General features: G+C 73.7%; 79 protein-coding genes (1 of these 79 running past the window's edge). 40 read left to right on the forward strand and 39 right to left on the reverse strand.

Going from position 1 to position 115,343, the window contains the following annotated elements:
• Positions 1-51: 51 nt before the first annotated feature.
• A complete protein-coding gene (locus tag ACFP3U_RS06080) occupies positions 52-729 on the reverse strand; it encodes a DUF1345 domain-containing protein (RefSeq protein ID WP_380224165.1) in 678 nt (225 codons plus the stop codon).
• Positions 730-1,178: 449 nt separating this feature from the next.
• Here ACFP3U_RS06080 and ACFP3U_RS06085 point away from each other — a divergent pair, with 449 nt between their 5' ends.
• Positions 1,179-2,114, forward strand: a complete 936-nt coding sequence (locus ACFP3U_RS06085; RefSeq protein ID WP_380224166.1) for a LuxR C-terminal-related transcriptional regulator — start codon at positions 1,179-1,181, stop codon at positions 2,112-2,114.
• Positions 2,115-2,149: 35 nt separating this feature from the next.
• Here ACFP3U_RS06085 and ACFP3U_RS06090 read toward each other — a convergent pair whose 3' ends face one another.
• Positions 2,150-2,773, reverse strand: coding sequence for a response regulator transcription factor (locus tag ACFP3U_RS06090; protein ID WP_380224167.1), 624 nt, complete (start codon positions 2,771-2,773; stop codon positions 2,150-2,152).
• A gap of 634 nt (positions 2,774-3,407) precedes the next feature.
• Here ACFP3U_RS06090 and ACFP3U_RS06095 point away from each other — a divergent pair.
• The 8 genes from ACFP3U_RS06095 to ACFP3U_RS06130 are packed head-to-tail and all read left to right on the forward strand — an operon-like array spanning position 3,408 to position 39,040.
• On the forward strand, positions 3,408-9,794 hold the full coding sequence (locus ACFP3U_RS06095; RefSeq protein ID WP_380224168.1) for an SDR family NAD(P)-dependent oxidoreductase: 6,387 nt from the start codon (positions 3,408-3,410) through the stop codon (positions 9,792-9,794).
• Between the two features lie 5 nt (positions 9,795-9,799).
• Positions 9,800-14,476 (forward strand): beta-ketoacyl synthase N-terminal-like domain-containing protein, encoded by a 4,677-nt coding sequence (locus tag ACFP3U_RS06100; protein WP_380224169.1) that lies wholly within the window; start codon positions 9,800-9,802, stop codon positions 14,474-14,476.
• The gene (locus tag ACFP3U_RS06105) at positions 14,473-17,925 is read left to right on the forward strand and encodes a type I polyketide synthase (RefSeq protein ID WP_380224170.1); all 3,453 of its coding nucleotides are present in this window, start codon (positions 14,473-14,475) and stop codon (positions 17,923-17,925) included. Before ACFP3U_RS06100 ends, ACFP3U_RS06105 begins: the two co-directional genes overlap by 4 nt.
• Positions 17,918-21,307: an amino acid adenylation domain-containing protein gene (locus tag ACFP3U_RS06110; protein WP_380224171.1), complete on the forward strand. Its 3,390-nt coding sequence runs from the start codon at positions 17,918-17,920 to the stop codon at positions 21,305-21,307. Before ACFP3U_RS06105 ends, ACFP3U_RS06110 begins: the two co-directional genes overlap by 8 nt.
• 43 nt (positions 21,308-21,350) lie before the next feature.
• Entirely contained in the window at positions 21,351-27,260 is a 5,910-nt protein-coding gene (locus ACFP3U_RS06115) for a type I polyketide synthase (RefSeq protein WP_380224172.1), read from the forward strand.
• 32 nt (positions 27,261-27,292) lie between these two features.
• Positions 27,293-38,017: an amino acid adenylation domain-containing protein gene (locus ACFP3U_RS06120; protein WP_380224173.1), complete on the forward strand. Its 10,725-nt coding sequence runs from the start codon at positions 27,293-27,295 to the stop codon at positions 38,015-38,017.
• A gap of 45 nt (positions 38,018-38,062) precedes the next feature.
• Entirely contained in the window at positions 38,063-38,806 is a 744-nt protein-coding gene (gene fabG / locus ACFP3U_RS06125; RefSeq protein ID WP_380224174.1) for a 3-oxoacyl-ACP reductase FabG, read from the forward strand.
• Between the two features lie 45 nt (positions 38,807-38,851).
• A complete protein-coding gene (locus ACFP3U_RS06130; protein WP_380224175.1) occupies positions 38,852-39,040 on the forward strand; it encodes an MbtH family NRPS accessory protein in 189 nt (62 codons plus the stop codon).
• Positions 39,041-39,088: 48 nt separating this feature from the next.
• Here the strand turns inward: ACFP3U_RS06130 and ACFP3U_RS06135 are convergent, their stop codons facing one another.
• Entirely contained in the window at positions 39,089-40,048 is a 960-nt protein-coding gene (locus tag ACFP3U_RS06135; protein ID WP_380224176.1) for a Gfo/Idh/MocA family protein, read from the reverse strand.
• A gap of 241 nt (positions 40,049-40,289) precedes the next feature.
• Here ACFP3U_RS06135 and ACFP3U_RS06140 point away from each other — a divergent pair, with 241 nt between their 5' ends.
• A complete protein-coding gene (locus ACFP3U_RS06140) occupies positions 40,290-41,309 on the forward strand; it encodes a chitinase (RefSeq protein WP_380224177.1) in 1,020 nt (339 codons plus the stop codon).
• Positions 41,310-41,389: 80 nt separating this feature from the next.
• Here ACFP3U_RS06140 and ACFP3U_RS06145 read toward each other — a convergent pair whose 3' ends face one another.
• The 3 genes from ACFP3U_RS06145 to ACFP3U_RS06155 form a co-directional block, all read right to left on the reverse strand.
• Positions 41,390-43,090 (reverse strand): glycoside hydrolase family 27 protein, encoded by a 1,701-nt coding sequence (locus ACFP3U_RS06145; protein ID WP_380224178.1) that lies wholly within the window; start codon positions 43,088-43,090, stop codon positions 41,390-41,392.
• Between the two features lie 351 nt (positions 43,091-43,441).
• Positions 43,442-48,067, reverse strand: coding sequence for a glycosyl hydrolase family 18 protein (locus ACFP3U_RS06150; protein WP_380224179.1), 4,626 nt, complete (start codon positions 48,065-48,067; stop codon positions 43,442-43,444).
• A 312-nt stretch (positions 48,068-48,379) separates the two neighbouring features.
• Entirely contained in the window at positions 48,380-49,891 is a 1,512-nt protein-coding gene (locus ACFP3U_RS06155; RefSeq protein WP_380224180.1) for an MFS transporter, read from the reverse strand.
• 313 nt (positions 49,892-50,204) lie between these two features.
• Between ACFP3U_RS06155 and ACFP3U_RS06160 the strand changes: the two genes are divergently transcribed.
• A complete protein-coding gene (locus ACFP3U_RS06160; RefSeq protein WP_380224181.1) occupies positions 50,205-50,570 on the forward strand; it encodes a DUF6191 domain-containing protein in 366 nt (121 codons plus the stop codon).
• A 39-nt stretch (positions 50,571-50,609) separates the two neighbouring features.
• On the opposite strand, the gene ACFP3U_RS06165 is transcribed toward ACFP3U_RS06160, so the two are convergent.
• Both ACFP3U_RS06165 and ACFP3U_RS06170 read right to left on the reverse strand, forming a co-directional pair.
• Positions 50,610-50,816 (reverse strand): hypothetical protein, encoded by a 207-nt coding sequence (locus ACFP3U_RS06165; protein ID WP_380224182.1) that lies wholly within the window; start codon positions 50,814-50,816, stop codon positions 50,610-50,612.
• Between the two features lie 137 nt (positions 50,817-50,953).
• Positions 50,954-52,333: an FAD-dependent oxidoreductase gene (locus ACFP3U_RS06170; RefSeq protein WP_380224183.1), complete on the reverse strand. Its 1,380-nt coding sequence runs from the start codon at positions 52,331-52,333 to the stop codon at positions 50,954-50,956.
• Positions 52,334-52,729: 396 nt separating this feature from the next.
• Between ACFP3U_RS06170 and ACFP3U_RS06175 the strand changes: the two genes are divergently transcribed.
• Complete coding sequence (locus tag ACFP3U_RS06175) at positions 52,730-53,041, forward strand: TetR-like C-terminal domain-containing protein (RefSeq protein WP_380224184.1); 312 nt, start codon at positions 52,730-52,732, stop codon at positions 53,039-53,041.
• A 36-nt stretch (positions 53,042-53,077) separates the two neighbouring features.
• Here ACFP3U_RS06175 and ACFP3U_RS06180 read toward each other — a convergent pair whose 3' ends face one another.
• On the reverse strand, positions 53,078-54,343 hold the full coding sequence (locus tag ACFP3U_RS06180; protein WP_380224185.1) for a cytochrome P450 family protein: 1,266 nt from the start codon (positions 54,341-54,343) through the stop codon (positions 53,078-53,080).
• A 483-nt stretch (positions 54,344-54,826) separates the two neighbouring features.
• Between ACFP3U_RS06180 and ACFP3U_RS06185 the strand changes: the two genes are divergently transcribed.
• Both ACFP3U_RS06185 and ACFP3U_RS06190 read left to right on the forward strand, forming a co-directional pair.
• Positions 54,827-56,455, forward strand: a complete 1,629-nt coding sequence (locus ACFP3U_RS06185) for an ABC-F family ATP-binding cassette domain-containing protein (protein WP_380224186.1) — start codon at positions 54,827-54,829, stop codon at positions 56,453-56,455.
• Positions 56,456-56,605: 150 nt separating this feature from the next.
• Entirely contained in the window at positions 56,606-58,921 is a 2,316-nt protein-coding gene (locus ACFP3U_RS06190; RefSeq protein WP_380224187.1) for an MMPL family transporter, read from the forward strand.
• 24 nt (positions 58,922-58,945) lie between these two features.
• Here ACFP3U_RS06190 and ACFP3U_RS06195 read toward each other — a convergent pair whose 3' ends face one another.
• Complete coding sequence (locus tag ACFP3U_RS06195) at positions 58,946-60,016, reverse strand: mechanosensitive ion channel family protein (RefSeq protein WP_380224188.1); 1,071 nt, start codon at positions 60,014-60,016, stop codon at positions 58,946-58,948.
• 316 nt (positions 60,017-60,332) lie between these two features.
• Here ACFP3U_RS06195 and ACFP3U_RS06200 point away from each other — a divergent pair, with 316 nt between their 5' ends.
• The 7 genes from ACFP3U_RS06200 to ACFP3U_RS06230 all read left to right on the forward strand — a co-directional run bounded on the left by ACFP3U_RS06200 (position 60,333) and on the right by ACFP3U_RS06230 (position 66,375).
• On the forward strand, positions 60,333-60,761 hold the full coding sequence (locus tag ACFP3U_RS06200) for a pyridoxamine 5'-phosphate oxidase family protein (protein WP_380224189.1): 429 nt from the start codon (positions 60,333-60,335) through the stop codon (positions 60,759-60,761).
• A gap of 538 nt (positions 60,762-61,299) precedes the next feature.
• Positions 61,300-61,503, forward strand: a complete 204-nt coding sequence (locus tag ACFP3U_RS06205) for a cold-shock protein (protein ID WP_380224190.1) — start codon at positions 61,300-61,302, stop codon at positions 61,501-61,503.
• 288 nt (positions 61,504-61,791) lie between these two features.
• Complete coding sequence (locus ACFP3U_RS06210; protein WP_380224191.1) at positions 61,792-63,267, forward strand: alpha/beta hydrolase; 1,476 nt, start codon at positions 61,792-61,794, stop codon at positions 63,265-63,267.
• A 219-nt stretch (positions 63,268-63,486) separates the two neighbouring features.
• Positions 63,487-63,762, forward strand: coding sequence for a cupin domain-containing protein (locus tag ACFP3U_RS06215; RefSeq protein WP_380224192.1), 276 nt, complete (start codon positions 63,487-63,489; stop codon positions 63,760-63,762).
• Positions 63,763-64,176: 414 nt separating this feature from the next.
• The gene (locus ACFP3U_RS06220; RefSeq protein WP_380224193.1) at positions 64,177-64,836 is read left to right on the forward strand and encodes a DUF1326 domain-containing protein; all 660 of its coding nucleotides are present in this window, start codon (positions 64,177-64,179) and stop codon (positions 64,834-64,836) included.
• A 185-nt stretch (positions 64,837-65,021) separates the two neighbouring features.
• On the forward strand, positions 65,022-65,360 hold the full coding sequence (locus ACFP3U_RS06225; RefSeq protein WP_380224194.1) for a hypothetical protein: 339 nt from the start codon (positions 65,022-65,024) through the stop codon (positions 65,358-65,360).
• A 1-nt stretch (position 65,361) separates the two neighbouring features.
• Positions 65,362-66,375 (forward strand): tyrosinase family protein, encoded by a 1,014-nt coding sequence (locus ACFP3U_RS06230; protein ID WP_380224195.1) that lies wholly within the window; start codon positions 65,362-65,364, stop codon positions 66,373-66,375.
• A gap of 29 nt (positions 66,376-66,404) precedes the next feature.
• Here ACFP3U_RS06230 and ACFP3U_RS06235 read toward each other — a convergent pair whose 3' ends face one another.
• Positions 66,405-67,037: a DUF3105 domain-containing protein gene (locus ACFP3U_RS06235; protein ID WP_380224196.1), complete on the reverse strand. Its 633-nt coding sequence runs from the start codon at positions 67,035-67,037 to the stop codon at positions 66,405-66,407.
• A 256-nt stretch (positions 67,038-67,293) separates the two neighbouring features.
• On the opposite strand from ACFP3U_RS06235, the gene ACFP3U_RS06240 reads away from it, so the two are divergent.
• The gene (locus ACFP3U_RS06240; RefSeq protein ID WP_380224197.1) at positions 67,294-67,626 is read left to right on the forward strand and encodes an ArsR/SmtB family transcription factor; all 333 of its coding nucleotides are present in this window, start codon (positions 67,294-67,296) and stop codon (positions 67,624-67,626) included.
• A 17-nt stretch (positions 67,627-67,643) separates the two neighbouring features.
• Complete coding sequence (locus ACFP3U_RS06245; protein WP_380224198.1) at positions 67,644-68,147, forward strand: GNAT family N-acetyltransferase; 504 nt, start codon at positions 67,644-67,646, stop codon at positions 68,145-68,147.
• Positions 68,148-68,292: 145 nt separating this feature from the next.
• On the opposite strand, the gene ACFP3U_RS06250 is transcribed toward ACFP3U_RS06245, so the two are convergent.
• Positions 68,293-69,051 (reverse strand): aquaporin, encoded by a 759-nt coding sequence (locus ACFP3U_RS06250; protein WP_380224199.1) that lies wholly within the window; start codon positions 69,049-69,051, stop codon positions 68,293-68,295.
• Positions 69,052-69,104: 53 nt separating this feature from the next.
• A complete protein-coding gene (locus ACFP3U_RS06255; RefSeq protein WP_380224200.1) occupies positions 69,105-69,416 on the reverse strand; it encodes an ArsR/SmtB family transcription factor in 312 nt (103 codons plus the stop codon).
• Between the two features lie 85 nt (positions 69,417-69,501).
• Here ACFP3U_RS06255 and ACFP3U_RS06260 point away from each other — a divergent pair, with 85 nt between their 5' ends.
• The 4 genes from ACFP3U_RS06260 to ACFP3U_RS06275 all read left to right on the forward strand — a co-directional run bounded on the left by ACFP3U_RS06260 (position 69,502) and on the right by ACFP3U_RS06275 (position 73,742).
• The gene (locus tag ACFP3U_RS06260) at positions 69,502-69,933 is read left to right on the forward strand and encodes an arsenate reductase ArsC (protein ID WP_380224201.1); all 432 of its coding nucleotides are present in this window, start codon (positions 69,502-69,504) and stop codon (positions 69,931-69,933) included.
• Between the two features lie 335 nt (positions 69,934-70,268).
• Complete coding sequence (locus tag ACFP3U_RS06265; protein ID WP_380224202.1) at positions 70,269-71,021, forward strand: ABC transporter ATP-binding protein; 753 nt, start codon at positions 70,269-70,271, stop codon at positions 71,019-71,021.
• 41 nt (positions 71,022-71,062) lie between these two features.
• Positions 71,063-72,457 (forward strand): FtsX-like permease family protein, encoded by a 1,395-nt coding sequence (locus tag ACFP3U_RS06270; protein WP_380224336.1) that lies wholly within the window; start codon positions 71,063-71,065, stop codon positions 72,455-72,457.
• Positions 72,450-73,742: a sensor histidine kinase gene (locus ACFP3U_RS06275; protein WP_380224203.1), complete on the forward strand. Its 1,293-nt coding sequence runs from the start codon at positions 72,450-72,452 to the stop codon at positions 73,740-73,742. The genes ACFP3U_RS06270 and ACFP3U_RS06275 overlap by 8 nt, the downstream gene beginning before the upstream one ends.
• A gap of 25 nt (positions 73,743-73,767) precedes the next feature.
• Here ACFP3U_RS06275 and ACFP3U_RS06280 read toward each other — a convergent pair whose 3' ends face one another.
• Complete coding sequence (locus ACFP3U_RS06280) at positions 73,768-74,433, reverse strand: response regulator transcription factor (protein ID WP_380224204.1); 666 nt, start codon at positions 74,431-74,433, stop codon at positions 73,768-73,770.
• A gap of 118 nt (positions 74,434-74,551) precedes the next feature.
• Between ACFP3U_RS06280 and ACFP3U_RS06285 the strand changes: the two genes are divergently transcribed.
• Positions 74,552-75,784, forward strand: coding sequence for a benzoate/H(+) symporter BenE family transporter (locus ACFP3U_RS06285; RefSeq protein WP_380224205.1), 1,233 nt, complete (start codon positions 74,552-74,554; stop codon positions 75,782-75,784).
• A gap of 52 nt (positions 75,785-75,836) precedes the next feature.
• Here ACFP3U_RS06285 and ACFP3U_RS06290 read toward each other — a convergent pair whose 3' ends face one another.
• The 5 genes from ACFP3U_RS06290 to ACFP3U_RS06310 all read right to left on the reverse strand — a co-directional run bounded on the left by ACFP3U_RS06290 (position 75,837) and on the right by ACFP3U_RS06310 (position 81,104).
• Positions 75,837-77,222, reverse strand: coding sequence for a cytochrome P450 (locus ACFP3U_RS06290; protein ID WP_380224206.1), 1,386 nt, complete (start codon positions 77,220-77,222; stop codon positions 75,837-75,839).
• Positions 77,223-77,340: 118 nt separating this feature from the next.
• Positions 77,341-78,015: a GOLPH3/VPS74 family protein gene (locus ACFP3U_RS06295; RefSeq protein ID WP_380224207.1), complete on the reverse strand. Its 675-nt coding sequence runs from the start codon at positions 78,013-78,015 to the stop codon at positions 77,341-77,343.
• Between the two features lie 131 nt (positions 78,016-78,146).
• Positions 78,147-79,175: a polysaccharide deacetylase family protein gene (locus tag ACFP3U_RS06300; RefSeq protein WP_380224208.1), complete on the reverse strand. Its 1,029-nt coding sequence runs from the start codon at positions 79,173-79,175 to the stop codon at positions 78,147-78,149.
• A 191-nt stretch (positions 79,176-79,366) separates the two neighbouring features.
• Positions 79,367-79,951, reverse strand: a complete 585-nt coding sequence (locus ACFP3U_RS06305) for a hypothetical protein (protein WP_380224209.1) — start codon at positions 79,949-79,951, stop codon at positions 79,367-79,369.
• 76 nt (positions 79,952-80,027) lie between these two features.
• Positions 80,028-81,104, reverse strand: a complete 1,077-nt coding sequence (locus tag ACFP3U_RS06310) for a Gfo/Idh/MocA family protein (protein ID WP_380224210.1) — start codon at positions 81,102-81,104, stop codon at positions 80,028-80,030.
• A gap of 104 nt (positions 81,105-81,208) precedes the next feature.
• Here ACFP3U_RS06310 and ACFP3U_RS06315 point away from each other — a divergent pair, with 104 nt between their 5' ends.
• Positions 81,209-81,796, forward strand: a complete 588-nt coding sequence (locus ACFP3U_RS06315) for a TetR/AcrR family transcriptional regulator (protein WP_380224211.1) — start codon at positions 81,209-81,211, stop codon at positions 81,794-81,796.
• Between the two features lie 82 nt (positions 81,797-81,878).
• On the opposite strand, the gene ACFP3U_RS06320 is transcribed toward ACFP3U_RS06315, so the two are convergent.
• Together ACFP3U_RS06320 and ACFP3U_RS06325 are read right to left on the reverse strand one after the other, a co-directional pair.
• Positions 81,879-82,154: a phosphotransferase gene (locus ACFP3U_RS06320; RefSeq protein ID WP_380224212.1), complete on the reverse strand. Its 276-nt coding sequence runs from the start codon at positions 82,152-82,154 to the stop codon at positions 81,879-81,881.
• 43 nt (positions 82,155-82,197) lie between these two features.
• The gene (locus ACFP3U_RS06325; RefSeq protein ID WP_380224213.1) at positions 82,198-83,112 is read right to left on the reverse strand and encodes an SDR family NAD(P)-dependent oxidoreductase; all 915 of its coding nucleotides are present in this window, start codon (positions 83,110-83,112) and stop codon (positions 82,198-82,200) included.
• Between the two features lie 180 nt (positions 83,113-83,292).
• Between ACFP3U_RS06325 and ACFP3U_RS06330 the strand changes: the two genes are divergently transcribed.
• Both ACFP3U_RS06330 and ACFP3U_RS06335 read left to right on the forward strand, forming a co-directional pair.
• Positions 83,293-84,159, forward strand: a complete 867-nt coding sequence (locus ACFP3U_RS06330) for a helix-turn-helix domain-containing protein (protein ID WP_380224214.1) — start codon at positions 83,293-83,295, stop codon at positions 84,157-84,159.
• 153 nt (positions 84,160-84,312) lie between these two features.
• Positions 84,313-85,113, forward strand: a complete 801-nt coding sequence (locus ACFP3U_RS06335) for a trypsin-like peptidase domain-containing protein (RefSeq protein ID WP_380224215.1) — start codon at positions 84,313-84,315, stop codon at positions 85,111-85,113.
• Positions 85,114-85,185: 72 nt separating this feature from the next.
• On the opposite strand, the gene ACFP3U_RS06340 is transcribed toward ACFP3U_RS06335, so the two are convergent.
• Both ACFP3U_RS06340 and ACFP3U_RS06345 read right to left on the reverse strand, forming a co-directional pair.
• A complete protein-coding gene (locus ACFP3U_RS06340) occupies positions 85,186-86,334 on the reverse strand; it encodes a serine hydrolase domain-containing protein (protein ID WP_380224216.1) in 1,149 nt (382 codons plus the stop codon).
• 39 nt (positions 86,335-86,373) lie between these two features.
• Complete coding sequence (locus ACFP3U_RS06345; protein WP_380224217.1) at positions 86,374-86,697, reverse strand: cupin domain-containing protein; 324 nt, start codon at positions 86,695-86,697, stop codon at positions 86,374-86,376.
• 71 nt (positions 86,698-86,768) lie between these two features.
• Here ACFP3U_RS06345 and ACFP3U_RS06350 point away from each other — a divergent pair, with 71 nt between their 5' ends.
• Positions 86,769-87,737, forward strand: coding sequence for a GlxA family transcriptional regulator (locus ACFP3U_RS06350; protein ID WP_380224218.1), 969 nt, complete (start codon positions 86,769-86,771; stop codon positions 87,735-87,737).
• A gap of 108 nt (positions 87,738-87,845) precedes the next feature.
• Here the strand turns inward: ACFP3U_RS06350 and ACFP3U_RS06355 are convergent, their stop codons facing one another.
• The gene (locus ACFP3U_RS06355; protein ID WP_380224219.1) at positions 87,846-88,343 is read right to left on the reverse strand and encodes a hypothetical protein; all 498 of its coding nucleotides are present in this window, start codon (positions 88,341-88,343) and stop codon (positions 87,846-87,848) included.
• Between the two features lie 140 nt (positions 88,344-88,483).
• Positions 88,484-90,118, reverse strand: a complete 1,635-nt coding sequence (locus tag ACFP3U_RS06360) for a serine hydrolase (RefSeq protein WP_380224220.1) — start codon at positions 90,116-90,118, stop codon at positions 88,484-88,486.
• A 511-nt stretch (positions 90,119-90,629) separates the two neighbouring features.
• Here ACFP3U_RS06360 and ACFP3U_RS06365 point away from each other — a divergent pair.
• From ACFP3U_RS06365 to ACFP3U_RS06375, 3 genes are all read left to right on the forward strand, one after another.
• On the forward strand, positions 90,630-90,830 hold the full coding sequence (locus ACFP3U_RS06365; protein WP_380224221.1) for a hypothetical protein: 201 nt from the start codon (positions 90,630-90,632) through the stop codon (positions 90,828-90,830).
• Positions 90,831-90,869: 39 nt separating this feature from the next.
• Positions 90,870-91,568 (forward strand): restriction endonuclease, encoded by a 699-nt coding sequence (locus ACFP3U_RS06370; RefSeq protein ID WP_380224222.1) that lies wholly within the window; start codon positions 90,870-90,872, stop codon positions 91,566-91,568.
• 184 nt (positions 91,569-91,752) lie between these two features.
• The gene (locus ACFP3U_RS06375; protein ID WP_380224223.1) at positions 91,753-92,589 is read left to right on the forward strand and encodes a ribosome-inactivating family protein; all 837 of its coding nucleotides are present in this window, start codon (positions 91,753-91,755) and stop codon (positions 92,587-92,589) included.
• A gap of 94 nt (positions 92,590-92,683) precedes the next feature.
• Here ACFP3U_RS06375 and ACFP3U_RS06380 read toward each other — a convergent pair whose 3' ends face one another.
• A complete protein-coding gene (locus ACFP3U_RS06380; RefSeq protein ID WP_380224224.1) occupies positions 92,684-93,268 on the reverse strand; it encodes a hypothetical protein in 585 nt (194 codons plus the stop codon).
• 157 nt (positions 93,269-93,425) lie between these two features.
• Here ACFP3U_RS06380 and ACFP3U_RS06385 point away from each other — a divergent pair, with 157 nt between their 5' ends.
• Positions 93,426-93,926 carry a GNAT family N-acetyltransferase gene (locus tag ACFP3U_RS06385; RefSeq protein ID WP_380224225.1) on the forward strand — a complete coding sequence of 167 codons (501 nt, stop codon included), beginning with the start codon at positions 93,426-93,428 and terminating at the stop codon, positions 93,924-93,926.
• A 46-nt stretch (positions 93,927-93,972) separates the two neighbouring features.
• Here ACFP3U_RS06385 and ACFP3U_RS06390 read toward each other — a convergent pair whose 3' ends face one another.
• From ACFP3U_RS06390 to ACFP3U_RS06445, 12 genes are all read right to left on the reverse strand, one after another.
• On the reverse strand, positions 93,973-95,787 hold the full coding sequence (locus tag ACFP3U_RS06390) for a methyltransferase (RefSeq protein WP_380224226.1): 1,815 nt from the start codon (positions 95,785-95,787) through the stop codon (positions 93,973-93,975).
• 76 nt (positions 95,788-95,863) lie between these two features.
• Positions 95,864-97,087, reverse strand: a complete 1,224-nt coding sequence (locus tag ACFP3U_RS06395; protein WP_380224227.1) for a 4-hydroxybenzoate 3-monooxygenase — start codon at positions 97,085-97,087, stop codon at positions 95,864-95,866.
• A gap of 184 nt (positions 97,088-97,271) precedes the next feature.
• Positions 97,272-98,327, reverse strand: a complete 1,056-nt coding sequence (locus ACFP3U_RS06400; RefSeq protein ID WP_380224228.1) for a ketoacyl-ACP synthase III family protein — start codon at positions 98,325-98,327, stop codon at positions 97,272-97,274.
• Positions 98,324-99,364 (reverse strand): hypothetical protein, encoded by a 1,041-nt coding sequence (locus ACFP3U_RS06405; protein ID WP_380224229.1) that lies wholly within the window; start codon positions 99,362-99,364, stop codon positions 98,324-98,326. The genes ACFP3U_RS06400 and ACFP3U_RS06405 overlap by 4 nt, the downstream gene beginning before the upstream one ends.
• The gene (locus ACFP3U_RS06410; RefSeq protein ID WP_380224231.1) at positions 99,361-100,650 is read right to left on the reverse strand and encodes a cytochrome P450; all 1,290 of its coding nucleotides are present in this window, start codon (positions 100,648-100,650) and stop codon (positions 99,361-99,363) included. The genes ACFP3U_RS06405 and ACFP3U_RS06410 overlap by 4 nt, the downstream gene beginning before the upstream one ends.
• Positions 100,647-103,565 carry a PEP/pyruvate-binding domain-containing protein gene (locus tag ACFP3U_RS06415; RefSeq protein WP_380224232.1) on the reverse strand — a complete coding sequence of 973 codons (2,919 nt, stop codon included), beginning with the start codon at positions 103,563-103,565 and terminating at the stop codon, positions 100,647-100,649. Before ACFP3U_RS06415 ends, ACFP3U_RS06410 begins: the two co-directional genes overlap by 4 nt.
• The gene (locus ACFP3U_RS06420) at positions 103,562-104,296 is read right to left on the reverse strand and encodes a nitroreductase family protein (RefSeq protein ID WP_380224233.1); all 735 of its coding nucleotides are present in this window, start codon (positions 104,294-104,296) and stop codon (positions 103,562-103,564) included. Before ACFP3U_RS06420 ends, ACFP3U_RS06415 begins: the two co-directional genes overlap by 4 nt.
• Positions 104,293-104,961, reverse strand: coding sequence for a methyltransferase family protein (locus ACFP3U_RS06425; RefSeq protein ID WP_380224234.1), 669 nt, complete (start codon positions 104,959-104,961; stop codon positions 104,293-104,295). The genes ACFP3U_RS06420 and ACFP3U_RS06425 overlap by 4 nt, the downstream gene beginning before the upstream one ends.
• Positions 104,958-105,773: an AfsA-related hotdog domain-containing protein gene (locus ACFP3U_RS06430; RefSeq protein ID WP_380224235.1), complete on the reverse strand. Its 816-nt coding sequence runs from the start codon at positions 105,771-105,773 to the stop codon at positions 104,958-104,960. The genes ACFP3U_RS06425 and ACFP3U_RS06430 overlap by 4 nt, the downstream gene beginning before the upstream one ends.
• 431 nt (positions 105,774-106,204) lie before the next feature.
• Positions 106,205-107,296: a vWA domain-containing protein gene (locus ACFP3U_RS06435; RefSeq protein ID WP_380224236.1), complete on the reverse strand. Its 1,092-nt coding sequence runs from the start codon at positions 107,294-107,296 to the stop codon at positions 106,205-106,207.
• 109 nt (positions 107,297-107,405) lie between these two features.
• Positions 107,406-108,323, reverse strand: coding sequence for a LysR family transcriptional regulator (locus ACFP3U_RS06440; protein WP_380224237.1), 918 nt, complete (start codon positions 108,321-108,323; stop codon positions 107,406-107,408).
• A 507-nt stretch (positions 108,324-108,830) separates the two neighbouring features.
• Entirely contained in the window at positions 108,831-109,802 is a 972-nt protein-coding gene (locus ACFP3U_RS06445) for a GlxA family transcriptional regulator (RefSeq protein ID WP_380224238.1), read from the reverse strand.
• A 130-nt stretch (positions 109,803-109,932) separates the two neighbouring features.
• Here ACFP3U_RS06445 and ACFP3U_RS06450 point away from each other — a divergent pair, with 130 nt between their 5' ends.
• Both ACFP3U_RS06450 and ACFP3U_RS06455 read left to right on the forward strand, forming a co-directional pair.
• Entirely contained in the window at positions 109,933-110,904 is a 972-nt protein-coding gene (locus ACFP3U_RS06450) for an NADP-dependent oxidoreductase (RefSeq protein ID WP_380224239.1), read from the forward strand.
• A 199-nt stretch (positions 110,905-111,103) separates the two neighbouring features.
• On the forward strand, positions 111,104-112,132 hold the full coding sequence (locus ACFP3U_RS06455; RefSeq protein WP_380224240.1) for a polyprenyl synthetase family protein: 1,029 nt from the start codon (positions 111,104-111,106) through the stop codon (positions 112,130-112,132).
• A gap of 64 nt (positions 112,133-112,196) precedes the next feature.
• Here ACFP3U_RS06455 and ACFP3U_RS06460 read toward each other — a convergent pair whose 3' ends face one another.
• Positions 112,197-113,189, reverse strand: coding sequence for a substrate-binding domain-containing protein (locus ACFP3U_RS06460; protein ID WP_380224241.1), 993 nt, complete (start codon positions 113,187-113,189; stop codon positions 112,197-112,199).
• Between the two features lie 100 nt (positions 113,190-113,289).
• On the opposite strand from ACFP3U_RS06460, the gene ACFP3U_RS06465 reads away from it, so the two are divergent.
• Together ACFP3U_RS06465 and ACFP3U_RS06470 are read left to right on the forward strand one after the other, a co-directional pair.
• Positions 113,290-113,928 carry a TetR/AcrR family transcriptional regulator gene (locus ACFP3U_RS06465; RefSeq protein ID WP_380224242.1) on the forward strand — a complete coding sequence of 213 codons (639 nt, stop codon included), beginning with the start codon at positions 113,290-113,292 and terminating at the stop codon, positions 113,926-113,928.
• A 565-nt stretch (positions 113,929-114,493) separates the two neighbouring features.
• Positions 114,494-115,343 carry the 5' end (the start) of a protein kinase domain-containing protein gene (locus ACFP3U_RS06470; RefSeq protein WP_380224243.1) on the forward strand. 1,148 nt of this gene lie beyond the right edge of the window, so the window shows 850 of its 1,998 coding nt (coding positions 1-850); the start codon lies at positions 114,494-114,496; its stop codon lies off the right edge, out of view.

A 115,343-nucleotide genomic window follows, 5' to 3' on the forward strand; every position in this document is an offset into this window, starting at 1 on the left:
ATCTTGGACGCCCTCTGCCCTTTGGCGGGCCGGAACTTCGGATCTACTCGTCTAGCGGTCGAGGGCGGACACCAGGCTCGCCACCGTCACCGTGTTGAAGACGAAGGCGATGACCGCGTTGGCCGCCACCGTCCGCCGCATCTCCCGGGAGAGCACGTTGACGTCGGTCGTGCCGAAGGTGGCCATGACCGACACGGCGAAGTACATGTAGTCGGGCCAGGCGGCCGGCTCGGTCCCCGGGAACTCCAGGGCCCGCTCCTCCTCCACCAGGTTGTCGGCGTGGAAGGCGACGGCGAAGGAGACGAGCACGCAGACCCAGGCGTCGACGACCAGCGCCAGGGCGATCCCCACCCGGACGCCCACCGGGAGCGCCGACCCCAGATGACCGGGGCGCCAGACCAGCGACACCACCATGGCGGCCGCCGCGACGGAGATCGACACACCCGGCCCGGGGGCACTGCCGAGGACGTACCGCTGGAGGACCGTGCCGCGCTCGGTGCGCCGCGCCCAGTCGCGGATCCGCTCCGGTGAGGCAGTGGAGAAGGCGGCCACGGTGGCGATGAGGTACACCGACAGATAGGCGAACAGCACCAGCACCGCCACATCCGCGCCGGACAGCGGCGCCGGGCCCTCATGGAGCGCGAGCAGCAGGACGAGCACGGCCGCCACGACGGCCGCGACGAGCAGGCTCGCGGCCGACCGACGGCGTTCGGAGAGCCAGGAGTGCACCGGCGGGCTCCTCAGGACGGGGGCTGACGAGACGGCGGAACCGCGACGGCCCCGCGCCCCGGCGGGCGCCAGTGTAAGGCCGCCGGCGCCGCTCCCCCGGAAAGGCACGGCCGCCGACCGCGAGCCGGCGGAACGGGAGAAGCCGCCCACCCGAAACCCCCCGGCCCGTCGCACCACTCCAGCGGCCCCGGGCGACAGGTGTTCAACCTGGGCGCCCTTGACCGGTCGATTACTTCAAGTAGTGTCGCCAGCCGAGCCCCAGGGGAGGGGCTCGGGACTTCCTTGCTGCTCACGATCCGGATCTACGGCTGGAGTTCAAGGCGATGACGGCGGCGACCGGGATTGACGCTCGCTTTGCGTACCGCGTCTACCATTCACTACTTCGCACCGAGGACGGCGGCAGATGCCCGGAGGACATCGCCCGGGAGCTCGGCGCCGAGCCCGGGGAGGTGAGGGAGGCCGTGGACTGGCTGGCCGGGAACGGCCTGCTCGACCGCGACAGAGGGGTGCCGCCGGCCACACCGCAGAGCGTACTGAGACGCTTGGTCGCCGATCAGCAGGAGCGTCTGGCGGAGTTCACCCGGACGCACGACCTGATCTCCGACCTCACCGACGGCTTCTTCGCCACTCCGGCCTCCGCGGGGGAGAGTCCGGCGGTCGAGGTGGTCGAGTCAAGGGAACAACTGGGGCGGCGCCTGCGTGAGTTGCACCTCTCCAGCCGGTCCGAGGTGGCGGTGATGCTGCCGACCGCGGCCGAGCCGGAGTCGCTGCACCCGTGCATCGGCGAGGACGTCGAGCTGCTGCGCCGGGGCGTCCACTACCGGCTGGTGGCGCCGGCCTCGGCCCTGGGCAGCCCGGCCGTCGTCGAGTACGTCAACGCGCTGCAGGAGGCGGGCGCCGAGATCCGCACCGCCGAGTCGCTGCCGCTGCGGCTGGTCATCGTCGACCGGGAGAAGGTGGTCACCCGGTCGCAGGTCGAGGGGCTGCGCCGGAGCGTGGTGATCCACGGCGGGCTGCTCGCGCAGCTCTTCACCCGGGTCTTCGAGCACAGTTGGTCGACCGCGGCGCCGTACAGCCGGCGGCGGCGCGGCGGCGGTTCGGCACCGGTGCTCTCCGGCACCCACCGGCTGGTGCTGCGGATGATGGCCGCCGGGGCCACCGACAAGTCGATCGCCCGTCACCTCGGGTATTCGGACCGGACGGTGCGGCGTTTCGTCGCCGAGATCCTGCGGGTGCTGGAGACCGACAACCGGCTCACCGCGATGGTGCGCGCCACCCGCCTCGGGCTCCTCGAACACGACGGTAGGCACGACGGCAAGCATGACGGCAAGCACGACGGCAAGCAGGGTAACGAGGCCGAGGAGGTGCGGGCGGCCCACGGCTGAGTGCTCCGACGCCCCCGGGTGCGCCCCAACGGGCCCTACAGCAGGCCCCGTTCGGCGGCGATCCGGGCGGCGTCGAAGCGGTTGCGCCCGTCGAGCTTGCGCATCGCGCCCGAGGTGAGGTTGCGGACGGTGCCCGCCGCCAGGTAGAGCTCGCGGGCCACCTCCTTCACCGAAGCGCCGGTCGCGGTGAGCCGCAGGATCTCCCGCTCGCGTTCGCTCAGCACCTGCTCGGCGACGAGGGTCCGGGGGGCCGGGCCGGCGGCCGGCGGTTCGGTGTCGCCGGGCGCCGGGCGGCCGCCCGCGGCGGCGTCCCGGATGGCGTCGACCAGGCGGGGGATCTTCGTCTGCTTGGTGACGACCCCGAGCACGCCCGCCGACACGGCGCGGTCCACCAGGGTGCGGGTGGGCCGCGCCGCCATCAGGACGATCCGGCAGTCCGGTAGGCGCTTGCCCAGCTCCCGCACCAGGCGGAAGCCGCCCTGCGCGGTGCCCATGCCCAGCACGGCGACGTCCGGGCGGCGGCGCACCGCCACCGGGACGATCATCGAGCTCCGGTTCACCGCCCCGACGACCTCGAAGTCCTGCACGGAGGAGAGCACCTCGGCGATCGCGTCCAGGGGCAGCAACTGCTCGTCGGCTACCAACACACGAATGGTCATCACTAGGTCTCCCCCGAGGATCCCGTGAACGGAACTCATGGTGATCGATGCGACCGCGCCCAGTGTGTGGCGGGCCGCCCGGTCCCGTCGACGGCACCCGGCGTCCGGGTGCGGACATGTCCTCAGCAGGACCGGTGGGTCAGGGTGCGGGCGGGTCTGGGCGGGGCTACGCGGATCTGGGCGGGGCCGGGCCGGCCTGTGCGGCTCTGGGCGGTCTACGCGTGTCATTCGATGACCCCTCAACTTAACCCCCACCTGGCGCCGACCCGACGACCTCGGGCAGGGACGTGACAAGTGTCAGTAAAAGCAGGTCAAAGCCTTGTCGGCGGTGACCGGCCGGGACCACGATGCGCACTGGTGATCGACTGCCGTGCGGGGCCCGTCCGCCCCGCACGGCCCCCGACACCCGTCCGCCCCCCGACCCCCCGCCGCTCCGACGGCCGTCCACCGCGACGGGCCGTCCACCCGACGACACCCACCACCGCCAGCGCGGCACCCTCCCGCGCGGCACCTGTCTGCCCGACCCCTGCCCGCGCCCCGCCGGCCTCCCTCCCGCCGCGTGCCCCCGCACGCCCCGGGCCGGGTGCCGGCCCGGGCCCGAGCCGGCTCACCACGGATGCCCGAGGAAGAGGACATGCACACAGACCCTGTGGTCCAGGACCCGACTCAGGCGCTGGCCGTCGTCGGCATGGCGGGACGGTTCCCCGACGCCCCGGACGTCGAGAGCTTCTGGCGGCTGATGATGGAGCGGCACGACGCCGTCCGTCCCGTCCCCGCCACCCGGTGGGACGCCACCGCCCAACTCGATCCGCAGCGGGAGGTCCAGGCCGTCGGCGGGTTCCTCGACGACGTCGACCGCTTCGACGCGACCTTCTTCGGCATCTCCCCCCGCGAGGCCGAGATGCTCGACCCCCAGCAGCGGCTGATGCTGGAGGCCGCCTGGCGGGCGCTGGAGGACGCCGGGACGCCGGCCCGCGCGCTGGCCGGCAGCCGGACCGGCGTCTTCGTCGGCGCCGGCTGGCACGACTACGAGCACGTCGGCCGCAAGAGCGGCAGCGGGGTCACCCAGCACACCGCGCCCGGCTACGCGCTCGACATGATCGCCGCCCGGGTCTCGTACTTCCTCGGGCTCACCGGGCCCAGCCTGGTCGTCGAGACCGGCTGCTCCTCCGCGCTGGTCGCGGCGCACCTCGCCGCCCAGGCGCTGCGCGCCGGCGAGGTCGACGCGGCGATCATCGGCGGCGTCGCGCTGATGCTCGACCCGACCGCCTCGATCGGCCTGACGCACTTCGGCGGGCTCTCCCCCGACGGCCGCTGCAAGGCCTTCGGCGCCGGGGCGAACGGCTTCGTGCGCGGCGAGGGCGTCGGCGCCCTGTACGTGAAGACCCTCGCCCGCGCGCAGGCGGACGGGGACCGGATCCACGGCGTGATCGCCGGCACCGCGGTGAACAACGACGGCGGCGGGCAGAGCGTCGTCGCCCCCAGCCCGCTCGGCCAGGAGCGGCTGCTGCGGGACTCCTACCGGCACTGGGGCATCCCGGCGGACCGGGTCGCCTACCTGGAGGCGCACGGCACCGGCACCGCGGTCGGCGACCCGATCGAGGCCGGCGCGGTCGGCCGGGTCCTGGGGCAGGCCCGCAGCGCGGACGCGGGCCCGCTGCCGATCGGCTCGGTGAAGACCAACATCGGGCACCTGGAGGCCGCCGCCGGCATCCCCGGCCTGTTCAAGGTGCTGCTGTCGCTGCGCCACGGGGTCGTGCCGCCGAGCCTGCACTCGGCCGACCTCAACCCGGAGATCGCCTTCGACGAGCTGAACGTGACGGTGGTCCGCGAGCCGCTGCCGCTGCCGGCGGACGAGCAGGTCTTCCTCGGCGTGAGCAGCTTCGGCTGGGGCGGCACCAACGCGCACGTGGTGCTGACCGGGGCGCCGCAGCCGGCCCCTGCAACGACTGTAGCGACTCAAGCCACCGCGCGGGACGCGACGGTCCTGCTGCCGGTGTCCGCGCACTCGGAGCAGGCGCTGGCCGAGCGCGCCCGCGAGCTGCGCACGCTCCTCACCGGCGCGGCGCCCACCCCGCTGCCGGCGCTGGCCGGCACCCTGGCCTGGCAGCGCGACCAGTTCCCCGTCCGGGCCGCCCTCCTCGCCGCCGACGCCACCGAGGCTGCCGAGCAGCTGGAGCGGCTGGCCGCCGACCCGGCCGACGCCGGGGCCCGGGTCTTCACCGGGCGCGCCGCGACCAGGGGCCGGACGGCCTTCGTCTTCCCCGGCCAGGGCTCGCAGTGGCACGCCATGGGCCGCGAACTGCTCGCCGCCGAGCCGGTGTTCGCCGCCGTGATCGACCGCTGCGCCAAAGCGCTGGAGCCGTACGTCGAGTGGGACCTCGTGCGGGTCGTCTCCGGCGAGGCCGGCGAGGAGTGGCTGTCGCGGATCGACATGCTGCAGCCGACCCTGTGGGCGGTCTCGCTGGGCCTGTGCGAGCTGTGGCGGGCGTCCGGCGTCGTACCGGACGTGGTGGTCGGCCACAGCCAGGGCGAGGTCACCGCGGCCACCGCCGCGGGCATCCTCTCCTACGAGGACGGCGCGATGGTGGTCGCCCGGCGCAGCGCGATCGCCCGCCGCACCTCGGGCAAGGGCCGGATGCTGGCGGTGGACCTCTCGTTGGACGCGGCGAAGGCGGCGCTGTCCGGCTTCGAGGAGGGCGTCTCGCTGGCCGTGAACAACGGGCCGAACAGCTGCGTGCTCTCCGGCGACACCGAACTCGTGCTGGCGCTCAAGGAGTTGCTGGAGGCCGAGGGCACCTTCTGCCGGCTGGTCAACGTGGACTACGCCTCGCACAGCCCGCAGATGGACGAGCTGGAGGACGACCTGCTGGCGGCGCTGCGGTCGGTGCGTCCGGGCCCGGGCGCCGTCGAGCTGATGTCGACGGTGCGGGTGGCCCCGCTGGAGGGGCCGGAGCTGGACGCCCGGTACTGGGTGGACAACCTGCGCCGTCCGGTGATGTTCGCCGACGCGATGGAGCGGCTGTTCGACACCGGGGTGACCCATGTGGTCGAGATCAGCCCGCACCCGGTGCTCACCCCGGCGCTGGAGCAGTTGGCGGCGCAGCGGCCCGTCCCCCCGCAGGTGCTGTCGACGCTGCGGCGCGACCAGGGCTCGCCGGACACGGTGCGCGAGTCGCGGGCCCGGGCGTACGTGAGCGGTCTGGAGCCGTTCGGCGGCCTGCTGCGGGACGCCTGGGCGCCGGTGCCGCCGTACCCGTGGCAGCGCACCGTCCACTGGGTGGAGCAGGTGCGCCGGCGGGCCGGGAGCGGCGCCGGGGAGGAGCTGCGGCTGGTGCCGTCGGTGACCGAACAGGGCGCCTGGACGGGGATGTTGGAGCTGGCCCCGGCGGACATCCCGTGGGTCCGCGACCACCGGGTGTACGACGCGGTGGTGCTGCCCGGGACCGGGATGCTGGAGCTGGCGCTGCGGACGGCGCTGGCCCGCACCGGCGGCGCGCACCGCACACTCGCGGACGTCGGCCTGCACGGCCATCTGACGCTCACCGAGGAGCCGGTGACGGTGGCGCTGGGCTGGCGGGACGACGTCACGGGCGGTGGCAGCTTCACGCTCTCCTCGCTGGAGCCGGGCGGGCAGGGCTGGGTGCGGCACGCCTCGGCGCGGGTGCTGGCGGAGGACACCGCGCCGCGGGTGCCGGCCTTCCCCGAGCGGCTGCTCGGGCTGGAGGCCGCGCCGGCCGCCGAGTTCTACGCCGACTGCGCGGCGCGGGGCCTGAACTACGGTCCGGCGTTCCAGGGTGTGGTGGGGCTGCGCGGCGGGGCGGCGGAGTGCCTGGCCGAGGTGCGGCTGCCGGAGGGCTGCCTGGCCGGCGGTCACCCGCACCGGCTGCACCCGGCGCTGTGGGACGCGGCCCTGCAGGCGTCGATCCCGCTGTTCCCGGGCGAGGAGGCGGCGGTGCCGGTCGGGGTCGACCGGGTCCACCTGCACCAGGACCTCGCGGAGCCGGTCACGGCGCTCTGGTCGCACGCGGTGCGCCGGGACGGCGGCGAGATGGTCGACCTGTTCCTGTTCGACGCGCTGCGGCGGCCGGTGCTGAGCCTGCTGGGGCTGCGGATGCGGGCGCTCGCGGCCTCGGCCGATCCGGGCGCGGCGGACGCCGAGCGGATCCACCGGCTGGAGTTCCGGTCGAAGGCCGAGGCCGGGGCCGAGGACGGGACCGGCGACGGGAACGGGATCGGCGCTTGGGTGGTCTGCGCCGCCGACACGGCGGGCGGCACGGCGGCCCGAGGGCGGGCCGGCGAGCTGGCCGAGGCGCTGGGCGCGCACGGCGGCGCGGCGCTGGCCCAGGTGGCCGACGGCCCGGCGGCCGAGCGGACCGAACTCTGGGAGGAGCGGCTGGCCCCGGTCGAGGGGCTCGGCGGCGTGGTCTTCCTGGCGCCGCGCGCGGACGCCGGTCCGGCCGCCCAGCGGGCCGGCCTGCTGGCGCTGGCCGCGCTGGTGCGGGCCTGCTCCGCCCGCCCGCTGGTGCCCCGGCTGGTCGTGGTGACCGCCGACGCGCAGCTGCCGCCGTCGGCGGCCGGGACGGCCGACCCGGGCGCGGCCCAGTACTGGGGCTTCGGGCGGGTCCTGCGCCGCGAGCACCCCGAGCTGCGGCCGGTGCTGGTGGACGTCGCCGCCGAGGAGGCCGACTGGGCGGCGCGGTGCGCCGTCGAGCTGCTCACCGAGGACGGCGCGGACCAGGTGGTGCTGCGGGGCGGGGAGCGGCTGGTCGGCCGGCTGGTGCGCGGCGCGGCCGGGGCCGCGGACCACCCGGCGGACGCGGCCCGGCCGTACTGGCGGGCGGCGGCGCTGCCGCAGCCGTTCCGGCTCGCCCCGGACCGTCAGGGCAGCTGGGACGGCCTGGCGTTCCGCCCGCTGGAGCGGCGCGCACCGGGCGCCGGGGAGATCGAGCTCGCCGTCGGATCGGCGGCGCTGAACTTCATCGACGTGATGAAGGTGATGGGCACCTACCCGGACCCGTCGGCCGACGCCCGGCTGCTCGGGCTGGACGGCGTGGGTGTGGTGACCAGGACGGGCGAGGGCGTGACGCGCTTCGCCCCGGGCGACCGGGTGGTCGCCTGCACCGGCGGCGGCGCGTTCGCCACCCACTGGACGGTGCTCGCCGACCACGCGCAGCTCGTCCCGGCGGGGATGGCGGACGCCGACGCGGCGGCGTTCCCGGCGGTGACCATCACCGCCTGGTACGGGCTGCGGCACCTGGCCGCACTGGCGCCGGGCGAGACGGTGCTGATCCACTCGGCGGCGGGCGGTCTGGGGCTGGCGGCGATCGCGGTCGCGCGGCTGCTCGGCGCCGAGGTGATCGCCACGGCGGGCAGCGAGCCCAAGCGCGCCCGGCTGCGCGAGCTGGGCGTCCGGCACGTCTTCGACTCCCGGGACCTCTCCTGGGCCGACCAGGTGCGCGCGGCGACCGGCGGGCGCGGGGTGGACGTCGTCCTCAACTCGCTGACGGGCGCGGCGATCCCGCTGGGCCTGGAGGTGCTCGCCGAGGGCGGGCGGTTCGTCGAGGTCGGCAAGGCCGACATCTACGGCGGCCGGACGCTGGCCCTGGACGCGTTCCGCAAGGGCATCACGCTGGCCTCGCTGGACCTCGCCGCGGTGATCGCCCGCCGGCCTGCGCTGTTCACCCGGCTGTTCGCCGAGGTGTGGGAGCGGGTCGAGGCGGGCGAGCTGGCGCCGCTGCCGGTGCTGTCCTACCCGTTCGCGCAGGCCGCCGAGGCGCTACGGGAGATGTCGCGCGGCCGGCACATCGGCAAGTTCGTGCTGTCGGACCCGTCGACGGTCGACGCGGTGGCGCCGGAGCCGCTGCGCGACGGCCGGTTCCGGGGCGACGGCACGTACCTGATCACCGGTGGGCTCGGGGCGCTCGGCCTGTCGCTGGCGGAGTTCATGGCCGAGCGCGGGGCGGGCCGGCTGGCGCTGGTCGGCCGCTCGGCGCCGCGGGAGGACGCGGTGGCGCGGATCGAGGCGCTGCGGGCGCGCGGTGTGCGGGTGGAGACCTTCGCGGCGGACGTCACCGATCGCGCGGCGCTGCGCCGGGTGCGCGAGCAACTGCCGCCGCTGCGCGGCGTGGTGCACGCGGCCGGTCTGCTGGACGACGCCACCGTCCTCAATCTGACGGAGGACCAGCTGCACCGGGTGCTGGCGCCCAAGGTGGACGGCGCGGTCCATCTGGACGCGGTGACCGAGGGCGACCCGCTGGACTTCTTCCTGCTGTTCTCCTCGGCGGCGGCGCTGTTCGGCAACGCCGGCCAGGCGGCGTACGCGGCGGGCAACGCCTTCCTGGACGCGCTGGCGGTCGCCCGGCGGCGGCGCGGGCTGCCCGCGCTGAGCGTGCAGTGGGGGCCGTTCAGCGATGTCGGCCTGGCCGCCGCGGAGGACAACCGCGGGGCCCGGCTCGCCGAGCGCGGCATGGCCGGGTTCTCCACCGGCGAGGCGTGGCGGGCGCTGGAGGGCTTCCTCGGCGGCGACGAGCCGGTGGTCGCCTATGTGCCGATCGACCTGCGGCAGTACCTGGAGGCGTACCCGGACACCGCGACGCTGGACAGCTGGAGCGCGCTGCGCGAGCTGGCCAAGCACGGCGGGGGCGGCAGCAGCGCGGGCGCGGCCTTCCTCGCCGAGCTGCGCGAGGCGCCCCGGGAGCGGTGGCCCGAGCTGCTGGAGGCCAAGGTGCAGGAGCTGGCCGGGCGGGTGCTGCGGCTGGACGCCGGGGCGATCGACCGGGACACGCCGTTCAAGTCGCTGGGGCTGGACTCGCTGATGGGCCTGGAGCTGCGCAACCGGCTGGAGGCGGCGTTCGGGCTGCGGCTGTCGCCGACCCTGCTGTGGACGTACGGCACGCCGCGGGCGCTCTCCGCGGTGCTGGCGGAGCGGCTGCTCGGTGACCCGGCGGCGGGCGAGGAGGCTGCTCCAGGAGCTACCGACGAGCGCGCCGAGGCCGCCGCCACGGACGGCGAGGGCTGAGCGCCATGACGGAGCAGACCCCCGCCCCCGCGCCCACCCCGCTCACCCGGGCGCTCGACACCGTCCGCAAGCTGCGGGCGCAACTGGACGCCGCGAGCGGCACCGGCCCACTGGCCGTGGTCGGCATCGGCCTGCGGCTGCCCGGCGGCATCACCGACCTGGACGGCTACTGGGCCGCGCTGGCCGAGGGCCGCGACCTGGTGGGCCCGCTGCCCGCCGGGCGGCGCGGGCCGTTCGCCGCCGAGTGGGAGCGGCTGCCGCACACCGGCGGGTTCCTGGACGAGGTGATGGACTTCGACGCGGAGTTCTTCGGCATGGGCGCCGCCGAGACCCGGGGCGTCGACCCGCAGCAGCGGCTGCTGCTGGAGGTCGCCTGGGAGGCCCTGGAGAACGCCGCGCTCCCGCCGGACCGGCTGGACGCGGCCCGCACCGGGCTGTTCGTCGGGATCACCGGGCAGGAGTACTGGGACTGGCACCGCGGCGAGCCGGACACCCACTGGGCCGGCGGCAACGGCCACTGCTTCACGGTGGGCCGCGTCGCGTACGCGCTGGGGCTGGCCGGCCCCGCCATCACGGTGGACACCGCCTGCTCCTCCTCCCTGGTGTCGGTCCATCTGGCGCGCCAGGCGCTGGCCCGCCGGGAGTGCGACGTGGCGCTCGCCGGCGGGGTGAACCTGGTGCTCTCGCCCCGGGCGACCCGGCTGCACCAGCTGGCGGGCACCCTGTCGCCGGACGGGCGGTGCCGGCCCTTCGACGCCCGGGCGAACGGTTTCACCCGGGGCGAGGGTTGCGGCGTCCTGGTGCTCAAGCGCCTGGAGGACGCCCGGCGCGACGGCGACCGGGTGCACGCGGTGGTGCACGGCTCGGCGGTGAACCAGACCGGCCGCTCGACCGGCTTCACCGCGCCCAACGTGCTGTCGGAGGTCGCGCTGATCGAGGCGGCGCTGGCGGACGCCGGGCTCGCCGCCGCCGACATCGGCCTGGTGGAGGCGCACGGGACGGGCACCTCGCTCGGGGACGCCATCGAGATGGAGGCGATCGCCGCCGCGCTGGGCCGCCGCAACGGCGGGGCCGAGCTGACCGTCGGCTCGGTCAAGGCCAACCTGGGGCACCCGGAGTCCGCGGCCGGGGTGATCGCCCTGGTGAAGGCGGTGCTGTGCCTGCGGCGGCGCGAGGTGCCGCCGCTGGTCAACTTCGCCACCCTCAACCCGCTGATCGACCTGGACGGCACCGGCATCACCCTGCCGACGGCGCTGCGGCCCTGGCCGGAGCGGGCCGGGCGGCACGCGGCGGTGAGCGCCTTCGGCATGGGCGGGACCAACGCCCAGGTGATCCTCGGCGCGGCCGAGGAGGACGCCGCGCCGGCCGCCGGGGCCGCCCCGGTCGAGGGCTTCGAGCTCTCCGCGCGGACCCCGGAGGCGGTCCGCGCGCTGGCCGGCGCCTTCCACGGCCGGCTCGCCGGGCTGCCGGACGACAGCTACCCGGCGTTCGCGTACACGGCGGGCGCCGGGCGCGCCCGGCACCGCTGGCGGGCGCGGATCACCGCCGCCGACCGGGCCGCCGCGCTGCGGGCGCTGCACGGGCTCGCCGAGGGCGGTACGCCGTCCGGTGTGGTGCTCGCCGAGCGGGAGAGCGGCCGGGACGACCCGGACGGCGGGTCGGTGGCGCTGCCCCGGGCCGTCCTCGACCTGCCGAACTACCCCTGGCAGCGCCGCCGTTACGCCCCCGAGCCGGCACCCGCCGCCGAGCCGGTCACCGCTCCTCCGGTCCCCGCCGAGACCGTCACCGCCGACGGGCGCGCCCTGTTCGCCCTGGAGTGGGCGGCCGCCGGGGACGGCGCGGGCGCGGCGATGACCGGCGCACCCGGCCGGTGGCTGCTGTTCGCCGACCGCGCCGGCACGGCCGCGGCCCTGGGCGCCGAACTCCTCGCCCGGCGCGGCAGCTGGGTGACCGTCACCGCGGGCAGCCACTCCCGGCGGCTGGACCCGCTGCGGTACGAGCTGGACCCGCGCCGGCCCGAGGATCTCACCACCCTGCTCAAGGAGTTGCGCGCGGCCGGCGACGAACCGTGGGCCGGCGTCCTGTACGCCTGGGGCCTGGACGCCGCCACCGGTCCGGCGGCGCCGGACGGGCCGGGGCCGTTCCCGCTGACCCAGGAGCGGGAGGCCGCCGTCCACCCGGCCGCGCGGCTGGTCCGGGAGCTGGCCGACGAGGGCCTGCCCGGTGCCCCGCGCCTGGTACTGCTGACCCGGGGCGCGCAGCGGGTGACCGAACGGGACGGGGCGCCCGACCCGGTCCAGGCCCTGCTGCGGGGCACGGCCGGGGCCGCGCACGGCATGCCCCGCCCGCTGGTCGTCGACCTCGACCCCGACCCGGCCAGGGACGACGCCGGTCGGCTGCTGGACGTGCTGCTGCGCCCGGCCGGGGAGCCGTCGGCCGCCCTGCGCGGACGGGTCAGGTACGCCCCCGTCCGGGTGCCGCAGGACTCCGCCGACGGCACCGAACCCGCGTGGCAGCGGCGGCCGTTCGACCCGGAGCTGGACACCAACCAGCGGATCCTGGCGGTCCGGCCCGGCCTCCTGGAGAGCCTGACGCCGACCCGCTGGGAGCGGACCGCGCCCGGCCCGGGCCAGGTCGAGATCGAGGTCGCGGCGGCCGGGCTGAACTTCAGCGACGTACTCAAGGCGATGGGCGCCTACCCCGGCGCGGCCGGGACGGTCCCGCTCGGGGTCGAGTGCGCGGGCCGGGTGAGCGCGGTCGGCGCGGACGTCGAGCGCTTCAAGGTCGGCGACCGGGTGATGGCGGTGGTGCCGTCCGCGCTCGCGGCGTACGCCACCACCGAGGCGCACCTGGTGGCGCCGTGCCCGGCGGCGCTCGACGAGGAGCAGGCGGCGGCCGTGCCGGTCGCCTTCCTCACCGCCGTGTACGGGCTCGGCCACCTGGCCCGGCTGGGCGCGGGCGAGACGGTGCTGATCCACTCGGCGAGCGGCGGCGTGGGCCTGGCCGCGCTGGCGGTGGCCCGCCGCTGCGGGGCGCGGGTGTTCGCCACCGCCGGGACGTCCGAGAAGCGCCGCTTCCTGCGCGAACTCGGCGGTGTGGAACGGGTGATGGACTCCCGCTCGGTCGGCTTCGCCGAGGAGGTCGCGGCGGCCACCGACGGGCGCGGGGTCGACGTGGTGCTCAACTCGCTGACCGGGGAGGCGCTGCGCGCCGGACTGGCGCTGCTGGCGCCGGGCGGCCGGTTCGTCGAGCTGGGCAAGCGCGACATCCACGACGACAACCCGATCGGCCTCGGCCACCTCAAGGGGAACCGCGCGCTGTTCGCCGTCGACCTGGACCACACCTTCCACGCCCGGCCGGCGCTGCTGGCCGAGCTGTTCGAGGAGGTGGTGCGGGGCTTCGACAGCGGGGAGTTCGGGCCGCTGCCGGTCACCGTCCGCCCGTTCGCCGAGGCCCGGGAGGCCTTCGCCACCATGGCGCAGGCCCGGCACATCGGCAAACTGGTGCTGCGGCCGGAGCCGGCGCCGGAGCTCGCGGTGCCGCCGACCAGGTCGGTCGTCCGACCGCAGGCCGGCTACCTGGTCACCGGGGGCACCACGCCGGCCGCCCTGGCGGCGGCCCGCCGGCTGGCGGACCTGGGCGCCCGCCGGATCACCCTGCTCCGCTCCCCCGGGGCCGCCCCCGACGCCGCGGCGGAGCAGGCGGTGGCCGAACTGCGCGCCCGGGGCGTCGAGGTGGCGCTCCCGGTCGCGGACCTGACCGGCGCCGGGGAGCCGACCGCCCCGCAGGCCGGGCTCGACACCCTTGCGGCGCCCCTGGCCGGGGTGGTGCACCTCGCGTCCGCGCCGGACGACGGCGCGCCGGGGACGGCCGAGGAGGAGGACGACCCGCTGGGCGCCACCGCCGCCCGGGCCGCCGAGGCCTGGCGGCTCCATCTCGCCACCGCCGGCCGGACCCTGGACTTCCTCGTGCTGTCCGACCCGGCCACCGCACCCGGCCGGGACACCGCGCTCGGCGCCTGCCTGGACGCGCTCGCCGAGCACCGCCGGGCGCTCGGACTGCCCGCGCTGAGCGTGGACGGCGCGGGCCTGGCGTCCCTCGGCCGGCTGCTCGGCAGCCCGGCGGCGATCGTCCGCTCGACGGCCGGCGCCGGCTCCCCGGCCGAAGAGTCCGACGGCGGGGAGGCGATCCGGCGGCAACTACTGGCGGTCGAGCCGGGACGGCGCCGCCGGGCCCTGCTCGTCCGGCACTGCCGGGAGCTGGCCGCCGTGGTGCTCGACGGGCCCGGCGGCGCGGACGCGGCGGCGGTCGACAGCGCGGCGCCGCTGGCCAGTCTCGGCTTCGACTCGATGCGCACGCTGGAGCTGCGCTCGCGGCTGGAGCTGTCGCTGGGGGTGCCGCTGCCCGCCACGCTGGGGTGGCAGTACCCGACGCTGGACTCGCTGGTGCCGTTCCTCGCCGAGCGGATGGGCGTCCCGCTGGAGGCCGCCGCAGCCGCGAAAACGACCGAGACCACGACCGGGTCCACCGACGTCTTCGAACCAACCGAAGACCGCCACGACCGCCATCACCTCGACGACCTCGACGGACTCTCGGAGCGCGACCTGGAGGCCCTCCTCCTCGCCCGGACCGAGCAGTTCGACGCCAGTGCCGATCCGACCGACCGGGGGCAGGGACGATGACCACGCGCGAGGACACCACCCGGGGCGACACCCCCGAGGAGCGCTCCGGCTCGATGACCGCGATGAAGCGCGCCTATCTGACGATGGAGCGGATGCAGCGCCGGATCGACGAGCACGAGCGGGCCCGCTCCGAGCCGATCGCCATCGTCGGCGTCGGCTGCCGCTTCCCCGGCGGGGTCACCGACCCGGACTCCTACTGGGAGCTGCTGACCGCCGGCACCGACACCATCGGCGAGATCCCGGCCGACCGCTGGGACGTCGACGCCTTCTACGACGAGCAGCCGCGCACCCCCGGCAGGCACAGCACCCGGTGGGGCGGCTTCCTGGACCGGATCGACCGCTTCGACCACGAGTTCTTCGGCATCTCCCGCCGCGAGGCGGTGTCCATGGACCCGCAGCAGCGGCTGGTGCTGGAGGTCGCCTGGGAGGCGCTGGAGGACGCCGGGCAGGCGCCGCACGCGCTGGCCGGCAGCCGGACCGGGGTGTTCCTGGGCATCTGCAGCAACGACTACGCCGGACTGCTGTTCCGCGAGCCGCAGGACATCACCGCCCACGCGAGCACCGGTGTCGCGCACAGCATCGCCAGCGGCCGGCTCTCCTACCTGCTGGACCTCCGCGGGCCGAGTGTCTCGGTGGACACCGCCTGCTCCTCCTCGCTGGTCGCCGTGCACCAGGCGTGCCAGAACCTGCGGCTCGGCGAGTGCGACCTGGCGATGGCCGGCGGCGTCAACGCGGTGGTCTCCCCCGACGCGGCGATCTCCTTCTCGCAGTTCCCGGAGATGCTCGCCGACGACGGCCGCTGCAAGACCTTCGACGCCTCGGCGAACGGCTTCGTCCGCAGCGAGGGCTGCGGCGTGGTGGTGCTCAAGCGGCTGTCGGACGCGCGGCGCGACGGCGACCGGGTGCTCGCGGTGATCCGCGGCTCGGCCGTCAACCAGGACGGCCGCAGCTCGGGCCTGACCGCGCCCAACGGCGCCGCGCAGCGCGAGGTGTTCCGCCGTGCGCTGGCCGCCGCCGGGGTCGGCCCGGAGCGGATCGGCTACATCGAGACGCACGGCGCCGGCACCAAGCTGGGCGACCCGATCGAGGTGGCCGCGCTGGCCGAGGTCTACGGCCGGCCGGAGGGCGCGCCGCTGCACCTCGGCGCGGTGAAGACCAACCTCGGCCACCTGGAGGCGGCGGCCGGGATCGCCGGGCTGATCAAGGCCGCGCTCTGCGTCGACCGCGGCCAGATCCCGCCCAACCTTCACTTCGGCGAGCTCAACCCGCACATCTCCTTCGACGGGACCACCTTCGCCGTGCCGACCGCGCTCACCCCGTGGCCGGCCGACGGGGCCCGGCGGCTGGCCGGGGTGAGCAGCTTCGGCTTCAGCGGCACCAACGCGCACCTGATCGTCGAGCAGGCGCCGGAGCGCCCGGCCGCCGCGCCTGCCTCCGCGCCGGACGACGGGCCGGACGCCGCGCCTGCCGCCGTGCCGGACGCCGCGCCGGACGACGACCGCCCGCTGTCGGTGCTCGCCCTGTCGGCGAAGAGCGGCAGCGCCCTGCTGAAGCTCGCCCGGCGCTACCAGGACCGGTTGGCGACGGCCGGGCCGGAATCCGCCGCCGACCTGTGCTTCTCCGCGAACACCGGCCGCTCGCACTTCCCGCACCGGCTCGCCGCCGTGGGCGCCTCCGCCGGGGAACTCGCCCAGCGGCTGGCGGACTTCGTCCGGGACGACCCCGGCGAGGGGCTGCTGCTGGGCCGGCCGGAGGGGGCCGCGGCGCCCGGGCCCGGTTCGGCGGCCGAGCCGGTCTTCCTCTTCACCGGCCAGGGGCCGCAACGCGCGGGCATGGCCCGGCAGTTGTACGAGACGCAGCCGGCCTTCCGGCGCACCCTGGACGCCTGCGACGAGATCCTCCGGGACGTCCTGCCGGCGCCGCTGCTCTCCGCCCTGTACCCGGCCTCGGCGGCGGACGGCGAGCTGATCAACACCATGGAGTTCGCCCAACCCGGCCTGTTCGCCGTGGAGTACGCGCTGGCCGGGCTCTGGCGCTCGTGGGGCGTGGAGCCGGCCGCCGTCATCGGCCACAGCCTCGGCGAGTACACCGCCGCCTGCTTCGCGGGCGCGCTGTCGCTGGAGGACGGCCTGCGGCTGGTCGCCGAACGCGGCCGACTGCTGCAGCGGCTCGCCGAGTCCGGCGCGATGGCGGCGATCTCCGCCCCGGCGGAGGAGGTCGCCGACGAACTCGCCCGCTACGACGCCGCACTGGTCGCGGTCGCCGCCGTCAACGGCCCGGCCAACACCACCGTCTCGGGCGTCCGGGAGGTCGTCGACGCGGTCTGCGAGGCCTTCACCGCGCGCGGCGCCGAGGTGCGGCGGCTGCGGATCTCCACCTCCTCGCACTCCCCGCTGGTCGAGCCGGTGCTGGAACCGCTGCGCACCGCCCTGGAGAAGGTCCCGTTCGGCGCGCCCGCGATCCCGCTGCTGTCCAACCTGACCGGCGCGCTCTGGCCGTGGGACCGGCCGCTGGACACCGACTACTGGCTGCGGCACGCCCGGCAGCCGGTGCTGTTCGCCGACGGGGTGCGGGCGCTGTACGGGCTCGGGTACCGCACCTTCCTGGAGGTCGGCCCGGCGCCGACCCTGCTGGGCCTGGTCCGCGAGGTGCTGACCGGCGACGACGTGCTGACGCTGCCCAGCCTGCGGCCGAAGTACGACGACTGGGAGGTCCTGCTGGGCAGTCTCGGCCGGCTGTACGTCGAGGGCGCCGAGGTCGACTGGGCCGGGTTCGACCGGGACCACGCCCGCGCCCGGACGCCGCTGCCGCACTACCCGTTCGCCGCCACCCGCTGCTGGCACGAGCCGAGCGGCGACAGGGGCACCGCGCCGGCGGCCGTCCGACGGCCACCGCAGCGGGCTTCCCTGGCCACCGCGCGCGCCGAACGGGCCGAGCGGGCCGAGCGCGCCGAACGGGCCGCGCCCACCCGTACGGCGCCGGTACGGCAGCTGCCCGGCGCACCGGGCCGGGCAGCGGCGAGCGCGCTGCCGACCGCCGAGGACCTGTTGGCACTGCCCACCGAGCGGCGGGTCGAGGCCCTGGTCACCGGGCTGGCGGCCGGTGTGCGGACGGCCCTGGGGTCGCGCGCCTCCGCCGTCGACGCCGACGCGCCGCTGTCGGGGCTCGGGCTGGACTCGCTGATGGCCGTGGAGCTGCGCAACGAGATCCAGGGCCGGCTCGGGGTCAAGGTGACCGTCGCCGACTTCCTCAAGGGCGCGACGGTCCACAGCCTGGCCGTCCAGGTGGTGGAGGGGCTGGCGGCGGCCGGCGAGGAGGGCACGGCGATCCGCCGGGTGACCCGCTCGACGGACCGCGCCGCCGACATCGCACCCGACATCGACGGCACCGCCGAGCTGCTCGCCCTCCTGGAGCAGGTCACCGAGGAGTCGGAGCCGGTCGATGACTGACCTCGAACAGCGCCTCGCCGCGCTGACCCCGCAGCAGCGGGCGCGGCTGGACCAGCTGCTCGCCGAGCGGCGGCTCACGGACAGCGCCACCACCCCGGACGGCGCCGCCGAGGACGTCTTCCCGCTCTCGGTGTTCCAGCAGGGCATGTGGTTCCTGGAGCAGGTCCGGCCGGCGAACCCGGCGTACGTGGTGCCGGGCGCGGTGCGGGTGCGCGGCCCGGTGGACGCGCGGGTGCTGCGCGCGGCGCTGCGCGAGGTGGTCCGCCGGCACGAGGCGCTGCGCACCACCTTCGCCCTGCGCGACGGCCGCCCGGTCCAGCTGGTGCACCCGGCACCGGCCTCGGACCGTCCCGACCCGTCCGACCTGCCCGAGATCGACCTGCGCCACGCCGCCCTCACCCCCGCCGAGCTGGACGAGCGGATCGTGGCGGCCGCGATCGGCGAGCCCTTCGACCTGGAGACCGGTCCGCCGCTGCGCCTGACGCTGCTGCGCACCGCCGAGGACGAGTCGGTGCTGGTGCTGGCGCTGCACCACCTGGTTTCGGACCGCTGGTCGTTCTGGGTGCTGCTGTCCGAACTCGCCGCACTGTACGAGGCGTTCGCCGCCGGCCGGCCCTCGCCGCTGCCGGAGCTGCCGGTCCAGTACGCCGACTTCGCGGTCTGGCAGCGCGAGCAGCACGAACAGGGCCGCTGGGCCGGACAGTTGGCGTACTGGCGGGAGCGGCTGGCCGGGGCGCCGGCCGCCCTGGAGCTGCCGACGGACCGGCCGCGGCCCGCCGTCCAGGGCTTCAACGGCGGCGCGCTGCCGTTCGAGCTGCCCGAACCGCTGATGCGGGAGCTGTCCGCCCTCGCCCACCGGCGTGGCGCGACCACCTACATGGCGCTGCTGGCCGTCTTCACCGTGCTGCTGTCCCGGTACAGCCGCCAGCGGGACGTGCTGGTGGGCGTGCCGACGGCCGTCCGCGACCGGCCCGAACTGGAGCCGCTGATCGGGTACTTCGTCAACACCCTGCCGATCCGTACCGAGCTGGACGGGGAGCCGTCCTTCACCGAGGTGCTGGACCGGGTGAAGGACGCCTGCCTGGGCGCCTACGAGCACCAGGAGGTGCCGTTCGAGCTGGTGGTCGGCGAGCTGAACACGGCGCGCGACCTCAGCCGGCCGCCGGTGTACCAGGTGAGCTTCGCCTACGGCCGGGAGGCGGTGCCGGACCTCACGCTGGGCGGCGCGCGGCTGGAGCAGGTGCTGGTGCGCAGCGGCGGCGCGCGGTTCGACCTGGAGCTCCAGGCCTTCGACCGGGACGGCGGGCTGAGCGGCTGGTTCGAGTACGACCGCGACCTGTTCGAGGAGTCCACCGTCGCCCGGCTGGCGGCCCACTTCCGCCGGCTGGCCGAGCAGGTGGTGGCGGCGCCGGAGCGGCCGGTGGAGGAGTTGGAGCTGCTGACGGAGGCCGAACGCCACCGGGTGCTGGTGGAGTTCAACGCCACCGCGCGGGAGTGGCCGGCCGGGGCCGGCTGGATCCACCGGGCCTTCGAGGAGCGGGCCCGGCTGCACCCGGAGGCGACGGCGCTGCGGTTCGAGGGCCGTCCGGTGGGCTACGGCGAGCTGGACCGGCGGGCCAACCGGCTCGCCCACCGGCTGCGCCGGCTCGGCGTCGGCCGGGACGTGGTGGTGGGCGTCGGCATGGAGCGCGCGCCGGAGCTGGTGGTGGCGCTGCTGGCGGTGCTGAAGGCGGGCGGCGCGTACCTGCCGCTGGACCCGGAGCTGCCGGCGGCCCGGCTGGAGCACATGGCGCGGGACGCCGGGGTGCCGGTGCTGCTCACCCAGCGCCGGGTGCTCGGGCGGCTGCCGGCGGTCGAGGCCGAGGTGCTCTGCGTGGAGGAGTTCGAGGCCGCGCCGGGCGAGGAGCCGGACACCGATCCGGGGGTCGCGGTGGACGGCGAGGACCTCGCCTACGTCATCTACACCTCCGGCTCGACCGGCACCCCCAAGGGCGTCATGAACGTGCACGCGGCGATCCGCAACCGGCTGCTGTGGATGCAGGACGCCTACCCGCTGAACGCCACCGACCGGGTGCTGCAGAAGACGCCGTTCTCCTTCGACGTGTCGGTGTGGGAGTTCTTCTGGCCGCTGGCGGCCGGGGCGACCCTGGTGCTGGCCCGCCCGGAGGGCCACCGGGACCTCGGCTACCTGGCCCGGACGATCCGCGCGGAGGCCGTGACGACGGTGCACTTCGTGCCGTCCGTGCTCCAGGCCTTCCTCCGGGAGCCGGTGGAGGAGTGCACCAGCCTGCGCCGGGTGGTGTGCAGCGGCGAGGCGCTGCCGCGCGACCTCCAGGACCGGTTCCTGGCCCGCTCGGGGGCCCGGCTGTACAACCTGTACGGCCCGACCGAGGCGGCGGTCGACGTCACCCACTGGACGTGCCGCCCGGACGCCGACCCCCGGCGGCCGGTGCCGATCGGCCGGCCGATCGCCAACACCCGGATCCATGTGCTGGACACAGGCCTGCGGCCGGTGCCGATCGGGGTGCCGGGGGAGCTGCACATCGGCGGCCGGGGCCTGGCCCGCGGCTACCTGAACCGGCCCGAGCTGACCGCCGAGCGCTTCGTGCGGGACCCGTTCGACCCGGACCCGGCGGCGCGGCTGTACCGGACCGGGGACCTCGCGCGGTTCCGCGAGGACGGCGCGGTGGAGTACCTGGGCCGGCTGGACCACCAGGTGAAGCTGCGCGGCCTGCGGATCGAGCTCGGCGAGATCGAGGCCGTGCTGGCCGAGCACCCCGGGGTGCGCGAGGCGGTGGTGACGGCCCGTCCGCACCGGGCCGGGGACGTCCGGCTGGTCGCCTATCTGACGGCGGCCGACGGCGCCGGGGCCCCGCCCCGGCCCGCCGAGCTGGCCGTCCATCTGCGCGGCCGGCTGCCCGGGTACATGGTGCCCGGGGTGTTCGAGGTGCTGGACGCGCTGCCGCTCACCCCGAGCGGCAAGGTGGACCGCAACGCGCTGCCCGAGCCCAGCGACGGCCGGCCGGAGGCGGGCGCGCCGTTCACCGCGCCCGGGGCGGGCCTGGAGCGGTCGCTGGCCGGGCTGTGGCGGACGGTGCTGGGGATCGAGCGGGTCGGCGCCCACGACAACTTCTTCGACCTCGGCGGGCACTCGCTGCTGATGGCCGAGCTGCGGTCGCTGCTCGCGGCGGACCTCGGGCACCGGGTGTCGATGGTCGAGCTGTTCCAGCACCCCACGGTGGCCTCGCTGGCCGCCCATCTGAGCCGGCCCGAGGGGGACCCGTCCGCGGCCCCCGGGTCGGACGCGCGCGAGCGCGCGGAGAACCGACGCCGGGCCGGTGCCCGGCGGCAACAGGCGGCCGTGCGCCGTGCCCGTTCCTGAGAGCGCGACAGAGCGCGATGTGAGAGAGCGACAGGTGATCCCGATGCCGGAGATGTCCGAAGAACTCGACCAGATCGCCGTCGTGGGGATGGCCGGCCGCTTCCCCGGCGCCCCCGACGTCGACACCTTCTGGAGGAACCTGGAGGAGGGCCGGGAGTCGATCGCCGTCCTCTCCGAGGAGGAGCTCCGCGCCTCCGGGGTGGACCCGGAGGTGTCCGGCCGGGACGGCTACGTCCGGGCCAAGGGCGTGCTCGCGGAGGCCGACCGCTTCGACGCGGCCTTCTTCGGCTACAGCCCGCGCGAGGCCGAGATCATGGATCCGCAGCACCGGGTGTTCCTGGAGTGCGCCTGGGAGGCCCTGGAGTCGGCCGGCTGCGTGCCGGAGGACTTCGAGGGCCGGATCGGGGTGTTCGCCGGGACCGGGATGAACACCTACCTGCTGCACAACGTCACGGCCAACCGCCGGGTCTTCGACTCGGCGGGCCCGTACCAGACGATGCTCGCCTCCGACAAGGACTTCCTGGCCACCCGGGTCGCCTACAAGCTCGGCCTGACCGGCCCGGCGCTGAGCGTGCAGACCGCCTGCTCGACCTCGCTCACCGCCGTCCACCTGGCCTGCCAGAGCCTGCTCAACGGCGAGTGCGACGTGGCCCTGGCCGGCGGCGTGTCGGTCGGCTCCCCGCTGGAGCAGGGCTACCAGTACGAGCCGGGCGGCATCCTCTCCCCCGACGGGCACTGCCAGCCGTTCGACGCGGCGGCGGCCGGCACCGTGCCCGGCAACGGCGTGGGCGTGGTGGTGCTGCGCCGGCTGGCCGACGCGCGGCGCGACGGCGACACCGTGGACGCCGTGGTGCTGGGCTCGGCGGTCAACAACGACGGCTCGCTGAAGGCCGGGTACACCGCGCCGAGCGTCGACGGCCAGGCGGCGGTGGTCTCCGAGGCGCTGGCGATGGCCGGGGTCGGCGCCGGCTCGGTCGGCTACGTGGAGACCCACGGCACCGGCACCGCGCTCGGCGACCCGATCGAACTCGCCGCGCTGACCCGGGCGTTCCGCGAGTCCACCTCGGACGCCGAGGACACCGAGTCCGCTGCGGACACCGCAGACACCGACTCCACCGGCTTCTGCGCGATCGGCTCGGTGAAGGGCAACATCGGCCACCTGGACGCCGCCGCCGGGGTCGCCGCGCTGATCAAGACGGTGCTGGCGCTGCGGCACGAGGCGATCCCGCCCTCCCTGCACTTCACCAAGCCCAACCCCGAACTCGACCTGGACTCAAGCCCGTTCTTCGTCAACGACCGGCTGCGGCCGTGGCCCCGGGGCGCGGAGCCGCGGCGGGCCGGCGTCAGCTCCTTCGGCATCGGCGGCACCAATGTGCACCTCGTGCTGGGCGAGGGACCGGCCCCAGAGCCCGCCCCGGCCCCGGCCTCTGCCTCGTCCGCCGCCGAGGAGGACGCCGCGCCCGTCCTGCTGCCGCTGTCCGGGCGCACCGCGGAGGCCGTCGCCGAGGGCGCACGGCGGCTCGCCGAGCACCTGGACGCCCACCCCGAGGTACGGCTCGACGACCTCGCCCACACCCTGACCCACCGCCGGCGCGCGTTCGGCCGGCGCCGCGCCGTGGTGGCCCGGGACCGGGCGGAGGCGGTGGCCGCGCTGCGCGCCGTGACCGCCGCCGGGACGGCCGAGGCGGTCGACGGGGCCCGGGTGGCCTTCCTGTTCCCCGGCCAGGGCACCCAGTACGTGGACATGGCCCGCGGCCTGTACCGCCGGGAGCCCGTGTTCACGGCCGAACTCGACCGCTGCGCCGAGCTGTTCGCGGCCGAGCTGGGCGAGGACCCGCGGGCGCTGCTGTTCCCCGCGCCCGGGCAGGCCGAGGCGGCGGCGGAGCGGCTGACCCGTACCGAGTTCGCCCAGCCCGCGCTGTTCCTGGTGGAGTACGCGCTGGCCCGGCAGTGGGACGCCTGGGGCGTGCGGCCGGACGCGATGGTCGGCCACAGCGTCGGCGAGTACGTCGCGGCCTGCCTGGCGGGCGTGTTCCCGCTGGAGGACGCGGTGCGGCTGGTGGCGGCCCGGGGCCGGCTGGTCCAGGGCATGCCCGCCGGGTCGATGCTCACCGTGTTCCTGTCCGAGCCGGACCTCGCGCCGTGGCTGGCCGGGGGCGACGGCCTCGCCGTGGCGGCGCTCAACTCCACCGGGCTGAGCGTGGTCTCCGGCCCCACCGAGGCGGTGGACGGGCTGGAGCGGCGGCTCAAGGCGGCCGCCGTCCCCTGCCGCCGGCTGCACACCTCGCACGCCTTCCACTCGGCGGCCATGGACGGCGCCGTCGGACCGCTGGTCGAGGCGGCCCGCGCGGTGCGGTCGAGCCCGCCGCTGATCCCGTTCTGCTCCAACGTCACCGGCACCTGGATCACCGACGAGGAGGCGACCGACCCGGAGTACTGGGGCCGCCACCTGCGGCAGCCGGTCCGCTTCGCCGACGCCGCCGCCCTGCTGCTCGCCGACCCGTCCTGGGTGCTGCTGGAGGTCGGCCCGGGCCGCACCCTCGGCGACTTCGTCCGCCGGCACGACGCCTGGCAGGAGGGCCGGACGGTGGTCGGCTCGCTGCGCCACCCGCAGGAGCGGGAGGACGACCTGGTCCGGCTGCGCCAGGGCCTGGGCGCGCTGTGGAGCGCGGGCGTGCCGGTCGAGCGGGACGCCCTGCGGCCGGGCGCCGACGGCCGGGTGCTGCGGCTGCCCGGCTACGCCTTCCAGCGGCAGCGCTACTGGGTGGACCCGGAGCCGTCCGCCGGCACCGCCGGCACCGCCGTCCCCGTCACGGAGGACCGGCCGGCCGGCCCGGTGCCGATCGGGGACTGGTTCCGCACGCCCGGCTGGAAGCGCCTCGCGCCGCAGGCCGCCCGGCGGTCGGCCGGGGGCGGCGAGCCGCTCTGGGTGGTGCTCGGTGACGGCACCGGCCTCGGCGCCGCGCTGGCCGGGCGGCTGGCCGGGCAGGGCGCCGCCGTGGTCCGGGTCGGCGTCGAGGACGGCTCCGCGCGCGGCGACGGGCTGCGCGTCCCCGGCCTGCACGCCCGCGGCGCGCGCTCCTGGTCGCTGGACCCGGCCGACCGCGCGCAGGCCGCCGAGCTGCTCGGCGCCCTGGACCTCCGGGGCGCGACGTCGATCCGCCTGGTGCACCTCTTCAGCCTCGGCGACGAACCGGGTGACGGCCCCTCCCGTGACACCGCCGAGGCCCGGCTGACCGCGGCCCGGCTGACCGAGGCCCGCCGGCTCGGCCTGGACAGCCTGACCGCCCTCGCCCAGGCCCTCACCGACGCCCGCCCGGCCGTGCCGGTCGCCGTCGACGTGCTCTGCCGGGGCGTCCACGCCGTCACCGGCGACGAGCCGCTCCGGCCCGAGCAGGCCCTGCTGGCCGGCCCCTGCACGGTGATCCCCCAGGAGCTGCCGGACGTCAGCTGCCGCCTGCTGGACGTCACCGGGACCGACCCGGCCGCCCCGGCGGAGGAGGCGGTGCGCGCCGTGCACGAGCTGCTGCTGCGCGACACCGAGGAGCGCGACCTGGCCCTGCGCGGCCGGCACTGGTGGGTCCGCGACTTCGACGCCCTCCCGCTCCCGGCCGACGACGCCGACGACCCCACCACACCCGCGCTCCTGCGCGACGGCGGCGTCTACCTGGTCACCGGCGGCCTCGGCGGGGTCGGCCTGGCCCTCGCCGAGCAGCTCGCCGAGCAGTTCGTGGAGCGCGCCGACGCGCCCGTGCTGGCTCTGCTCGGCCGCTCCGACTTCCCCGCCGAGGAGGCCTGGCCGCACTGGCCGGCCGCGCACGGCGAGCAGGACCCGACCAGTGCCCGGATCCGCCGGCTCGACCGGCTGCGGGAGCGCGGCGCGCGGATCGTCGTCCTGCGGGCCGACGTCACCGACGAGCCGGCGCTCACCGCCGCGCTCGCCGGACTGCGCGCGCGGTTCGGCCCGTTGAACGGCGTGGTGCACGCGGCCGGGGCGCCGTCCACCGGGATGCTCGCCCGCCGCACCCGCGAGGACGCCGACGGCGTGCTGGCGGCGAAGACCCTCGGCACCCTGCTGCTGGACCGGCTCTGCGCGGCCGACCCGCTGGACTTCTTCCTGCTCTGCTCCTCGGTCAGCGCCGTCCTCGGCGGCCCCGGCCAGAGCGACTACGGCGCGGCCAACGCCTTCCTGGACGCCTTCGCCCAGGAGCGGCGCCGGCAGGGCCGTCCGGTGACCTCGCTCGGCTGGGGCACCTGGGAGGGCGTCGGCATGGCCGCCGGGCTCACCGCCCGGGCGGCCTCCGCCGGAGCGGGCGCCGAGCCCGGCGCGGGCGGCCACCCGCTGCTGCGTCCGGTCCATACCGAGGGCACCACCCGCGTCTTCGAGACGGTGCTCTCCACCGCGGACCACTGGATCGTCGACGACCACCGGCTGATGGGCCACGGCCTGGTGCCGGGCACCGCCTACCTCGAACTCGTCCGCGCCGCGCTCGCCGAGCAAGCGGGCGACCGCGAGATCGAGCTGCACGACGTGCTGTTCATGACGCCGGTGATCGTCCCCGACGGGCAGCACCGGACGGTGTACACCACGATCGAGGAGCGGGACGGCCGCCCGCACTTCACGGTCCGCAGCCGCCCCGGCGCGGGCGCCCCGTGGCGCGACCACGCCACCGGCTCGGCCTCGTTCCACGAGCGCGGCGAGGACGTCGTGCGCGACCTGGCCGAGGTGGCGGCCCGCTGCGAGGTGACCGAGGTCCTGGAGACCGAGGAGGAGATCCGCCGCCGGCTCGGCGTCGAGCGCTTCGAGGAGGGCGGCGGGCCGCTGCAGTTCTGGTTCGGCCCGCGCTGGCAGGTGCTGAAGACGATCCGCACCGGCGGGCGGCGGATGCTCGCCACCCTCCGGCTGGACGACGCCTTCCTCGGCGACCTGGCCGACCTCCCGCTGCACCCGGCGCTGCTCGACATGGCCGGCGGCGTCTTCCGGCTGCACGCCGAGGACCCGTACTACCTGCCGCTGACCTACCGCAGCCTGCGGATCCTGCACCCGCTGACCGGCACGGTGGAGGTCTCCGTGGAGATCAGGCACCCGGCCGGGTCGACCGGCGAGACGCTCACCTGCGACCTCGAACTCCTCGATCCCGAGGGCCGGTTGCTGGTCCGGGTCACCGACTTCACGGTCAAGCGGATCAATGACGTCGAGGCCCTGCTGGCCCAGATCGCGCAGACCGTCGCGGAGGCCGAGTCGGCGGGCGAGGAGGCCGAGTCCGACGCGGGGTCCGCGGCGACGGCGGCGACCGGGGCGCTGGCGGCGCTCGGCGAGGGCTTCACCGAGTCGGACGGCCGGGCCGCGTTCGCCCGGATCCTGGCGCAGCCCGCGCTGCCCGCCCATCTGGTGGTCACCCCGCAGGACTTCACCGCGCTGCGCCGGCTGGCCCGCTCGATCACCCCGGCGCTGCTGGCCCGGGAGCTGGAGCACCTGGCGCCGCTGGGCGGCAGCCACCCGCGGCCCGACCTGCCGACCCCGTTCGTGGCGCCGGCCACCGAGCGGGAGGAGGCCGTCGCGGCGCTCTGGCGGGAGGTCCTGGGAGTCGAGGAGGTCGGGGTGCACGACGACTTCTTCGCGCTGGGCGGCCACTCGCTGGCCGCCGTGCAGATCAACACCCGGATCCAGAGCCGCTTCGGGACCGAGCTCGACCTGCGGGACTTCTTCCACTCCCCCACCGTCGCGCACACCGTCGAACTGCTGGACGGGTCCGGAGGCGGCGGGGCCGGGGCGGGGGACAGCATCGAGGCCCTGAGCCGCGACACGGCCGACGGCACCGGGGCAGACGGCACCGGGGCAGACGGCACCGACGACCCTGATGGGCTCGACGGCCTGTCCGACGAAGAGGTGGAGGCCCGCCTCCAGGCCCTGCTCGCCGAGGAGTCCGCCGACCTGGGGGACCAGGAATGAGCGCCCGCGACACACACGAGGACGGACGTGCCATGACCACCCCCGACCCCGCTCAGCTCTCGGCCGCCGAGAAGCGGGCCCTGCTCGCCGAACACCTGCGCCGCAAGCGGGCCGCCGGCCGACCGAAGGCCCCCGAGCCCCGGCAGCACCGGTTCCCGGCCTCCTTCCCGCAGCAGCGGATGTGGTTCCTGGACCAGCTGACGCCCGGCGACACCGCCTACAACGTCTGCGGCGCCACCCGGATCCGCGGCCCGCTCGACCTGGACCTCTGGCGGCGCGCCGTCTCCGCGATCGCCCGCCGCCACGAGGCCCTGCGCACCACCTTCCGCGAGGTGGACGGCGAGCCCGTCCAGGTGGTCACCGAGGGCGCCGAGCCGGAGTTCGCCGTCGTACCGTGCGAGCAGTTGGCCGGCCCGGACGGCGAGGCCGGCCTGCACGCCCTGGCCCGCGAGGAGTTCGCCCGCCCGTTCGACCTGGCCACCGGCCCGCTGGTGCGGATGCGCTTCCTGCGGCTGGCCGCCGACGAACACGTCCTGCTGCTGACCATCCACCACATCGCCGGCGACCTCTGGTCCACCTCGGTGTTCCTGGACGAGCTGGTCACGCTCTACGGCGCGTACGCCGGCGGCACCGAGCCCGCGCTGCCCGAACTGCCGATCCAGTACGCCGACTACGCGGTGTGGCAGCGCAAGCGGCTCGACGGCGACGGGGCGACGGCCGACCTGGAGTACTGGAAGCGGACGCTCGCCGGCGCGCCGGCCGCCCTGGAACTGCCCACCGACCGCCCCCGGCCCGCCGTGCAGAGCACCCGCGGCGGCTCGCGCCCGTTCGCGCTGCCCGCCCCGCTGATGGACCGGGTCCGCGAGTTCAGCCGGGCGGAGGGCGTCACGCCGTTCATGACCCTGCTCGCCGCCTTCCAGGTGCTGCTGCACCGCTACACCCGGGAGGAGGACGTCGTCGTCGGCGTGCCGGTCGCCAACCGGGGCCGCCCCGAGGTCGAGCGGCTGATCGGCTACTTCGCCAACATGCTGGCGCTGCGCACCGACCTGTCCGGCGCGCCGTCCTTCCGCGAGCTGCTGGGCCGGGTCCGGCCGGTCTGCCTGGGCGCCTTCGCCCACCAGGAGCTGCCGTTCGAGCGGCTGGTGGAGGAGCTGCACCCGCGCCGGGACCTCTCCCGCACCCCGGTGTTCCAGGTCTCCTTCGTCTTCCAGAACATCGCGATGCCCTCCTTCGACGTGGCGGGCCTGCACCTGGAGCCGATGGAGGTGGCCGGCAGCACGGCCCGCTTCGACCTGGAGCTCCAGGTCTTCGACCGGCCGGAGGGCCTGAGCGGCCGCTTCGAGTACAACAGCGACCTCTTCGACGCCGCCACCGTCGACCAACTGGCCGGCCACCTACGGCTGTTGGTGGAGAACCTGCTCGCCGAGCCGGACGTGCCGGTCGGCCGGGTGCCACTGCTCCCGGCCGAGGAGGAGCGGCGGCTGCGCGAGCAGGGGAACGGCACCCGCCGGGAGTGGCCCGACGCGGGTCTCGTGCACCACCGGTTCGCCGCGCAGGCCGCCCGCACCCCGGACGCCGAGGCCGTGCGCTGCGGCACCGAGGCGCTGGACTACGCGGAGCTGGCGCGGCGCGCCGACCGGCTGGCCCACCGGCTGCGGCGGCGCGGCGTCGGCCGGGACGTCCTGGTGGGCGTCTGCACCGAGCGCTCGGTCGACCTGGTGGTGGCGCTGCTGGCGGTGCTGAAGGCGGGCGGCGCGTTCGTCCCGATCGACCCGGAGTTCCCGCCGGAGCGGATCGCGTACATGCTGGCCGACTCGGGCCTGCCGGTGCTGCTCACCCAGCGCCCGGTGGCGGGGCGGCTGCCCGCGACCACCGCCGAGGTGCTCTGCCTGGACGAGCCGGACGAGTTCGACGAGGTGGGCGAGGAGCCGGCGGCCACGGTGACGGCGGACGACCTCGCCTACGTCATCTACACCTCGGGCTCGACCGGGCGACCGAAGGGCGTCCAGGTCCCGCACCGGGCGCTGGCCAACTTCCTGCGGTCGATGGAGGAACGGCCGGGCCTCGCCCCGGAGGACACCCTGCTCGCGGTCACCACCCACTCCTTCGACATCTCGCTGCTGGAACTCCTGCTGCCGCTGGTGACGGGCGCCCGGCTGGTGGTCGCCGAGCGCGGCACGGCCGCCGACGGCGAACAGCTCGCCCGGCTGCTGACCGCCTCCTGGGCGAGCGTCATGCAGGCCACGCCGTCCACCTGGCGAATGCTGCTGGACGCGGGCTGGCAGGGCGCGCCGGGTCTGAAGGCGCTGGCGGGCGGCGAGGCGCTGCCCGCCGACCTGGCCCGGCGGCTGCGGGCCGGCGGCGTGCGGCTGTGGAACATGTACGGGCCCACCGAGACCACCATCTGGTCGGCGGTGGCCGAGGTCGGCGACGGCCCGATCTCGATCGGCGCGCCGATCGCCAACACCGAACTGCACGTGCTCGACGAGCAGGGCCGGCTGACGCCACCCGGAGTGCCCGGCGAGCTGTACATCGGCGGCGCCGGGCTGGCCCGCGGCTACCTGGGCCGGCCGGAGCTGACCGCCGAGCGGTTCGTCCCGCACCCGTTCGGGGCGGGGCCGGAGGACCGGCTGTACCGGACCGGGGACCTGGTGCGCCGTCGACGGGACGGCGGCATCGAGTTCCTCGGGCGGCTGGACCACCAGGTGAAGGTGCGCGGCTTCCGGATCGAGCTCGGCGAGATCGAGAGCGAGCTGGCCCGGCGCCCGGAGGTCGGCCAGGCGGTGGTGACGGTCCGTGAGGACGTGCCCGGGGACCAGCGGCTGGTGGCCTACCTGGTGCCGGCGGCCGACGGCGGCACCGGCCCGGCGGAGGAGTGGCCGGACCAGGTCGAGGAGTGGCGCCGGATCTGGGACACCGCCTACGACGGCCCGGACGACGCCGCGACGCCCGTCGACCCGGCTGCCGCCGCGCCCGCCACCGCACCTGCCGCCACCGCCGCGGCCCCGGGGATCCCCGGCGAGGACCTGCGCGGCTGGAACAGCAGCTACACCGGCGAGCCGATCCCCGCCGGCGAGATGCGCGAGTGGGCCGACCGCACCGCGGAGCGGGTGCTCGGCCTGCGCCCCCGCTCGGTGCTGGAGATCGGCTGCGGCACCGGCCTGATCCTCCAGCGGGTCGCGCCGCACGTCGACCGGTACTGGGGCACCGACATCTCCGAGGTCGCCCTCACCGGACTGCGCAAGGTCGTCGACGGCTCCGCCGACACCCTCGGCGAGGTCGCGCTGCACCCCTGCCCGGCCGACCGCCTCGACCTCCTGCCCGAGCGGCTCTTCGACGTCATCGTGCTCAACTCGGTGGTCCAGTACTTCCCCGACGAGCGCTACCTGCTGCGGGTGATCGAGGGCGCGCTGCCCCGGCTCGCCCCGGGCGGCTCGCTGTTCCTCGGCGACATCCGCAGCCTGCCGCTGCTGGAGTCCTTCCACCTGTCGGTCCAGCTCGCGCACGCCGAACCGGGCCTCCCTGCCGCCCAGGTGCTCGCCCGGACCCGCCGCCACCTGGCGGAGGACGAGGAACTCGTCTTCGACCCACGGCTGTTCACCGCCCTGCCGCGGCGCTTCCCGGCCGTCGACGAGGTCCGTGTGCTGCCCAAGCGGGCCGCCACCGCCAATGAGCTGACCCGCTTCCGCTACGACGTCGTCCTGAGCACCGCGCAGCCCGTGACCGAGCCCGCCACCGAGCCCGCCACCGAGTCCGTCCCGCTCGACTGGACGGCCGACGGCCTGACCGTGGCCGCGCTGCGCGAGCGGCTGACGGCACGGCGGCCCGCGCTGCTGACCGTCCGCGGGGTGCCCAACGCCCGGCTCCGGGACCTCGCCGACACCCTCGGGCAGCTCACCGGCACCGGGCCGACGGCCGAGCCGTCCACCGAACCACCCACCAAGGCGTCCGCCGACCGGCCCGCCGACCGCCCGGAGGCCGTGGACCCCGAGGAGCTGTGGGCCCTCGGCGAGGCGCTCGGCTACCGGATCGACCTCGACTGGTCCGAGCACGGCCCCGACGGCGCCCTCGCCCTGGTCGCCCGGCGGCTCGACGCCGACGGCACACCCGTCTGCGCCCTCCCCCGTACCGCCGAACTCCCGCCGGAGGAGCCGGACTGGGGCCGGTACGTCAGCGGCACCCGCCGCCGGCTCGCCCTCCGGCTCGTCCCGGTGCTCCGCACCGCCCTGGCCGAACGCCTGCCCGCCTACATGGTCCCGTCCGCGTTCGTCCTGCTGGACGCCCTGCCGCTGACCCCCAACGGCAAGACCGACCGCAAGGCGCTGCCCGCGCCCGACGGCGACCGCCGCGACCTCGACTCGGTGTACGTCGCCCCGCGCGACGAGCAGGAGGAGGCGCTCTGCGCGCTGTTCGCCAAGGTGCTCGGGGTGCCCGCGGTCGGCGTCCACGACAGCTTCTTCGAGCTCGGCGGCCACTCGCTGCTCGCCACCCGGCTGGTCTCCCAGATCCGCGCCGCCCTGGGCGCCGAGGTCCAGGTCCGGGCGCTGTTCGAGACCCCGACGGTGGCCGGACTGGCCCACCGGCTCGCCGGCGACGCCCCAGGGCGGCCCGGTGCCGGGGACCCCCGGCCCACGCTCGCCCCGCAGGCCCGGCCCGCCGAGCTGCCGCTCTCCTTCGCCCAGCGCCGGCTCTGGTTCCTCGACCGCCTGGAGGGCCCCGCCGCCACCTACAACATCCCGATGGCGGTGCGCCTCACCGGCCTCCTGGACGCCGACGCCCTGCGGACCGCGCTCGCCGACGTGGTGGAGCGGCACGAGGCGCTGCGCACCGTCTTCCCCGACACCGGCGGCGTGCCGCGCCAGCACGTCCTCGACCCGGCCGCCGCCCGTCCCGCGCTGACGGTGACCGAACTGCCCGAGGCCGACGCGGCACCGGCCGTCCGGGCGGCCGCGCGGCACTGCTTCGACCTGGCCGGCGAGCTGCCACTGCACGCCGAGCTGCTGGTGCACGGCCCTGAGCGGCAGACGCTGGTCCTGGTGGTGCACCACATCGCCGCCGACGGCTGGTCCGTCGCCCTGCTCGGGCGCGACCTCGCCACCGCCTACACGGCCCGCCGCGAGGGCCGCCCGCCGCACTGGGCGCCGCTGCCCGTCCAGTACGCCGACTACACCCTGTGGCAGCGCGGTCTGCTCGGCGACCGGGACGACCCGGACAGCGTGTGGAACCGTCAACTCGCCCACTGGCGCCGGGCCCTGGACGGTCTGCCGGAGCGGATCGCGCTGCCCACCGACCGGCCGCACCCGGCCGCGGCCACCCACCGCGGCGGCACCGTCGCCCTGCGCTGGGACGCCGAGCTGCACACCGCCGTCGCCGCGCTCGCGCGCCGGCACGACGCGAGCGAGTTCATGGTGGTGCACGCGGCCCTGGCCGCCCTGCTGCACCGGCTCGGCGCCGGGGAGGACCTCCCGGTCGGGGCGACCGTCGCCGGGCGCACCGACGCCGCCACCGAGGAGCTGGTCGGCTTCTTCGTCAACACCCTGGTGCTGCGGGTGGACGCCGGCGGCCGGCCGAGCTTCCGGGAGCTGCTGGCCCGGGTCCGCGAGCGCGCCCTGGACGGGTACGCCCACCAGGAGGTCCCCTTCGAGTTCCTGGTGGACGCCCTGCGGCCGAGCCGCTCCACCGCCCACCACCCGCTGTTCCAGGTGCTGCTCGCCTGGCAGAACGTCCCCGACGCGGTGCTCGGCCTGCCCGGTCTGGCCGAGGAGGCCGTGCCGGTGGCCAGCGGCGGGGCCCGGATGGACCTGGTGTTCTCGCTGACCGGCCGGCGCACGCCTGGCGACGGCGCGCCCGCCGGGATCGACGGGGTGGTCGAGTACAACGCCGACGTCTTCGACCCCGGCACCGTGGAGCTGCTGGCCGAGCGGCTGCGGCGGATGCTGCTGGCGGTCTGCGCCGCGCCGGACCGCCCGATCGGCGAGGTCGAGCTGCTCGCCCCCGGCGAGCGCCACCGGCTGCTGACCGAGTGGAACGGCGCCGCCCGCGCGCTGCCCGCCGCCACCCTGTCCGAGCTGTTCGAGGCGCAGGCGGCCCGCACCCCGGACCGGACCGCGCTCGTCGACGCCGAGCGGGAGCTGACGTACGCGGGGCTGGACGCCGAGGCCAACCGGCTGGCCCACCTGCTGATCGCCCGTGGCGCGGGCCCGGAGCGGCCGGTCGCGGTGGCGCTGGCGCGCTCGGCCCGGTCGGTGGTGGCGATGCTGGCCGTGGTCAAGGCGGGCTCCGTCTACCTGCCGGTCGACCCGGACTACCCGGCACGGCGGATCGACTTCCTGCTCCGCGACGCCCGCCCGGTGCTGCTGCTGACCGACGGCGCGTCGGCCGGCGCGCTGCCGGAGAGCGACGTCCCGGTGCTGCGGCTGGACGGTCCTGAGCTGCTGCGGGAGCTGGCCGCGAGCCCCGCCGCCGCGCCCACCGACGCCGACCGGGCGGAGCCGCTGACGCCGGCGCACGCCGCCTACGTCATCTACACCTCGGGCTCCACCGGCACCCCCAAGGGCGTGGTGGTCACCCACACCGGCATCCCGGGCCTGGTCGCGGCGCAGGCCGAGGGCTTCGGGCTGGACGGGCACAGCCGGGTGCTGCAGTTCGCCTCGCCGAGCTTCGACGCCTCGGTGGCGGAGCGCTGCGACGCGCTGCTGACCGGCGCGGCGCTGGTCGTCGTCCCGAAGGAGGAGCTGCTCCCCGGCGAGCCGCTGACCCGGACCTGCGAGCGGTACGGCGTCACCAATGTGACGCTGCCGCCCAGTGTGCTGGCCGCGGTGCCGGACGGCGGGCTGCCGACGGGGCTGTCCCTGGTGGTCGCCGGCGAGGCCTGCCCGGCGGGGACGGTCGACCGCTGGTCGGCCGGCCGGCGGATGGTCAACGCCTACGGGCCGACCGAGACCACGGTGTGCGCCACCCTGACCGACCCGCTGGTACCCGGCGAGGGCGCCCCGCCGATCGGCCGCCCGATCGCGGGCGCCCGGGTGTACGTGCTGGACGAGGGGCTGCGGCCGGTGCCGGCCGGCGTGCCCGGCGAGCTGTTCGTGGCGGGCGCCGGCCTGGCCCGCGGCTACCTGGGCCGGCCGGGCCTGACCGCGCGCCGCTTCCTGCCCGACCCGTACGGTCCGCCCGGATCGCGGATGTACCGCACCGGGGACCTCGCGCGGTGGCGGGCGGACGGTCGGCTGGACTTCCTCGGCCGCACCGACCACCAGGTGAAGGTCCGGGGCTTCCGGATCGAGCTGGGCGAGATCGAGTCCGCGCTGGCCGCCCACCCGGAGGCCGCCCAGGTCGTGGTGACGGTCCGGGAGGACCGGCCGGGGCAGCGCACGCTGGTCGGCTACCTCGTCCCCCGCCCCGGGGCGGCGCCGGACCCGGCGGAGCTGCGGGCCGGGCTCGCCGCGCAGCTGCCGCCGTACCTCGTCCCGGCCGCGGTGGTGGTGCTCGACGCGCTGCCGCTCACCCCCAACGGCAAGGTGGACCGGGACCGGCTGCCCGCCCCCGGGTTCGTCCCGGCCGCCGGCTCGGGCCGTCCGCGCACGCCGGTCGAGGAGACGCTGTGCGCGGTCTACGCCGAGGTGCTCGGGCTGCCCGAGGTGGGCACCGAGGACGGCTTCTTCGACCTCGGCGGTGACAGCATCCAGGCGATCCAGGTGGTCTCCCAGGCCCGGACCGCCGGGCTGGTGATCGGCGCGCGGGACGTCTTCGCCCACCAGTCGGTGGCCGCGCTGGCCGCCGTCGCCGTCCCCGCGGACGGCACCGAGGGCGCCGACGGGCCGGAGGACTCCGGTATCGGCGAGATCGCGCCCACCCCGATCGTCGAGTGGCTGCGAACGCTGGACGACCCGATCGGCCGGTTCAGCATCGACGAGTTCAGCCAGGAGGCGGTGGTCGCCCTGCCGCCGGCGGGCGCGCTGGACCTGCCGCGGCTCACCGCCGCGCTCCGGGCCCTGGTGGACCACCACGCCGTACTGCGCTCCCGGCTGCTCGTCCGGGCGGACGGCCGCTGGGCGCTGGAGGCCGGCCCGGTCGGCTCGGTGGAGGTCGCCGATCGCCTGGACCGGGTGGACGCGGCCGGCCTGGACGCCGAGGGGCTGCGGGCGCTGACCGCCGCCCTGGCCGCCGACGCCCGGCGCCGGCTGGACCCGGCCGCCGGGGTGATGCTCCGCGCCGTCTGGCTGGACGCCGGGGAGCACGCGCCGGGGCGGCTGCTGCTGGTCCTGCACCACCTGGTGGTGGACGGGGTGTCCTGGCGGATCCTGCTGCCGGACCTGCGGACCGCGGGCGAGGCCGTCCTGGCGGACCGCCCGGTGCTCCTGGCCCCGGTGGGCACCTCGGTGCGCCGCTGGTCCGAGCTGCTGGCCGCCGAGGCCGGCGCCCCGCACCGGCTCGCCGAACTCCCCGCGTGGCAGGAGCTGTTGACCGGCACGCCGGCTCTGCTGCCCGCCCCCGGCCCGGCGGCCACCGGCACCGGCCGGCTGGTCCTCACCCTGCCGCCCGAGGACACCGCCCCGCTGCTCGGCACCGCCCCCGGCGCCTTCCACACCGGCGTGCAGGACGTGCTGCTCGCCGCGTTCGGCATCGCCCTGGAGGAGTGGCGCCGCCGCCGCGCACCCCGGGACGCCTCATCCGACGGCGTGCTGGTCGACGGCGCCCCGGCCGGCGGCGTGCTGGTCGCCGTGGAGAACCACGGCCGCCAGGAGGACCTCGCCGACGGGGTCGACCTCTCCCGCACCGTCGGCTGGTTCACCAGCGTCCAGCCGGTCCGGCTCGCGCCCGGCCCGCTGAGCTGGCCGCAGGTGACGGAGGCCGGGACCGAGCTGGCCGCCGCCGTCGTCCGGGTCCGCGAGCAGCTGGCCGCGCTGCCCGGTGACGGCCTCGGCCACGGCCTGCTGCGCCGGCTCAACCCCGACACCGCCCCGGCGCTGGCCGAACTGCCCGCCCCGCAGGTCGCGTTCAACTACCTCGGCCGCTTCGCCGACGCCGGACCGGACACCCCCTGGGCCCCGGTCACCGCCGACGCGGCCCTCGCCCTGGGCGACCCGGACGCGCCGGCGGGCCTGCTCACCCACCCGGTGGAGCTCAACGCCGTCAGCTACGACGGCCCCGACGGCCCCCGGCTGGCGGCCGGCTGGACGTGGGCGGAGGGCCCGCTGACCGAGCCCGAGGTGCGCGAACTGGCCGAGACCTGGTTCGCCGTGCTCAAGGCCGTCGGCAGCTGCGCGGCCCTGCCCGGCGCCGGCGGCCCGCCGCCCGCCCGGCCCGCGTCCACCCGACGCCCCCGGCCCGCCCGGACCGCCCGGGCCACCCCGAGCAGCGGCACCGTCCCGCCCGCCGACCGCACCCACGGCGTGCCGCTCTCCTTCGCCCAGCTGGACATCATGCACCAGCCCGTCGACCCGGAGGCCTCGCACCACAACGTCATCACCGCGACCGTCCTCAGCGGCACCCTCGACCCGGCGGCGCTGCGCGACAGCCTCGACGCCGTCGTGCGCCGCCACGAGGCCCTGCGGACCAGGATCGTCGGGGACGGCCCCGACTCCTGGCGCCAGCTGGTCGACCCGGTCGGCGGCTGGCCGCTGGCCACCGTCGACCTCCGCGACGAGCCCGCGGCCGACCGGCCGGAGGCGCTGCGGCGCCTGGTCGAGGCCGAGGTGGACCGCCCGTTCCGGTTGGCCGAGGGCCCGCTGGTACGGGGCACCCTGATCGCCACCGGCCCCGACGAGTGGGTGCTGGTCCTGGTGCTGCACCACATCGTCGTCGACCTGTGGTCGTACGCCCTGCTCGGCCGGGAGCTGGGCGAGCTGTACACCGCCCGGGTCCTGGGCCGCGAGCCGGTCCTCCCCACGCCCGCGGTCCAGTACCCGGACTGGGCGGCCTGGCAGCGGCGACGGCTGGCGGACGGCGTGCTGGACGAGCATGTCGGGCACTGGGAGCGGCTGCTGGCGGACCTGCCGGCGCTGCCCCGGTTCGAGGCGCCCGAGCACCAGCGGGCCGGCGCCGTCACCGGCTTCACCAGCGGCTTCGTCCTGGAGCCCGCGATCACCGCGGCCCTCAAGGAGGCCGCGCACCGCGAGGGCGTGACCCTCTTCATGCTGCTGCTGTCCGCCTTCCAGCTGCTGCTCCGGAGCTACGCCCAGGGCGAGGCCGCGGCCGGCGACCTCGCGGTCGGCTTCCCGCTCGCCGGGCGGGAACACCCGCAGACCGAGCAGATGATCGGCTTCTTCATCAACCCGGTCGTGGTCCGCCCGCGGCCGGCCGCCGACGCGACCGTCCGCGACCTGGTCGCCGCCGTCCGCGCCGGCGTCCTGGACGCCCACCGGCATCAGGAGGTCCCGCTGCGGCAGCTCCGCCGGGACGCCGGGGAGGACCACAACCCGCTGCGGCTGCTCTTCAACCTGCTCAACGTCGCGGGCGAGCCGCTGGCCCTGCACGGCCTGACGGCGGCTCCGCTGAACCTCAACGTCGGCGACGCCGAGGTGATCCCGGAGCTGATCACCGAGATGCGCCCGCACAACGCCGACCTCTACCTGATGATGCACGAGTCCGACGCGGGCCTGCGCGGCCTCTGGCTGTACTCGCCGGACCGCATCGACCCGCGCTCGATGGCCGCCATGATGCGCCAGTGGCCCTTCGTCCTGGACCTGTTGGCCCACCACCCGGACCTCCCGCTGGCCGAGCTGCGCCACCGCGTCCGCAACCGCCCGGCCAGCTGACCGGCGCTTCCCCTCACCCGACCTCTCCGACCCGAAAGGCACCCGATGAACCGGACGGCCAACCCCGTCGCGCTGATCACCGGCGGCACCCGCGGCATCGGCCGCGCCACCGCCCTGCGGCTGGCCGAGGACGGCTACGACCTCGCCCTCTGCTACAGCGCCGACGCCGAGTCCGCCCGCGCCCTGGAGAAGGAGCTGCTGGACCTCGGCCGCACCGCCTACGTCCGCCGGACCGACGTCGCGGACGCCGAGGCCGTCCGCGACCTGGTCGACGGCGCCGAGGACGCGCTCGGCCCGATCACCGCGCTGGTCACCTCGGCGGCCATCCTCCGCGACACCCCGCTGCTGCTCATGGAGGACCAGGACTGGCAGGACGTCCTCCAGGTCAACCTCAGCGGCGTCTACCACGCCTGCCGCGCGGTCGTCGACGGCATGGCGCTGCGCCGGCACGGCGCCATCGTCAACCTCTCCTCCGTCGCCGGGATCTGCGGCAACCCCGGCCAGACCAACTACGCGGCGACCAAGGCCGGAATCATCGGCTTCACCCGCTCCCTGGCCCAGGAGGTCGGCCGCTACGGCATCCGCGCCAACGTGGTCGCCCCCGGCTACATCGACACCGACCTCGTCGCCCAGCTCCCCGAGGAGGCCGTCGAGCAGTCCCTCGAACAGATCGCCCTGCGCCGCCTCGGCCGCCCGGAGGAGGTGGCCGACCTGGTCGCCTTCCTCCTCTCCGACCGGGCGAGCTACCTCACCGGCGAGGTCCTCCGCATCGACGGCGGCTTCCGCTGACCCGACCGCCCGCCGCCCGCTCCCCTCCCCTCCCCCGGAGTCCCCGTGCCCGACACCCCCGCCCCGCTCTGGACCGTCCTGGTCAACGACGCCCGGCAGCACGCCCTCTTCCCCGCCGACCTCCCCGCCCCCGCCGGCTGGCGGCCCACCGGCTTCACCGGCACCGAGGAGGCCTGCGAGGCCCACGTCGACGCCACCTGGCCCGACATCCGCCCGCTCCCCCTGGGCTCCTGAGGTTCCGCCGTTCTCCCGAGACCCGCCCCGGCCGGGGCGGGTCTCGGCTCAGTCGCGCGGCACCGCGTGGTGGATCCGGGCGATCCTCGCCGCCGCCTCGAAGCCCAGCACCGGGTCGGGACGGTCGGAGAGCAGGCTCGCGTAGAGCGGCCGGTAGTGCGCGACCTTCCGGTCCGTCCGGCCGTCGTTGCCGAACGCGTCGAGCAACTCGCCGCCCCGGGCGGCGAATCCGGTCATCGCGGTGTGGTCGAGCCAGACCTCGACGCCCGAGCCGGCGAGCGCGAGGCAGCTCCCCTTGCTGCTGATCCCGGTGAGCCAGCTGCTGCGCAGCCGGGCCGTGCCCGTCGCGCCCCGGGAGCGGAACTCCGCCGTGCACCAGGCGGTCGCGCCGCCGTCCGTCAGCCGGGCGCCGGTGAGTTCGGTGAACTCGACGAAGCGGGTGAACATGCTCAGCTGGTTGACCCCGGAGTCGACCCAGCTGGAGCCGTAGACGGCGAACGCGGCCTCCCCCGTGAGCACATAGGGGTCGTGGAAGGCCGAGGTGATCGTCGTCACCGGCCCCCACTCGGGGTGACCGGCGATCAGCGCGGCGGCCCACGCCACCTCCGGCGAGAAGGCGAAGTGGTGGGCGGTGAACAGCCGGCCGTGCACGTCCGCCTGCTCCGGCAGCTCTGCCGGATCCTCCAGGCGGGCGAGCGCGGCAAGGTCATGGGAGATCGGCTTCTCGACCAGTACCCGCGCCGTGGAGCCGAGCAACGCCTCCCGGGCCAGCTCCACATGCGTGTCGGTGGGCGTGGCCAGCACGATCAGGTCCGGCCGGTGTACCGCCAGCGCCTCCGCCAGCCCCCGGTAGTGGGCCGGCCGCCCGCCACGGAACCCGGGGCCCTCCTCCTGGCCCGGATCCACGGTGAACTCCAGCTCCACGTCCGCCCGTTCGGCCAGCACCGCGAGGTGGGTCCGCGCGATGACCCCCAACCCGACCAGTCCGACCCGCACCACGTCGGCCATCCGCACCACTCCCCGCACCCGATCCGCGCCCGTCACCCCCACCGTACCGGGCACCCTCCCAACCATTCGGAAGCTTTCCTAACCAAATCCATTGACCCCGCAGCCCCGGTGCCCCGATTCTGTGAGACACCCGCCGCGGACCGCCGTCGTCCGCCACGGGCGCCCCTCCCGGCCCCCTTGACCTGCCGTCACCCCCGTGCAGTGGATCGACGAAGCAGTGGATCGACGAAAGCGAGTTGACATGCGCAAGACCATCGGAGTCCGCCTCACCGCCCCGCTGCTGGCCGCCACCCTCGGTCCGGCCGCCCTGCTGCTCGCCCCGGTGAGCACCGCCGCGGCGGACCCCGCCCGCGCGGACACCGCCGCCGCGGCCGTGCCGGGCATGGCCGCCGCACCCTACGAGTACCTCGGCTGGGGCAGCCCGCAGAAGCCGACCGACGTCATGAAGGCGACCGGCGTCAAGTGGTTCACCCTGGCCTTCATCCTCTCCGACGGCGGCTGCAACCCGAAGTGGGACGGCAGCCGGCCGCTCACCGGAGGGTCCGACGAGGCCGCGATCAAGTCGATCCGGGCGGCCGGCGGCGACGTGGTCGTCTCGGTCGGCGGGTGGAGCGGCAACAAGCTGGGCGAGAAGTGTTCCAGCGCGAGCGCGCTGGCCGCCGCCTACCAGAAGGTGATCGACGCCTACAAGCTGAAGGCCTTCGACATCGACATCGAGAACACCGAGTTCGGCAACGCGACGGTCCGTCAGCGGGTGGTCGACGCACTGAAGATCGTCAAGACCAGGAACCCAGGCATCGTCACCTACATCACCCTCGGCACCACCCCCACCGGCCCGGACGCCACCGGCAAGGACCTCATCAAGCGCGGCGCGGCGGCGGGCCTGGCCAACGACGGCTGGGTGGTGATGCCGTTCGACTTCGGCGGCCACAGCGGCACCATGGGGCAGGCCTCGGTCGGCGCGCTCGAAGGCCTGAAGGCGGCGGTCAAGAGCGCGTACGGCTACAGCGACGACGCCGCGTACCGGCACATCGGCGTCTCCTCGATGAACGGCAAGACCGACGAGGCGGGCGAGACCGTGACCACCGCCGACTTCCGCACCATCCTCGGGTACGCGCAGCAGCACCACCTGGCCCGGTTCTCGTTCTGGTCGGTCAACCGCGACCGCGCCTGCGGCTCCGGCACCGACGCCGACGCGTGCAGCGGCGTCGCGCAGTCCCCGTACGAGTTCACCAGGATCGTCGTCCAGTACCAGGGCTGAGTTACCTCGACAGGGCAGTCCCCGCAGCTCGACTGCCGCTGCGGGGACTGCCCTGTTCCCGTCGGACACGCCCTGTCGGACTACGCGGGCGCGAGCGCGCTCCACTTCTGGTTGTTCTGACCGTTGCAGCTCCACAGGATGGCCGCCGTGTCGTTGGCGGTTCCCGCGTGGTCGGCGTCCAGGCAGAGCCCGGCGTTGACGTTGCGGAGCGACCCGTCGGCCTGCGCGGTCCACTTCTGGTTGTTCTGGCCGTTGCAGGGCCAGATGAGGACCTTCGTGCCGTTGGCGGTCCCCGCGTGGTCGGCGTCCAGGCACTTGTCGCCGTAGACGCGGACCTCGCCGCCGGCCCACGTGGTCCACAACTGGTTGGCGGCGGTGTGGCAGTCCCAGATCACCGCGGTCGACCCGGCCGTGGTGGCGGCGCGGCTCACGTCCAGGCAGCGACCGGACCCGGTGCCGCGCAGGCGTGCGGTGGTGGCGGCCAGCGGGCTGCCGCCGGTCACCTTGAACACGGCGACGCCGTGCGCCGGGACGCTCGCCGAGATCTGGCCGGACGTGCTCGACGTGCCGCCGGTCCACAGGTCGGTGAGGGTGAACGACCCTCCACCGAGGCCGACCTGCGCGGCCGTGGTGGTGACGGTCGCGGTGCCGCCTCCCCGGTTGAACAGGCCCACGGCCACCGAGCCGTCGGCCAGGGCCTTGGCGAACACCTCGGTGTCGCCGTCGTCGCGCACCCGGCGTCCGCCCGCGCCCAGCGGGTCCTGGTTCACCGCCACCAGACGGGGGTTGCGCAGGACGGCGCTGATGTCGCCGGACATGGTCCGGATGTCGTTGCCCGCGATGAGGGGTGCCGAGAGCAGCGACCAGAGGGCGAAGTGCGAACGGGACTCGGTCAGCGACAGCCCGGGCCGGCCGACGACCAGCATGTCGGGGTCGTTCCAGTGGCCCGGGCCCGACTGGGCGGCCAGCGGCGCGTCGATGTCGAGGACGTTGCCCACGCCCATCGGGTAGCTGTTGGTGTTGCCGTTCTGCCAGATGTCGAGCAGGTCCTCGGTGGTCCGCCAGAGGTCGGCGATCTTGCCCCAGTCGTAGGTGGCGCCGGTGATGGCGTGGAGGCTGTTGGAGTTGATGCTGTAGACGATCGGGCGGCCGGTGGCGCGCAGGGCGTCGCGCATCAGGGTGAACTGCGCGACCTGCTGGTCCAGGGTGCCGCTGCGCTCGCACCAGTCGTACTTGAGGAAGTCCACGCCCCAGGAGGCGAAGGTGTTCGCGTCCTGGACCTCGTGGCCCTTGCTGCCGGTGGCGCCGGAGTAGCTGCCCACGCCCTGCGCACACGTGCGCTCGTTGGGCGCCTGGTAGATGCCGAACTTCAGGCCCTTGCCGTGGATGTAGTCCCCGAGCGCCTTCATTCCGCTGGGGAACCGGTTCGGTTGGGCCCGCAGGTTGCCCGCGTTGTCGCGCTGCGGGTCGAACCAGCAGTCGTCGACGACGACGTACTGGTATCCCACCTCCTTCATGCCCGAGGACACCATCGCGTCGGCGGCCTGACGGACCTGTGACTCGTTGACGCCGCAGCCGAAGCTGTTCCAGCTGTTCCAGCCCAGCGGCGGGGTCGGCGCGGGGCTGCCCGGCGCGACCTCGGCGGTCGCGCCGGCGTCGGAGACGGCGGTGGCGGTGGTGGCGGCGGTGGCGGCGGTGGCGGCGGTGACGCCGGCGGTGAGCACCAGTGCGGTGGCTGCGAGGACACTCAGCAGCCGCTTGGGTAGCCGTATGGGAATCATGGGTTCCTTCCTGGGGGTGGCAAGGGGGAACCCGCTTGTCGCGGGCCTGACAGGCGTGACGAGCTGGTGATGGCGTGCGTGACTGTGTGACTTTGTGCCATGGAGCATTGAATTATGTTTGACCTTGGGGCACCTAGGATCATAGAGAGACATGACAAGGCGTCAATAGATCTGACACATCTGGCACTTACTCGCCGGACATGCGTCCGATTCAGCATGGGAAACGACGCGGAGAGTGCTTCTGTCCGTGCAGCCAACAGGACCCTGGACAGGTCCCGTCGTTGCAGGTCAGAAGCACTCTCCGGTTATTCGATCAAAATATGGGGTGTCAGGCCGGGTGGCCGAGAAGGGTCAGCCGGCGCTGCCGACCAGCTTCCAGGGCTCGTGGTCGGCGTCGGCCCCGGTGCCCGGGGTGCTGCCCTTGGTCTCCCACTTGGCCTTCCAGACCTTGCCGTTGTACTTGACCGTGGTCTGCTCGATCGGCTGACTAGCCGGGGAGTAGACCTTGGCCGCGTCCCAGTTCCCGGCGCTGCAGCCACCGGCCGGCGGGGTCGCCGTACCGAGTCCCTTGAGGTTGTCGGTCACCGGTGCGTACGCCGTACCGCCGATCGACAGACTCGTGTTCACCGGACCGGTGATCGGGAGGAAGTAGATGATCGGCAGGTCGAGCGACTGCCCGGCCGGGATGATCTGGCAGTAGTCCAGCGTCGTGCTGACCCGGTGGAAGGTCGTACCGGGCGTCAGCTTCCACTGGCCGCCCTGGTCACCGGTCTGCCAGTTGGCGTCCTTGACCAGCGGTGACGTCGAGGCCGGAATGTCGAACGACAGCTTCGTGTCCTTGCCGCCGCCGAGCGTGCGCCCGGTGTTGTTGGTGATCCGGACGGTCGGCTGCAACGGCCACAGGTTCGCCGTGCTGGTCGGGTAGTTGACCAGCTCGACGCTCAGGTTGGCGGTCACCGTCGGCGCGGTACCACTGCTGCCGGTGCGCAGACTGTTGTCATAGGCACCGATATTTCCCAGCTTCTCGTTCAGCCGGGTGGTCAGCGTGTACCCCATCCCGCACGGGGTGTCCGGCTGGACGTCCGCCGGGCAGGAGTAGTCGCCGCCGAGCTCCCACATCATCACGCCGCCCGCACCGGTCGACTTGACCAGATCGGCGACCGCGTCGATGCCCTGCTCGTCCTCGGTCGACAGGAACACCTTCTTCTCGGCGTTCCACAGCCACGAGGTCTTCGTGGTGTTGTCCCAGTGCCGGGTGTACTGGCCCGTGCGCCGGTCGGTGCTGTCGGTCTCCGGCTTCAGCCCGACGCTGGGCGCGTAGACCGGCGTGATGTTCTTCTCCAGGTTCTTGGTGTGCCAGAGCGGGTTCGTCCCGGAGCCGAGCTCGCTGCCGTTGTTGGTCTCGTCGTGCCAGATGTTGTCGATGCCGAAGGCACCGTCACCGCACGGCCGCTTGATGCCGGTACCCGGCTCGCAGCCGTTCGGCTTCTGCGACTTGCCCCACAGACCGTCCGACGTGCCGGTGACGTTCTGCCAGCCGCGCGTGTAGTAGGGCACACCGATGTTGACGCGCCCGGCCTGCATCGCGCCACGCAGGTACTTCATCGCCCAACTGGTGTTGAAGTACCCGATCTTCCCGTACTCCGGAGTGGCGTACTGATCGGCCAGTTCCGGGTCCTTGCCGTCGTCGAACAGCGCCGCGTTCGGACCCACGACGTCGTTCCAGGTGCCGTGGTAGTCGTAGGCCATCAGGTTGGTGAAGTCCTGGTAGTCCAGCGCGGTCTGGTTCGCCATCCCGCGGGCCAGGTAGCCGGAGGCCGAGGACGCCGAGGTGAGCAGGTAGTACTTGCCGTCCGCGACCGAAGCCCGGTTCAGCGAGTCCCGCAGCGTCTTCATCAGCGCGGCGTACGTCGTGGGCAGACCCTTGCGACGCGGGTTCGACACCGCCCAGTCGGCCGGATTGCCGGTGTCCTCCAGGACGGTGGGGTACTCGAAGTCGATGTCGACGCCGTCGAACCCGTAGGTCCGCAGGAAGTCCACGACCGAGCCGGCGAAGGTGTCGATCCCGCCCTGGTTGACGGAGCCGTCGGCGTTGGTGGTCATCGCGTAGAAGCCACCGGTACCGGCCCAGCCGCCGACCGAGATCAGCGTCTTCACCCGCGGGTGCAGGCGCTTGTACTTCGTCAGCAGGTTGAAGTGCCCCTTGTAGGGCAGCGAGGGGTCCATCTCGGCGCCGACCTCGCCGGGCCACTCCTTCTGGGTGGCGTTCGCGTCGACCTTGATCCGGTTGTTCTCCACCGACGCGAACGCGTAGTTGAGGTGGGTCACCTTCGACCAGGGGATGTTCTTCACCAGGTAGTGCGGCGTGCCGTCGGCGCCCGTGCGGCCACCGTTGAAGTAGCCCACGACCCGGCGGCTGCGGCCCTCACCGAGCCATTCCCGGCCGTCGTTCTGATAGGCCCTGCAGTACGGCGTCACCACGCCCGGCGTGGTCGCCAGACCCTCCGGCCGGCAGTCCCCGTTCGCACGCGGCCGCAGGCCGCCGTCGTCGCCACCGGGGTGCGACTCCATCGGGTCACCGACACCGCCGTTGACCCCGAGGTCACCGGCGCCGCCGGCGCTGCGGCTGCCGTCGCCGTAGCTCGGCACCAGCCAGCCCTCGATGTCACCGGCACCGCTCGCGGCGGCCGCCTCGGCGGCGGTCCGGACAGCGGTCCGGACGGCCGACTTGGCGGCGGTCTTCGCCGTCGTGGTCGTACCGGAGCGGGTCACGGCGAAGTCCTGGATCCCGTCGCCGTTCAGGTCGGCGAAGGTCCCGATGGTGCCCTGGAACGGATCGTCGGCGCGGACCACGCCCAGCGACGTCCAGCCGGTGGTGACGCTCCACGGCGCGCCGGTGTTCTGCCAGGCCCGGACCTCACCGGTGGTGTACTCGACCCGGACGGTGTCGGCCTTGCCGTCACCGGTGATGTCGGCGAAGGCGACCTGCGCGCCGCGCGCCTCGCCCGGAGTGGCGAAACCCTCGACCTTCTTCCAGCCGCCCTCGGTCGGCATTCCCTTGCCCTTGTTCTGCCAGGCGGTCGGGAAGCTCATCCGGTCCAGCGTGATCAGGTCGTCGCGGCCGTCGCCGTCGAGGTCGGCGAAGTACAGCTCCGGCTCGTAGCCGAGGTTGTTCGCGACGATCGTCGCGCTGCCCCAGCTGATGGTGCCGCCGCTGCTGGTGTTGCGCGACATCCGCATCGCGGCGATGCCGGTCGGCGAGTCGGCCGCCGGCAGGATCCGGATGTAGTCGTCCTTGCCGTCACCGTCCAGGTCGGCGAAGTAGACCAGCTTCGGGTTGTTCCCCCGGTCGGCCGGGCTGATGTCGCCCAGCGAGACGGCTTCCTTGAGCGGGTCGTCGTTGCGCCAGCCGGTGACCTTGCCGTCCGTACCGACCACCGCGTAGTCGGCCTTGCCGTCGCCGTTCAGATCGGGGAAGGCGATCTTCGAGCCGGTCGCGGCGGCGTCCCGGATCTTGCCGATCGGCTGCCAGACGTACGAGCGGCCGCTGATCATGCGCTGCAGGAGCGCGATCCGCAGGCCTTCGCCGAAGGCTTCCGCGATCTTCTTGTAGCCGGCGTCGGTCGGGTAGGTCTCGTTGGTGATGTCCTCCGGACCGACCGCGCCCAGGTCGACCAGCACCAGCCGCGCGCCGCCGTCCATCTTGGCGTAGGCCATCGTGCGGAGCGCGTCGTTGTAGGCGTCGATCCGGGCCTGGTACGTCGGGTTCGTCGACGGCGGCAGGGTCCCGAGCAGGACCGTGGTCGTCGGCGAGGTCCGGTGGATCGCGTCCAGGAAGCCCCGCATCTTCCCTGCTGTCGCGGCGCCGTCGGCACCGCCGGTCAGGTCGGCCGTGCCCGCGATCAGGGTGATCATGTTCGGCCGCAGCGTCTGCAGCGCGGGGATCGTCCGGGCCTGGATGTCGTCGATGCCCTTGCCGTCGAAGCCCATGTGGTCGGGGTCGCCGCGCTTGCCGTTCTTCTGCTCGCCGACGAATTCCGTGCGCTTGATGATGAACGTGGCCGCGCCACCGAACAACGCGGCGATGGTGATGCCCTTCGCGCTGGTGTTCAGCTCGTCCCGGTAGCCGGTCTCGTCGGCGCTGTTCGCACCGACCGTGATCCCGTCACCGGCCGCCATCACCCGGAGTTCGTCGATCTCGGGGCTGGCGGCGGGCGACGGAGTGGCCCCCGCCGCGTTGAGCCGGTTGAACTGGACCGGCCGGTGGTCGGAGTTGCCGTCGGACCGGACCGTGACCCCCGGGTCGAGGTTCGGGTGGGTGGTGACGAAGTAGTCCAGCTGGTGACCCTCCTGGTGGGTCGCCCGACCCGAGCCGTGGATCACCATGCCCCGCGGGAAGTTCGACCGCTGAGAGAGGTCCCCCGGTTCGACGTTGAAGTCGCCACCGATCGTCGCGTGGTAGGTGACGCCACGCTGGGTCCCGAGAGCCGCGACCTGGTCCCTGATGGCGGTGAGCATCCCCGCGGAGTCACCGCCACCGCTGGACAGGCCGTGGAAGGTGAAGTACCACTCGTTGCCGAACCGCGCACCGAGCGCGTTGCGGCCCGCGTCGATCGGGTTGCCGACGACGAGCAGCTCGTCGGCCCCCTCCCTCGTGACGAGCGCGATGTTGACCCGGCCGCCGATCCGGCGCGGGTTGTCCGCGTCGTCGCGGGTCTGCAGGAAGTAGACCTCACGGGTCGGATTGGGATTGCGGTAACCGGTGTCGACGACCCAGGTGTGGTGCAGCACGGTGTACTGATGCTGGACGCCCGCTTGGTCGGTCGTGGTGAAGGTCTGGCTGGGCTGTGGGTCGCTGCGCGCGGGAAGCTCCGGGCCGGCCTCCTGAAGCATCACGATCGGCACCTGCATCGCCAGCGCCCGGACCGCGTTGGTCCACTTGCTGCCGGTCTTCGCCTTGATACTGGACCCCTGCATGTTCCAGGAGACCAAGGCCGTGCTGGCCGCAGGGAAATCGGCGGCGGAGGCCGGAACGACAAGTGCCGCTGCCAGCCCGGCCATCACCACCACTGCGGCGATCAATCGGCGGAACAAGAGTTCCTCCCGTTTCTCACATCCAACGGATCGGGAAGAACCGACTCGTTGGAACCTAGTTGATTTCTCAACTATAGCTCGATCGTTGATGAGGTCACGTCAGCATGCGGGCGTGACCCTCGCGGTGAGTGTCGGTGAGTGTCGGTGATGTCCGAGTCCGGGCAGGTCGAGCGCCCGACCGCGGCCCCGCGCCCCTCAGTGGCGGTCGATCTCGTCCTCCCGGACCAGCCAGAGCGCGAGCACCGCGCCGACCAGGCTGACCAGTCCGCCGAGCAGCAGCACGAGGTTCAGGCCGTCGAGGAAGCCGGCCCGGGCCGCGGCCGACGCGGCTTCCCGGGCCGGTTCGGGCAGGGCGGCGAGGGCCTGCGGCAGGCTGCCGGAGGAGGCCGCCTCGATCAGCTCGCGCGGGCGGGCCCCCTCCGCGATCGGCGTGCCCGCCGCCACCTCGCGGACCGTACGGGAGCCCCGGCCGACGAAGACCGCACCCCAGACGGCGATCCCGACCGCGATGCCGACCTGCCGGAAGGTGTCGTTGATGCCCGCCGCCATGCCGCTCTTCTCCTTGGGCACCACGCTCACCGCGACGTCCGCGATCACCGGGTTGATCAGACCGACGCCCGCGCCGCCGACCAGGAAGCCGGCCAGCAGTCCGGTCCAGGTGTCCTCCGGCTCCAGACCCCCCATCAGCAGCAGACCCGCGCCGACCGCGGCCAGCCCGACACCGAGCAGCAACCGCGCCTGCACCCGCGACAGCAGGACCCCGGCCAGCGGCGCCACCAGGAAGCTCAGCAGGGTGATCGGCAGATAGCGCACACCCGCCGCGAACGGCGAGAGCCCGAGGTAGTTCTGCAGATACAGCGTCAGATAGAGGAAGAGCGCGAACAGCGAGCCGGACACCGCGAACGCCGCCAGCTGCACCCCGGTGAACGCGTGCCGGCGGAACAGCCCGAGCGGCAGCATCGGCTCCGGCACCCGGCGTTCGACCACCACGAAGACGGCGAGCAGCACGGCCGCGCCCGCGAACAGCGACACGATCAGCGCGCTGCCCCACCCCTCGGCGTTGCCCCGCACCAGGGCGAGCACCAGCAGGAACAGGGCGCTGCTGAAGCTGACGACCCCGGCCCAGTCGATCCGGGTGGCGTTCGGATCGCGGCTCTCGGCCAGCTTGAGGAAGGTGACGACGAGGACCGCCACGCCGATCGGCAGGTTGAGGTAGAAGATCCACTCCCAGCCGAGCGAGTCCGTGAGCGCGCCGCCGATCAGCGGGCCGACCGCGACGGCCACCCCGATGGTCGCGCCGTACACGCCCATCGCGGTGCCGCGCTCGCGGCCGGGCGGGAACTCCTGCGCCACCAGGGCGAGCGAGACCGCGAACATCACCGCGCCGCCGACCCCCTGCACGGCGCGCGAGACGTTGAGGAAGACCGGGTTCGGCGCCAGCGCGCAGAGCAGCGAGGCCGCCGAGAAGATCACCAGCCCCGCGGCGAAGGCCCGGCGGCGCCCGAGCCGGTCGGCCAGCGAACCGGCCGTCAGCACCAGGGCGGCCAGCGAGAGGGCGTAGGCGTCGAACACCCACTGGAGGTCGGTGAAGCTCGCGTCTAGGTCCTCGCGGATCGACGGCAGGGCCACGTTGACCACGGTGATGTCGAGCAGCAGCATGAACGTCGCGACCGAGACGGCGACCAGCGTCCACCACTTGCGTTGCACGGCTGGCGGTCTCCTTCGGCGGCGTTGCATCTGGTCGTCCGGTCGTCCGCCGTCCGCCGTCCGGGACGCGGCGCCGACGCGCTCGACCGTACGCAACCCCGCCGCCCGACCCTCCCCCGACACGGCCGGACGCGCCGGTAGACGCCCTGTCCGGCGGATGCCCTCGGGCTCAACGGCCCGGGCAGGTCGGCCCGCTGACCCGGGGTTACCGCGCCCTGCGCGCCACCCGTTCGGGGAACTAACGTTCAGGTGCGGGCCGTTTGTCGGTCGGAACACGATGCAGGGAGCGTCGTGCGACGGAGGTCACGGCTCGATGGTCATTGCGTTCGTTCTCACCTTGCCCGGCCTGGCGCTGGCGGTGGTGCTGTTGGCGCTCGCCTCGAAGGTGTTACGGCAGCTGGCCGATTCCAGGCTGGTCCCGGCTCGGCTCCGGCGACGACTGAGCCGGGCCGGCGGCGCGCCCTCGCTGTCCACCGTGGCCCTGGACGTCTTCACCGGCTCGGTGAACACCGGAAAGGCCGCCGAACTCGAGGAACGCTCCGCCGAGGCCATGCGCCGCGACGAGGAGGGCGACGCCGCACCGCACCGCTCGACCGTCGACCTCCACTCGGGCCGCGCCGTCATCGTGCTCCCGAAGCAGCCGACCGGCACTCACCGAACGCCCGGCGGACGGAGCTGACCGTCTCGACCGATCTGTGACACCGACGGCATCTCCTTCCTACTCACCGCCGGTCGAGGAAGGTACGCAGCCGGTGCCGAGCCGACGGCGGGCGCCGGACACTGCGGGCGGCACGTCGTCGGCGGACGGCTCCAGGAACGGGGCCCGGTCGACCGGGAGCAGCCGGGCCTGGTCGGTGACCAGGACGGGCATGTCGGCGGCGGGCTCGGAGAAGGGCTGCCACAACGGGCGGCGGTCGGAACTCATGATCGCAGTGTCGCAGGCCCGTGGCCTGTGGTGGGGAGTTTCAGCGGGTCGGACCTCACCACGGCCCGGGCGCAGACTCACCGGCGTCGGCACACGTTCCGGTGACGACGGGTGCGACATCACGTCACCCACCTCCCTCAGGTGGCGGCCCCGGGGCAGGTGCAGTTCGTGAGGTGGCGGGGGATCGAGGGTAGCGAGGCGAACTGGGCGAGGGCGCGGGGTGAGGCGAAGGTGGTGGCCGGGTCGAGCATCTGCATGGTGCGGACGAACCGCAGGTACAGGCCCGGGTGGTGCGGGACGCGGGCGGTGAGGGCGCCCATGAAGGCGGTGCCGAGCCGACTGGTCAGCGGAAGGTCGGCGCCCTGCCAGAGTCGGTCGGTGGAGGTGCTCACCAGCCAGGCGCTGCGGACGAGGGCGGCGGCGCCGCGCTGGAAGGTCGGGCCGAGGCTGTCCATGGCGCCGTGGCGGGTGAGCAGGGTGTCGAGCAGTCCGGCCTGGAGGGCGGCGACGGTCATGCCCTGGCCGTAGACGGGGTTGAAGGCGCAGATGGAGTCCCCGAGGGCGATGAGGCGGCCGGGCCAGTGGGGGACGCGGTGGTAGGGGTGCCATCGGTTGGCGGTGGTGTGGGTGCGGAAGATCGGGCCGGTGGGCGTGCCCTCGTCGATGATCCGAACGAAGTCGGGGTTGCGCATGCCGGCGGCGTAGGCGCGGAAGCCGTCCTCGTCGGCGGGAGCCCGGTGGCCGGCGGCGCCGACCAGACTGAGCAGCCAGCGGTCCGGTCCGACGCGGACGGCAATGCCGCCGCGGGGGGCGGACGGGGCGATGGTGGGTTGGTAGGAGGCGAACCAGTCGCGGTCCGGATCGTCCTTGACGGTGTAGGCCCGGGAGGCGTAGCTGGCCTTCCCGTCCACGACCAGGGGGGCGGGGAGCTGGTAGCCGGCTCGGGTGAGCCACTGGGGAAGTCGGCTGCCGCGCCCGGTGGCGTCGACGACCAGGTCGGCGTGCAGCACCAGCTCGTCCGCGCCCGGGCCGTCGGGTGTGCGGGGGCGGGCGGCGACGGCGATGCCGTTGTCCGCCCGGTCGATCAGGAGCCGGTCGGCGCGCAGTCCGTTCTGGAAGGTGACGTTGTCGAGGGCGGTGACGCGCTCGCGGATGGCCTGTTCCAGAAGGCTGCGGGCCAGGAGCTGCACCTCGATCCCGATGGGGTCGCGGGGCGCCCAGCCGGTGGGGAAGAGGATCCTCACGCCTTCGGCGAAGTCCGTCACCGGGCAGCCCTGGGCGAGGAGTTCGGCTCGCAGGCCGGGGAAGAACTCCTCCAGCTGTGCGGCGCCACGGGCCAGCAGGGCGTGCGGGTGATGCGACTGGGGGACGCCCGGGCGGGCTTCCGCCCCGGGCGAGGCGTCCTGCTCCAACACGGTGACGCGGCGAAAGTGCCCGGACAGGACGCGGGCGGCGAGCAGGCCGGCGTAACCGCCGCCGATGACAACGGCGCTGCCCCGAGGGGGTGTTCGAGTCATCGTGCTCTCCCTGTCTCCGGGTCTCCGTGTCTCCGCGGTCCGACGCGCGGCGGCCGCTGACCACCTTTCCTGTTCGATCGTGGCCTTACAAGATCGCGGCGTGGTTGACTTTTCATCAGATCTCGCGACCACGAACAAAGCGGGTGTTGCGGTGGGCGCCGGGAAAGGAACTACACCCGAGGCGGTTCGGCGGGCCATGAGTAGTGCACACCGGTGAGCTGTTCGGAGCGCACCCACAACTGGCGGGCCGTAGCAGAGTCCTGGATCGCACGCTCCCGGCTGCGGAGGGCGGGCTCGCCGCGGAGTTGGAACGGCCCGGCGGGCGCGACGTAGCTTCCCCCGGGCAGGTCGGGGACGGTCGGCCTGCGTGCGCTGGCCCGCTCCCTCGTTGCCACCATGGCCACGCAAGCGGGCCGGGCCCTGCTGACCACCGTCCTCTCGGACGCCGTGCGCCTCCCGCAGCTCGCCGAAGTCAAGCACGCGCTCTTCGACGACCGGTTCCGGCGGGCGGAACCCGTGGTCACCCGGGCCATTGAGCGCGGTGAACTACCCGCGGACACCGACCCCGCCGAACTCCTCAAGGCCCTCGCCGCGCCGATCTACTTCCGGCTCGTGTTCACCGGCGAGCCGGTCGACGAGGCGACCGCGGACCGCGCGGTGCGCGTTGCCCTGGCCGCCGCGCACGCCCACGCGCTGCCGGCGGTCTGACCGCAGGCCCGGGCACCGCGACATCGGCCCGTCAACTTACGGCGCCCCGTGGAGGAGGACGGGGAGGGTGCGGTGGCCGTTGGAGATCAGGGACTCGACGGGGCTCAGCTCCGTGCCCGGGGCGAGGGTGACGTCCGGGAAGCGGTCGAAGAGTGCCCGCAGCGCGGTGGCGCCCTCCAGACGGGCCAGCGGGGCGCCGAGGCAGAAGTGCGGGCCGTGGCCGAAGGCGAGGTGGTCCTTGACCGGGCGGGTGACGTCGAAGACGCCGCCGTCCTCGCCGTAGCGGACGGGGTGGCGGCCGGCGGCGGCGTAGGAGGCCAGGATCGGCTCGCCCCGGGGGATGGTCGCGCCGCCGGGGAGCTCGATGTCCTCGACGGCGAAGCGCAGCGGCAGGTGGGCGACGGGCGCGTCGCGGCGCAGCGCCTCCTCGACCACGTCGCCCCAGCCGACCTTGCCGGACCGGACCAGGGCGAGCTGCTCCGGGTGGGTGAGCAGGGCGGCGATGCCGTTGTCGATGAGGTTGACGGTGGTCTCGTAGCCGGCCGAGACGATCAGCAGGAGGGTGTCGCGCAGCTCCTCCTCGGTCAGCGCCGAGGCGGCGCCGGTGGTCCCGTCCGCACCGTGCTCGCCGTCCTCCGTATCCTCCCCGTCACCGGTGTCGCGGGCCGCGATCAGCAGCGAGGTCATGTCGTCGGCGGGCTCGCGGCGCTTGGTGGCGATCAGCTCGTCGAGCATGCCGTAGAAGGTCGTCAGGTTGGCGACGGCCTCCTCGGCGGTGAGGGTGGTGTCGAAGACCCGGTCGACGGTGGTGCGGAAGCTGTCCTTCAGGGTGTCCGGGAGTCCCAGCAGCCGGGCGATGACCTGGATCGGCAGCCGGTAGGCGAGGTGCTCGCGCAGGTCGACGACGGTGCCGGGCGGCAGCGCGGCGAGCTCGTCCAGCAGGGCGTCCGTCAGCTGCTCGACCTGCTCGGTCATGGCGTTGATCTGGCGGGCCGAGAACGCGGTGCCGACCAGCCGGCGCAGCCGTCGGTGCTCGGCGCCGTGGGCGGTGAACATGTTGCGGGCGCCCACCCAGACCGCCAGCGGCCAGGTGGGGACGACCTCGGCGAAGTCCGGCCAGTGCTGGAGCCCGTCCTTGGACACCCGGGGGTCCTTGAGCAACTCCTCCAGCAGCTCCGGGTCGGCCACCGCCCAGGCCCGCACCCCCAGGAGGTCGACGGGCGTCGCCGGTCCGCGCCGGAACAGCTCGGCGCTCTCGGCGTCGCGGTCGCGGCCGGTCGGGTCCAGCACGAGACGGTCCACGGGGGCTCCTTCGGTCGGGTCGGGTGGACGGCGGAGGCGCCCGTCGACGGAGGCTCGCGGCGACGGGGCCCGCACGGGGACGAGCATGCCGCCGCCCGACCGTCCGCGTCGAGAGGGCCTGTGCGGTACGGACGGTGACGGATGATCAGGCCGTGCGGTGACCGCGGCGCCACGGCCGGGGCGCGGCGCCGGAAATTCAGTGGACGACCGAACCGGGGCCGGTTAGTCTCGCAAGACCGTTGATCTTTCCTCGGACTTTTCCTCATTGCCGCACGTGATCGCCTCACACGGCATGACCTCAAGGAGACCGGACATGGTGGTGGACGACGACATCTCCGGGTGACTACCCGGAGCCGACAGGCCGCTCGCCGGTGCATCGAAGCACCGCTGCCGCGGTCCGGCTGTCGTCGCCTTCTCCCCTTCGTCCGACACCGGGCCGGGTGTCTCCTTCCCCGGTCCCCGTCATCCCCCGAGGTCACCCCCATGTCCGGCGCTTCCGTCGTCTGCTCCCACCTGTCCTTCTCCTGGCCCGACGACACCCCCGTCTTCCAGGACCTCTCCTTCGCCGTGGGCCCCGGCCGCACCGGCCTGGTCGCGCCCAACGGCAGCGGCAAGAGCACCCTGCTCGGGCTCCTCGCCGGCGAACTGCGGCCCACCGCCGGGTCGGTGACCGTCGAGGGCACCCTCGGCCACCTCCCGCAGACCCTCCCGCTGACCGCCGGGCTCACCGTCGCCGAGGTGCTGGGCGTCGCCGAGGTGATCCGGGCCATCGACGCGGTGGAGTCCGGGGACGTCGACGAGCGGCACTTCACCACCATCGGCGACGACTGGGACATCGAGGAACGCACCCGCGCCCAGCTCGACCGGCTCGACCTGGGCCACCTCGCCCTCGACCGCACCCTGAGCACCCTCAGCGGCGGCCAGATCGTCTCGCTCGGCCTGGCCGGCCGCTTGCTGAAGCGGCCCGACGTGCTGCTGCTCGACGAGCCCACCAACAACCTCGACCGTGACGCCCGGCACCGGCTGTACGACGTCCTGGACGACTTCCACGGCTGCCTGCTGCTGGTCAGCCACGACCGCGCGCTGCTCGACCGGACTGACCGCATCGCCGAGCTGGAGCGAGGCGAACTCCGCTTCCACGGCGGCAACTTCACCGCCTACGAGGAGGCCGTCCGGGCCGAGCAGGAGGCCGCGGAGCGCAATGTCCGCAACGCCGAGCAGGAGTTGAAGCGGGAGAAGCGCGAGATGCAGCGGGCCCGCGAGCGGGCCGACCGCCGGCAGAGCAACGCCGCCCGCAACCTGAAGAGCGCCGGCCTGCCCAAGATCTTCGCCGGCACCATGAAGCGCGGCGCGCAGGAGGCCGCCGGCCGGGCCGGCCAGGTGCACGCCGGCCGGGTCGGCGAGGCCAAGGCACGGCTGGACGAGGCCGGCCGCGCGCTGCGCGAGGAGCAGCGGATCGTCCTGGAGCTGCCGGACACCCAGGTGCCCGCCGGCCGCACCCTGTTCCTCGGCGAGCGGCTGCGCGTGCGCCTCGGCGAGCGGGAGGTCTTCGCCGCCCCCGGCGTCGACCTGACCGTCCGCGGCCCCGAGCGCATCGCGCTGACCGGCCCCAACGGCGCCGGCAAGAGCACCCTGCTGCGGCTGCTGGAGGGCGGCCTCGCCCCGGACGGCGGCGAGACCCGGCGGGCCGACGGGCGGATCGCCCACCTGTCCCAGCGGCTGGACCTGCTCGACCCGGACCGCACGGTCGCCGAGAACTTCGCCGCGTACGCCCCGGAGCGGCCGGAGGCCGAGCGGATGAACCTGCTCGCCCGCTTCCTGTTCCGGGGTGCCCGCGCCCACCTGCCGGTCGGGGTGCTGTCGGGCGGCGAGCGGCTGCGCGCCACCCTGGCGTGCGTCCTGTGCGCGGAGCCGGCCCCGCACCTGCTGCTCCTGGACGAGCCGACGAACAACCTCGACCTGGTCAGCGTCGGCCAGCTGGAGAACGCGCTGAACGCCTACCGGGGCGCCTTCGTGGTGGTCAGCCACGACGAGCGCTTCCTGGAGCGGATCGGCGTCACCCGGCGGCTGCACCTGGCCGGCGGCGAGCTGCGGGAGGTCGCGACGCCCTGACGACCCCGCTGCTCCCCGACAGCGGCGCCCGTGGCACCCCGCGCGCCGCTGTCGGGGGGACTACCCGCCGGTACCGGACGATCGGCGCGGCGGGCCGGGAACGCTGCTCCGGATCGGTGTACAGCCGCGCCGAAGACCCGGGAGCCGTTCATGCCGCCGTCCGTTCCGCCGTCCACGCCGCCGTCCGACCGCCGCGGTCCGTCGGCCGCCGCGCCCCCGGCCAAGCGGGCGGCGCTGCGCCGTCTGGGCGAGTGGTGCGCCCGCCACTCGGTGCTGGTCATCGTGCTGTGGATCGTGGCGCTGGCCGCCGTCCAGACGGCGAACAAGACGGTCGGCGGCGAGTACTCGGACGACTTCTCGCTGCCCGGCTCCCAGGCGCAGCAGGGCCAGCAAGTCCTCCAGGCGCACGTGCCGGCCGCCGCCGGCACCAGCTCCCAGGTGGTGCTGCACGACGCCCAGCCGCTGACCGGCTTCGCCCCGCAGGTCTCGCAGGCCGTCGCCTCGCTGGCCGAGCTGCCCCACGTGCTGGGCGCGCAGAGCCCGCTGCCGCCGGCCGGGCAGCCCGCCCCGCCCGGCGGGCCGCTGGCCGCCGACGGCCTGACGGGTTACATCACCGTCCGCTTCGACACCAACCCCACCCTCCTCGGCGACGACTACCTGGCCGGGGTGGACGCCGCGGTCGCCCCGCTGCGGGCCTCCGGGGTGCAGGTGGAGTACGGCGGGCCACTGGGCGAGCTGGCCCGGCCGGCGCCGGACGACCGGTCCAGCGAGGCGATCGGGTTCGCGGTGGCGATCGTGGTGCTGCTGGTCGGCTTCGGCAGTGCCATCGCGGCCGGCCTGCCCCTGGTGACGGCGCTGTTCGCGGCCGTGGTCGGCCTCGGCGTGCTGGGGCTGATCGCGGCGCTGTCCACCTTCGCGACCGTCGCCCCCACCCTGGCGACCATGATCGGTATCGGTGTGGGCATCGACTACGCGCTGTTCCTGCTCACCCGGCACCGACAGAACCTGATGGACGGCGTCGATCCGGTGGCCTCCGCCGGGCAGGCGGTGGCCACCAGTGGGCGCGCGGTGCTGGTCTCCGGCTGCACCGTGATCATCGCGCTGTCGGGGCTGTCGGTGTCGGGCATCTCCTTCATGGCCAAGCTCGGGGTCGCCGCCGCGGTCACCGTGGTCTCGGCGGTGTGCGGGGCGCTCACCCTGCTGCCCGCGCTGATGGGGCTGATCGGCCGCCGGATGGACCGGATCACCGTCGGCCGCCCGATCGCCGAGACCGGCACCGCCAGCGAAGCGACTACCGGCGACACGACCACCAGCGAGGCGACCACCGGCGAGGCGACCACCGGCGTCTGGCACCGCTACGCCCGGCGGGTCGAAAAGCGCCCCTGGTGGTACCTGATCGCGGGCGTGGTCGCGCTCGGCGTCCTGGCGATCCCGCTGTTCTCCATCCAACTCGGCCACATCGGTGACGGCGCCGACTCCACCGACTTCACCGACCGCCGCGCCTACGACCTGATGGCGGAGGCCTTCGGCCCCGGCTCGAACGGCCCGCTCACCACCGTCGTCGACCAGAGCGCCGTCCCCGCCGAGAACCGGCCGACCGTCCAGGCCGCCGTGCAGCAGGCCCTCACCGGCCTGCCCGGCGCGGCGAGCGTCGGCCCCCTCCAGCTCAGCCCGGACGGCGTGGTGCTGTTCAACACCGTCATCCCGGCGAGTTCCCCGCAGGAGCAGGCCACCACCGACCTGGTCAACCACCTGTCGGACACCGTGCTGCCGGACTCGGTCACCGGCACCGGCGCCAAGACGTACGTGACCGGCAACACCGCCGCCCAGGTCGACTTCCTGGACATCGTGTCGAGCCGGCTGGTGCTGATCATCGCGGTGGTGGTCGGGCTCGCCTTCCTGATCATCCTCGCCGTCTTCCGCGGCCTGCTGGTCGCCGTCAAGGCCGCCGTGCTCAACCTGCTCTCGATCGCGGCCTCGTACGGGGTCCTGGTGGCGGTCTTCCAGTGGGGCTGGGGCGGGCCGGCCCTCGGCGTCGCGGGGAAGGTCCCGATCGAGAGCTACGTGCCGATGATGATGTTCGCGATCGTCTTCGGTCTGAGCATGGACTACGAGATCTTCCTGCTCTCCCGGGTGCACGAGGCCTGGCTGCGCACCGGCCGCAGCCAGGACGCCGTCGCCCACGCCCTGGAGATCACCGCCCGGGTGATCAGCTGTGCCGCGCTGATCATGGTGAGCGTCTTCGCGGCGTTCATCGTCAGCGACAACATCGTGATCAAGATGATGGGCCTGGGCCTGGCCGTCAGCGTCCTGGTGGACGCCACCATCGTCCGCCTGCTGCTCGTCCCGGCGGTGATGACCCTGCTCGGCGCGTCCGCCTGGTGGACCCCGCGGTTCCTCGACCGGGTGCTCCCCCACATCGACGCCGAGGGCGAGGGCGAGAAGGCGGAACCGGTCGGCCGCTGACGCCACGGCCCGGGCGCGCCGCCGCTACCACCCGTCCCGCGAGCGGGGGACGGAGCCCCGGGCCGATCCGCCGACGTCGGTCACGGACACCCGCGGCAGGGCGTACGGGTGGTGGTCCCGCAGGTGGCCGATGAGGTGCTCGCGCAGCTGGCAGCGGAGCTCGAACGCGTCCTCGCCGTTCGCGGCGGTGGCCAGCGCCCGGACCACGATGGTGGTGGGCGTGGTGTCGACCACCTGGAGGGCGCTGCCCTCGCCGTCCCACAGCGGGTGCCCGGAGAGGAAGGCGTCGAACTCCTCCCGCAGCTTCCCGACCGGGGCGTGGTGGTCGAGGTGGAGCAGCGCCGTGCCGGTGATCCGGCTGGTCCGGCGGGACCAGTTCTCGAACGGACGCCCCACGAAGTACGACATCGGCATGACGATCCGCCGCTGGTCCCAGGTCGCGATCACCACCGCCGTCAGCGTGATCTCCTCCACCGTCCCCCACTCCCCCGCCACCACGACGACATCACCGATCCGGGCCAGGTCGCCGAACGCCATCTGGACGCCGGCGAAGACGTTGCCGAGTGTGCTCTGGGCCGCCACGCCCGCCACCAGACCGACCAGGCCCGCGGAGGCGAGCAGACTCGTCCCGACCCCGCGCACCGCCGGGAAGGTCATCAGGATCGCGCCCAGCGTCGCCAGCGCCACCACCGCCTGGCAGATCCGGCCGATCAGGTCGGCCTGGGTCCGGGCCCGACCGGCCCACGCCGCGTCGCGGCGGTGCACGGCGATCCGCACGGTGCCGTCCACCAGCAGCGCCACCACCCGGGCACCCAGCCAGCCGCCGGAGGCGATCGCCAGGATCACGGCCCCGTGCCGCAGCGCGTCACGGGCGGCGGGCGGCGCGTCGATCCACGGCTGGGCGCCGAGCAGGATCAGACACGCCGCCAGCGCCAGCAACGGGCGCCGGCAACGGGCCAGCACACCCCACACACCCGTCGATCCGCCGTCGGCCGCCGCCCGCCGCGCCCCCGTGCGCGCGGCCCGATCCAGGCCGTACGCGAGCAGGACGGCCGCGAGTGCCGCCACCGCCAGTCGTACCAGACTCCACCCCATCGTCCCGTTCTCCCGTCCTCTCCCGGCACCGGGCCCTCGCGCCCGTTCCGCCGCCTCGTTTGTCCCGCCTCGGCCCGGCCACACCTGCCGCTCCCCCGCGACTCCCGGCGGGCGGCATGGATCCGCCGAAGGCAGCGGAGTCCGGGTGGGGCTGTTCGAGGTGTCCGGGTGGTGTGCCCCGTCACGGAGCAGGCCGCGGTTCGTTGGGCGGGTCAGGATGCCGTCCGAGTTCGGAGGAGATGCCATGTCGGCCAGGGTGGACGACCGGATCCGTGTGGGGCCCGAAGCCCGACTTTGAGAGCCAGGAGGAGCGTGCGTGGCACTGACTCGTGACGAGCGCGAGAGGTTCCTGGCGGAGCCACGTGTAGCCGCCCTGTCCGTCGACGCAGGGAAGGGGCTCGGTCCGCTGGTCGTGCCGGTCTGGTACCGGTACGAGCCCGGTGGTGATGTCAGGGTGATGACCGATGCGGGCTGCCGCAAGGCCCTGCTGATCGAAAAGGCCGGTCGCTTCAGCCTGATGGTCGAATGCACGGAGCCGCAGGCCCGCTATGTCTCCGTCGAGGGGCCGGTGGTCCGCACGTCGCCCGGGTCGATCGAGCTGTTCCGCGAAGTGGCGGCCCACTATCTCGCCCCCGAACTGGTCGAGAGCTGCGTCGAGATCGCGGCAGCGAGGTACGGCGGTGAGCGCGTGGTCTTCCACATGCGCCCCGAGAGGTGGTTGAGCAGGGACCTCAGCATGCCGTGACCCGAGCCCGGAGGGCGGGCCCGAGGTCCAGGGCGCGGTCCCCGCCGCCTGCTGTGGTGCGCCAAGGCGCGTGGTCGTGTTCGGTACTTCGGGTGAACGCCGCCGGGTCGGGGCGGTCGGGGCGGAAACGAGGACGGAGCTAAGGGCGGTACAGCCGGCGGGGACACCCCTGGCGGGCCGGGTGCCACGGGACCTGGCCCCTTCTGTGAGGACACGGCGGAAGCAGCTTCGCCGAGGGCGACAACGGCACCGCCGGAACGGACGGAACGTCCGGCGGCAAGGGCGGCGGCGGCCTGGTGGTCATCGCCTGGTAGCACCGCCCACCACCAGCCCCGATACCCGATGGCGCCGAGCACCTCTGAGGAGCGGGGCTCGGCGCCATCACGGGCCGCGCCACGTCACCGCGGGGACGGCTCATCCGGGCGGAGCAACGGAGGATTCGCGGGCATCCGAACCCGGGGATAGCCCTCGGGCCGCACTCAAGGCGGGCGAGGCAGGGACGCGCGGTCGCGTCACGGCACCAGGCAAGGATTCCGAAATGACGACAGGCACCGTGAAACTCTGGAACGCCGACAGGGGCTACGGCCAGATCACCGAGGACGGAAGCGGGAAGGACGTGATCGCCTCCGCCGACGACATCCAGACCAACGGATCGAGGGAACTGGAAGAAGGCCAGCGGGTCGAGTTCGAGGTCGCCATGGGGAACGGGCATCCCGTGGCAGTGATGATCCGCCCCATGTAGGGACTGCTTCGGGCGATCGTGTTCGGGGCCAGGCGGGACCGCTACTGCGGTCCAGTTCCGAGGTGGACGTACCGCGCTTGTCGGCACGGACTCACACCGCTCGAATAGGCCGATCGCCGGATCGGCCCTGTGGCAATTCTCGTATCGCTCTTCGTCTCGCTCTTCGTCGAAGTCCGAAGGCCGCCCGCCACGTGAACCTCCACGCGGCCGGGCGGCTCGGCGTTTGGTCGAGTACGTGCCACTTACCGTCACTCAAGCGGAGGAAGCAACACCTTGGGAGGGCATCGAATGTCCAGGAAAGCCCTGTCCGTCGCGGGCGCCGCAGTCGCCATGGTCGTGACTCTCGGCGCGCCGGGGGCGACCGCGAACACGACGACGACCGCGAGCACGGTGGCGGCCGCGTCGCGACCCCTGATCTGGGGCCCGTGCCCGAAGGAGGCCGCGTCCCCCCGTCTCGAGTGCGCGACGCTCGACGTACCGCTGGACTACCGCGACCCCGACGGCCGCCGGATCGAGATCGCCGTCTCCCGGATGGCGAGCACGGACCCCGCCAAGCGCCGCGGTGTGCTCTTCACCAACCCGGGCGGCCCCGGCGCCGCGGGACTCGGCTACCCGGCAGCCCTCGCCGCCGCGGGGCTGCCGAAGGACGTCACCGACACCTACGACGTGATCGGCTTCGACCCGCGAGGCGTCGGCCGCAGCACACCCGTCACCTGTGACCTGACACCGTGGCAGCAGCAACGCGGCAGCTTCCCGCCGTACGCGCGCACCGCGGCCGACGTCGCCCGGGAGGCGGAGAACGCCCGGGCCGTCGCCCGGCAGTGCGCCGGCTCGCGAACCGGGTGGATGCTGCCGCACACCACCACCGCGAACACCGCGCGCGACATGGACCGGATCCGCGCGGCGCTGGGCGAGCCGAAGGCCTCCTACTTCGGCACCTCCTACGGCAGCTACCTCGGCGCGGCGTACGCCTCGATGTTCCCCGAGCGCGGCGACCGGATCCTGCTCGACAGCAACCTCGGCCCCGACGGCTACGACCTCCAGGCCTTCCGCCGGCTCGGTCGCGGAATGGAGGACCGGTTCCCGGACTTCACCGAGTTCGCGGCCGCGCACCCCCAGTACGGCCTGGGCACCACTCCGGAGCAGGTGACCGCCAAGTTCCACGAACTCGCCGACCGTCTCGATGCCGAACCGGTCGGCGGCATGGACGGGACGCTGTTTCGCGGGATGACCTTCGACCGCCTCTACTTCGAGGTCCTGATGCCCGTACTGGCCGAAGCCTGGCAGGCGCTCGACCGGGGCGAGCCGGTGCCACCGCCGCCGCCCTCGGAGAACCTGCTGGCCGGCCGCCTCCACGTGATCTGCGGCGACTCGCGTTGGCCCACGAAAATCGAGGCGTACCAGCGCAATGCCGCGATCGACCGGGTGAGGTACCCGTTGGTGGGCGGGTCCACCGGGTCCATCGGACCGTGCGCGTTCTGGCCCCACGAGCGGCCCGAACCGCCGGTGCACATCGATGACCAGGGCCCGTCGAACGTCCTGATGGTGCAGAACGAACGCGACCCGGGGACACCCCTGGTCGGGGCCGAGGAGCTACGGCGGGCCCTCGGCCGGCGGGCCAGGCTGGTGACCGCCGACCAGGGCGGCCACGGCGTCTACCCGTTCGGCACCAACACCTGCGCCAACGACGCGGCGACCGCGTTCCTGACCACCGGACAGCGCCCGGCGAACGACCTCTTCTGTGCGACCGGGCCGACCAGGTAGTTCCGCCACGGCGGGCTCGCCGTCCACGCCCTGGCGCCGCCCAGTGCGGCCGCGTCCGATGAGTTGCTCACCCGCCGCTCGGTGGCCAGTCACGCACGAGCGCGTGCGCGAGAGCCGCCCGCCGTGCAGGGCCGGGTGCCCGGGGCTACCGTCGGCAGTAGGTGAACGACGCTTCCTCTCCTCTACCCGGAGGTTCCCATGGCAGCGGACGCCGTACAGGTGGCACCCGATGTGTACAAGGTGCTCTTCGAGAACGATCGGGTACGGCTGATCGAGGCCCGGCTTCAGCCTGGTGCCACGACGGCCATGCACCACCATCGCGACAACCTCGTCTACAACCTCGCGGACGGGAAGGTGGCCTTCACCGACGAGTCCGGTGAAACCATCGAGGTCTCGCTCGCGGCCGGCGAGGCGCTGTGGTTCCCAGCTGTGGACCACTCCACGCACAACACCGGGAGCACCGAGGTCCACTCACTGCTGTTCGAGCTGAAGTAGCGGGCCGGACGGTCAGGGCGCAGCCGATCCACAACGAGCTCGGCTCGGCCGGCGAGTTCGGGGACGCCGGTTTGGGACGCCGGTTTAGGCCGCCGGCGGGTCCGGCCGCAACTCCCCCACGAGCGCAACCGGACCCTCACTGGCGGCCGGGCCCGGACACGGCTCCCCCACGGAGCGGCAATCGGGCCCGCATGCTGTTCACCAGCGACACGCAGCGTACATGCCATCTCCACGCAGCGCTACCGCATGCCGGCGGCCTAGGGACGGCGTGGGTCGGCGTGGGGCGGCGCGCCTTCCCAGGGCGCTCCGGGGAGCGCACTCTGGAAGGGAGGCCGCTCCGGTGATCCCGGGAGCCCACTCGGGACAGCGGCCTCGCCGGACCGACGCCCTCGGGGTGGCGGGAGGGAAAGCGAGATGACCGGACAAGCCACTACCACCGATACCCGCTGGCATGTCACCGGTGACTGGTTCGACACGTGCAAGTGCGCCATCCCCTGCCCCTGCACCTTCGCCCAACCGCCCACCTTCGGCGACTGCGACGGCATCATGGCCTGGCACATACGCGAGGGCACCTACGGCGACGTGCCGCTCGACGGCCTCAACGTCCTGATGGTCGGCTACTTCGTCGGCAACCCCTGGACCGGCGACCACACCGACCCCCGCGCCGCCGTCTTCCTCGACGAACGCGCCGACGAGCAGCAGCGGGCCGCACTGGGCGCCATCTTCGGCGGACAGGCCGGCGGATGGCCCGCGCAGTTCGTCGAGATGTTCCACCCCGAGATGCAGGGCATGGAGTTCGCACCGATCCACGTGACCGTCGACGAGGACCTCGCCACCTGGAGCGCGGAAGTCCCCGGCCGGGTCAAAGCGACCGCGGAAGCCCTGACCGGGCCCACCACACCCGAGGGCACCCGCGTCCAGGTCCACAACGCCCCGGGCGCCGAGGTCGGACCGGGCCAGATCGCCACCTGGGGCCGCGCCACCACCCACCGGGCCAACGCCTTCGGCTTCACCTGGGACCGCACCGGAACGTCCAGCAAGTACTTCCCGTTCGACTGGAGCGGCCCGAACTGAGCGGCATCCCCGACTTTGAAGATGACTGTGCGTCACGCCGAACTGCCGTTCCTCCGCCCGGCCGTCGCCCTGTGTGGCGGCCGGGCGCCTGAGCTGCGCGGTTCCTGTTCCGGCGGGATGGTGGGAGGAGGACGGCGTCCGCAGTCCGGCGGCGCGCCGGTACCGCGACCTCCCGGGATGCCGACATGGACCCGACCATCACCCCGGCAGACCTGACCGCTGCCGTCGACCCGGAAACGTTCGGAAACTACCTCGCGAGCATCAAGCCCGCGCACGACCACGGCCACATGGGCCACGGCCACCTCTCCTCCGTCCGTGAGGCGGAGTACGAAGGCCACCGGATCAGGATCGCCACCAGCTACGAGATCACCGTGGACGGCCGGCCGCTTACGGTCGGGCTCAGCGTGCACGACGACGGCACACTGTCCTGCCACGGCCTGCCGGCCTACCAGTTCGCCTCGGCGGTGGAAACGGTCCAGGCGCTGATCCGCAAGTACCCCAAGCACTTCCCGAAGGACGAATGAGATGTCCGTCGTCCGAAAGAACATCCTCACCGACGCCACCGCGCGGGACGACTACATCCAGGGCGTCCTCGCGCTCAAGCAGGAGAAGAGCGGCTTCACCACCCAGCAGCTCGGCGTCCCGGGACCGGCCGTTCCCGTGCACACCTACGACCTGTTCGTGATCTGGCATTGCTGGACGATGATGACGCCCATCCCGCCGAACGGGAATGCCGACGACCGCAACGCCGCCCACGCCGGGCCGATCTTCCTGCCGTGGCACCGGGTGATGCTCGGCCTGCTGGAGGCGAAGATCCAGAAGGTCCTCGACAAACCGGGCTTCGCCCTCCCCTACTGGGACTGGGCGTCCGACGGCGACCTCGGCTCACCGACCAGTGCCACCATCTTCACCGAGGACTACCTGGGTGGGGACGGCGACCCGGTCAGCACGGGGAAGTTCGCCTTCCACCCGGCCGACCCGTCGACCTTCACCGTCCGCATCGAGAGCGAACCCAGCGGAATGCCCGTCCAGACCGACCCGCTCCGCGGCCTGCGCCGGTCCTTCGCCACGGACTGGCCCGCCCTGCCGACCAGCGACGAGGTCAAGAGCACGCTCGCCTACGCGCCACCGAACGGCAGCCAGCCGGTGGCCCGCTACGACACCCTCAACTTCAACGTCTCCTCGCGGGGCTTCCGCAACCTGCTCGAAGGCTGGATCCCGCGCGATCTCCTCCGTCCGGTCCACATGCACAACCAGGTCCACGTGTGGATCAGCGGTGACATGGCCCTCAGCACCTCCCCCAACGACCCGGCCTTCTACCTGCACCACTGCAACGTGGACCGGATCTGGGAGGGCTGGATGAACCGGTTCGGTCGGATCTACACCCCGGACATGAGCTTCCCGGCGAACAAGTTCAAGGGCGAGCGGATCGACGACGAGATCGTCTCGCCGCTCGGCACGTCCGCGCTCGGTACGTCCGCGACGCCGGGGTCCGTGCTCGACTTCTCCTCGGTCTGCACCTACGACGTGCTGCCCTGAGGCGGCGCCGCCGCCTACTGCGTCGGCGCCTACTGCGTCAGCCCGCCCGTGCACGGGGCTCCGGGCTCGGGCGTCTGCGGTCCTTGGACGTAGCTGGTGAGGAAGGCGTCGACGCGCGGGTCGTTCGCGCTGTCCACGACCAGCTGGGTGCTCCACGCGGTGAGGGTGATCGTTCCCTGCTCGGTCGGGTAGGGGCTCATGAAGGTGTAGGGCTTGCCCTGGACCTTGGCCGCGAGGGCGGCGACGTCGGCCGGGGATGCCTTGTCGTTGTACGTGATCCAGACCGCGCCGTGTTCCAGGGAATGGACGGCGTTCTCGTTCGGAACGGGCTTGGTGTAGACGTCGCCGTTGCAGTTGAGCCAGAGCGGGTTGTGGTCCCCGCCCACGGGTGGCGTCTGCGGGTAGGCCACGGGGGTCTCGACGTGGGCCCGACCCGGCGCGCCGAAGGTCTGGACTCCGGCGATCGGGCTTCCCCGGGTCTCGCTCCCGCCGTCCGAGGCAGAGGTGACGACCCAGATGCCGCCGGCCACCACACCGGCAAGAATGAGGCCCGCGGCCGTGGAGTACACGATCCTCCGGCGACGCTCGCGGCGCCGTTCCTCCCGGCGCAGCTCATCGATCTTGGCGTGCCGAGCATCGGAGCTTTTCCTGGGAGCAGCCATCGCCGACATCCCTCTTCCCGCCGCACGGGCGCGCGGCGTTCATCTCCAGTATCGCCACGACATCCGGTCACCGCCTGACAGCTGCGGCCCGACCGGCTCCCAGCGCTGCGGCGCCCGTCCTCGGCGACCAGGACCAACCGCTCGCCCTCGGTCTCGACGGCGGCGGTGCGGAGGCCGGTGAGCGAGTTGGTCGGCCTACGCCTCGGGACTGTCGCCGGGTCGCCGGATGCCTTTCATCGACTATCGTCGATGGTCGATGAATGAGCCGAGGAGCACCAGCCCCGCCCTGGACGCCGACGCCGCGCGGCTGTACGCGTCGTGGTTCAGGGCGCTCGCCGACCCGACCCGGGTGCAGTTGCTGCACCTGCTGGCCGCCGAGGCGCGGCCGATGAGCGTCGGCGAGATCGTGGAGCGCTCCCCGGTGGGGCAGTCCACGGTCTCCCACCACCTGAAGGTCCTCGCCGAGGTCGGCTTCGTGCTGCCCGAGAAGCAGGGCACCTCCACCCGCTACCGGGTCAACCGCACCTGCCTCACCGTCTTCCCGGACGCCGTGCGCACCATCCTCGGTGAACCCCCGACCCCCTGCTGACCCCTGCGGAGGCCCCCATGAGTCAGGCCGCGATCACCGTCGTGCCGATGACCGCCGACCACGCCCGCCCAGTCCTGGTGATCTACCAGACCGGGATCGACGAGGGGAACGCCACCTTCGAGACCGAAGCCCCGACCTGGCAGGCGTTCGACACGGCCAGGCTGCCCGAGCACCGCTACGTCGCCCTCCACGAGGACGGCCGGGTGCTGGGGTGGGTGGCCGCCTCACGGGTCTCGGACCGGTGCGCGTACGCCGGGGTGGTCGAGCACTCCGTCTACGTCCACCCCGAAGCCCGCGGCCGGGGTGTGGCGGGCCGGCTCCTGGGGGCACTGATCCTCTCGACGGAGGCGGCCGGGATCTGGACGATCCAGTCCGGCGTGTTCCCGGAGAACGCGGCCAGTCTCGCCGTCCATGCGCGGGCCGGCTTCCGGGCCGTCGGCACCCGCGAGCGCATCGGCCGCCACCACGGCACCTGGCGCGACGTCCTGCTGATCGAGCGCCGCAGCCCGGCCGTCGTCTGACCCGGGGTGGATGACCCGCTACCGACGGCCTCCCCGCATGGATCGCACCGCCACACCATCATGGTGTGTTCGTTGAGATCTCCCCGGCGGGCCAGGCCGGCCTGGCCCGCTCAGACGACGAGGACCTGGACGCGCCGGACCGGGCTCACTTGGCGGTGGCCTTGGTGCGGTGGGTGAAGATCAGCGCGACCAGGGCCAGGCCGACGACCCCGCCGATGAGCTGCATGCCGATGAAACCGGGCAGCGAGCTCGGGGCGATGCCGGCGAAGGTGTCGGTGAACGCCCGGCCGATGGAGACGGCGGGGTTGGCGAAGGAGGTGGAGGAGGTGAACCAGTAGGCGGCGCCGATGTAGGAGGCGACCGCGACGGGGGCGAAGCGCAGGTGGTCGGTCTTGGCGAGTCCGAAGATCAGTAGGACGAGGCCGGCGGTGGCGACGACCTCGCCGAGGAGCAGGTGACCGGCCGAGCGGTCGTGGGTGGACCACTTCACCAGCGCCTCGCCGAACATCGCGTCCGCGAGGATCGCGCCGCCGATCGCGCCCACGATCTGCGCGGGGATGTATGCGGCGACTTCGCGGGCTCCCAGCCCCTTGGGGTCCTTGCGGCCGCTCCACCACTCGGCCAGCGTCACGACCGGGTTGAAGTGCGCGCCCGAGACCGGACCGAGGAGCAGGATCAGGACGCCGAGGCCGAAGACGGTGGCCAGGGAGTTGGCCAGCAACTGCAGGCCGACGTCCTGCGTGAGCTCGGTGGCCTGGATTCCGGAGCCCACGACGACCGCGACCAGGGCGGCGGTGCCGACCAGTTCGGCCGCCACCCGGTTCAGCAGCGGGATGGCCGGCGGTTCGGCGGCCAGCGGCTCGGCCTCGGCGATCTCAGGTCTCGCCTCGTCTATGGCGCTCAACGGGTACTCCTCGTGCAGGGCGGAGTGGGGCCGCCGGGATGGGGCTGGGTGGTTCAGCAGGACCGCTTGCGGCCCGCCGCAGCGGCTTCGCGGGCGGCGGCGGCCAGCCCTGCGAACTCCCCGGCGACGGCCTCCAGGGCGTCGGCGCGGAGCTTGTAGTACGTGAAGCGCCCGCAGGGCTCGGTGTCGACCAGCCCGGCCTCGCGCAGGATCTTCAGGTGGTTCGACAGGTTGGTCTGCTTCGCTCCGGTCTCCTCGACCAGGTGCGTCGTGCACAGGGCCTCGCCCGCGAGGAGCGAGACGATCTGCATCCGGAGCGGATCGGCCAGAGCCTTCAACACGTCACTGTCGACTGATGTCACCATGGGCTGATACGTTACCCGCGCCGGGGCCCCGAAGCGAGCCCCCTCGTCCTACAGTGGGCACCGCACAACCGAAGGACACCTCACCATGACCACCGCGCCGATCGCCTCCGTGCTGTTCGTCTGCATCCACAACGCCGGCCGCTCGCAGATGGCCGCGGGTTTCCTGCGCCACCTCGCCGGCGACCGCGTCGAGGTCCGTTCCGCCGGTTCCGTCCCGGGCGACCAGATCAACCCCTCGGCCGTGGCCGCGATGGCCGAGCTGGGCATCGACATCTCCGACCAGAAGCCGAAGATCCTCACCACCGAGGCCGTCCAGGCGTCCGACTACGTGATCACCATGGGCTGCGGCGACGCCTGCCCGTACTTCCCCGGCAAGAAGTACCTCGACTGGAAACTGGACGACCCGGCCGGCCAGGGCGTCGAGGCCGTCCGCCCGATCCGCGACGAGATCAAGGGCCTCATCGAGAACCTGATCGCCGAGATCGACGCCAAGGCCGTCCAGGACGAGGAGAGCTGAGCGTCCTCATCAGCGCGAACGCACCGATCACCGGCGACAGCGACGTCCGCGAGGTCGTCGTCATCGGCTCGGGCCCCGCCGGTTACACCGCCGCCCTCTACACCGCCACGCCCAGCTGAGGCCCCTGCCGTTCGGCAGCTCCATCTTGGCGACCCGCCCGCCGGTGTCCTCCCGCTCCGGTTCGCCGTGGGCGAGGGGCGGTGAGATGAGTGTGCCGCTGCCGGGGACGAGGTCGGACGGCGGGGGCGGCTCACGCGGGGGTTCGGGAAACCGAACCTTCGGTTCGGGGGGCGGCACGATCGATCGGGGCGGGGTCGGGTGCCGAGGATGGCGGTATGGATGGAATGACAGAGACCAGCGGTGCCGTGGCCGCCGCGCGGGCGGACGGGTTGTATCGGGAGTACGGGCGCGGCGGCGCCGTGGTGCGGGCGCTGCGTGGGGTGTCCGTGGCCTTCGGGCCCGGGACGTTCACGGCGGTGATGGGGCCGTCCGGCTCCGGGAAGACCACCTTGCTGCACTGCCTCGCCGGGATGGACCGGCCCACTCGGGGGTCGGTTCGGTGGGGCGACACCGAGGTGTCGCGGCTGCCCGAGCGGCGGTTGGCGGAGTTGCGGCGCAGCCGGGTCGGGTTCGTCTTCCAGGCCTTCAACCTGATGCCGGCGATGACGGTCGTCCAGAACGTCGAGCTGCCCGGACGGCTGGCCGGGCGGCGGCCCGACCGGGGTCGGGTGCTGGAGGCGCTGGCCCGGGTCGGCCTCGCCGGGCGCGAGGGGCACCGGCCCGGGCAGTTGTCCGGCGGTCAGCAGCAGCGGGTGGCGATCGCCCGGGCCCTGGTCTCCGGCCCCAAGGTGCTGTTCGCCGACGAGCCGACCGGCGCCCTGGACCGGGCCACCGGTCACGAGGTGCTCGCCCTGCTGCGGTCCGGGGTGGACCGGGACGGCCGGACCTGCGTCATGGTGACCCACGACCCGGTGGCCGCCGGGTACGCGGACCGGGTGCTGCTGCTCGCCGACGGCCTGGTGGTCGACGAACTCGACCGACCCACCGCCGCCCGGGTCGCCGAACGCCTGAGCCGGCTGGGCGGGTGAGCGCCGTGGAATCCAGGGTCTCCGTGGTCTCCGTGGTCTCTGTGGTCTCGCTCGTGCTCGGGCAGTTGCGACGGCGTCCGGCCGCCTTCGCCGGTCTGGCGGCCGCGCTGCTGCTGGCCATCGCCACCGTCACCCTGTTCGGGTCCCTGTTCGCCGCCGACCTCGCCACCCCCGAGGCCGTCCGGAGGACGGCCGCCGGGCCCGGGGTGATGGTGATCGCCGGTGCGTTCGGCGAGATCGCCGTCCTGGTCGCGTTCTTCGTCGTGGTCAACGCGCTCGGCTTCGCACTCCGACAGCAGCACCGCGAGCTGGCGCTGCTGCGCACCGTCGCGGCGACTCCCCGGCAGACCCGGCGGTTGGTACGCGGCCAGGTCGTGGCGACCACCCTGCTGGTGGCCGTGCCGGGTTGGGCCCTCGGCGCCGTGGCGGCCCGTCGTTTCCTCGCGGCCCTGCAACAGCGCGGGATGGCGGCGCCGGACGCCCGGGTGCCGGGGACACCGGTGCCGATGCTGGTCGCCCTGGGTGCCGCGCTGCTCCTCGGCCTGGCGGCCTCGGCCGTGGCGGCCCGGCGGATCTCCCGCATCGCGCCGGCGGCCGCGCTGACCGCGAGCGCGACCGAGCAGGCCCGGACGGGCGTGCCGCGTCTGCTGGTCGGGGCCGGTGTGCTGGTGGGCGGCGGTCTGCTGCTGCGGCTGTCCGCGACGCGGCCGGCCGACCAGGTGGACCGGGCGGGGCAGGCCGCGCTGCTCGGTTCGCTGGTGCTGCTGGTCGCGGTCGCGCTGACAGGGCCGTTCGCGGCGCGGCTCCTCGCGGGCGTCCTGGGCCTGCCGCTGCGCGCACTGGCGCCCGGGGCGGGGTGGCTGGCCGACGCCAACCTGCGCGGCTACGCGCGGCGGTTGTCGTCCGCGGTGGTGCCGGTCGCGATGCTGGTGGGGCTTTCGGGCACCATGTCGATCATGACTTTCACCGCCGAGCATGCCGCGGCCGCCGCCTCGTCCGCGTCGTCCGCCGTGTCTGCCACCTCCGCCACCTCCGCCACGGATGTCTGGCTCCGGCAGGCCGAACTGGGGATGCTGGTCTGCTTCGCCACGGTGTCCGTCGTCAACACGCTGGTCGCCGTGACCGCCGACCGACGACGCGAGTTCGCCCTGCTGCGGCTGGTGGGCGCGACCCGGCCGCAGCTGCTGCGGATGCTCTCCGCGGAGGCGGTCCTGACCACGGCGGTCGGCGTCCTGCTGGGCGCGGTGGTCGCGGGCGCCGCGTCGGCGGCGTTCAGCACGGCGGTGACCGGCTCGGCGGTGCCGTCCGTCCCGGTGGCCACCTGCGGGTGGATCGTGGCGGGCGCGGCGGCGCTCACCGTGCCGGGCATCCTGGCCACGGGCCGCTGGGCGGTCGGCGGGCCGGCGGCAGAGCTGGTGGGCGGCGGCCGTGACTGACGGCCGTGGCACGGACGTGATCGGGAGGCCCCGAGCCGGGCGGCCGCAAGCCGGGTGGCGGCAGTACATCGCCGTCCGGGGCGGCGACTGGGCGTTCGCCGTCCTCGGGCTGCCGGTCGCACTGCTCGGCGGGCTCTACGCGCTCGCCGTCCTGTACGCGGGGGTCCTGCTGTCGCTGACCGTGATCGGCCTGCCGTTCGTGGTCGCCGCGCTGCTCGGCGCGCGGGCGCTCGGCACGCCGCTCCGAAGGCTGGTCGGCGGGCTGCTCGGCGAGCACGTCGAGACCCCGGCCCGGCCGCCCCGGGCGGCCGGGGCGATCGCCCGGGGCCGGGCGGTGCTGACCGATCCGGTCGCCTGGCGCGTGCTGCTCTACCTCCTGCTGCGCCTGCCGCTGGGGGTCCTCGGATTCGCAGCCGCCGTGCTGCTCCCGCTGGGCAGCGGGTGGCTGATCGGCTTTCCGTTCTGGATCCGTCTGCTGGAACCCGGCTCCCGGCCGGTGGGCTGGCCCGAGCTCGTCTCCGTCCCCCTGGGCCTGGCGCTGCTGGCCGCCGTGCCGGGCGCGGTCCGGGCGCTGAGCGGGGTGAACCGGCGGCTCGCCCGGCTCCTGCTCGGGCCGGTCCGGACGCAGCAGCGCGTGCGGCAGCTGGAGAACGCCCGCGCCGGCCTGATCGCGGCGAACACCGACCGGCTCCGCCGTCTGGAGCGCGACCTGCACGACGGCACCCAGGCGCGGCTGGTCGCCCTCGCCATCACGCTCGCCCTCACCGAGGACGCGCTCACCGAGGACGCCCTCACCGAGGACGCGCTCGCGGACGTCGGCCGGCTGCGCGCCCTGGTCACCCGGGCCCGGGGGCAGACCGACGACACCATCGCCGAACTCCGGCTGCTCACCCGGGGAATCCATCCGGTCGCGCTGGACGGCGGCCTCGGCGAGGCCCTGCCGGGACTCACCGCGACCTCCCCCGTCCCGGTCGACATCCACCTGGACCTGCGGCAGCGCCCGGAGCCGGTCATCGAGCAGGCGGTGTACTACTGCGTCGCCGAACTGCTCACCAACATCGCCAAGCACAGCGGCGCCCGTTCGGCCGAGCTCTCGGTGCGCGCGGCCGACGGCCGGGTCCGGCTGCGGGTGCGCGACGACGGCCGGGGCGGCGCGGCACCCGGTGGCGGGAGCGGCCTCAGCGGCCTGGCCGAGCGGCTCGCGGCCGTGGACGGGGTGCTGCGGGTCGACAGCCCGCCCGGCGGGCCCACCACGGTCACGGCCGACCTCCCGACGGCCCTCTGACCCTGACCCGTACGCCCCCGCGCTCTCACCTGCCCTGCTCCGCGAGGTAGGTGAGGACGGCCTTCACCCGCCGGTTGTCCGTGTCCGTCGCCGGGAGGTCGAACTTGGTGAAGACGGCGGCGACGTGCTTCTCCACCGCCCGCTCCGACACCACCAGCGAGGCGGCGATCGAGCGGTTGGAGTGGCCCTGCGCCATCAGCTCCAGCACCGTGTGCTCGCGCGGTGTCAGGGTGTCCACCCGGCTGCGCCGTCCGCCGCGCATCAGCCGGGTGACCACCTCGGGGTCGAGCGCCGTGCCTCCGTCGGCGACGCGGTGCAGCGCGTCCATGAACTCCGAGGTCCGGGCGACGCGTTCCTTCAGCAGGTAACCCGTTCCCGCCGCACCGCCCGCCAGCAGCCGGGACGCCCAGGCCGTCTCGACGTGCTGGGAGAACACCAGGATGCCCGTCCCGGGCTCGGTCGCCCGGATCTCGACGGCCGCCCGGATCCCCTCGTCGGTGTGGGTGGGCGGCATCCGGATGTCCACCACGGCCACGTCGGGCCGGTGTTCGGCCACCGCGGCGAGCAACTCGGGAGCCGTGCCGGCGGTGGCCACCACCTCGCACCCGCGCGCGCCGAGCAGCTCGACCATGCCGTCCCGGAGGATGACGGAGTCCTCGGCCAGTACCACGCGCAACCGCTTGTCGATCATGACGCCATTATCGGCCCCGGCCGATCCGGCGCGGACGGCGCACGTTCGGCGCAAGCCGCAGGCCTCCGGAGAGACGGGTGGTGCCTGCCGGGCCGGAGGGCTTCGGGATACTTCCGGAATGACAAACGAACTAACGGTCCAGGCGGGGAAGACGCCGGCCGGCGGCCGGGAACGCCGGGCGCTGCGGCAGGACGTCTCCGGGCCGGCGCTGCTGGCGGGGCTGGTGTGCGTCGCGGTGTCGTTCTCGGGACCGCTGGTGGTGGTGCTCGCGGCGGCCGCCGCCGGGCGGCTGGACACCGCGCAGACGGCCTCCTGGATCTGGGCGGTGGCCATCGGCAGCGGGGTGAGCGGCTTCGCGCTGAGCTGGTGGACGCGGACGCCGGTGGTCACCGCCTGGTCGACGCCGGGAGCCGCGCTGCTGGTGACCAGCCTGGGCGACTACCCGTACCGGGAGGCGGTCGGGGCGTTCCTGGTGAGCGCGGTGACGGTGACGCTGTTCGGGGTGACCGGGTGGTTCGGCAAGCTGATCGCGGCGGTGCCGGTGGGGATCGTGAACGCGATGCTGGCGGGCATCCTGTTCTCGTTCGGTGCCGGGATCTTCGGCGCCGTGCACAGCGCTCCGACCCTGGTGGTGGGCGCGTTCGCGGCGTTCCTGACGGCCAAGCGGTTCGTGCCCCGGTACGCCGTCCCGGTGGCGCTGCTGGCCGGCGGGGTACTGGCGGCGCTCACCGTCGGACTGCCGCTGCACCTGGGCTCGGGCGGGCCGACCGTGCCCGTGCTGACGGTGCCGGCGTTCTCCTGGTCGGCGCTGGTGGGTCTGGCGCTGCCGCTGACGATCGTCGCGCTGGCCTCGCAGAACGCGCCGGGCCTGGGCGTGATGCGGGCCTTCGGCTACCGGGCGGACGACCGGCTGCTGATCGGCTCGACGGGCGCGATATCGGTGCTGATGGCACCGTTCGGCTCCCCGGGCGTCAACCTGGCGGCGATCACGGCGGCGATCTGCTCGGGCCCGGAGGCCCACCCGGACCCGCGCCGCCGGTATGTGGCGGGGATGTCCTCGGGCGCGCTGTACGTGCTGGTGGGCAGCTTCGGCGGGGTGCTGGTGAGCCTGTTCACCGGGCTGCCGAAGGAGCTGATCGCGGTGATCGCCGGGGTCGCGCTGCTGGCCTCACTGCAGGGCAGCCTCGCGGCGGCGGTCGCCGAGGAGCGCGGCCGGGACGCGGCGATGGTGACCTTCCTGGCAAGCGCGTCGGGGATGAGCCTGTTCGGCATCGGCTCGGCCTTCTGGGGCCTGCTGTTCGGCCTCGGCACCCACCTGATCCTGGACGCCCGGCGCGGCGGGGAGCGCTGAACCCGTCCACGTGACGACGCGGGGCTTCGCCGCCCCGGCCGCCGGCGGCACGTCAGCCGGACGGGCGGGCCCCGGGCGGACGGGCCCCGGGTGGGCGGCGGTCCAGGGCGCGCAGGTAGAGGCGTTGCGGCCGCAGGACGGTGGTCAGGCGCATCGGGCGGTCGTCGGAGCGGCGGCCGGGCAGGGGAACGGGGTGCCAGCGGGACAGCAGGGTGGCCAGGGCGATGACGGCCTCGGTCCGGGCGAAGTCGGCGCCCAGGCACTGGCGCGGGCCGTTGGCGAAGCCCGCGAACCCCCAGCGCGGCAGGGCGGCGGCCCGTTCGGGCAGCCAGCGGTCCGGGTCGAAACGGGTCGGGTCGGCGAAGATCCGCGGATTGTGGTGGGCGACGTACGGGCTGAGCAGCACCTGGGAGCCGCGCGGCAGGGGGCGTCCACCGAGCTCGGTGGCCCGGGTGCAGGTGCGCAGCAGCACCCAGCCCGGCGGGTACAGCCGCAGCGCCTCGGTCAGGACGCGGTCGGTGTACGGCAGCCGGGGCAGGTCGGCCCACTCGGCGGGCCGGCCGTCGGGCAGCGCCGCGTCGACCTCCGCCTGCACGGCGGCCAGCGCCTCGGGGTGGGACATCAACAGCCGCAGGGTCCAGGAGAGTTGGGAGGCGGTGGTCTCGGTGCCGGCCAGCAGCATGGCGACCACCTGGTCGTGCAGTTCGGCGTCGGACATGGCCGAGCCGTCCTCGTCGCGGGCGGCGATCAGACCCGCCAGCAGGTCCGTCCCGCCGGCGCCGTGGGCCCGGTGGTCGCGCACCAGGTCGGCGACGGTGCGCCGCAGGGTGCGTACGGACGCGCGGTAGCCGGGGCCGGCGGGCAGCCGCATCGCCCGCCACAGCGCGCCGGCGAACGCCGTCTCGAAGGCGTGCTGCAGGCGGCCGGCCAGTTCGTCCGGCACCTGGGTGCCGAGCAGGGTGCGGGTCACCACCCGCAGGGTGAAGCGGTAGCAGGACGGGAAGACGTCCACCACCTCGCCGTGCCGCCACGAGTCGGCGAGCCGGGCCGCCTCCCGGGTCATCACGGCGGAGTGCGTGGCGATCCGATCGGGCCGGAACTCCGGTTGCAGCATGCGGCGTTGACGTCGGTGGTCGGCGTGGGCGCAGGTCGCCACCCCGTTGCCGAGGATCTCCCGGAACCGCCGGTAGATCGGTCCGCCCTTGTCGAAGGTGCGGTCGTCGGCGTACACCTGCCGCAGCAGGTCCGGATGGCAGGGCACCACCAGCCGGTTCGGCCCCAGCCGCAGGTCCACCAGGTCGCCGTGCCGGTGCAGGCGGCCCAGCAGCGCGGCGGGATCGCGGACCAGCGCGGGCAGGTGCCCGAGCACCGGCACCGCGCCGGGCAGGCTCGCGTGGACGTAGGCCGTGGGCGCGGCATCCCTCGCGGACGAGGACACAGCAGCAGGGTAGACACGACCGGCGGGCGGCGACAGTACGCACTGCCGCCGCACCCGCGCGCGCCGTGCCGCGTGCGCCGTGCCCCGTGCGCCGTCCCGCGCCGCGGCGGGGGTGGGGTCAGGACACCGCCGCCGAGGCGGCTGCGGCCGTGGCCGCGGTGGTCGCGGCGATGATCGCGGCCTGGGTGGCGGTGATGGCCGCGCGGACGGTCTCCGCGGCCCACTGGCCCTCGGCGATGGCGGCCATCCGCGGCTCGACCTCCGTGCGCGGCCGGCCGGGGAAGGCCAGGTCGTACAGCCGCGCACCGTGCAGGAGGCCGATCAGGCCGGCCGTCCGCGCGTCCGGCTCGGCGTCCTCCAGCACGACGGCGGTCAGCCGCTCGCGCAGTTCGCGCTCGACCGTGCCGTCCGCCTCCGGGTAACGGCGGACCGGGAAGAGCCCGAGCACCCGGTGCCGCTCCTCCGTGACGATGCCGCGTGCGCGCAGGCTCTCCAGGGTCGCCTCGACGCACTTCAGCTGGTCCTTCCGCAGCCAGGCCGTGACCGTCGCGGCTTTGGTGCTCCCGGCCCAGGCCGCGACCTTCTCCAGGCTGCCGTCGAGCAGCGCGTCGCCGGTCGACGAGGTGTCGATCACCTCCACCCGACCGTCGTCCACGCGGACGCGCTCGGCGGTCGCCAGCTCCAGCAGCAGACCGCCGGCGATGATCCAGCCGACCGCCCAGTTTCCCTTGGCCTGGCCGCTCTCGTCGTCCAGCGAGAGGAGCATGATCTCCTCGGCCAACGTGACATGCATGGTCCACCCCTTGTGATCGGCGTACGAACGCCCGAGCAGGTGGACGGGGAACCTTCCCCGAGACCGATCGGACGATCGAATGATGATAGATCATTTCGGACGGGCTGGACGGGCCGGACGGTGCGAGGTGGTCAGACCTCGGCGGCGAGCTGGGCGGCGAGCAGTTCCTCCAGCCCCGCGATGCGGTAGCCGCGCTCGCGCAGGCCGGTGATCACCGCGGGCAGGGCGGCGACGGTCCGCGAGCGGTCGCCGCCGCCGTCGTGCAACAGCACCACCGAGCCCGGGCGCACCCGGCTCAGCACCCGTTCGGCGATGACCTCGGCACCGGGGCGCTCCCAGTCCCTCGCCTCGACGTCCCAGAGGACCGTGGTCAGACCGAGGTCGGCCACAGCGTCGAGGAGTTCGGGGCTGCGGCCGCCGTACGGGGGGCGCAGCCAGCGCGGCGGGCGGGTGCCGCCGCAGGCGTGGGCGAGGGTGTCGGCGGTGAAGCCGAGTTGGTCGCCCAGCCCGATCGGGCCGAGGTCGGGCAGGTGGGCGTGGGACCAGCTGTGGTTGCCCAGGGCGTGGCCCTCCGCCACGATCCGGCGCACCACGGCGGGGTGGGCCAGGGCGTGCAGGCCGATGCAGAAGAACGTGGCAGGGGCGTCGAAGCGGGCGAGCACGTCCAGCACCTGCGGGGTGTACCGCGGGTGCGGACCGTCGTCGAAGGTCAGCGCCACCAGCGGCGCGGCGCCGACTCCGCCGTTCACCAGGAGTCCTCGACGCGCGAGCCGGCGTTCGACGGGGCCGCTGTCGGCCTCCGCCACGGCGACCTCGTCCTCGCGGCCACTCATCGTCCAGCCTCCGGACGGCAGGGCCGTCAGGCTGTCGCGGCGAGCGTGGCCGAGTTCGGCGAGCGCCTCCGCCGTGACCCGACCGTCCGTCAGACTCCGTGGGTCGGCCCGGAGTACGGGTACGCCGACGGCCGCGAGCGGGGCCTCCATGATGCCGTTGGCGCTGTCGAGCACCACCGCGAACCCGTCCGTCGCCTGCCGCGCCAGCGCGACCAACCGGGCCACCGGCCGTTCCAGACCGCAGCGCTCGTACGTCTCGACCGTCCCCGGCGACCCACCGTCCGCACCCGGCACGGCGATCCGGTAACCCTCCCGCGTCAGGCCCACACCCGCGAACCGCACTGTGCCGCGCCCCCCTTGGACCGATCGCCGGACCCATCACCGGACCGCCCACACCCACCCGCGGGCGGGCAGCCCAGATCTTACGGACGACGGGCCTCCACGACGACAGTTACGACGGACTTCCGGTCACGGGCGCCGCAGTCCGCAGGTGGGAGGAGGGTTATGGTCTGGGTCATTCACTCCCCCTCATACTCCAGCCGCAGCTCGCGATCCGCACCGTTCGCCGACTGGGCCGACCAGTTGACTGCCGCGACGACATCGCGTGCGATGTCGGTGACGGAGCGGCCGTCGGTGGATACCCGTACGACCCATGGAGGTGCGGTGGCCTGGAGGTGTCGGGCCATGGCGGTGCTCCGGGTGACGTGGGCGTCGAGTTGGCTGCCGATCTCGCGGCGGCCGAGGCGCTGCCGGGCGGTTGCGTCGTCGGCGGTCAGGAGGACCGCGGTGATGCGGGGCGTGCCACCCATGGCGCGGGCGATCAGGTCGGGCTCCAGCACGGAGACGGTGTTGGTGTAGATCAGCCTGCGGTATCCCAGCGCCGCGTAGTTGTGCCAGAGCGCGGCGAGGTTCGCCTCGGTCATCTTCGCGCGGGCGGGGTCGTCGGCCGGGGCGGGGAATGCCTGGTCCAGGTTGTCGCCCTCGATCAGGCAGTGGGCGATGCGCAGGTCTTGCAGTTGCGCGGAGATCTCCCAGCCGATGGTGCTCTTGCCGACTCCGGAGCGGCCCCCGATGAGCAGTGCTTCGAATGGTGCGGCCTGCACAGGTGGTCTCCTTGCGCTCGCAGGGGTCCGGCCAAGATACCTGGCTCGCCCGTTCGACCGACGTCAGTTCGCCGTATCACCGGACCTTCTCCGCGGCGCCGGTCTCTGCGGCGCGTTCGATGGCTGCGAGGACCCGGTGATGGGCCGCCGCGGTGTGGAAGTCGGGTTGGGGGCGGCGCCCTTCGGTGATCCCTCGGGCGATCTCCTGGTAGACGGCCGCGACGTTGGCGACAGGTCCACCGGCGGGGTCGAAGGGGACGGTCCGGTAGTGGTCGGGCACCTTCGCCTGCTCGCCGTTGACCCGGATGTCCCAGTCGGTCCAGTGCATGTAGGTGCCCGACCGGGGGGACGTCACCGTCACAACGCCCTCGGATCCAACGAGCTTGACGAAGAATCCGTCCGGACTCCCGGCGCCCCCGTGGACGGCGACGGACGCGGTGGCGCCGTTCTCCAGGATGCCGTGGAGCAGCACCTGTGCGGGCACCCCGTTGGGCACCGTCCGGCCGGTTCCGGTGACTTCGACGTGGTCGTGCGGGCGGGGCAGCCTCGCGGAGACCTCGACCAGCCTGCCCGCCATCCGGTCCAGGGTGGCCAGGAAGTGGCCGGCCATGATGGTCAGGAGCGAGGTACCCGCGGCCGGGTCGGTGGACCAGGCCAGCTCCGGCGGGATGCGGTCGCCACCCAGCGGGTCGCCCGCGGCGACCAGGACGGCCGATTCGAGCCGGCCGATCGTGCCGGCGGCGATCAGGTCGGCCACGTACCGGGCATCCGGGGACCGGTATCCCTGCAGGTTCACGGCGTGGACGACACCGGCGGCGCCGGCCGCCCGGGCGAGGTCGTCCGCTTCGGCGGCGTCCACGCCGAGCGGCCACTCGGACAGCACGTGCTTGCCCGCCGCCAGCGCGGCCCTGATCACCTTCGCGTGCTCGGACGCCTTGACCGACACCACGACCAGGTCCACGTCGGGGTGGGCGGCGAGGGCTCCGGCATCGGTGAAGGCGAGTGGTACGCCGTGGGCAGCCGCCGCCTTGTCGGCGCTGGCCCGGTTGGTCGTCGCGACCGCGGTCACCTCGAACCCGGCGAGTCCGGCGACCGCGGGCAGGTGCGACGCACCGGCCCAGCCGCTGGCTCCGACAATCCCGACCTTGATCATGCGCCCTCCCCAGTTCAGTACCGATCGGTACGAAACTAGGGGAACGAGAGCCGGGATTCAAGGGGGTAACGTACCGATAGGTAAAAAACTTGAGGAGGTACGAGATGCCAGGCGGTCGCCCGCGCGCCTTCGACGCGGAGGCTGCGCTCGACCGGGCGCTGGAGGTCTTCTGGCGGCAGGGCTACGAGGGGACGTCCCTGTCGGACCTGACCACGGCCATGGACATCAACAGGCCCAGTCTGTACGCGGCTTTCGGCAACAAGGAGCAGCTGTTCCGCGCAGCGCTCGACCGCTACTTCAGCAGCCCCGGAGCCTTCGCCACCGAGGCCCTGGAGGCGCCCACCGCGCGGGGCGTCGTCGAGCAACTGGTCCTCGGGGCCGTCGAACTGACCACCGGGCCGCACACGCCCCACGGGTGCCTGAGCGTCAACAGTGTCCATGCCTGCGGTCCGGACTCCGAACCGATCCGCCAGGAGGTGGTCGCACGGCGGATGGCCGGCGAAGCCGCACTTCGCCGGCGCTTCGAGGAGGCGACCGACCTGTCGGCAGACACCGATCCGCAGGTCCTCGCCCGGCTGGTGTACACCGTCACCGACGGCATCGCCGTCCAGGCGGCGAGCGGCTGTACCCGCGACCAGCTGTACCAGGTGGCCAACCTGGCGTTGCGCACGCTGTTTCAGCTGCCGAGCTGACGGGGCTCCGCTGCCTGGAACATCGGTCAGCGGAAATCGGTGAGAACGATCTGGCTGATGCCTGTCCCCGCTCGGCCCCAGGCTATTCCGGCCAGCCCGCTGCCGTGGCGGCGCGCTCCTGCCACTGCCTCACACCCGGGCCGTTCGAGTCCCAGCGGCGGCAGAACTGCTCCAGGGCGGCGCACCTGGCCAGTATGGCGGCCCGGCGAACCGGCCACCCGGGCACCGGCCCGCCGTAGGCGTGGAAGAAGTGGTCGAGCTCCCGGCGGTGCTCGGCGTGGTGCGTCCGCACGATCCACTCGCACCAGGCCAGGTCCTCGACCGCGTCGCCGAGGTGGGCGAACTCCCAGTCGACCACGGCACCGCACCACGTCACCTGGGAGCGCGTCCGTACTGGCTGCTCACGCCGCGGTGAATCGTTCGGCGGCATCCCAGAGTTCGCCTTCGCGCCGTGGGTCGTAGGACTCCTCGGAGGAGCGGGCCACGCGGGTGCGGCCGACGTAGGAGCCGGTCGGCGCCCGGGTCGTGCCGAGGACGACGTCGGCGAGGCGGCGGCCCGCGGTGTTGCGGCCGGTGGCGAAGGGGGTGAGGGTCAGCACCGGCAGGATGCGGCGCATCGCGAACCGGGAGACGGGGTCGGCGTTGCGGGCGAGGGCGGTGCCGGGGACGAAGCCCGGGTTGTAGGCGACGGCGTCGATCCCGGCCGGGAGGCGGCGCGCGTACTCGTGCACGAGGTAGATCGCGGCCAGCTTGCTCGTCGAGTACGCCGTGCGCCCGGCGGCCACGGTGTCCGGCTCGGGGAAGGCGCCGGTACGGGCGAGGACGTCCGGGGACTTCCAGGCCGGGCCGGGCACCATGCCCAGGTTGTGCCTGAAGTCGCCGAAGTGGGTGTCGCTGGCGGTGATCACGATCCGGGCGGGAGCGGCGAAGCGGTCCTGGAGCAGGCGGACGAACACGTGGTTGGCGAGCACGTTGACCGTGAAGGTGGACTCGAACCCGTCGGGTGTCCCGGTGAGCGCGTTCGCGTACTGGATGCCCGCGTTGCCCACGAAGCCGCGCAGCGGCGGGAGGTCACCGCGATCGAGCCGGTCACGGATCTCGGTAGCGGCGGAGCGGACGCTGTCCAGCGAGCCGAGGTCCGCCGCGATGTGCGAGACCGTGTGCCCGCTGGTGGCGAGTTCCGCGGCGAGTTGTGCGCCGGAGGATCCGCGGGCGACGACGAGGAGGTGCACGCCCGGCGACCGGCGCAGGATGTGCGTGGCGGCGGCACGGCCGATCCCGCGGCTCGCGCCCGTCATCACGATGGTGTGCTGCACGAGAGGCTCCTTCACTGCTTCGCCGATGTCGCGTCCGGCTCGGGCACACGTCCGCATCCCCGTCCACGTCCACGTCCGCGTCCAGGTTCGCCGCTCGCGTCACCGCCAGCCAGTGCCGTCCCCGTCACTAGGACCGGCAGTACCCAGGCTGCTGCGGCGCCGCGCGGCGAGAATGACCCCATGGCTTCCCCACGCTCCGCCTTCGGCGCCCTCGTGCGCGCCTGGCGCGACCGGCTCGCTCCGGCCGACGCCGGCTTCACCGTGACGGACGGCCGTCGTGCCCCGGGACTGCGCCGCGAGGAGCTCGCCCAACTGGCCGGGCTCTCCGTCGACTACGTCCTGCGCCTGGAGCAGGGACGCGCGAGGAACCCCTCGGCCCAGGTCGTCGGCGCCCTCGCACGGGCCCTTCAGCTCTCCCGTGCCGAGCGCGACCAGCTGTACCGGAGCGCCGGGCTCCTGGCGCCGCAGGACGGGACGGTCAACACCCATGTGCCCGCGGGCATCCAACGGCTCGCCGCACGTCTGGGCGACGTCCCGATCGGCGTGTTCAGCGCGGACTGGACCCTGGTGTGGTGGAACACCATGTGGAGCGCCGTGTTCGGCGACGCCGCCGCCGTCCCGCCCGCCGAACGGAACCTCGCCCGTGCGCTCTTCGGCCACGGCCTCGCGCACGCCGCGATGCTGCCCGTCCGATCCGAGCGCGGACCGGACGCCTTCGAGGCGTCGATCGTCGCCGACCTCAAGGACGCGGTGTCCCGCTATCCCGGGGATGTCCAGCTCGATCGGCTCGTGCGGGAACTGCGAGACGGGTCCGACGCCTTCGCCCACTACTGGGCCACGCAGACGACCGCCGCCCAACACACCACCGACCGCAAGACGATCCGGCATCCGGTGATCGGCGACCTCCGGCTCGACTGCGACGTCCTCGTCGTCCCCGGTGCCGACCTGCGCATGGTCACCTATACGGCGGCGACCGGAAGCAGCGACGCGGGGAAGCTGGACCTCCTTCGCGTCACCGGTGCCCGTACCGCGATCGCGCTCCCCTGACCGGCGGCCGCCGGGGCGGGGACCGGCCTGTTTTCGACGGTGTTCCCGGCACCCGGGTGATGGAGACTCGAACAGTCCTCATCGCCGTGGTGGTCGACCGGAGCCGTAGCGCCACTCCGGTCAACTGCCCAGCTCCACACAGGGAGTGATCACATGATACGTCCGTTACGCGCCCTCGGCCTGGCCGTCCTCCTCACGGTCATGTCCCTCGCGGCGGCTCCGTCCGCAGGCGCCGCCCCCACTCAGGCCACCGCTCAGGCCACCGCCGCGCGCACGCAGGCGTTCACGCCCATCGGGGGCGGCACGGGGATCATCTTCCGGCTGAAGCCGACGCCCGAGGCCCCCACGAGCTGGTACGTCTGCACCCTCACCGCGGTCGGCCGCGACGCGGCGGGCAACCTGGTGGGCCTGACCAACGCTCACTGCCTCATCGACGCGCAGGGCACCAAGCTGGTCGGCGAGCAGATCTACCGGGACACCTCGCCGGCGGGGACGGCCCTCTCCCCGGCCGACGTCAACGCCAGCCGCCCCGATCTGGAGACGGGGGCCATCGGCACGGTGACGTACGTCAGTACGCCCAACAACCTGCTCAGCACCGGCCCCAAGGGCCTGGACTACGCGGTGATCAAGCTGGACGAGAGCCGGGTCGCCCCCACCGACACCGTGGGCTCGGTGACCATCACGTCGATCGGGGCGCCGCCCGCCAACGGGACCCGGATGTGCAAGCAGGGCCACCGGACCGGCCTCACCTGCGGTATCAAGCTGGGCACCAACGGGATCTGGTTCACCCACCTCGTCTTCACCAACACCGGCGACTCCGGCTCCCCCGTCGTGGACGGCCAGACGCTGGTCGGCAACGCGTTCGGCGCCCAGCACAGTTCGCCGATCCTGAGCATCATCGACGAGATGAACGCCACCGGCGGAGTCGGCGCCGGCTTCCACCTCGCGACCTGAACCACTCCGGAGTCCACCGGCCGGCCCACGACTTCGCGCCGGGGCCGGCCAGCCGGCGTATCACCTCGATGGTCAGCGGTGCGCGCGCCGATCGTCGGCGCCGGCGTCGCCCAGCGCCATCCGGAGGAATGCGGCAATGGCCTCGTCGAGGGGATGGGGTTCCGGATTTCCTGACGAGCCGAGTCGGTTCCACCTCTGCAGGTTCACCGCGACGGACAGCTGCCGTGTGCCGTCGGCGCTGGTCATGGAGAGTGCCCCGCTGCCCCAGGCACTACCGTCGTGGCCCCAGAAGGTTCCGCGGCCGGGGACCTGGGTCCGGTGAAGGCCGAGACCGTAGTCGATGACCTTCCCTTCGAAGGAGATGACAGGCACGGTGGACTGCATCTCCGCCAGCGACGACGGGGCGACGATCTCGCCGGCGAGCAGCAGGCCGAAGAAGCGGTTGAGGTCCGCGACGGTCGATATCAGCGACGCCGCCGGGCCCACCCACGACATGTCGTAGACGCTGAAGTCGCGTGGCGGGTCGATCATGCCGAACCACGCCTCGTAGTGCAGTGCGTGCGGCCCGTCGATTTCCGGCCCCGAGGGCAGGGTGGTGTCCCGCAGCCCGGCGAGCTCGATGACGTTCGCGGTGATGCACTGCTCCGCGGTGAGACCGGTGACCTCCTCCAGGAGTTGGCACAGCAGCAGGTAGTTGGTGTTGGAGTACACCCCCGGAGTGTCGCCGGGGAGGCTGTGGGCGGGTGCCGCGGTTCCCATCCCGATCAGCTCGGTCGGGTGGAATCGCGTCATCCGGTTGTCGATGATGCTCCCGGGCGTCGTCTCCGCCAGGGAGGGAAACGCCTTGAGGGACGGGTAGGCGTAGGGAAGGTAGTCGGGCAGGCCGCTGGTGTGGTTGATCAGCATCCGGACGGTGATCGCGTCACCGCGCCGCCCGGGCACCAGCTCGGGGAGGTAGTGGCCGACGGGCGTGTCAAGTCCGATCAGGCCGCGCTCGACCTGCTGCAGCACTGCGGCGGCGGTGAAGGTCTTGCTGATGCTGCCGACGCGATGCCTCATGTCGGTGGAGACGGGACGGCCGGTGGCGAGATCGGCGACCCCGGCAGCGCCGCGCCAGACCTGCGCACCGTCGCGGACCTCGGCGAACACTCCCGGCATTCCCGCGCGGTGGACGTCCGCCAAGGCGGCGTGCAGCCTCGCGTGATCGAGCGGATTCTTCACTGCGTAGAACCTTTCATCATCAAGGCGTGAGGTAATCGGTCAGCGGGTGGGGATGCTGATCCCGAGCATGCGGGCTCCGGTTTCGGTGCGCGGGCGGTGCGCGCTCCCGGGGGCGAACACCGCGTAGCTGCCCGGTCCGAGGCGGTGCCCGCAGTCGATGAACGCTCCGGAGATCACGTAGTAGCGTTCCTCGCCCTCGTGTACGTCCTCCTCGGGCCACTGCGCCCCTGGGGCGAAGTCGTACATCCATCCTCGCGCCCAAGGCGTGGCGGGCAGTCGCCGCCGGGTTATTCCGGGTGCGACCTCCACCGGTTCGACCTCATGTGCGTTCAGAACCTGGATCTGCGGGGGTTCGTGGCTCATGTGTCCCACTGTCGCCCGGTGGATCACCGAATCCCAGTATCCGGATTGACGGGTGAGGGTACTTTTCTGCCATGACTTCTCATCGCGTGGTCGCCTTGGCGATTCCGCCGCAGTCCACCTTCGAGCTGGCATGTGCCGCCGAGGTCTTCGGCCTGTCCCGCCAAGGGTTGCCTTCCCGCTACGAGTTCGGTGTGTGCGCCGAACGACCGGGCCGCGTTGCGACCCTGGCGGGCTACGACATGATGGTCAGTCATGGTCTCGACACGCTGCAGGCCGCGGACACCGTGGTGATCCCCGGCTTGCAGTGCCACCAGGAAGCGGCCCCGCCCGCCGTGCTCGACGCGGTCCGGCGGGCCCATCGCCGAGGGGCCCGCATCGTCGCGATCTGCTCCGGCGCCTTCCTGGTCGCACAGGCGGGGCTGCTGGACGGCCGGCGGGCGACCACCCACTGGCGGATGGCCGCCGAGTTCGCCGCCCGCTTCCCGAAGGTCGAGGTCGAGGCCGACACGCTCTACATCGACCTGGGCGATGTGGCCACCAGCGCCGGGACCGCCGCGGGCATCGACCTGTGCCTGCACGTGGTCCGCGCCGACCACGGCGCGGCCCACGCCGCGCACATCGCCCGGCACATGGTCATGCCTCCGCACCGGGAGGGCGGGCAGTTGCAGTACGCCGCGTCCGCCCGCCCCGACGCACCCCCGGACTCCCTGGCCGCCGTCCTGGAGTGGGCTGTCGAACACCTCCACGAGCCGCTCACCGTCGACGACCTCGCCGCCCGGGTCGCGGTCTCGCCACGAACCCTCGCTCGCAGGTTCACCCAGCAACTCGGCACCTCGCCCGGTCGATGGCTCCTCCAGCAACGCGTCATGGCGGCCCGGACCCTCCTGGAGGACACCGACCTGGCCGTGGAGGCGATCGCCGCCAAGGTCGGGCTCTCCACGGCCACGAACCTCCGAAGGCGTTTCCACTCGACGGTGCACACCACCCCCGCCGCCTACCGCCGCGCCTTCGGCCGCCGACCCCGAACGCCCGCCGGGTGATCCGAGAGGAGGCCCGGGTGAACCCGAATCGGACCACCGTCGGGCGGCGTTGGCTCCTGTCGTCCTCAGGACGGTGGCGCCAGGTCAGCAGGCCTCGGCGGAGGCCGGTCAGAAGAGGCGGTGTCCCTGGACCCAGACGGTCCCGCGGCCGTCCGGACGGACGTAGCGGAGCTTCTTGACGCCCTGGTACTTGCGGCCGACCGCGGCGAAGGTGAAGCCGAGGACGAAGCCCACCGCGGCCAGCAGCAGGAGCACGCCGATGACGGACGTCGCGCTGTCGTCGTTCTCGTCGACGGTCTGGCCGCCCAGGTGGACCAGCATCGGGACCGTCACCAGCAGGGACAGCAGGAGCAGCCAGCCGACGGCCGTGTAGACGCGCTTCTTCAACCGGGCCTTGGCCAGGCTCTCGACCGTGATGCTCATGGTGCGCCGGCAGCGGTGGCAGGTGAAGGGCACGGCCTCGTCGCCCGCCCGGGGCCGCAGCGGGCCTCCGGGTATTCCGGAGCCGATGCTCCACCGGACGGTGGTCGAGCCCAGGTTGGCCTGGACGCTCACCCGGCATCCGATGGTCGCCTCGTACCGCTCGTCCAAGGTCAACTGCCCCACCCCGCCACCCTGTCGCCCACCGGCGCCCGCGCCTGCCGCGGGGCGGCCAGGGTACCGCTCCCCGGGCCGCCCCGGAAGCAGCTCGCGCAGGATTCAACCGCCGTGACTTCCAGCTGAGTTGGATCTTCGGAGCAGGCCCGTCAGCCGCGGGTGAACGTTCCGAGGCCGTCGTGGTTGAGCTGCTCGACGACCACGGTCGAGGCCTGGCCGTCGGAGCCCACGGTGAAGGTCACGCCGGACAGTCCGGCCGCGTTCTCGCCCCTGGTCCGGAAGCTGAACACATCGCCGTCGTAGTGCTGGAGCGGGAACTTCAGGTTCTCCGGCCCCAGGGTCATCACCAGCCCACCGCCCTCGGCGCTCACGGCCATCGGCCCGAAGTAGCCGTTCCCGTACGTCCCGACGTAGGCCGTGTCCGGCTCGGCCGCGGCGGCGCCGGCCGGGGGCTTGCTGTAGTCGGTCGGCGAGGCGGGGCTCTGCGCGGCGGCGGGGACCACCTTGGTCATGAAGCCCAGCCAGTCGACGGTCTCGTGGCCGTACTGGGCGAGGTCGAAGAACTCCTCGGCCACCGCCTCCGGGACGCCGGACGGCTGGCCGTTGGTGAGGACGACGATCCCGAGCTGCTCGGACGGCAGCAGGGTCACCACGGTCGCCGCGCCCAGGGAGAAGGCGCCGGAGTGGTTGAGCCGCAGCCGGCCCTCGGGGTCGTAGCTGACGTTCCAGCCGAGGCCGTAGAAGCCCGTCCGGCCCGCGGGCTCCGTCGTCGGGCTGGAGACGCTCTGCGGCAGCCGGGTCTCGTTCAGGGCCGCCGGGTCGACGATCCGGCGGCCCTCGAAGGTGCCGTCGCCGAGTTGCAGCCGCATCCACCGGCCGAGGTCCTGCACGGTGGAGCTCACCCCGCCGGCCGGGGCCTGCGGGTCGGGGTTCTCGGTGGCGCTGACCTGCCAGCCGGAGTCGGTCCGCACGTGCGGCGTCGCCTTGTTCGCCGCGCTGTCGTAGGCGGAGCGCAGGGAGCTCGTGGAGTTCATCCCCAGCGGCTTGTAGAGCAAGTCCGCCGCGAGGTCCTCCCAGGCCACCCCCTTGGCCTTGGCCACGGCCACGGCGGCTTCGGTCAGGCCGTAGTTGGTGTACGCGTAGCTGGCCCGGAAGGGCGCGAGCTGATGGTCCCGCAGGTGCTGGAGGATGTAGTCGCGCTGGTAGCCGAGGTCCTCCAGCAGGTCGCCCGCGTGGTCCGGCAGGCCGCTGCGGTGGGCGAACAGGTCGGCGATCGTCACATGGCTGCCGACCCAGGGATCGGCGAGCGTGAAGCCCGGGTCGTGGCTGGTGACCGGGTCGTCCCACTTCACCGTCTGCTGGCCGACCACGCCGGCGACCACGGTCGAGGAGATCGGCTTGGAGACCGAGGCGAGCTGGAACACCGTGTCCGGGTCCACCGCCTCCGGCTTGCCGAGCTGACGGACGCCGAGGCCCTTGGCGTGGATCACCTTGTCCTTGTACACGACGGCGAGGGCCAGCCCGGGGACGCCCGACTTGGCCAGGGCGTTCTGCGCGTAGGCGTCGATCCGGCCCACGGCGGCGTTCACCTGGTCCTCGGTCAGCTGGGGCGGCGGCTGCCGGGGCGGGGCGGTGGCCGGGGCGGAGGCGGGGGTGGACGGGGGACTGGTGGGGGCGGGCTCCGGCTCGCTGTGGGCCGATGAGGTGCACCCGGTGAGCAGCGGGCCGCCCAGCAGTAGAGCAGCCAGCAGCGCCGTGGCGATGCGCGGCCCCGGGCGAGCCACGGTCCGGGCTGGTCCGGGCGCGTCGGCCTCCGGTCCGGGCACGGTCTCCGGCCCGGGAGCCGTCCGCCGGGCTGCGCCGTGACGATGCATCAAGGTCCTCCCTCGTCCGGGCGGCGCGGCCCCGGTCCGACGGCGCCGCCGTCCGCCTCACGGCGCGAGTATTCGACGGCCGGCACCGCGCCCGGACCCGCCGCGCGTCCGGCCGTCGCGCAATCCACCCGTCCGGCGGCGTGGGCGGGGCGCGCGGAGGGGCCCGGCGTCGGGGCCGGGACGGAAGGGTGACGGCCGGGCCCGGCCGCGCGATCGGCCCTTCGCCGGTCGAACGCGGGGCCGAGGAACGGACGGCGACAGGGCCCGGACACGCCGCAACTGCGCCAGCCCGATGGTTCGGATCCGGCCGATTTCCCCGCAGCGCCCCCGGACGGCCGGCCCGTCTGCCATGCTCGCCGGCGGACATGCGCTCCGAGTAGTCGGAGCGTCACACACCGTTGACGAAAGTCTGGGTGGGCACGTGCAGTACTCGATCAGCGCGGCGGCGTTCGTCGCGATCATCATCGTCATCCGGCTCCGCCGCCGGACCGAGTCCCGCAGCCGGGGCGACGAGGCGTTCACCGTGTTCTGCAGCATCGTGCTGGGCGTCCTGATCGCCGGCACGGCCTGGGGCCACGCGATCCTCCAGCTCGTCGGCGTGGTCACCGGGGCCACCCACTGACGGATCCACCCATTCGCATCGGACCGGACTGGAGGACGGTTGGCCGGACGCAGAACTCCCGTACGCCGCAGGGGAAACCGCCGGACGGCGCGGCGCGGATCGACGAACTGGCCGGCGGGCGCGCTCGCCGCGCTGGTGGCGATCAGCGCGGCCGGCGCGGTGGTGCGATGGCTGGCCGCACACTGGTGGCTGCTCGCCGTTGCCCTCGCCGCGGCCGGTGCCGCGGCGGCCGTCGCGGCGCACCGGCGCGTCCGCGCGGCGCGCCAACGCCAGCTGCTCGCCGCGCAGTTACGGCTGGCGCTCACCGGCCCGGGCGGCATCGACCAGATGGCCCCGGACGCCTTCGAGTACGCGGTGCGCGACCTGCTGCTGCGGGACGGCTGCCGCGCCCGCAAGGTCGGACGGGCCAACGACCAGAGCGTGGACGTCCTCGCCGAGGACCCGACCGGCCGCCGCTGGGCCGTCCAGTGCAAGCACAAGCAGGACCCCGTCGGCGGCCGACCGGTGAGCGTCGGCGTCCTCTACGCCCTGGCCGGCACCTACCGGCGCAGCCACGGCGCACACGTCGCGGTCGTCGTCACCAACGGCCGCTTCTCCCGCGAGTCGCTCAAGTGGGGCGCCGAGCACGGCATCCTGCTCGTCGACCGCACCTCGCTCGCCCGCTGGGCCGCCGGCGGCCGGCCGCTGTGGGAGGTCCTGCCCCGCGTCCCGGCCCCCCGCGACGGCCACCGCCGCTGACCCGGCCCGCCCCGCGCGCCGGCTCGTCGTCCTGTGCGCACTCGTCGTCCTGTGCGCACTCGGGGTCCTGTGCGCACTCGGGCCGACAGCCGGGCGCGGAGCGGCAAACCGCAGGTCGGGGCGCCCCCTAGCCTCCTGAACGCACCGCCGACACGGAACTGGCGGTCGATCAGGAATGGGAACCATGCTGAAGAAATTCTGGTCCGCGCTGCTGTCCTTGGCCATCGCCACCGGACTGGTCACCGCGCTGAGCGGCCCGGCACACGCCGCCGACACCCGGCGGGTCGACTGGAACATCTCGAACATCACCGAACGCGGCCGCCAGCACGCGCAGAACTACTGGGACGTGATCGACTTCATCCACCGGAACTCCTACGGCCACGACAGCGGCCAGGCCGGCGTCCGGCAGACCACCAGCGAGCAGCGCCTCATCGAGGTCCGGGTACTGGACACCGACAACACCCAGCTCACCTCCGTCTACCTCTGGGCGGACAACCTCTACGTGGCCGGCTTCTACGCCCCCGCCACCAACACGCACCTCGTCTTCTCCGACGGCCGGACGCAGGAGTTCCAGCAGGAGCTCGGCATCCGCAACGCCCGCATCATGCCGCGCACCGGCAACTACACCGGTCTGCCGGGCGGCAACGACCGACAGCACCTCGTCCTCGAACCCGAGTCCATCTACAACGCCATGCAGGCGCTGCGCCGGGCCACCGAGTACAACGACAACGTCGGCCACGCCCTACTGGTGGCCATCCAGGTCTTCTCCGAGGCCGCGCGGTTCGGCCCGATCTTCGACCGCGTCCGCAGCAACATCCGCGACTGGACCCACAACGACCTCGGTGACGGCTACGCCGACCTGGAGAACCAGTGGGGCCAGATCTCGTCCTTCGCGAACGCCGTCGGACCGCGCCATGAGCAGCGCGAGATGACGATCCTCGGCCGCATCGTCCGGAGCCTCGCCGACCTGCGCACCGTCCTCGGCTTCGTCGAACTCAACGGCGGGATCTCCCGCTTCTGAACCGGGGCGCCGTCCCGGGCCCGCTCGGCGCGGCCCCGGGACGGCGCTCGCCGACATCCGCCGGTCGGAACCGGTCAGGGCCGGTCAGGGCCGGTCAGGAGTGGGCGCGCTCCCAGAGCTCGGTGACCTTGCCGGAGGCGTCGATCGCCACCTTGTAGTCACCGGCCGAGCAGGGGTAGGAGCCCTTGTCGTTGTGCGGGGAGGTGAGGCACTCGTTGATGTGCTTGACCAGACCGGCCAGGTCGACGTCCTTCGGCGCGGCCATCACCGAGCTGAGGTGGCCCTTGGCCGTGGCCGTGAACGCGGCGGTCTTGTCGGCGCCGACGGGTTCGAAGACCACGTCGTTGACACCGCAGGCGTCCTTGGTGTCCCGGTAGGTCAGCGTGGTGGCGCTGGTGCCCTTCACCGGGTAGATCCACTTCTGGCCGGCCGGCAGCGGCTGGTGGGTGCAGAAGCCCTCCGGCTCGCCGGAGGCGGGCGCGGTGGCCGGTGCGGTGGGCGACGCGGTGGCCGGCGCTGCGGGCGCGGTGGTGGCGGCGGCAGTGGTGGCGGTGGTCGCGGCGGCGGTGCTCGCGCCCTTGGCGGCCTGGTCGGGCGAGTTGTCCGGGCCGCAGGCGGCCAGTCCGAACGCGGCGGCGGCGACCAGAGCGGTGGCGAGCAGTCTCCTGGATGCGGGCATGACGAAGGAACCCCCGTTTAACACATGATCCGTTTGGAAGTGCAGCGCACAGACTAACGAGGTCGTGCGCGACAGGGGCTGCCGGGGTGCGTGCCCGGCCGGTCAGCGATCCGGTGGTGTGCGTGGTCGCGGTGGGTCTCCTGGGATACTTCGCCCCATGGAAACGAGTGTGAGCGCGGACGGTATACGGCCTGGCCGTGCCATGGAATGGGCGTTGCGTGCCGCGGAGCCGACGGATGTCGAGGCGATAGCGGAGCTGCGGGCGACGGTGATGCGCCCGGATCTGGAGCGGTTGGGGCGGTTCGACGAGCATCGGGTCCGGCAGCGGCTGCGGGACTCCTTCTCCCCCCAGTACACCTCGGTCATCGTGGCCGACGGCGCCTTCGCCGGCTGCGTCACCGTGCGGCCGACGGAGGACGGGCGGTGGCTGGAGAACTTCTACCTCGACCCGGGCCTCCAGGGCCGGGGGCTCGGATCGGCGGTGCTGCGCACCCTGCTGGCACGGACCGATGCCGACGGTGTGGCCGTTCGCCTGAACGTCCTGCAGGGCAGCGCCGCCCGGCGGCTGTACGAGCGCCACGGGTTCACCATGGAGGCTCAGGACCCGATCGACGTCCGCATGGTGCGACGGCCGGACGCGGGTGCCCTGGGGGCGTGACAGGACTCGCGCCGGGGCCGGGCCGCTCGGCCCGGCCGGATGGCGGTCACGCTGCGGGTGTCGGGGACGGTAGGCGGTGGCGGGTGGTGGATTTGCGGGCGTGGAGGAGGGCGGCGTCGAGCGGGAGGGGGCTGTGGCCGAGGAGGTCGAGGCCGGCGGCGGTGAGGAGGTCGGCGTAGTGGCCGGCGCGGCGTTCGCGTCCGCCGACGTTGCACATCATGTGGACGTCCCAGGCGGTCGCCAGGGAGGCTGAGCCGTCGGCGGGCAGGAGGCGTTCGACGATGAGCAGGTCGGCGTGGGCGGGCATGGCGCGTTCGCAGTGGCGCAGGATGGCGCGGCAGCGCTCGTCGTCCCAGTCGTGCAGCACCCGGGAGAGCAGGTAGACGTCGCCGTCGGCCGGGACGTCGGCGAAGTCGCCGGCCTGGTAGCTGCAGCGGTCGGCGCAGCCCGCCGCCGCCATGGTGCGGCGGGCGGCCTCGACGGCGTGCGGACGTTCCAGGAGGACGCCGCGCAGCTGCGGGTGGGCGGTGAGGACGCGGGCGAGGAGTTCGCCGTTGCCCCCGGCAACGTCGACGACGGTGGCGCCGGCCGGTGCCCGGCCCGCGGCGGTGAACACCGGGTGGGCGGGGACGGGGTCGAACATCCGGGTGCTGGCGGCCATCGAACGGTCGAAGAGGTCGGCGAGTTCGGGGTCGCGGGCGAAGTGGTCGAAGTGGTTCTCGCCGAAGAGGTGGTCGAAGGCGGTCTCGCCGGTGCGCACGGTGTGGTCGAGGGCGGCGAAGGAGCGGTAGAACGGTCCGCCGTACATCAGGGCGAGCGCCCGCATCGAGCCGGGGGCGTCCTCGCGGAGCAGCTCGCCGGTCCCGGTGAGGCGGAAGCGGTCCTCCTCGGCGGTGACGAGGCCGAGCATCGCGAGGTAGCGCAGCAGGGTGGCCACGGCGCGGGGGTGGGTGCCGGTGCGGCGGGCCAGCGTGGCGGGGTCGATCGACGCGTCCGGGGGGATGGCGTCGGGCAGTCGCAGTCGGGCGCAGGCCGCCAGGGCCTGGGTGGTCCAGGCCCCGGTCAGCAGGCGTAGGAGCGTCTCGGCGGGCGGGGTGGCGGGTGGGGCAGTCGGCGGGGCGGCGGGCGGGGCGGCGGGCGGGCGGGTCGTGGGGGCGGCGGCGGCCAGGTGGGTGGCGAGGACGTCGCGGTGGTCGCCCGGCGCGTACAGCTCCACCCGCCGGTAGCCGGCCCGGGAGGCGGCGGGCGCGGTGAAGTAGAGGACCGTGCCGTTCTCGTGCGGGTTGTGGCCGCCGCCGTCCGGGGTGGCGCCCCGGTCGGCGAGCAGGGCGCACAGGCCGCGCAGGAGCAGCGGCTCCGGGCGGAGGACCTCGAAGGCGAGGTGTGCCTCGTGCTGGTGGGCCCGTTCGTGCGCGGCCACCGCTCGCAGGTCGGAGCCGGGCGGGACGGTCAGCGCGAACACCTCGACCGCCCGGCGCGTGCCGTCGGCGCCCCGGACCTCGGGGCGCAGGATCGAGACGTCGAGCCCGGCCGCGTCGCGCCGGTGGCGGGCGGCGAGCCGGCCTCGGACGACGGAGCTGGGGAGCGGCGGGGTGTCGACGGTCAGGCCGCAGGCGGCGAGGTCGGCGTACAGGCTCGGCCGGTCGGGCGGGAAGACCAGGAGGGCGGCGTGGGCGAATTCCAAGTGGCCGGTGAGGGTGTGGAGTTGCCGGTCGTCGAGACCGGGGAGGAGGAGCGGGAGGAGGGTGGCGGTGTCGTGGCGGCGGACGAACTCGGCCGCCGCGCGGAGGCGGTCGGTGTCGTCCTCGGCGGGTGCGGCGGGTGCGGCGGGTGCGGCGGCAGGCGTCGCGGCGGTGGTCATGGCAGGGATGTCCTCGGTGCGGTGCTCTGGTGGTAACGGGGTTCGGGAAGGTGCGGGGCTCGGCGAGAGGTCTCGCTCACAGGCCGACGTAGTTCTCGGCGAACCAGTCCTGCTGGACGCGGGAGGTGCGCAGCGCCTCCAGGCGGGTGCGACGCAGGCCCGCGTCATAGCTCGACGGGGCGCCGTCCGGGCCGGGCGCGGCGTGCAGCAGCCGGACCATCCAGTGTGAGAACTCCTGTGCGCGCCATATGTGTTCCAGACAGCGCCGCGAGTAGTCGGCCAGGGCGCGGCCGTCACCGTGGGCGAGGTCGTCGACGAGGGCGGCGGCGAGGATCTCCGCCTCCAGCACCGCGAGGTTGGCGCCCTTGGCCGCCGACGGGGTGGGCATGCTCGCCGCGTCCCCTGCGAGCAGCAGGGCGCCGTGGCGCAGCGATTCGACGACGTCGCACTCCAGGTCGACGACGGTGCGCTGGACGACGCTCCCCCGGTGCAGCGGGCCGTGCTCCGCCGCGCGCATCCGCACGTTCAGCTCGTGCCAGATGCGGTCCTCGTCCCAGGCGTCGGGCGGGGTGCCGCGCTCGCACTGGAGGTAGTAGCGGGTGATCCGTGCGGTGCGGGCCATGTGGCCGGCGAAGCCCCGCTCGTGGACGGCGTAGCCGACGGCGTCCAGGCTCGGTGGCGCCTCGACCAGCAGGCTCAGCCAGGACAGGCCGTGGTCGTGGTGGTGGACGACCGTGCCGGGCGGCAGCGAGCGGCGGGCGGCGCCGAGCCCGCCGTCGCAGCCGGCGACGTACCGGGCCCGCCACCGAACGCTCCGCCCGTCGGGTCCGCGCGCCTCGACGATCGGGCGCTCGCTGTCGGTGTCGAGCACCCGCAACGCCTCGGTGCCGAAGTGCACCCGCCCGCCGGCGTCCAGGTAGGCGGTGAGCAGGTCGGCGACGAGGTTCTGCTGCGGGTAGACGGTGTGCCGCTCGCCGCGGGCCAGCTGGGCGTAGTCGAGGCGGAAGCGGCCGTCGTCGGTGCGGAACTCACAGGTGGCGTGGGGCCGGCCGTGGCTGCGCAGGCCTTCGGCGAGGCCGTGCCGCTCCAGGATCCGGACGGTGTTCTCGGCGAGGAAGCCGGCTCGGGCCCGGGCGTGCAGGTGGGCGAGGTCGGCGCGCTCCAGGACGACGCAGTCGATGCCGGCCCGGTGCAGCAGGTTGCCGAGGAGCAGTCCGGCCGGGCCGGCGCCGAGGATGACCACCTGGGCGGTGCGGTCGGCCGGATTGTCGGTTTCCGAGAAGTTCTGACGGTCAGTCATAAGAAACGGATCTTAATGACCGCCAGATACATGCATCGACGGAAATCACCCTCAGAGATGAATAGGCTGATAATGATTCCTTTCCAGGCTCGGATGTCGATCGTCCGTTCACGGCCGGTTCGGCCCGGGCGACGGCGGCCCGAGGCGGGGCCGGCCCGGTGCGGCCCGCCCCCCCGGAGCGGGGTCACCAGCCGGGGTGCTCCAGGACCTCGACGACGGCGGTGGCGAGGGAGATGCCCGCGCCGTTGCCGGTGAGCAGGACGTGGTCGCCGGGGCCGATCTCGCCGTTGTCCAGCAGGTGGGCCAGCGAGAGGAACTGGTCGCACGCCCCCAGGTGGCCGACGGTCCGCCCGAGGTCGAGCATGCCACGCCCGGCGTCGATACCCAGCGGCCGCAACAGGCTCTCCAGGTACCGGGGGTGGCCGGTGAACACATGGGTGACCCGGGTGATGTCCGCCGCCGTGATGCCCGCCTCCTCGATCGCCCGGCGGGCCAGGGCGGTGCGGGCCTGCATCAGCTCGCGGGCCATCGACTGGCGCAGGTCCCGCTCGGTGACGCGGTCGGCGTAACCGGCCATCCGGCGGCCGACCGGGATCGGGGTGCCGCCCGCCGGCCCGGGCGGGAACAGCTCCTCCTCGCCCCGGTACAGCCGCTCCCAGGAGGAGAGGGAGGACTGGACGAGCGAGCGGATCCGCAGCGGACCCGAGGTGGCCGAGAGCAGCACCGCGCAGCCGGCGTCGCCGAGGATCGAACCGCGGCCGGTGCCCCAGCCCTCCGCGTAGGTGAACCGGTCGACCCCCGGTGCGCCGAAGTTGTCGGCCGCCGTGACCAGCACGGCCGACTGCTCCGGGGTGTGGGCGAGGTAGCCGTGCGCGAGCCGGGCGCCGTCCAGCATCGCCGTGCAGCCCTGGTCCAGGCCGATCGCCGGCGCCGTCGTGCCCAGGACGTGGTCCTGCACGTAGTTCGCGGCGTACCAGCCGTCCGGGCCCTGGTGGTAGGTGCCCGCGTGCAGCACCAGGCGGACGTCCTCGGCCGCCAGTCCGGCGCGCTTGAGGGCCAACCGGCCTGCCTCGGATGCCAGTTCGGGCGCAGGCGTGTCGTCGGCGACCGACACGCTCGTCCAGCCGTCGGCCAGCGCCTGTTCCGCGCCGGCCCGGCCGGCGGCGACCGCCTCGGCGATCGGCCACAGCCGCGGCACATGGGCGGCCAGGCCGGCGATGTACAGGTTGTCCGTCCTCATGAGGTGCCCCCCAGGCCGATCAGCAGCTGGCAGAGGAAAACGGCCGGCAGATAGCCGACCACGGCCGCGACGGGCCAGCGCGCCGCCGCGTCCCGGGTGAAGCGGCGGGCGGCGAGGGCGGCGAGGACGACCGGCAGCAGCGCCGACCAGCCCCAGCCGGCCGCGCCGCCCGCCCACGGCCGCAGCACCGCCAGCGACACCGCGGCGGACGCGGCGGCGGAGCCCAGCGCGAGCGCGACGGTGGTGCGCAGGCCGAAGACCCGGACGTAGGTGCGCTCGTGCGGGCCCGGCTCGCGGACGATCTTGCGGACGAGTTCGTGGTGGGTGGCGGCCAGCATGATCACCGCGAGCAGCGGCAGCGCGTGCCGGGCAGCGTGCCCGACGGAGTCGGCGTCCAACCCGACGTCGTGCAGGAAGACCGCGTACAGGTAGAGGTTGAGCAGCACCTGCACCGGCGAGCTCAGCAGGACGCCGGTGACGACGGCGTCGCCGCGCGGCCACCCGAGGACCAGCTCCGCGCCCACCAGCAGGGTGGTGTAGGCGAGTTGGGCGGCGATCAGCAGCAGGGCGGCCGGGTTGCCGGCGTTGAGGAGGAGCAGGAACGCGCCACCGGCGCCGGCGAGCACGTAGAGGTCGCGGGGCAGGACGGCCCCGCGCGCCAGCGGGCGGGACGGGTTGTGGAGCCGGTCGTAGGGCAGGTCCCGCAGGTCGTCGGCGGCGCGCAGGAGCAGCAGGTCGACCAGCACCGTCACCACGGCCCCCACGGTGCCCCAGCCGGGCCGCCAGTGCTCGACGCGCGCGTCGGCGGCGGCGAACAGGCCGGTGGCGCCCACCGCCCACACGGTCGCGAACACCAGCGACAGGGGCAGCGGGAAGCTGCCGCGCAGGAACGCGCCGAGGCGGACGGTGAACGGGCCGGGGGCGGCGGGGTCGGTTGGGGCGGCGGGGGCGGCGGGGGCGGCGGGGTCGGTTGGGGCACTGACGGGCGGCGCGGTGGCCGGTGGGGTGGTGGATCCGCTGCTGGGTGGCGGGCTCATCCCTGCGGCCCCTCGGCGGGGACGGGAGCCGCTGCGGTGGCCGGGGTCCCGGTGGTCACTGTGGCGGCGGTCCAGCGGACCGGCAGCTGCCAGACGCCGTTGATGAACATCGTCCGCCGCCAGTCCAACTCCTCCTCCGGGACGGCGAGTTCCAGCACCTCGAAGCGGCGCAGCAGGGCGAGGATGCCGATCTGCAGTTCGGCCCGGGCGAGTTCGGCCCCCAGGCAGAGGTGACGCCCGTAGCCGAAGGCGACGTGGGAGGCGACGTCCGGGCGCTCCGGGTCGAAGGTGTCCGGGTCGGTGAAGACGGCCGGGTCGCGGTTGGCCGTGTCGGTCAGCGGCACCACGATCCGCCCGGCCGCCACCGGGCAACCACCCAACTCGGCGTCCTCGGTGACCAGATGGGGCGCGCCGCCGGTGTTGTTGAGGGAGCTGAAGCGCAGCATCTCCTCGACCGTCGCGGGCACCCGCTCGGGGTGCTCGCGCAGCGTCTTGGCCAGGGTGGGGTGCCTCAGGAGCAGGACGACGCACATGCCGAAGGAGTTGCCGGTCGTCTCGTAGCCGGCCATCAGCATCCCGGAGCCGAGCGAGACCACCTCCCGGTCGGACAGCCGCTGCTCGGGGTCGTCGTCGGGCCGCAGTGCCAGCCTGGTGAGCAGGTCGTCGGCCGGGGTGCCGGCCGCGGCGGCGCGGCGCTTGTCGGCGACCAGGGCGGCGAAGTAGTCGTCCATCCGGGCCTGGGTGGCCGCGACCTTCTCCCGGGTGTGGCCCGAGGTCGACATGAGGATGTCCACCTCCGCGCGCAGCATCGCGCCGTCCTCGAGCGGGACCCCGAGCACCTCGCAGATGACCCGCATCGGGAACGGCACGGTGAAGCCGCCCACCAGGTCGGCCTCGCCGCTCGCGGCGCCGCCGGTCAGCTCGTCGAGCAGCTCCTCGGCGAGGGCCTCCAGGCGCGGGCGCAGCAGGCGGACCTGGCGGGCGGTGAACGCGGGGAGGATCGCGCGACGGCGTCGGGTGTGGTCGGGCGCGTCGGCGGTGGCGAGCAGGACGGACTCCGTCTTGCGGGCGAACAGCGGCCGGGCGAGCTCGGTGTAGCCGGCCCGGCTGAACCGGTCGTCGCCGAGGACGGCGGTGACGTCCTCGTGCCGGGTGACCAGCAGGGCGGGCTGTCCGCTGGACAGCTGCACCGGGTGCGGGGCGCGGGCGTGCAGGACGTCGTGGTACGCGTCCGGCGGGCGCACGTCGCCGGCGGGCGGGAAGGGGAAGCGGGCCGGGTCGGTCATATCGTCTCGCCCTTCTCGGTGGTGACGGTCTGCTCGGCGGCGACGGCCTTCTCGTCGGCGACGGTCTCCTCGGTGGCAACGGTCTTCTCGTCGGCCGGCTCGACGGGCTGTTCGGACGGCGGGAGCAGGCGCACCGTCCCGGCCGTCCCGTCGATCTCGATCCAGGCGCCGTCGGGAATCGCCGCGGTGGCCTGCGGGACGGCGACCACGGTGGGGATGCCGAGCAGCCGGCCGGTGATCGCCGTGTGGGACAGCAGGGTGCCGCGTTCGACGACCATGCCCGTGGCGGACATCATGAGGAACAGCCAGCCCGGGTCGGTCTCCCGCGCGACGAGGATGTGTCCGGCGGCGAGGTCCGGGTCGGTGGACGGGTCGAGCACCACCTTGGCCCGGCCGCGGACCACGCCGCCGCTGGAGCCGATCCCCCGCAGGACGCCGTCGTCGGTGGCGTCGGCCGCGCCCACCGCCGTCGCCCCCGGCAGCGCCCGGGCGAGCGGCAGTCCGGCGGGTGTGCCCAGCAGGGCGGGGCGCTGCGGGTTCTTCGCCCAGCGTTCGCGCTGCCCTCGGCGCAGCGCGACCAGCGCGCGCAGGTCGGTGACGGTGCCGGTGCCGTCGAACGCGCCGATGACCTCCTCGACGGTCAGGTCGGCCACGTCGAGCTGGTCGTCCAGGACGCCGGTGCGGGCAAGCTCCGCGCCCAGCCGCCACATCACGTCGCGGGACAGCCCGAAGAGCTGGGTGCGGGCGAACCGGGTGTCCTCACGGATCCGCGCGAGGTCGCGGGCCAGCGAGGTGATCCCGAGCAGGACGGCGCGCTGCGCCGGGTTGGAGCACACCTCGCGCAGCCGTTCGCGGGCGCGCCGGGCGGCCGCCTGCTCGTCGGCGCGGTTGGCCGCCACGGTCGCGCCCTGGCGCACCAGCGGGCGGATCAGCGCGAGGACGGTCCACGGGCGCTGGCGGGGCGTCGGCTCCTCCAGCTTGAGGTCGTGCAGCGCGCGGTCGCCGTACCGGGCGACGTAGCCGCGGGCGGCGTCGGCGACGGCCGTGCCGTGGCGACCGGCGACGATCTGCTCCCACAGCTCCTCGGGGTCGCTCGCGTCGTCGAGCACGGCGACGCGCAACTCGGGTATGGAGCCGACGAGTTCGGCCAGGCCCATGGCCGCTCGGACCGCTTCCAGCGAGCGGTTCTCCCGCCCGCCGCCCATCAGCCCGACCAGGACCTGCGGGCCCTCGCCGGTCCAGCGGCGCAGCAGGATGCTGCCCGCGCCGAGCACGACGAGCGCGATGAACGCGTTCACCAGGGTCACGCCCCAGCGCTCGCCGGCCCGCTCCCAGAGCCGCCGGTAGAAGGCGATCAGCTCCTCCGGCGAGTCGCCGACCGTCTCGGCCTCGGCCATCTGCTGGTCCCACCAGCGCAGGAAGCTCTTCACCTGCCACGGGTGGAGGGCGCTGCGCCAGGCGAGCCGGGGCAGCGCGCGGGCGACGGCCGGCGCGGCCCAGCGGCGCTCGCCGCGTGCCGGGCCGGTGATGCCCATCGCCTGTTCCCAGCCGCGGCGCACGAGTTCGAACATCGGCATCTGCCCGTGCAGGGCGTGCCAGTCCTCCAGCCGGTAGTAGACCTGGCCCTCCAGGTAGCCGACCATCCGGGCGAGGCGGTGCGCGTTGTCCCGCACCCAGGACTCGGGCACGCCCATCCGCCGGTAGAGGTCGGTGAAGGAGCGGCGGTAGAACTCCCGGGACTGGGAGAAGGTCAGGGCACCGGAGACGCCGGGGAAGCTCTCGGTGATGTTGTGGTTGCCCCAGTAGACGCGGGCGGTGTCCGCGTCCTGCGGGTCCGTCGCCGCGGCGGTACCGGCTGTTTCGCCGGTGGCGGTGTCGGTGGTGGTCGCGGACGGGGCGAGGACCATCGGCCGGGCCTGGAGCAGATGGACGACGCCGTCCTCGGTGAGGGCGCCCTCGATGTCCTGCGGGGCGCCGAACAGCTCCTCCACCCGCGCGGCCAACTCCCCCACCGCGCGCACCTGGTCGTCGTCCAGCACCGGGACGTCGGCCAGCTCGCCGGCCACCGGCAGCAGGACCGGCGCACCGGCGGCGGCGCCCTCGGGCAGACCCATCGACCACTGCTTGTGCACGGTCCGCGCGGTCACCTCGTCGGTGGCCGGGTCGTGGAAGAAGTGGTCGATGTCCGCCTTCTCCTGGACGACGCCCTCGCCGATGCCGTACGCGGCGGCGACGACGCGGCGCAGCGAGCCGTCCCGGGGATCGCGGGTGAACGCGACGAACGACCGGGTGCCGAGCACCATCCGCTGCACGCCGACCGCCACCCGCGCCCGCAGCGGGTCCAGGCCGCGCAGGATCCGGTAGCGCACGGCCTGGGGGTTGAAGGCCGACGCCCAGCAGCGCACGACCGCGTCGGCGAGACCGTCCTCGTCGACGTAGAGGAAGCTGTCGCTCATGCCCGCGAACGGGTCGACCGCGCTGTCCTCGCCGATCGCCTCGGCAGCCGGCCCACCGGCTTCGCGCTCTCCGGCCTCCTCGACGGCCGGCGCCGCGACCGGGACCACGCAGGCGCGCACCGCCACCAGGCCCTCCGGCCCGGCCACGGCGGCGAACTCCTTGCGGACCCGCTCTGCGAGCGCCGCCGACGGGCTCGACCCGGTCAGCACCTCCCGGGCGGCCGCGCACCAGGCCTCCACCGTCACCTGGTCGGCGCCGTCCGCCGGCAGCGCGGGCAGCGACGGGCGCAGCGCGTCCAGCGCCTCGTCGAACGCGGCGGCGGGCAGGCAGAAGAACTCCGGCACCAGGAACCCGGCGCGCCGCAGCACCTCCTGACGGGCGAACTTGTTCCCGACCTGCGCCGCGTCCGCCAGCACGCCGCCGCCGTCCGTCTCCGTGGTCACCACGAGTTCGGTCATCCGACCCCACCGCCCCATCCCCTGCCGCCCCAGCCGTCCAGGTGCAGCACGCTGTCCACCGGCCGGCGCGGTGCCGGCCCGAATCCGTCCCCCACCACGTGCGCGGTCGGGATCAGCGCCCCTTGGCACACGTCGCGCGGCAGCCCGAGGATGTCGGCGACCTCCTGCTCCGCGTCCAGGTGCACCGTCGTCCACGCCGTTCCCAGGCCGCGGGCGCGCGCGGCGAGCATGTAGCTCCAGGCGGCCGGGAGGAGCGAACCCCACACGCCCGCCTGGTTGCCCGACGGGAGCGGCCGGCTGCCGAGCTCCAGGCACGGGATCACCAGCACCGGTACCTCGTGCAGGTGCTCCGCGAGGTGCCGGCCGCCGGCCAGCATCCGCGAGGACACCCCGCCGGACGCCCCATCGGCTCCCTCTCCTGCGCCTTCTCCTTCGACCTCGCCGGTCCCCTCGGCAACCTCCAGGGCCGGCGGATAGCGGGCCTCGAACACCCGCCGGTAGACCTCGGCGATCCGCTTGCGCGGCCCGTCGTCGGCCACCACCAGCCAGTGCCAGCGCTGGGTGTTGCCGCCGTTGGGCGCCTGGAGCGCGATCTCCACGCACTCGCGCACCACCGCCAGGTCCACCGGACGCGACAGGTCCAGCCGCAGCCGCACCGAGCGGGTGGTCGTCAGCAGTTCGTCCGGCGTCACCGGCGCCCCGACCCGCGCCGGGCGGACGTCCGCGCTCACCACAGCCCCGGCACGAGTCGCGCGTGCCCGGCGGCGTAGTCGTGGTAGCCGGGGATGTTCACCAGCATCCGCTCCTCGGTGCGGATCCGGAAGGTGATCGCGGCCGCCAGCGCGACCAGCAGCACCGCGCTCAGCGGGTTCAGGAAGAACGCCACGAAGCCGATGTGCGCCGACAGCATCCCCGCGTAGGCGGGGTGCCGGATGAACCGGTAGACGCCCCAGGTGACGACCTGGTGGTCCGTCTGGCGCGTCACGTGGTGCGAGTAGAACCGCCCCAGCGTCCGGATCGCCACCTGGCGCAGCACGACCCCGCCGACGAACACCGCCGCCGGGACCAGCAGCAGCGGCGACCACTCGTCCCACGGCAGCGGCCCGAGCACGCCCGCGGACACGGTCGCGATCCGGGCCGCCGCGTAGAGCAGCAGGGACGCCGACTCACGCGGCGCCGAGCCGGAGGTCCGGAAGGTCACCGGGATCTCGACCGCCAGCCACGCCAGGTAGCAGGCGGCCAGGACGGCCGCGACCAGGTCCACCGTCTCACCGGCGTGCCGCAGGTGCACCACCAGCCCGGTGCCCATCGCGAGCACCGCCACGACGAACAACAACTGCGGTGCCCGCACCGCCCAGGACGAGCCCGTGCCCGCCGCCGGTTTCACCGCACTCATTTCGCCGACCTCCGCTTCAGATAACCCGCGCGACTGAGGGTGTGGACGCCGATCTCGATCCGGCCGTACCCCTCGCCGCTCTCCGCGTCCACCACCGCGACCCCGTACGCGGCACGTGCGCCGCGCGGCGGTGCGAACTCCCACCACAACTCCAACGGCACCGTCACCGGCAGGCCGGTCGGGATGTCGGCCTCCAGCGTCAGCCACAGCATCTGGGCGTCCGCGTCGCGCCCGTGGGCCGTGTGGCCCAGCATCGTCGCCATCTGCCGGGCCGCCTCGATCAGCGCGCCCGGGGTGTGCACCCCGGCGCCCGCCAGCCGGTGGTCCGGCGGCGGCACCAGCACGGCGGCCCGCTCGACCCGGACCGGCCCGCCCAGCAGGACGTTCTCCGGTCGGTGCCGGTGCACCAGCGCCGGATCGGCCGGAACCACACCTTGCCGTGCGCCGTCTGCCGCGGCCGCCTTCCCGCCGAGACGGACCGAGGCCTGGCCGACGGTCTCGCCGTCCTGCAGGGCCAGCAGCCGCCACGCCGGCCCGTCGTCGGCCGCGATCGGCTCGCCGCGCAGCCACACCGGCGGGCCCAGCTCACACATCCGGTCGAAGGTCATCGAGATCCGCATCCGGCCGTCGGGCGCCTCGGCCCACTCCGGCGCCTGGTCCCTGACCAGGTCGAGCGCCCCTGCCACCAGCACCATTCCCGGCACGTGGTCGAGCGGGTGGTCGAAGAAGCACCGGTCCTTCTCGTCCACCACGACCGGGACGACCACCCCCGGTCCCCTCCCACCGAACATCTCCGTCAGACCGTCATTCACCTGGTCGAATCCCTCCCCCCGGAAGTCTTCTGACGAACTGTCATGAACTGTTGGAACGTCAGTTCCATATGAGACACCTGGTACTAACGAGGTCACGGTGCCGAGGAAACCATCGATCACCAGTCCGAGCAACCCACACCTGTCCGCACTTACGTCAACCCCCAGGACCGGCCAAAAAACACCCCTCCCGATGACCGAAAACCTCATCCCGGAAACCACCCCGAAACCGTTCGAAATGGTTCGCATACCAGAACACCCGCACCTGACGGGCCCACCCGGTAGCGTGGGACGGGTCGCGGCCACCCGCCTCCACGGGAACCGCCTGCGGGCCGCCCCACGCATGCCCGCCGACGCCCGTCAACACCCCTCCGCGCCTTGACCGTTGCCGACTGGACTCGACTCGACCCGCCTCGCCGAGCGATACCCCGACCTCAGTGCAGGACGAGCAGCTTGGTACCCGGTACCAACTTCCGGTTGACGGAGGTGGACTGGACGAAGACGGTGTAGGCGGGGTTGTCCCCGGGCTTGACCGTCGCCTCCGACGCCGGCAGACCGAGGAGTTGGCGGGCCGCCGGGCCCGAGAACACCCTGCCGGTCATCAGGCCGGTGGCCGGATCCTTCTCCGCCACGGCGAGTTGCTTGCCGCCCTGGATCTTCTCCCGCTTGGACAGCTCGTAGAAGGCGCAGCCGGTCCGGTAGGTGTGCCCGGCGCCGGTGACGAACTCGCGGATCGGCAGCTGCTGGTCGACCGGGACGAGGGTGTACGTGCCGGTGCCGAGCGCGTCGAGGTTGGCCTTGACGTCGGCGGTGCTCAGGTCCTGGCCCATGGTGAAGAGGTTCTTCGTCCCCCGGACGCCCTTCTCCCGGCCGCGCAGGAAGCTCGTGGCGGCCGACTTGACGGTGCCGATCGCCTCCTCGACGCCCTTGCTGGAGTCGGCGTCCCAGATCGCGATGTTGCCCGCGGGGAAGCCGTACTCCTGCGCGGTGCGCTTGGCCAGGGAATTGGGGACGAGGATCGCGGAGGTCCAGTGGTCGGGGAGCCCGTCCATGGCGTCGTGAATTCGCTTCATCCAGTTGCGCAGGACGGTCTTGCCCTTGCCGCCGGACATGTGGATGTGCATCCCGCTGTGCTCCGAGAAGCCGGAGGCGTTCTCCTCGCCGTCGGTGACGACGACCTGGAGGAAGGAGTGCTCCCCGTAGCCCTCCCAGATGTTCTTCAGATCGTCGACGGACTTCACGGCCGCCTCGATCAGCGCCGTCGCGCCGCGGTCGACCTTGTAGAGGCCCTGAAGGGACGGCAGGTGCTTGACGTCCATGTCCCAGACGAGGTTCCGCACCTCGTGGTCGAAGGCGTAGAGGCTGATCCTGGTCTCCTGGCCGAGCCGGTCGGACTCCTCCTGAAGGCCCTTCACGAACTCGTCCACGACGCGGACCAACTGCTTCTCGTGCTGGCGCATCGAGCCGGACTTGTCGACCACCAGCGAGACGTGGTTGACCTTGTGCTCAATCCTGTTCGTGGACATTCTTCTCCCCTTTTCCCAACGCCTTTCCCGGCGCCTTCCGGCGCTCCCTTCAGCGTTGATCTCACTCTATGGGGAGGCACTGACAATGCCCTCCGGCCTTCCGACGTCGCTACGCGGGCCCACCGGTCGCGGCGTCGGCATGAGCCCGGAGCAGCCCGGCGAGGGCGTCGGCGTACGGCCGGGGGTGCCGGCGGCGGGGCAGGGCGAGGCCCATGTGGCGGGCCGGGCGCGGCGGGCCGACCGGGACGACGCGGGTGCCGGGCTGCGGCGGGTCGAGGGCGACCATCGGGACCAGCGAGACGCCGACCCCGGCGGCGACCAGTGAACGGGCGAAGAAGTAGTCGGTGGTGGAGCCCGCCACCCGCAGGTCGAAGCCGGCCAGCAGGGCGTGTCGGCGCAGGAAGGCCTCGGTCTTGGCGCAGCCCAGCACCCAGGGCTCGTCGGCGAGTTCGGAGAGGTCGAGGGTGTCGCGGCCGGCGAGGGGATGGTTCTCCCGCAGGACGACGGACAGCGGGTCCGCCATCAGCGGCGTCCACTCCAGCCCGGAGCGGTCGCCGGGGACCACGGGCAGCGGCCCGTCGAAGTGGTAGGCGAGCGCGAGGTCCGCGGCGCCCTCGCGGACCATCGGCAGACTGTCCTCCGGCTCGCGCTCCACGATCCGCAGTTCGACCTCCGGGTGCGCCGCCGCGAACCGGGCCAGCACCGGAGGCAGCAGATGGCGGCCGCCGCTGGTGAAGGTGGCGAGGGTCAGCCGGGGCCGATCCGCCCGGAGCCGCCCGATCCGCTCCTCGGCGTGCCGCAGCTCGGCCCCGACGGCGACGGCGGCGTCCACCAGCAGCCGCCCCGCCTCGGTCAACCGCACCCCCCGCGTCGACCGCTCCACCACGGTCGTCCCGAGGCCGCGTTCAAGGGCCGCGATCTGCTGGGACACGGCGGAGGGCGTCAACAGCAAAGCGGCGGCGGCACGGTTGAAACTGCCGTGCTCGGCCACCGCCTTGAGCATGGTGAGCCGCCTGACGTCGAGCATGGTGTGGTCCCCCGGTCCGCGCTGGTACTGGTGCTGGCGCCCTGCTCAGCGGGTGCGCAGGCGCGGTGAGGACAGTACCCCGACAACGGTCCTTCCGACGCGAAGATCGGCCAGCCCTCGTCTCCCGTCCCGCCTACTCTCTTGGTAGAAACGAAAGTTGCCGCGCAGGTCGCCCCGACCGGCGATACTGGCCCGAGCCCTGGGAGGGGAGCGGCGATCACTATGAAGCGGACACGCCTGGCAATGGTGGCCACGGCCGGAGTTCTGGTTGTCGCGGGTACGGCTACCGCAGTGGCGTTGACCCGCGATTCTGCGGGCGTGGTCGTGCAAGAGGACCTTCCGCTCTCGCCCGAGATGCAAAGGTATGTGAACGACCCGGCCGCATTCGAGGAATACCTGCGCACGAACCCTCCCACGCCGCTGATGGAGCACGTGCACCCGTCCAGGAAGTAGCGGTCCGGCCGATCATGTGACCTTCATCTGGTCATGCCCGGCCGGAGGAACGGTTCAGGCGTCCGGGCGCGCGGCGCGGAAGGTGCGGCGGTAGGCCTGGGGGGTGACGCCGAGGGTGGTGTGGAAGTGCTGGCGCAGGGAGACGCCGGTGCCGAAGCCGGCGCGGTTGGCGAGCAGGTCTACGGGCCAGTCGGTGGACTCCAGGAGGTGGCGGGCCAGGTCGACGCGTTGGCGGACGAGCCAGCGGCCGGGGCTGGTGCCGACCTCCTCGCGGAAGCGGCGGGTGAAGGTGCGTACGCTGACGCCCGCGTGGGCGGCCATGTCGGCCAGGGTGACGGGGTCGGCGAGGTGTGCCATGACCCAGGCCTGGGTGGGGGCGGTGCCGGGGGTGGTGTGGTCGGGGACGGGGCGCTGGATGTACTGGGCCTGGCCGCCGTCCCGCCAGGGCGGGACGACGCAGGCGCGGGCGACGTCGTTGGCGATGTCGCTGCCGTGGTCACGGCGCACGATGTGCAGGCACAGGTCGATGCCGGCGGCGACCCCGGCGGAGGTGAGGACGTCGCCGTCGTCGATGAAGAGGACGTCGGGGTCGATGCGCGCAGTGGTGAACATGCGCTGCAGGTGGTCGGCTTCGCGCCAGTGCGTGGTGGCGGGGCGGCCGTCGAGCAGTCCTGCGGCGGCCAGCACGTAGGCGCCGGTGCAGATCGCCACGATCCTGGTTCCGGGGCGGATGCCGCCCAGGGCCTCGCGCAGGGTGTCGGGCAGGCGGCCCTCCTCGCGGATGGGGCCCAGGGCGTGGGAGGGCGGGATCACGACGGTGTCGACGGTGGCCAGCAGGGAGGCGTCGTGGGAGACGGTGAGCTGGTAGTCGGCCTCGGTGCGGACGGGGCGGCCGTCCAGGCTGCACGTGGTCACGGAGTAGAGGCGATCGCCCGTACTGTCGCGGGCGGCGCCGAAGATCCGTGCGGGGATGCCGAGTTCGAAGGGGACGACGCCGTCCAGGGCCAGAACGCCAACCTGATGCATGGCCCGATCCTTTCAGTCCTTGACCATCAGGCCACTACTGGAGGCCGGCCAGCCCGGACAGGCTGAGGACGTGCCGAAGAGAACCGGCACAAACCCACAGCAAACGCACCGTCGAAATGAGCACTTCACCATGGACCAGGCCATCACCACCCCCACGACCATGCGCGCCGTCTCCCAGGACACCGCCGGCGCCCCGGACGTCCTCAAGGTCGTCGAGGTGGCGCGCCCCGAGCCGGGCCGGGGCGAGATCCTGGTCCGGGTGCACGCGGCGGGCGTGAACCCGGCGGACTGGAAGACCCGCCAGCGAGGCGAGTTCGCCACCGGCGTCCGCCCGCCCTTCACGCTCGGCTACGACGTCGCCGGGGTGGTCGAAGCGGTCGGCCAGGGGGTGACCATCTTCCGGGTGGGCGACGCGGTATTCGGCATGCCGCGCTTCCCGCACCCGGCGGGCGCCTACGCCGAGTACGTCACCGCCCCGGCCCGGCACTTCGCCCCGCGCCCCGCCGGACTCACCCACCTCCAGGCCGGCGCCCTGCCGCTGGCCTCGCTGACCGCCTGGCAGGCCCTGGTGGACACCGCGAACGTCCGGCCCGGCCAGCGCGTCCTGATCCACGCGGCTGCGGGAGGCGTCGGCCACCTGGCCGTGCAGATCGCCAAGGCCCGCGGCGCGTACGTCATCGGCACGGCAAGCGCCGCCAAGCACGAGCTGCTCCGCTCGCTGGGTGCCGACGAGCTGATCGACTACCGCACCCAGGACTTCACCCGGACCCTCCGGGACGTCGACGTCGTCCTGGACTCCCTCGGCGGCCCCAACTGGGCCCGGTCCCTGCGAACGCTGCGGCCGGGCGGCACGCTGATCTCGATCCTGCCGCCGGACGACACCTTCCCCGCCGAGGAGGCCGAAGCGGCCGGGGTGCGGGCGGTGTTCATGCTCGTCGAGCCCGACCATGCGGGGTTGCGCGCGATCACCTCCCTGGTCGAGAGCGGCGCCCTGCGCGTGATCGTCGACGAGGTCTTCCCCCTCGAAGAAGCCGCCCGCGCCCACACGCTGGGCGAGACCGGCCGCACCACCGGCAAGATCGTCCTCTCCGTCGCCCCCTGACTCGCCTCAGAGGGTGCTGGGAAATGGTCAACTGCCAAAGACGAGCATCAACCTCGGACCTGTCCCCACCCATGAACAGTCCAATGAGAGAACCCGATAACCGGTCACGGTAAGCACCGTTGCGGTACTAGTGTCTCCGTACCTGATTCTCGACTCTTTGAACGAATTCAAGAGTCCGGTCATTCACACGGAGGACACCATGACGGCAAGCGCGCCCACTTGGAGTTCGGACGCCGTGCTGCGGCGGCTGCGCGGCACGGGCGAGGGGCTGACCGGCTCGGCCGGTCCCGGCGCAGCCGCCGACCGCGCGATGGGACGGGCCCTGACCGGCTTCCTGGACCGGATCGCCGGGCGTGGCTCGGGGCCGGCCGTGGACGGAATCGTCGCGCTGCCGTTCCTGGTGCACGGGACACACTCCGGCGACCCGGCGCCGGCCGAGCCCGCGGCGGTGGCGCACGTGCTGTGGTGGGTTGCGGCACGCTACCTGGACGACCTGTCCGACGCCGGGCCCCGGCCGTCCGCCGCAGCTGACACGGACAGTGCGGACCAGGATCTGCTCGCCGTCATCGGGATCACCTGCCACCTGGCGGCCGAGGTGCTCGACGAGGCGTGCCGCGACGACCCGGCGCGGGCGCTGCGGCTGCGCCAGGAGCTGTCGCGCGCCTGGCACCGGGCGATAGCCGGGCAGCTCACGGACCTCACGGCGACCGCGGCGACGGCGACCGCCGACGAGGTCACGGCCGGCTACCTGGGAAAGACCGGCGCCCCGTACGCGATGGCCGCGGCGATGGGCGCGGTGCTGGCCGGGTGCGACGAGGCGCGCGTGGACGCGTGGCGCGACCTCGGCGCGCGTTTCGGCGTGCTGCGGCAATTGGTCAACGACCAGCGGGACATCTCCTCGGGACGATACGAGGACCTTCGCAACGGGACCGCCACCCTCATGGTGGTGCAGTATCTGAAGTCGCTGTCCGAGCCGGAGCGCGCGGTGGCGGAGAAGTTGCTCGCCGGGTGCGCGGACTCCGCGGCGGCCCGGGAGGAGTTCGCGGCGCAGCTGACCGAGCCGAGCCGGCTGCGGGCATTCGCGGCGGCTACCAGGCCGCTGATCGACGGGCTGCACGCGAGTATCGACGAGGCCGGCGGGGTGGGCGAGTACGTCGCGGGGCTGCACGGGCTGGTCGATCAGACGGTGAACCTGTACCCGGAGTTCCTGCTGGGCGTCCGGGACTGAGCGCCAGGCCCGGGGCGGCCCCGGTAGTGCTTTGTCAGGTGTCGTCAGCTGTCGTCAGGTGTCGTTAGGTGTCGAGGAACTCGGGGACGAAGATGTCGCGGCTGGTCAGCAGGCGCTTGGAGAGGCCCTGCTCGTGGTGGTAGCGCAGGAAGGTGTCGACCGCCTTGCGGTTCGCACGCAGGCCGTAGGGCCACCAGTCCTCGCCGAGCAGGCTGCGGTTGCGTTCGAACAGGCTGCTGAACCAGGGGGTCACCAGGCTCATGTGCTGCTTCGGGGCGCCCTCGAGGTATGTCCGTTGGGCCAGGTCCTTGGCCTTGACGAATGCGCGGTAGACCGAGCGCAGATCCTCGGAACGGTGCATCAGGTCCTTGCGGACCGCGACGATGTGCATCGGGGGGAAGATCCCGGTGCGCCGGTAGTAGTCGCGCTCGACCTTCTCGTAGTCGGGGAAGAGCCGGACGATCTTCGCCGATCCCCGCACCATGGCCTGGGGCACGTCGACCGAGATGAGCGCGTCGATCTCGCCGGACTCGAGCATGGCGCCCAGGGTCCGGCCGTCGCCCGCGTGCCGTACGTGCACGCCGTCCGGCACCGGCTGCGGGAGCCAGTCGAACGCGGGGATGGGACGGTCGGTGCCCCCGATGACCCAGCGGCACTGATCGACGCTCACGCCGTACTCGTCCGACAGGATGCCCTTGGGCCAGACCCCGGCGTCGTGTCCGAAGAGCGCGAACTCGCCGACTGTCTTGCCGGCGAGGTCCTGCGGCTTCTCGATCCCCGCCTCGGTGTTCACGAAGATGGCGGAGTGCCGGAAGTTGCGGTTCGGGAAGATCGGCAGCGCCATGAACGGCGCGTCCTCCAGGTCGAAGGTGCGCAGAAAGTAGGTCAGGCCGAGTTCCGCTATGTCGTAGCGGCCTTCGAGCATGCGCCGGAAGAGGTCCGAGACCAGGGGCTCCGTCTCAAGGGTGGCGTCCACCCCGTCGATCTTCACGCGGCCGTCGAAGAGCGCCTCGGTGTGCTCGTACCGGTAGGTGCCGATGGTCAGCTCGATGCTCATCAAGATCCTCGCTTCCGTGAATGACCTTTCATTTTCACGATGAGCCCTCTATGGTTTTGATGTCAAGATGAGAGATCATTCACTTTGAGGGAGGCCGGCCATGCCGCGCATCACGCCCGAGCGGCGGGAAGCCAAGCGTGCGGAGATCGTGGCGGCGGCGCGCCGGTGTTTCGCGCGGGGCGGCTTCCACCAGACCTCGATGCCGGACATCGCCGCCGCCGCCGGTGTTTCCGCGGGCGCCCCCTACCGCTACTTCGCGAGCAAGGAGGAGATCATCCTGGCCATCGCCGCGGACGCCTTCCGGCTGATCTTCGAGCCGATGGAGCGGGTGGCCGTGGCCGCTGACGCCCCTTCCCTGGGCGACCTGGTCGCCGCCTCCCTTCAGACACTGAGCGCGGAGACCGTCACGGACACCGCAGGGCAGGTGGTTCCGGTCGAGGAACTGCTGCAGTGCGTCGTGCAGACCTGGTCGGAACTGCTGCGCAACGACGACCTGCACGCCCGCGCCCTGGAGGGCTTCGAAGGGGTCCGTCGCAGCATCGCCGACGCCCTGCGCCGCGGACAAGCGGCGGGCGCCGTCCAAACCGTGGAACCGGAGAGCGGCGCACGGGTATTGATCGGTCTGCTGCACGGATTCCTGCTCCAGCGGGTGGCCTTCGGCTTGACCGACACGACGGGATTCAACGACGCCGTCCGGGGGCTTCTCGACGCGGTCGAGCGACCGGTCAGCGCACGATGAGCCCATCCGCGTAGCCGCTACGCGCGTCCTCTGGTCGGCTTTCCGGTCGGTGGGGGCCGGGGGCGGTGCGTGGTCGCTGAGCTCAGCCGGTGTGAACGGGGCGCGGGTCGGGGAGGGCGCTTGCCGGCCAGAGGCTGTCGGGGAAGGCGGCGTCGTCGGAGTCGGTGTCGGTGTCGGGCATGAGGGTGGTGAGCATCTGCTGGGCGGTCCTCGCGTGTGGATGTCGAGAGTGCCGCCCTGCGGGCGGGAGTGAGAGTCGGTCTCATCCTCGAAGACCGGCGGTGGTTGTGCCCGGCGCGTGGGCGGGAGGAGCGCGCCGGGGCGTGGGGTGGCGGGGCGAACCACCCCTGAATGCGCCGGTTCGTTCCCGACCGCCCGGCGGCCGGATCGGGCGGCCTGCCTGGGGTGATGCCGACGGCCGTGCACGACCGGTCGGCGTCGGCGTTCGGACCGTACCCGAAGTGGGGAACCCGTCGTTCCGTGGCCGCGTCGACGGCTGCGAGACGACTCGCGGAGGGGGCCGGTGATGCGCGACAGGGAGCCGCGACAGCGGGATCAGCGGAGCATGCAGGACCGTCAGAGCGGGCCGGGCACACAGGACCAGGACGAGGGCGCGAGACAGGTCGGCGACGGCGCGTGGCAGCTCCCGGAGTACGACCACGAGCGGGAGTTGGGCGCGGGCGCCAGCGGCCGGGTGGTGCTCGCCCACCACCGCCCGACCGGCACACCGGTCGCGATCAAGTACCTGCACGACCCGGAGGACGGCGCCGACCTGCGACGGGAGGCAACCGTCCTGGCCCGGGTCGACTCGCCGTACGTCACCCGGCTCTACGAGTACGTCGAGATCGGTCCGCACGCGGCGATCGTCATGGAACTGGTCGACGGGATCTCGCTGCGCGCGCTCCTCCGGGCGGAGGGGGCGACCACCCCGGAGGCGGCGCTGGTGGTCCTCAAGGGCTCGCTGCTGGGACTGGCCGCCGCGCACGCGGTCGGGCTCGTCCACCGCGACTACAAGCCGGCCAACGTCCTCGTCGCGGCGGACGGCACCTCCAAACTCGTCGACTTCGGCATCGCCGTCCCCGGCGGCGACGACCGGGACATCGCCGGCACGCCCGCCTACCTGGCGCCCGAGCAGTGGTCGGGCGCGCCCGCCTCGCCCACCGCGGACGTCTACGCGGCCACCGTCACCTTCTTCGAGTGCCTGACCGGCACACGGCCGTTCGGCGGCGGGACGACGGCCGAACTCGCCGTCCACCACCTGACCTCGCCGGTGCCGGACGAGTTGGTCCCGGAGGCCGTCCGGCCGCTGGTCCGGGCCGGGCTGGCGAAGCGGCCGGAGGAACGGCCGCCCGGTGCGGCGGAGTTCGTCCGGCTGCTGGAGACGGCCGCCGCGGCCGGGTACGGCGAGGACTGGG

Source organism: Kitasatospora misakiensis (genome assembly GCF_042656005.1).
GTDB classification, from domain to species: domain Bacteria; phylum Actinomycetota; class Actinomycetes; order Streptomycetales; family Streptomycetaceae; genus Kitasatospora; species Kitasatospora misakiensis.

Excerpts from the sequence above, each read along its gene's own strand:
- ACFP3U_RS06090 (WP_380224167.1), bottom strand. The coding sequence starts at position 2,773 with ATGACCATTCGTGTGTTGGTAGCCGACGAGCAGTTGCTGCCCCTGGAC.
- ACFP3U_RS06095 (WP_380224168.1), top strand. The coding sequence starts at position 3,408 with ATGCACACAGACCCTGTGGTCCAGGACCCGACTCAGGCGCTGGCCGTC.
- ACFP3U_RS06100 (WP_380224169.1), top strand. The coding sequence starts at position 9,800 with ATGACGGAGCAGACCCCCGCCCCCGCGCCCACCCCGCTCACCCGGGCG.
- ACFP3U_RS06105 (WP_380224170.1), top strand. The coding sequence starts at position 14,473 with ATGACCACGCGCGAGGACACCACCCGGGGCGACACCCCCGAGGAGCGC.
- ACFP3U_RS06110 (WP_380224171.1), top strand. The coding sequence starts at position 17,918 with ATGACTGACCTCGAACAGCGCCTCGCCGCGCTGACCCCGCAGCAGCGG.
- ACFP3U_RS06115 (WP_380224172.1), top strand. The coding sequence starts at position 21,351 with ATGCCGGAGATGTCCGAAGAACTCGACCAGATCGCCGTCGTGGGGATG.
- ACFP3U_RS06120 (WP_380224173.1), top strand. The coding sequence starts at position 27,293 with ATGACCACCCCCGACCCCGCTCAGCTCTCGGCCGCCGAGAAGCGGGCC.
- fabG (WP_380224174.1), top strand. The coding sequence starts at position 38,063 with ATGAACCGGACGGCCAACCCCGTCGCGCTGATCACCGGCGGCACCCGC.
- ACFP3U_RS06135 (WP_380224176.1), bottom strand. The coding sequence starts at position 40,048 with ATGGCCGACGTGGTGCGGGTCGGACTGGTCGGGTTGGGGGTCATCGCG.
- ACFP3U_RS06140 (WP_380224177.1), top strand. The coding sequence starts at position 40,290 with ATGCGCAAGACCATCGGAGTCCGCCTCACCGCCCCGCTGCTGGCCGCC.
- ACFP3U_RS06145 (WP_380224178.1), bottom strand. The coding sequence starts at position 43,090 with ATGATTCCCATACGGCTACCCAAGCGGCTGCTGAGTGTCCTCGCAGCC.
- ACFP3U_RS06150 (WP_380224179.1), bottom strand. The coding sequence starts at position 48,067 with ATGCAGGGGTCCAGTATCAAGGCGAAGACCGGCAGCAAGTGGACCAAC.
- ACFP3U_RS06160 (WP_380224181.1), top strand. The coding sequence starts at position 50,205 with ATGGTCATTGCGTTCGTTCTCACCTTGCCCGGCCTGGCGCTGGCGGTG.
- ACFP3U_RS06165 (WP_380224182.1), bottom strand. The coding sequence starts at position 50,816 with ATGAGTTCCGACCGCCGCCCGTTGTGGCAGCCCTTCTCCGAGCCCGCC.
- ACFP3U_RS06170 (WP_380224183.1), bottom strand. The coding sequence starts at position 52,333 with ATGACTCGAACACCCCCTCGGGGCAGCGCCGTTGTCATCGGCGGCGGT.
- ACFP3U_RS06175 (WP_380224184.1), top strand. The coding sequence starts at position 52,730 with ATGGCCACGCAAGCGGGCCGGGCCCTGCTGACCACCGTCCTCTCGGAC.
- ACFP3U_RS06185 (WP_380224186.1), top strand. The coding sequence starts at position 54,827 with ATGTCCGGCGCTTCCGTCGTCTGCTCCCACCTGTCCTTCTCCTGGCCC.
- ACFP3U_RS06190 (WP_380224187.1), top strand. The coding sequence starts at position 56,606 with ATGCCGCCGTCCGTTCCGCCGTCCACGCCGCCGTCCGACCGCCGCGGT.
- ACFP3U_RS06195 (WP_380224188.1), bottom strand. The coding sequence starts at position 60,016 with ATGGGGTGGAGTCTGGTACGACTGGCGGTGGCGGCACTCGCGGCCGTC.
- ACFP3U_RS06205 (WP_380224190.1), top strand. The coding sequence starts at position 61,300 with ATGACGACAGGCACCGTGAAACTCTGGAACGCCGACAGGGGCTACGGC.
- ACFP3U_RS06210 (WP_380224191.1), top strand. The coding sequence starts at position 61,792 with ATGTCCAGGAAAGCCCTGTCCGTCGCGGGCGCCGCAGTCGCCATGGTC.
- ACFP3U_RS06220 (WP_380224193.1), top strand. The coding sequence starts at position 64,177 with ATGACCGGACAAGCCACTACCACCGATACCCGCTGGCATGTCACCGGT.
- ACFP3U_RS06225 (WP_380224194.1), top strand. The coding sequence starts at position 65,022 with ATGGACCCGACCATCACCCCGGCAGACCTGACCGCTGCCGTCGACCCG.
- ACFP3U_RS06230 (WP_380224195.1), top strand. The coding sequence starts at position 65,362 with ATGTCCGTCGTCCGAAAGAACATCCTCACCGACGCCACCGCGCGGGAC.
- ACFP3U_RS06235 (WP_380224196.1), bottom strand. The coding sequence starts at position 67,037 with ATGGCTGCTCCCAGGAAAAGCTCCGATGCTCGGCACGCCAAGATCGAT.
- ACFP3U_RS06240 (WP_380224197.1), top strand. The coding sequence starts at position 67,294 with ATGAATGAGCCGAGGAGCACCAGCCCCGCCCTGGACGCCGACGCCGCG.
- ACFP3U_RS06245 (WP_380224198.1), top strand. The coding sequence starts at position 67,644 with ATGAGTCAGGCCGCGATCACCGTCGTGCCGATGACCGCCGACCACGCC.
- ACFP3U_RS06255 (WP_380224200.1), bottom strand. The coding sequence starts at position 69,416 with ATGGTGACATCAGTCGACAGTGACGTGTTGAAGGCTCTGGCCGATCCG.
- ACFP3U_RS06260 (WP_380224201.1), top strand. The coding sequence starts at position 69,502 with ATGACCACCGCGCCGATCGCCTCCGTGCTGTTCGTCTGCATCCACAAC.
- ACFP3U_RS06265 (WP_380224202.1), top strand. The coding sequence starts at position 70,269 with ATGGATGGAATGACAGAGACCAGCGGTGCCGTGGCCGCCGCGCGGGCG.
- ACFP3U_RS06280 (WP_380224204.1), bottom strand. The coding sequence starts at position 74,433 with ATGATCGACAAGCGGTTGCGCGTGGTACTGGCCGAGGACTCCGTCATC.
- ACFP3U_RS06285 (WP_380224205.1), top strand. The coding sequence starts at position 74,552 with ATGACAAACGAACTAACGGTCCAGGCGGGGAAGACGCCGGCCGGCGGC.
- ACFP3U_RS06295 (WP_380224207.1), bottom strand. The coding sequence starts at position 78,015 with ATGCATGTCACGTTGGCCGAGGAGATCATGCTCCTCTCGCTGGACGAC.
- ACFP3U_RS06310 (WP_380224210.1), bottom strand. The coding sequence starts at position 81,104 with ATGATCAAGGTCGGGATTGTCGGAGCCAGCGGCTGGGCCGGTGCGTCG.
- ACFP3U_RS06315 (WP_380224211.1), top strand. The coding sequence starts at position 81,209 with ATGCCAGGCGGTCGCCCGCGCGCCTTCGACGCGGAGGCTGCGCTCGAC.
- ACFP3U_RS06330 (WP_380224214.1), top strand. The coding sequence starts at position 83,293 with ATGGCTTCCCCACGCTCCGCCTTCGGCGCCCTCGTGCGCGCCTGGCGC.
- ACFP3U_RS06335 (WP_380224215.1), top strand. The coding sequence starts at position 84,313 with ATGATACGTCCGTTACGCGCCCTCGGCCTGGCCGTCCTCCTCACGGTC.
- ACFP3U_RS06345 (WP_380224217.1), bottom strand. The coding sequence starts at position 86,697 with ATGAGCCACGAACCCCCGCAGATCCAGGTTCTGAACGCACATGAGGTC.
- ACFP3U_RS06350 (WP_380224218.1), top strand. The coding sequence starts at position 86,769 with ATGACTTCTCATCGCGTGGTCGCCTTGGCGATTCCGCCGCAGTCCACC.
- ACFP3U_RS06375 (WP_380224223.1), top strand. The coding sequence starts at position 91,753 with ATGCTGAAGAAATTCTGGTCCGCGCTGCTGTCCTTGGCCATCGCCACC.
- ACFP3U_RS06380 (WP_380224224.1), bottom strand. The coding sequence starts at position 93,268 with ATGCCCGCATCCAGGAGACTGCTCGCCACCGCTCTGGTCGCCGCCGCC.
- ACFP3U_RS06385 (WP_380224225.1), top strand. The coding sequence starts at position 93,426 with ATGGAAACGAGTGTGAGCGCGGACGGTATACGGCCTGGCCGTGCCATG.
- ACFP3U_RS06390 (WP_380224226.1), bottom strand. The coding sequence starts at position 95,787 with ATGACCACCGCCGCGACGCCTGCCGCCGCACCCGCCGCACCCGCCGCA.
- ACFP3U_RS06395 (WP_380224227.1), bottom strand. The coding sequence starts at position 97,087 with ATGACTGACCGTCAGAACTTCTCGGAAACCGACAATCCGGCCGACCGC.
- ACFP3U_RS06400 (WP_380224228.1), bottom strand. The coding sequence starts at position 98,327 with ATGAGGACGGACAACCTGTACATCGCCGGCCTGGCCGCCCATGTGCCG.
- ACFP3U_RS06405 (WP_380224229.1), bottom strand. The coding sequence starts at position 99,364 with ATGAGCCCGCCACCCAGCAGCGGATCCACCACCCCACCGGCCACCGCG.
- ACFP3U_RS06410 (WP_380224231.1), bottom strand. The coding sequence starts at position 100,650 with ATGACCGACCCGGCCCGCTTCCCCTTCCCGCCCGCCGGCGACGTGCGC.
- ACFP3U_RS06415 (WP_380224232.1), bottom strand. The coding sequence starts at position 103,565 with ATGACCGAACTCGTGGTGACCACGGAGACGGACGGCGGCGGCGTGCTG.
- ACFP3U_RS06425 (WP_380224234.1), bottom strand. The coding sequence starts at position 104,961 with ATGAGTGCGGTGAAACCGGCGGCGGGCACGGGCTCGTCCTGGGCGGTG.
- ACFP3U_RS06435 (WP_380224236.1), bottom strand. The coding sequence starts at position 107,296 with ATGTCCACGAACAGGATTGAGCACAAGGTCAACCACGTCTCGCTGGTG.
- ACFP3U_RS06440 (WP_380224237.1), bottom strand. The coding sequence starts at position 108,323 with ATGCTCGACGTCAGGCGGCTCACCATGCTCAAGGCGGTGGCCGAGCAC.
- ACFP3U_RS06445 (WP_380224238.1), bottom strand. The coding sequence starts at position 109,802 with ATGCATCAGGTTGGCGTTCTGGCCCTGGACGGCGTCGTCCCCTTCGAA.
- ACFP3U_RS06450 (WP_380224239.1), top strand. The coding sequence starts at position 109,933 with ATGGACCAGGCCATCACCACCCCCACGACCATGCGCGCCGTCTCCCAG.
- ACFP3U_RS06455 (WP_380224240.1), top strand. The coding sequence starts at position 111,104 with ATGACGGCAAGCGCGCCCACTTGGAGTTCGGACGCCGTGCTGCGGCGG.
- ACFP3U_RS06460 (WP_380224241.1), bottom strand. The coding sequence starts at position 113,189 with ATGAGCATCGAGCTGACCATCGGCACCTACCGGTACGAGCACACCGAG.
- ACFP3U_RS06465 (WP_380224242.1), top strand. The coding sequence starts at position 113,290 with ATGCCGCGCATCACGCCCGAGCGGCGGGAAGCCAAGCGTGCGGAGATC.